Origin of the sequence: Streptomyces sp. NBC_01454 (genome assembly GCF_036227565.1) — a bacterium.
Taxonomy (GTDB): Bacteria; Actinomycetota; Actinomycetes; order Streptomycetales; family Streptomycetaceae; genus Streptomyces.
In genome coordinates this window covers 3819292-3927959 of record NZ_CP109460.1, presented here as the reverse complement: position 1 = coordinate 3927959, position 108668 = coordinate 3819292, and the positions used below count along the sequence as shown (strand labels likewise).

Here is a 108668-nt window from a genome sequence, read left to right as displayed (position 1 = left end):
CATGTCTCTCCTAGCGCTTTCTCGATGAAGGTCAGTGACTCACGAGGCGTCAGAGCCTGGGCCCGGATGATGCCATAGCGCAGCTCAAGGATTCGGATCTCTTTCGGGTCGGTGATCGGACGGCTGGTGACCTGGCCTTCATCACGCCCCACCACTGAGCCGTCTCTGAACTTCAGCACCTGGATCTGTCCACCCATCCCGGCGTGGTCGTCACGGTCGGTCGGCATCACCTGGATTTCGACGTTCCGTAACTGCCCTACCTCCAACAGGCGTTCGAGCTGTCGGCGCAGAACCATTCTGCCCCCTACTGGGCGGCGTAGGGTCACTTCTTCTTGGACGAATGTGAGCGCTGGCGCCGGTGAGCGCTCGAAAATCGCCTCTCGGGCCATGCGGGCTTCCACGAGCCGCTCCACCTGGTCCTGCGAGTACGCGGGCCGCCGCATCTCGAACAGGGCCGTCGTGTACTCCCTCGTCTGCAACAACCCATGCAGGTTGTGGTTGCTGTAGGCGCCGAGTTCGACTGCCTCTGCCTCCAGCTTGGCCAGATCACGGACCTTCTTCGGGTACCTGGCCTGTTCCAGGTCCTCCTTCATTGCGGCGATCTTGCCGGCCGCGCCCAGCACCTCATCCGCCTTGTCGAGGTATTCCGAGCGGGGGATACGCACACCCCGTTCGATCTTGTAGATCAAGTTCTCGCCGTACCCCATGAGCGCCGCGAACTCCGCAGGTCGCATGCCCGCGGCCTTCCGCCAGAGCTTGAGTTGGCGGCCGACCGCTTCGACGACAGCCCTCGACTCGTCTTCCGGATCGAGTTCCCAGCCCGCCTCGTCCGTTCCGTCAACATTCATCCGCTCCCACCTCCTGGACAGCGGGGACACTCCTGGACAACGCCAGGACAGTCACCGTGCGTACCGGCCGAATCGCTTTTCAGCGTAAACACGGACGACCACGCTGAGTGACATGAATCAGGAAATCCCCGCGTACAAGCTCCAGTTCAGGGTCCAGCTGTCGGCCACCCGCCGTGGCGCCCGCCTCGCGCGGCTGCTGGCCGCGGAGGAACTCCGGTCATGGGGGCTGCCGTTCGAGGGACCGGCTCAGGTCATCGCCGAGTTGGCTGCCAATGCCGCCACGCACGGGTGCGTACCGGGCCGGGACTTCCGGCTCGCCGTGCTGTCTGACGCGGACGCGCTCCGTATCGAGGTGACGGACGCGCAAGGTGACCGGCTCCCGGCCCTACAGGTGCCGGACGTACGGGAATCGGGCCACGGTCTGGTCCTCGTCGAAGCGCTCGCGGACCGCTGGGGGGTGTGCCGGGGGCCGTTCCCCTGCAAGACGGTCTGGGCGGAATTCGACCTTCCGATGTGGGGCCGGTGAGGCGGCCGGCCGCCCGTTCACCGGAGCCCGGAAAGCCGGACGCCGGTGTGCCGGGCGCCGATGGGCCGGGCCGTAAAAGACCTCATCAACCCGGGTGAGAAACCCACCCCAACCGGCCCTGACGGTAAGGCCGTCACCCACCAGAGTGATCCCTCACCGGAAGATTCGCCTCCGCACACCGATCCGGGGCACGCTCGGCAACAGCACCCCGAGAAACCTCGCAACCCGTACACATACGACGGCCCCCGGCCGGGACTGGCATCCCGATCGAGGGCCTGACCACCGAGGAAGCAGTACCTTCCAGATGGCTGAGAAGCAGTTTAATGCGCCTGTGCGCACCCGGTACGCGATTCGGCCGACCGCCGGTGGCGTGCAGAAGGTCACCGAGTACCAGCGCCCCGGCTACACGATCATCGGCAATCACCTGACCCAGCACCGCGGGCTGTCGGGCCTGGCGATCGGGCTGGCCGCCTACATTCAATCGCTGCCCGACGGCGCGCCGGTCGATATCCGTACGCTCGCCAGGCGGTTCCCCGAGGGCCGGGACCGGATCGCCGCCGCCTTGCGGGAGTTGGAGACGCACGGATACCTCGAACGCATCCGGCGGCGCACCGAGGGCGGGCAGCTCGTCACGGTCACGATCTCGTACAACAACCCGGAGGCCACCCGCGCCCGCCGTGCCCGGGGGGAGGCCGAGGAGGCCAAGCGGCGCCAGGCGACCGCCCCGCCGCCCCACCCGGCCGCCCCTGCACAGGCTCCCGCTCCCGCGCCCGAGCCTGCCTGCGCACCCGCCGTACGAGCCGCATCAGCCGCACCCGCCGCACCCGCCGTACGAGCCGCGCCGACCGGGCCACCGTCCCCACAGCCCCCACCGTCACCACAGCACGCACCGTCCCCACAGCCCCCACCGCCCCCACCGGCCCGGCTCCCCCGCCCCCGCGCCCCTGCGCACGACACCCCCGCCGGTGACCTCCTGGCCGGGCTGCGTCGTGACGATCCCCGGCTGCTGCTCTCCGCCCGGGACGTGGACCGCCTCGCACCGGCTGTCGCCGTCTGGCTGAAACGCGGGGCCTCTCCGGACGCCGTGCGCAATGCCCTGGTCACGGACCTGCCGGACGCTCTCCACCACCCGGCCGCCCTGCTGGCCCACCGGCTGAACGAACGGCTGCCCCCACCCCTCCCGGCCGTCGCCGCCCGCTCCGCTCCGGCGTCCGACCGCCCGGACCCGCTGCAGACGTGCGACGGGTGTGAGCGCGCCTTCCGTGCCCCTGGCCCCGGCTTGTGCCGCGACTGTCGATGACACGGGTGAGAGGAGGCGCCTTACCCGTCACGTCCCGCAGCTCACGTCCCCCGGCTCACCATCAGCCTGCCCACCGCCTGTTCCAGCTCCGCGATGCGGTCGGCGAGGCGGGACTTGTCGGAGCCCTTGGCGTCGCGCAGGAGGAGTTCCACCTCGGCGAGCTGGCCGGCGATCTCGGCGAGGCGGGAGGCGTCGCCGGCCGCGGGCTGCGGCTCGCCAGGCTTTGCGGACGGTCCGGGCGGCGGGGGCTCGGGGGCGCCCGGGACCGGCGGGAGGTCGGGGTGCGGGGCGTGCGCCTGCTGGCCGGCCGTCCCGGGCGCCGGTGGCGTCGGGTGTTCCTCCGCCGCCGGTGTCGAGGTCGTGACCGTGGGGGCGGCGGGGGTGGGCGCGCCTGTCGGGACCGTCGGCGGCGCCGGGGGTGGTGCCCCCTCGCTTGCGGGGTTCTCGTCCGAGGTCAGCAGACGCCTCAACTGCTCTGCCTGGGAGGCCAGTTGGCGGTTCTTGCGGAAGAGGTCGAGGAAGACGTTCACCTTGGTGCGCAGCAGCCAGGGGTCGAACGGCTTGATCAGGAAATCGGCGGCGCCGACCGTGTAGCCGCGGTAGGCGTAGTTGGGGTCGACGGAGGCGCCGGTGAGGAGAATGATCGGGACGTCTTTCGTCTGGTCCAGGCCCTTGATGTTGGCGGCGGTCTCGAATCCGTTCATGCCCGGCATCAGCACATCGATGAGGACGACCGCGAATTCCTCGCGGAGCATGGCCTTCAGGGCCTCCTCGCCGGAGCGTGCGCGCACCACCTTCTGGGTGAGGGAACCCAGTACGGCTTCCAGCGCGACGAGGTTTTCCTCCATGTCGTCGACGATGAGGATGCTGGGTGAGGTGTCCGGAGCGGTCGTCATGAGTGCTCCCCCGTCGTTCCCTGGTTGTCCTGGCCCGTGTCCCCGTCTGGATCACGGCCGGAGTCACGGCCGGAGTCACGGTCTGCGTCGCGGTCCGAGTCATGGTCTGCTTCCCGGCCTGCGTCCGGGCTCGCGCCATCGCCGGCGTCGGTGCCCCCCTCGGCGTCGGAGCCCCCGCCGGCGTCGATGCCCCCGTCACCGTCACCGTCACCGTCGGTCCCTGGCCCCGGCCGCGGCACCGGCCCCCCGTTCTGCGGGTCCAGGAGGCGGCAGATCACCGCCAGCAGCCGGTCCACGTCCACCGGTTTGGGGATGTAGTCGTTCGCCCCGCTCTCGATCGCCTTTTCGCGGTCGCCCGGCATGGCCTTCGCGGTGAGCGCGATGACCGGGAGGTCCGCGAACCGGGGGGCCTGACGGATGGCCGCGATCATCTCGTAGCCGTCCATTTCGGGCATCATGATGTCCATCAGCACCAGCGAGACATCCGGCGTCCGGTCGAGGACCTCCAGCCCCTCGCGACCGTTCTCGGCGTACTTCACGCTGATGCCGACCCGGCCGAGTACGTGCGTGAGGGCGAAGACATTGCGGATGTCGTCGTCGACGATGAGGATGCGGCGGTCGGCCAGCACCTCGCCGGGGCGTCCGCTGAGCCAGTCCTTGAGGCGGGTGGTCTCGGGCCAGGTCACGGCGTCGCCTTCGGCGGAGGGAGCGGTCGCCGGGGCCGCCGGCTCCTGGTCCTCCTGGCTGCGGAAGAGGTCCCCGCGCGTCGTACTCTCCAGCTCCGCGGGCGCGGACGTGCGCTGCTCGCCCAGCGCGGGCCGGGCGGCCGGGGTGAGGCCTGCCGGGGCGGGGCCCTCCGCGGTGAGGGGCCCGGCGGTGGAGCCCGTGGCGGCGGAGGGGCCGGTGTAGCGCGCGGGCACGTACAGGGTGAAGGTCGAACCGGTGCCCGGCTCGCTCTCGGCGATGATCCGGCCGCCCAGCAGCCCGGCCATGTCGCGGCTGATGGAGAGGCCGAGACCGGTGCCGCCGTATTTGCGGTTGGTGGTGCCGTCGGACTGCTGGAACGCCTCGAAGATGGCGTCGAGTTTCTCCGGCGAGATGCCGATGCCGGTGTCCTTGACGGAGAGCGCGATGACGTCGTCGGCGGTGCGCAGCGATTCCTCTTCGAAGTCCGCGCCCGACACCCGCTGGACGATGAGTTCCACGCTGCCGGAGGAGGTGAACTTCACGGCGTTGGACAGCAGGTTGCGCAGGATCTGCTGGAGGCGCTGTTCGTCGGAGAAGAGCTCCTTGGGGACGTTCTCGCCGACCTTGACGTCGAAGGTCAGGCCGCGGTCGAGGGTGAGCGGCTTGAAGGTGGCCCGGACGTAGTCGAGGAGTTTGATCAGCGGCAGGTTCTTGGGGTGGACGTCCATCCGGCCGGCCTCGATCTTCGACAGATCGAGGATGTCGTTGATGAGCTGGAGGAGGTCGGCGCCCGCACGGTGGATGGTGATGGCGAACTCCACTTCCTGTGGGGCGAGCCGGCCCTCGGGGTTGTCGGCGAGGAGCCGGGAGAGCACCAGCAGGGAGTTCAGCGGGGTGCGCAGCTCGTGCGACATATTCGCCAGGAACTCCGACTTGTACTGCGAGGAGGTGGCCAGCAGTGCCGCCTTCTCCTCCAACTCGGCGTTCGTCAGCTGGAGTTCGTCGGAGCGCTGGCGGAGCTCGGCGGTCAGGCGCTGGGACTCCGAAAGCAGGGATTCCGTCCGGGCGTTGGCGATGATGGTGTTGATCGAGACGCCGATGGTGTTCACGAACTGGTCGATGAAGGCGAGATGGACCTCGCTGAACCGGCTGAACGACGCCAGCTCGATGACGCCCAGCACCTGGTCCTCGAAGAGGATGGGGAGGATGACGATGCTGGCGGGGGCCGCGGCGCCGAGTCCGGAGCTGATGGTGATGTAGTCGGGCGGGACGGCCTCGACGACGATGCGCTTCTTCTCCATGGCGGCCTGGGTGATCAGGCCCCAGCCGGGGGTGCCCAGCCGCAGCCGCGGCAGGGAGCGGCGGCCCTCGGGCTGGCCGGTGCCGTAGCCGGCGATCAGCTCCAGCCCCTCGCCGGGCTCGGCGCCCGCCTCGGCCAGGAAGAACGCGCCGAACTGCGCGTTCACCAGCGGGGTCAGCTCGCGCAGGATCAGATCGGCGACCTCGACGAGGTCGCGGTGGCCCTGCATCAGGCTGGCGATACGGGCCAGGTTGGACTCCAGCCAGTCCTTGGCGCGGGTGGTCTCGCGGAGGTTGGCGACCATCAGGTTGATGTTGTTCTTCAGGGCGGCGACCTCGCCCTGGGCGTCCACGGTGATCGAGCCGGACATGTCGCCCTGGGTGACGGCGCTGGCCACCTCGGCGATCGCGCGGACCTGCGTCGTCAGGTTCAGCGCCAGCTCGTTGACGCTGGTGGTCAGCCGCTTCCAGGTGCCGTAGACGCCCTCGACCCGGGCCTGGCCGCCCAACTGGCCCTCGCTGCCGACCTCTCGGGCCACTCGGGTCACCTCGGACGAGAACGACGACAGGGTGTCGACCATCGTGTTGATCGTCGTCTTCAGTTCGAGGATCTCGCCGCGGGCGTCGACGTCGATCTTCTTCGACAGGTCGCCCTTGGCGACGGCGGTGGCGACCTGGGCGATGTTGCGGACCTGGGAGGTCAGGTTGTCGGCCATGGAGTTGACGTTGTCGGTGAGGTTCTTCCAGACGCCGGAGACGCCGTGCACCTGCGCGCGGCCGCCGAGCCGTCCCTCGGTGCCGACCTCGCGGGCCACCCGGGTCACCTCGTCGGCGAACGCCCGCAGCTGCTGGACCATCGTGTTGACGGTGTCCTTCAGCTCCAGGATCTCGCCGCGGGCATCGACATCGATCTTCTTCGACAGGTCGCCGTTGGCCACCGAGGTGGTCACCTGGGCGATGTTGCGGACCTGGGAGGTCAGGTTGAGCGCCATGAAGTTGACGTTGTCGGTGAGGTCCTTCCAGACCCCGGAGACGTCCCTGACCTGCGCCTGACCGCCGAGGTTTCCTTCGGTGCCGACCTCGCGGGCCACGCGGGTGACCTCGTCGGCGAAGGCGGAGAGCTGGTCGACCATCGTGTTGATCGTCGTCTTCAGTTCGAGGATCTCGCCCTTGGCCTCGACGGTGATCGTCTTGCCGAGGTCGCCCTGCGCGACGGCGGTGGCGACCAGGGCGATGTTGCGGACCTGCGAGGTCAGGTTGTCGGCCATGAAATTGACGCTCTCCGTGAGGTCGCGCCAGACCCCGGATACGCCCCTGACCTGCGCGCGGCCGCCCAGCTGGCCCTCGGTGCCGACCTCGCGGGCCACGCGGGTGACCTCGTCGGCGAAGGCGGAGAGCTGGTCGACCATCGTGTTGATCGTCGACTTCAGTTCGAGGATCTCGCCCCGGGCATCCACGGTGATCTTCTGGCTCAGGTCGCCGGTGGCCACCGCCGTCGTCACCTGGGCGATGTTGCGGACCTGCCAGGTCAGGTTGGACGCCATGAAGTTGACGTTGTCGGTGAGGTCCTTCCAGACCCCGGAGACGCCCCTGACCTGCGCGCGGCCACCGAGCTGGCCCTCGGTGCCGACCTCGCGGGCCACCCGGGTCACCTCGTCGGCGAACGCCCGCAGCTGATCCACCATCTTGTTGACGGTCAGCTTCAGCTCCAGCAGCTCGCCGGTGGCCTCCACCGTCACCTGCTGGGTCAGGTCGCCGGTGGCCACCGCCGTCGTGACCACCGCGATGTCGCGCACCTGCGCCGTCAGCCGCGACGCCATGGTGTTGACCGCCTCGGTCACATGGAGCCAGTCGCCGGAGAGCCCCTGGACCTTGGCCCGGCCGCCCAGCCGTCCCTCGGTGCCCACCTCGCGGGCGACCCGGGTGACCTCGCCGGTGAACAGCGAGAGCTGGTCGACCATGCGGTTCACGCCGCTGCCCAGCCGGCGCAGATCGCCGCGGAGCTGGCGGTTGCCGTCGTGCAGATCGACGCGCTGGGTCAGATCGCCGTCGGCCACCGCGTCCAGCACCCGGGTGGCCTTGGCGAGCGGGACCACCAGCGCCTCCAGCACGGTGTTCGCCGCGTCGATGTTCGTCGTCCAGGCCCCCTGGCCGGGGCTCGCGGAGATCCGCTCGTCCAGCCGGCCCTGCCGGATGACCTCGCCCCGTACGCGCTGCAGCTCGGAGGAGAGATGGGCGTTACGGGCGATGATCTGGTTGAGGACGCCGATCATGTCGGCCAGCACGCCGTCCGGGGAGCCGCCGTCGGGCGGACTGGGGACACGGGTGGTGAAGTCCCCGTCGCGCAGCGCATTCATCGCCGCGAGCAGCGGCCGCAGTTCACTGGTGCGCACCCATTGCCCGTCGTGCGAGGTCCGGTCGGGGTGCTGGTCGGCCTGTTCGGGCCGTGCGGTCCCGGGCGTCGCCGGGGGCTGGGGGCTCTCGGAGTCCGCGGTGGCCGGCGCGCTCCCGTCGGCCTCGGCGGGCCGCGTGGGCGCAGGGGGATCCGCGGGTTGCGGAGCAGCCTCGCGCCGGGGCGGGTCGAGGGCCATGACACACCATCCCCCCAATGATCGATATGGAGAAGATCCGATCGGGCAGAGTGATCAATTTGGGCAGGTATGACATAGTATAAAGCGCCCGTAGATGTATTTTCCCGGCGTCTCCAGGGGGTGCAGTGACCTCGCTGTCCTCCCCGCCCACGACGGAAACCGTCTCCCGGAAAGACCTGCCCGCCAACCAGCTTGCGGCGGCCGGCGCGCGCAAGTTCGTGCGGGCGCTGCTCTCCGAACGGGCGGCCGCGCCACCCGCCACGGCCGGGCGCGGGGCGGCGGCGATCAGCCAGGAGCTGATCCACGACGCCGTGCTGCTGACCAGCGAGCTCGTCACCAACGCCGTGATGTACGCCGGGACCGATATCGATGTGACCTGCCGCCTGGAGTACGGCCCGCCCCCCGGCGAGGAGGGCGGCGGGGAGTGGGCGGGCCGGGCCAGGGTCGGCGTCGTCATGGAGGTCTCCGACCGCCACCCCTCCCGGGGGGTACGCGGCGGGGTGGACGCCCGCAGTGGAGAGCCGGGATACGGGCTCCAGCTGGTGAGCGCACTGGCGGAGTCCTGGGGCGTGACCTACCGCCATGCCGTCAAGACCGTCTGGTTCCGCCTGGAGGCCACCGCGGGCGAGGCCGGAACCGCCGGGAGCCCCTCGCCGCAGCTCGACAGCCGCCGCTCCGAGCCGCCCGGGCCGCCGGCGCACACGATGCGGGAGCCTGCCCGCCGGCCCGGGTTCGCCGCCGAATGGGCCGACCGCGGCGGCCCGTCCTTCCTCGCCGAGACCAGCGAGCTGCTGGCCGGGCAGCTGGACCAGGAGATGGTCACCGCGCTCGCCGCCCAGCTGCTGGTGCCCCGGCTCGCCGACTGGTGCGCGATCTGGCTGACCACCGAGGGCGGCGGCATGGAGCTGTCCCGGGTCTGGCACGTCGACGAGCGGCGGATCACCCCGCTCCGCGACGACCTGGAGCGCAGCGATCCGCCGACCGAGGCCGTCCGCACCGCCGGCATCCCCTGGCCCTGGCCGGAAAGCGCCGGCGCGGCCTCCACGGGCGGCTCGGCGCTCGCCTTTCCCCTCGTCGCCCGCGACGCCGAGCAGGGCGTACTGCTGCTCGGCCGCGCCGGGCACCTGCAGATGACCGACACCGTGGTGCGGATGGTCGAGGACGTGGCACGCCGGGTCGCGCAGGCCGTGTACACCGCCCGCCAGTACACCCGGCAGACCACGATCAGCCTGGCGCTCCAGCGCCGGCAGCTGCCCGCGTCGCTCGCCAGCATCGTCGGCGTCGACACGGCGATCGTCTATGAGCCGCACGGGGAGGGTCAGACCGTCGGCGGTGACTTCTACGACGTCTTCCCGATGGGCGACCGCCGCTGGTGCTTCCTGCTCGGCGACGTCCAGGGCAAGGACCCGGAGGCGATGTCCGTCACCGGCCTGGCCCGCCACCTGGTGCGGCTGCTGGCCCGGGAGGGACACGGCGTCGAGTCGGTGCTCAGCCGGCTGAATCTGGCCATGGCGGAGGAGAGCGCCGAGGCGGTGGAGCTGGGCGGCGAGCAGGCCTCCTCCCGCTTTCTGAGCCTGCTGTACGGCGAGCTGGAGGTCGAGCCGGGCGTGCCCGGGGCCCGCTGCACGGTCGCCACGGCCGGCCACCCGCCACCGCTGCACATGTTCGTCGACGGCACCGTCGAATCGGCCTCCGAGCCGCAGATGCTGCTGGGCATCGACGAGGGCACCGAATTCCAGGCCAACACCTTCACCCTCGCACCGGGCGAGACGCTGTTGTGCGTCACCGACGGGGTCACCGAACGCCGCAGCGGCAACTGGCAGTTGGACGACAACGACGGTCTGATGGAAGTGCTGCGGGACGGCATGGGGCTGGGCGCCAAGGCCCTCGCCGAGCACGTCCGGCGCGCCGCGCACGACTTCGGCACCGGCCCGGTCGAGGACGATCTGTCGGTGCTGGTCCTGCAGGCGGTGACCCCGGCGGCCGACCGGCACCCGTGAGGCCGGCCGGCACCCGTGAGGCCGACCGGCACCCGTGAGGCCGGCCGGCGCGCGACCGCCCGGACCTCACGGCGGGCGGTGGCCGGTGCCGCGGTATCAGCGCCGGCCGTCGGCCTTGAGGGCCACCGGCCTGCCGCCACCGGCGAGCACCCCGCCGCCGCTCCCGGCGACGGGGTCGAACTGCCCGGCGAACAACGGGCGGACGGCCGAGGGGCCGTCGCCTGCCGGACGCGGGGCCGGTGCGGTCTGCGGGGCCGCCTGCGCGGTGCCGCAGGCGAGCGCACCGACCCCGCCCAGGGCGGCAAGGACGAGGCAACGGCCGAGGTGGGGGCGCATGGGACGCTCCTGTCAGAAGAGGAAAACGAGTGACCGGGGTTCCGGGTGATCGTCAGCGTGCTGCGGGGCGCGCAGACGGCACAAGCAACGTGCCGTAAGGGCCCTCCCTGCGGGTGAAAGGGGCGGCCCGGCAGCCCGGCGGGTTGACCCGGCTCGTACCTGCGCGCGCGAGGGCGGCCGGGGCGGGGCACGCGGCCCGGCCGTGGCCGTATCCGGGCATGAGCGGGCAAGAACACACCCCGGAGGGCGTGACATACCGATTGGTATGCGATGACAATCGCAGCACCACTAACCGCCCGTAATAAAGCGGAGGCACCCGGTGCTCAGCACGATGCAGGACGTACCGCTCACCGTCTCGCGAATCCTGGCCCACGGATCGACGGTTCACGGTCAGTCGCAGGTCGTCACCTGGACCGAGGGGGACCCGCACCGCCGCACCTTCGCCGAGATCGGCCGCCGGGCCGCCCGGCTGGCCCACGCGCTGCGCGAGCAGCTGTCCGTGGCCGACGAGGAACGCGTCGGCACCCTGATGTGCAGCAGTGCAGGTAAAACACTCAGGCTGTGACCTGCGGAAATGTGGGCGAGGGGTGAGGCGAGGCCCCGGCACCGTTGGACTGGTGCCGGGGCCTCGGTCTGTTGCCGTAAGGGCATGGCATGCCCGAAGGACGACAAAGCCCCGCCCGGATGCTCCGGGCGGGGCGGGCAGGGCGTCGCGGCGAGTCAGCCGCGCCGGGGTCGGGCCACTTCGGCGGGGAGGGGGCCGGGCCTGAAGTGGGGCGCGCAGTCGGGGCAGGCGTACAGCGTCACTCCGGGGCCGCTTACTCGCTCGATGTGCCCCACGGCTACGGGGGCGACTGTCTCGCGGGTGCAGAGCAGGCAGACGGCGGTCATGCTGACACCGTCCGATGGGCTCCGGTGATGTTGATCGTGGGGAAGTCGTAGTCGACATCGATCGCCGAGAATGCGGCGGCCCACCAGCGTTCGCGCTGCTCTGGTGTGAGTGATCGGACTTCCTCAGCGTGGAAGATCTCGCGGACTGTTGCGGCGCTCGGTCCCCGCCATGGCTTCCGCCACGGGTTGACGCTCACAGGCTCGTATGCGGCCTGCTGGGCGAAGTGGGCGGCGGAGTGGCGTCCGGGCGCAGGGCGGCGGGTCCAGGGGAGGACGGTGAGCACCCATGTAAGGGCGCGGGCGATAGCATCGCGCATACGTCGTTCAGCTCCTACTAGCTGTCGGCGAGCCCCGAGCGGACCGGGCCTAATCGGTCTGCTCGGGGCGTTCTGTTTTCGCGTTCCAGACGACGGTAAGACAACACGTCTAACTCGTCTACCTGTCTAACTCATCTGCCTGTCTAACTCGCCCGAGAATGGCGAGTTGTCTACGCTCTCCCCATGCCTGAGAGCCCGAGCCATCCACATAGCGCGCGTGCGCCGTACATGCGGGTGTTGGAGGCCCTTACGGCCGATATCAAGGCGGGCGTCATCAAGCCCGGAGAGCGCATCCCGTCAGAGTCCGAGCTGTGCGAGCGACACGGCGTAGCCCGGGAGACGGCGCGCCGCGCGGTGCGGGTGCTACGGGAGCGCGGGGTCATCGTGACCGAGTGGGGGCGAGGGTCCTACGTGGCCGAGCACCAGCCGGGCGAGCCTGCCGCGGGCGAGTGAGAAGTCGCGCCGGGTAGCAGTTGCCCGCCGCGCTCAGGTGCGCGGCGGGCGGTTCGTGCGGTTGCAGGCGGTTGGGGTCACTTGGTGGTCTGGTAGCCGCTTCCTCGACAGTCGCGGCACCGAATGACGACGACCTTGCCTCTTTGCATGGTCTGAACCTGCTTCTGTCCGTTGCAGGTGGAGCAGAATTTGACGGTGGCCATGTGCTCTGTTCTGTGGGGCGTGTTGCTTAGCCGGTGGCTGCGGTGAGGGTCGCCTCGTGCTTGCGGTAGTAGGCGGGCACGAGGTCGAGCACGTCGCCGTTGACGAACTCGCGGGGGTCGCGGAGGTGGGATCGGGGGTCGCGGCGGTAGGCCGGGGCCGGCTGGATCACGGGGGCCTGTGGTGGTGGCGGAGGAGGGGTGAACCAGTCGTGCACGTGCTGATACGCGGCACGTAGGGCACGGCGCAGCGGCTCCCCTGACCAGATCCACAGGCAGGCGATAAGGTCACGCATTGCGTTATCGGGTCCTCGGATGAGCTGGTGACGTACTGCCCCGACGACCGGTGCAACGGTCGTCGGGGCGACACAGCCTGTGGGACTACTGGACGCCGATGTTCCAGCGGCGGCCGTCCGGGATGTGCCATACGGAGGCGTGTCCGTCAGGCTCGCGCGCGTAGCCGAAGTGGTCTTGAGCCGGGCGCCCGGCGTCGTTCCACCATGTCCACGCTGCCTCGACCTGTTCCCAGATCTCCACCGCGCCGCCGTGCGTGACGGTGTCGACGCCCTCGCCGGTCAGGGGCACGCGGGCCCATGAGCCGTCGGTGTGCTGGAGCTGGACGGACATGGTGCCGGTGGCTTCGTCGGAGTGGTAGACCAATTCGACGCCGGGCAGATGGAAGGCCAGCACCAGCCGGAACGGGTAGTGCTGCCGGACGTCCGCCGCGGTGACCTTCGTGGGTCGGGTGCCGGCCTCGGGCGCGTACGGTGCGCGCTTGCGCCGCGGGTAGGTCTGGGCGTCGCCCCGGGCAGCCATGAAACGGCCGCTGGTGCCCGTGAACTGTCCTTCGGCGCGCTGCTCGGCGTCGACGGTGAGGCGTACGAGGCCGCCCTCGATCCCGAGGGCCACGTCGGCGAGGATCGCGCCGCCGGTGCGGGTCTGCTCGATCCACGGCGCGGGGATGCTGGGCACTGAGCAGGTGGCGATGACCCGGTCGAACTGGTCCCCGGTGGGGTAGCCGTTGCGGCCGTCGGCGGGGGCGAGCTGTGGCTCGTAGCCGATGGAGGAGAGCCGGCGTTGCGCGGCGTCCACGAGGGTCGCGTCGACATCGACGGAGTACACGAACTGTTCGCCGAGTCGGGCGCACAGCAAGGCGGCGTTGTAGCCGGTGCCGGTGCCGATTTCGAGGACGCGGTTACCGTCCTCGACGGCGAGGTCTTCCAGCATCCCGGCCATGAGGCTGGGCAGGGTGCTCGACGACGTGGGGATGCCCGTCCACGTGCCCTCTTCGACCTGCTCGGCGGTGTCGGGGTCGAGGGCGGTCACGAGGGTGGTGTCGCGGTAGACGCGCGCGAGCTGACCCTCGTGGAGGGCGTGTTGCAGGCGCCAGACCGTGATGCCCTTGTCGTTGGTCTCCTGCTCGTACCAGCGCGGTACGAAGGCGTGCCGAGGAACGGTGGCGAACGCCTCGGCCCATGCAGGCATCTGGATGGCGCCCGCCGTTGACAGTTCATCGACCAAAGCACCCACGTAAGGGCGTGCAGCGTCGATGGCGGATTTGGTCACGCGATCACTCCTTGCAGCTCGTCGGCGATGGCGTCGGCGATGGGTAGACCGGTGGCGTGTTCGATCCAGTCCCATTGCCCACACGGGTTCGCTTCCAAGAACGTCCACGCACCCGACGGTGAGACGACGAAGTCCAGGGCCGCGAAGCTTAGGCCGAGGTCTTCCATCAGTCCGCACACCTTGATTTTGATGTCGGGCGGGACCTCGGTAGGCGCGTATTTGAGCGACTTGTAGTCGCTGCGCCAGTCGTCGTGTGCCTTTTGGCTGGTGGCGTGAACCTTGGCGGCGAACATGCGCTCACCGACCACGGTCAGGCGCACTTCATGCGCTTTGTCCGCCCACGCCTGGAACAGGTGGGCCGTGGTGTCGATGCCTCGTAGGTCGTCGAGGTCGTGCTCGGTGAGGCGTCGGGTGTAAACGGTCTTGAGTTCGTCGCCCTCGATGAAGACGGGCGATGCGACCGGCTTGCAGATGATCGGGCCGGGGATGTCGCGTGCGAACGCCCGTACTTCATCAGGGTTGTTGGTGATCAGGGTGGGCGGGATGGAGAGGCAGGCCAGACGCGCCGCGGCGAGTTGCACGGGCTTGTACTCGGCGCGTGACATGGCTGATGGGTGGTTGACCCATCGGCAGCTGAGCGCCGTGAGGATTCCGCCGAAACCGGCGCGTGCCTGTGCGGCGGCGAACCGGCGCTCGGGCTCGGACATGTTGGCCGTGAAGCGGAACGGGTTGGGCGCGCGGAAGTAGCAGGCCGATACGTCGCCCAGGTCCAATTCCCGCTGCGAGGTCCGCAGTCGTCCACCCCAACCGTGCGCGTTGCCGATGTACCCGGCGAGCGTGACCTCTTGGGGGAAGTCGGCGGCATCGATGCGGAAGACGGTCGCCCCTCGATCGGTCAGCGTCTTGACGACGCGATCGGTTGGCCAGTCTTCGCGTGCGGCAACAACGAGGATGCTGGACACGGTGGTCAGTCCTTCGGTCCCTCGTCGAGGGGCGGGGGGTTGGTGGTGCTGCCATCCGGGATGGTCGGGCTGTGGGTCTGCATGAACGGCAGGAGGTCGGTGTCGACGCCGATGGAGAGTTGCAGTTCCTCGTCATAGAGGGCAGCGGGGAGCGGGGTGGCCTGTGTGGCGTCGGGCGTCTGGGCGTAGCGGAGGACCCACGGGCGGCTAGTCGGCCCGGACGGGTGCTCGGCACTGTGGGGGACGCGCCCACCTTCGGGCGCCAGGGGGAACGCCTCGCGGGGGTGGGCCAAGGTCTGTGTGGCGCTCATGGGTAAATCCCTTCGCTTGTTGAGGCTGACTAACTTGGCTGGGGTCGCTTCTTGCTCCCCATCGGTCTGCCGCTGTCCAGGGAAGGCAACCCGATGAGGTCTGTCCCGCCCCTGCCGGGCTTGCGGCGGTGAGGTCTCCGGAAAGCCCGGCAGAGGGCGGAGTCTTGGAGATGGCTAGCTCGCGCCGTCCTCGGTTGCTGGCTTCTTGAGGGGGCCGTACAGCTTCCGATACTGGGCGAGTTGATCCATTGCCTGGTCGGCCTTTGCGGCAAAGTCGGCAGCTTCGGCTACGGACATCGCCCCAATATTGATTCTGTAATCGGTGCCCGGATTTCGGCAATCGTTGCACGGATGTTTGATTTCGATATCGGGAAAGTCGATACCGAGGCGCCGGAGTGCGCTAACGAACTCACTGGCGTTATCTTCGGCCTGTTCCCTGTCGCTGTTTGACCAGTAATCGCGGCCGACCGGTCCTAGATCCATCTGTTGTGTGCTTCCGTGAGAGAGGGGACACGGCGGATGGAGCCCGCACCCCTGTCTTGGGAGGTCGTGTCGGGGGGATGGACACGACCGGTCGACCAAAGCAGGGGGCGGGGTCTTGCGTGCACCGCGCCGAGGTGACGGCGCAGCGGCACGTAGGGGTTAGGGCTTCTTGGAGCAGGAGAGGCAGGGGGTTCGGCCATCTCGCTCCGCCATGCTTCGGGACACGACAACGACCTCCGGCGATTGGTTGGCCCTGCCGAGGGTGTAGCAGCTGTCAATTTCGTGGTACCGCTCTCCCTTGCCTTTGGTGATATACACCGGGTCATCAGGGGCAGGGCGGCCGTGAAAGGGGGAGCCTCGTGTATCGGGCCGGGGGTGGGGTGGGAATTCAAGGGGCGAGTTGTTGTGGAGCACGACAGTTACGCCGTGCTCCTCGCAGTTGTACGCCGATCTACTCAGCTGCTGCATGTTGTGAGTGGCCATTATGGGGCAGCGCACAGTCTTTACCATTTCCGACCGGTGTTCTTGCCCGCATCAGAACCGTTGGACGATTCCTTGTTCCTCTGGCGGTTCTTCTCGCTCAAGTCGTCGGTGCTGCCGCTCACTGGTGGGCCTCCAGGATCTTCGCGACGCGGATAACTTGGCCAATGGACAGAGACGGGGGGATGAGCCGGTTTTCCCGACGGCTGGACGAGGTGGTCACCACGACAGTCGACGGCTGCACGATCACGCCGGCCGCCCGCAGAGCCCCGTCAAGTTCCTTCCGGACGGCACTCGCCGTCGGCTGGTCGCTCCTCGTCACCTGGCCTCCCAGCTTCCTGGCGAGCCACTGGGCCTGTGTGAGCGACAACGCCGGGATGCGAACCCGGTTGACCTTGACGCCCTCCACCTCGGCCCTCGTCACCATCGACGGCGCGGCGTCGAATCCAGCTCGGCGTAAGGCATCGTCCAGACGTACACGTACGTCGTTTGTGGCCTGATGAGGTGTTCGAACCATTGGGGCGGCCATGGGCCCGCTCCTCTCCGTAGTGCTTCCACTACCAGGGCGACTCAGGGTGGCTTACAGTCAGGCTGTCTTCAACGTTCCAGAAACGGAGGGCACATTGGTAAACCTGAAGGAGTTGAACCCGAACACCTCACCCCAAGCGGCCTACGGCGCGCGTTTGCGCAGCGCGCGGGAGGCACGTGGGTGGAAGCAGGACGAGTTGGCTGAGCGGGTGGGCTACTCAGGCAGGCATATTTCAGCAGTCGAAACGGGCCGCAAACCGCCAACTCGCCGTTTCTCGCGGAGCTTAGACACTGCCCTCGGACTCACAGGGACCGCAGAGTCCTTTGAGCGCGCGTGGGGGGAGATCCGGAACGGCAGTCTGCTGGAAGGGTTCCCGGAGTACCTGGGGCAGGAGGCTCGCGCGGCAGAGATCCGGCTGTTTGATGTAGGGGTGATTCCTGGATTGCTCCAGACACCGGAGTACGCCAGAGCCATGGAAGAGGGCAACGTGAAGCGGGGCACGCTCAGCCCCGAACAAGCCTCTGAGCGGGTTGAGTTCCTGGCAGAACGGCAAGCGGCGTTGGTGCGGCGCAATCCGCCCATGGTGATCGTGGTCTTGGATGAGAGCTGTATCCGGCGGCCGATCGGAGGCGCCGAGGTCATGGAGCGACAGTTGGCCCGGCTGATCGAGTTCGCTGACCAGCCGGACACCACACTCCAGCTGGCCCCCTACGCCATAGGCGAGCGCCGCCCGTTCAACCGGCTGGTGAATCTGCTGACCCTGCCCGACCGCTCCGTCATGTCCTACGTTGAGTCCGAGACCAACGGGCAGCTGGACAGGGAAATCACATCCGTACTGCCGCTGGTGAGGGCCTACCATCAACTACAGGCCGAAGCGCTTTCCCAGGCGGAATCAGTGGCCACGATAGAGCAGGTACGAAAGGGCACCCCGTGACGACCGACTCCCTACCCCTCACCTGGTTCAAGTCCTCCTACAGCGGCAACGGCGGATCATGCATCGAGGTCGCCGCAAACCTTATCGCTTCGCGCGGCGTGGTCCCCGTCCGTGACAGCAAGGACCCGCATGGCCCGGTTCTGGACTTCCCCGCCGACGCGTTCTCGACCTTCGTGGCGGGCGTCAAGGCCGGAGAGTTCGGCGCTGTTTGAGCACTCGGTCCGGCGGTCATCTGCATGCAGCGTGGTGACTTCGACGCCGTCTGACCTGTGGCAGATAACGCAGAAAGCGCCCCCTGTACGGCCCATGAGCAGGCCGTACAGGGGGCGTTGTGTGATTCAGCGGATGACTTCCCATGCCGACAGGGAGAGGGAAGCAAGGGCGACTAGGGCGGCGACGCCCGGCAAAGGCCAGAGGCGTTGCTCGACCTGGTCGAGGCGGTTGTCGTGTTCGTCGAGGCGGCGCTCGGCCTGGTCATGGCGTTGGGCGAGCAGGTCGTAACGGCCGTCGAGGCGCGTATCGATCCTGGCGAATCCGGCCTCGACGCTGCCGCGGAGTTGGGCGACTTCGAGGGCGATGTCGACCGGGTCAGGTCCAGTCACATACCGCCCCCGTCGTTCGCGGCCGGCGGGGTCGACGGCTGCTCGCCACCATTGCCGGGGCCGGTATCCGGCGCGGTGGTGCGCAGCCACTTGGGCAGCAGCTTCTGCACGGCGGGGAGCGCCATCACGCGGGTGAGGCCGGCGGCGACGGCGAGTGCCACACCGACCCCGGCGGCGGTGCGCGGGACGCCGGATGCGTTGATGATCAGGGGGAGCGCGGCGGCGAGGCCGAGAACGGTTTGTACGACGGTGCGGGCCGTGCGGCGGGCGGCGTCAGACATGGGCGGGGGCTCCCTTTCGGTGGGTTACTTGGCGGCCTGGTCGTCGTCGGTCTCGACGGCGAGGCGGGGGTCGGGCTTGCTGCTGGCGTCGGCGGCCTCGCCCGCGGGGGCGTCGGGTGCCTCGGCGGCGGCGAGAGTGTTGCGGCCGTGGGCGGCGAACAGACGCGTCTCGACCGGCTTGCGTGCCTTGGCGCTGCGGTGCTCGATCTGCCATCCGAGGTAGTCGAGGAATCCGACCCCGTGTAGCGGGCGCTGGATGGTGCGCGCGGTCCACTTGCCCGCGGGTACCTCCCACTCGTCGACGGTGACGGGCTTCCCGCCCTCGGGCAGCATCCGTACGCGGACCGTGCCCCCGGTCTCGGCGAGGGTGGACAGCTTCAGGACGGCGACGGCGTTGTGTGCGGGGGCGCCCCCGACCCACGCGTAACGCCACTGGTCCGAGGTGCTGCTCTGGTCGGCGGTGGGATTGAGGCCGAGGGGGAGCCACGGGCGGCCGAGGAATCGGTCGCTGTGCCGGTCGTCCATCACGAGAATGCGGTCGGGCGAGGCGAGGTCACGCGACCAGAGGCGCCAGGTGCCGCGGTCTTCCTTCTCGCCCTCGACGGTGAGCGCGAAACTCCCGTCGAAACGGCGCAGCACGGTGCCGTAACTCCCGTCGGGCCACTCGCCGACGGTGAACGTTGAATAGTCCTTGCCGGGTGGGGTGACGGTCAGCTGTCCGCCCTCGGTGATCTTTACGTCGCCCTCGCGGATTTCGTCCATTGCGGGGCGGGTCTGCGCGCGGCCGGCAAGCTCGCGCACCTTTCGCTCAAGATCGCGGATGCGGTCGAGCAGGTCGTTAGGAACGGTAGCCATCAGGCGGCGGCCTCCAGTGTGAGGGTGGCGGTTTCGCCCTTGTCGCGGGTGGGCGGGGTGACGGTGATGCCGACGACGCGGTGTCGGGTGTCGTAGCCATCGGGGTACAGCAGGTCGCGGGCACGCAGGCGCACCGTGCGGCCGATCAGATCGGGGGTGACGCCCTGGTCGAGGCGGCACGTCACGGCGGGAATCACCTGCGGCCGGCGCGCGTGGGCGGCCTCGCCGCGGGCGTACTGGCCCAAGGTGGTGGCGTCGTCCACGCTGCTGTGATCGCTGGCGCCGTCGAGGCGCGGCCATCCGTCGGCGAGGGCCTGCTCGTCGACCAGCAGCTCGGAGAGCAGGGGCTTACTCTCGGCAGCCTGGTTGTTGTTGTTCGAGGCCCCGCGGGCCTGCCACACGTTGGCGACGGTGGTCGCGTCCTCAGGGTGCTCGTAGGTGAGCACGGGCCCGGGGTGGTTGAGCACGATGTCGGCCTCGCCGCGGGCGATGCGCGGGTACCCGAGTTCGAGCAGCTTGCGGCGCCGACCGGTGTCCGCGGTGCGGTCGCACCGGATGCGCCACTCGAACCCATCCTCGACGGCGGCGAGCTTGTCGAGCAGTTCCCGGATGGGGGTCTGGTCGTGCTTGCTGTAGCTGCGGGTGCGCTTGATGCCTGAGAGGTGGGTGTCGTACGCGATGCCGATGTCGCCCCCGGGCAGGCTCTGCGCGTAGTCGACGAGGTTCCGGGCGATGTCGAGTTGATCGATGTTCTCGGCGCGCAGCGACTCGAACAGGCGGCGGTGATCGAGGTAGGTGTCGAAAGTGCCGGCCTGGATCTCGTAGGACGCGTATCCGCGCTCGTCGATCTTGGGGGTTTTTGACCACAGGATGCCGCCCCACCAGATGTCGCGGTCGCGTTCGACCCACAGGGCCGTTCGGCCGCCGCGCAGGATGGGGCGCACACGGTCGGCGATTTCTCGGTTCGGCACCGGCACGGTGGCATGGAGCGACCCGGCTTTGCCGATGTAGTCCTCGACGCTGACCTCGGTCACGGGCAGCACGTCGAGCAGGGCGTCGCTGCGCAGATCACACACCAGGACGCGGTACGCGGGGGTTCCCATGGATGCGCTCCCCCCTCTCACCAGTGGGCCGAGCGCCAACGCAGAGACACGGCGGCGCGCGGGTCGGCGGGAACGGAAGCGGCGCCCCGGAATTCGAGGATGTTCTTGCCCGGGTCGAGGGTGAACTCTTCCTCGGGCCAACTCGCCTCGCTGGCGTGCGTGAGCAGGCTCTCGCCGTCGGGGAGGATGGCCGTACCGGCGAAGGTGTCGACGGTGAGTTCTTCCCACGGATCGAGGGCGACGCGGTATTCGAGCCGCTTGCCCGTGGTGCGGTTGATCAGGGCCGGGGTGTCGACCGGTCCACGGAAGACGATCACGGGATGTGATGGCGCCGTGCCGAGGTTGTACGCGGTCACGTCGCCCGTACTCGCTGGTGCGCCCCGCCGGGCGCCGGTGACAGGGGCGGTGTGCCAGGAGAGGCACGGTTCGGGTAGTCCGGTCTCGGCGCACTGCACGGCGGGGGTGTAGCGGCGCGGGTCGGTGGCCTCCCACTCCAGCGCGCCGCCGGTCACCGTTCCGACGGAGTACCCGAGTTCTACGGGCACGTTCCGATTGGTGATCCGTGCCCATGCCAGCAGGGGGCCGCGGTCGTCGAGGTGGACCAGGAGCGGTATCTCGTCGAGGGCGAGCGGGGTCCCGGCATTCAGCGTGTCGACGACCGCGCCGAACCGGTACGCCTCGGCCCGAACGATCACCTCCTCAAGTCCAACGGTCCGCACCTGGGCGAGCAGGCGCCCCAAGTGCGCACCGTGGGCCCCCGAGCGCGGCACGTTGCCGGAATCCTGCGGGGGCAATTCCTCCCAGCCCGTCAGCTTGCGCCACCGATAGGGGGTGCCGGCGCCGAGCAGCAGCTCGCCGTAACGGAGTTGTCCGGGCACCATCCCCTCAGCCATACCGGCGGCATCGATCGTTGTGCGGTCCATCCTGGTTAACCCCTCGCTTTCATACGCCAATTGAGGGCCGCGGCAGTCTGGTCCGGACTGTGACCGGCGGCGTTGTGGAAGTTCTCGATATGCAGCAGTGGCCCGCCGCTACGTCCATATGCGCTGCTGCCGTATCCGGCCGCGCCCGCGGCTGCTGCTGGGGACATTGCGGGGACGGCGGGGACGGGGACGAGTCGGCGCATGGCGCCTTCGACCGCGCCTTGCCCGGAGGCGATTCCGGCGGCGACGCCGGCAGGAATCCAACGCCCGACATCGCGCGCCATGACCTTGGACGGCGACGCGATCCCGAGCGCTTTAGCGATGGGGCCGGGAATGAGGTTCTTCGCCCACGAGGTGAGGGTCGAGCGCAGCCAACTACCCATGGACTGGATGCCGTTCCACAAGCCGCGCACCACGTCCCGGCCTGCGTTGACCAGCAACGACCCGAGGTTGCCGAGTGCCGACACCATGCGGCCGGGCAGTCCGCGTAGCCAGGCGAGAGCCTGACCGGCTTTCGCGATGATCGCGAGATAGAACCGGTTAAACGCATTCGTTGCCGATGTCCACAGTTGGCCAGCGAGCGGGGCGAGTGCGCTCATGGCGCGCCCCGGCAATCCCTTAATCCAGGCGACGGCCTTGTTGATGCCGATCATCACCCACACGCCCAGTTTCAGAAACAGGGAGTGCAGGAATTCGCCGACGTTCCCAACGAGCGTTTTTGCTTGGTTCCAGGCTCCGGAGAAGTCGCCCCGCAACAGGCTCGTGAGGATTTTGAGTGTGGGCACGACGATGCCCGTTACGTATTTGGCGAGGACGTTCGCGAGGATGCTCGCGAGCTTGCCGATCAGGCCAATGATGGGTGTCAAAATCGGCATGATGGCCTTGAGGACGCTGCCAACGAGTTGTCCGAGCGCGGTGAGTACCGGACTGAGCGCGACCATGATTTGAGCGAACGCGCTGCCGAGGGTTCCCAGTGCGGGGGCGAGTGCCTTAATCAACTGCGACAGGACCGGAAAGACGCCCTTGGCGAGCGTGGTGAAGATCCCCACGATTGGGCGGACGATCACGGGCAGTTGGGCGAGGATCGGGGCGAGCAGCGTCATCAGGGCGGTGCCGAGTTGCTTCACCACGGGGGCGAGCTGGGCGAAGATCGCGCCGACCGCGGACAGAATCGGGGTGAGCGCCGGCAGCAGCGCGGCGGCGAGTTGCCCGATCATCGGGAGCAGGGGGGAGACTGCGGTCACCAGCTGGCCGAGCGCGCCGGCCGCGGCCGACAGAACGGGGCCGAGGGCGGCGACGATCGGCCGCAATCCGGCGCCGAGCGCGCTAATCAGCGTTTGCAGGGGCGGGCCGAGCAGCGCCAGCGCGGGGCCGAGCGCTCCGGCGAGCTGGGAGACAAGCGGCGCTATCGCCCCCATGAGGGTCGAGAGCACAGGGCCGCCCGCTTGCGCGAGCTGGCCGATCAGCTTCCCCAGCGCGGGCAGGATTTGCGAGACGCCCGCGAAGAGACCCGAAAGCCCCTGGGCCGCGCCGGCCGCGCCGGTCGAGATCCCTTGGAAGAATCCGGCGAGACCCGTACCGAGTGAGGACAGGCCGCCGGCTATCGCCTTGATCACGGGCGCCGCGGAACCGACGGCATTCGCGAGCGCGGGCGCGAGCTTTTGCACCATGCTGAGCACGCCGTCGGCGAGAGTGCCGATCTGCGGGGCGACCGCGGAGAATGCTTTCTGCAAGCTCGGGGCGATCTGGTCGAACGCGCTGCGCGCCTTGCCCGCGATGGACACGAGCTGACTCTCGATCGGCCCGACCATGGCCTGTACTTGCTTGACGGCGTGATCTTTGAGGCCGGTAAAAGCGCTCTTGACCTGCTCGGACGACGCGGCGGCCTTGATGCCGATGCCCGCAAACAGGGCCGGGATCGCAACGAGGGCGCCGCCGGCGGCGAGCGCGCCGCCCGACAGGGCGATCGTGGACGTGCGCAGTACGGCGAGGGCCGGGCCGAGCGCGCCGAGCGCGCTCCGGGCCCGCTCGGCGCCGCCCCCGATCTCGTTGCCGACCTGATCGCCGAGGCCGGCGGCACTGGCGCGTGCCTGGTCGGCGCCGGCCGCAACGCCAGTAGCGAGGGCGTCGCCGAGTTCGTCGATCGCCCCACGAGCCTGGTTCGTGCCGTTGGCGATGCCGTTGCCGACTGCCGCGCCGAGGGCGGCAGAACCGCTGACGAACCGCCCGCGCACATCGCGTAGGCGGCCGTCGGCGGACCGCTGGAGACCCTGTAGGGCGCGGTTGGCCTGCGCGACGCCACGATCGGCGCCGGAAGCGTCGAGGTCGATGGTTCCGACCAGCTCGCCAATGTTGAGCGCCATGCGCAGGCCACCCCACTTATTCAGTTATGTGTGCAGTTGTGTGGTGCGGTTGTTGTTCTGTTGTGTATGCAGTTGTGGGCGCACCCGTCGTCAGACGGGGGCGCCGGTCAGCGCGGCGATCTCTCGCGGGTTGGTGACTGCGCGCGGGGTGCGCCCCCACGCGCGGCGGAATGCCGCCTCGGCCGGCAATCCGCCGACCAGTACGAGAAACCGCCGGGTGCTCGTCTGCGCGAGGTCGGCGGCGGTGAGGTGGTATTCGCGGGCGAGGTCAGCCTCGACCGCGCTCCAGTTGGCTAGGACGGCTTGCCAGAAGCGGCCCTGATCGTCGCCGGGGTCGGGCGCGGGGCTTTTCCCTGCTCGCCCTCCTGGTCGGCCTCGCGCTCGTAATACAGCTCGGCCGCCTCGCGCATCGACAGGCATCCGGGTTCGCGGCTGTTGGCGGCGGACCAGATAAGGACGATGCCGAGTTGATCGTCTTGCATGCCGTTCTCGGCCCACTCATCCAGCGCACGCGGGCCGAACAGGGAAGAGAGCAGGCGGCGGATGTCGTCGGGGTCGCTGCTGTGCTTGACGCGTTCCATCTGGAGCGTGAAAAGGAGCGGGAGCGACGTGGGGAGCACGTATTCGCGCCCGTACAGCCGCAGGACCGCACCGAACCGCGGCTCGGTGGCCTGCTCCTCGGCAAAGAACTCGTCGAAGTCGGATACCTGGCGGGTGTGCTGGTCGCTCACGCTGCCTCCTCGGCGCAGATGGTGAAGGCGGGGGCGTAGCGCGGCCGGCCGCACTGGGTGAACGATGCGGTCCAACTGGTCTTGTCGTTGACCTCGCCCTCGGACTTGTCCGGCGTGACGGTCGCCTCCCAAATGACCCATGTGTCTTGGGAGTCGTGCCGCCACCGGATGAGGTTGCGGGAGTCGATGCCGAGGCGCTGCCCCCAATAGCGGTCGACGTACGCCTGTCCTTCGGCCTGACGGCCGGTGGCCGGGTCGAGGGCCCATTGCCCTTCGACTTCGATCTGTCCGCCACGCTGCATAACGTCCTGCTCGTACCAACCTGCCGAGTCGAAAGAGGTCGTCTCGGCGGTCTCCTCGTTTTCGCTCGCGTTGTGCGACCAGCTCGTCAGGTTCTCGATCGGTAGCCATCGCTTGTGGTGTGCGTGCGACTGGTCGAGGACTTCGAACACCCATCCGCGGGCGTCAATCGGTCGTCCCATGTGGGGAACTCTCTCTCTGTTGTTGTCAGTTGGCGCGGTGTGTGGTCGGCGCCCCGATGTCGAGGTCGAAATTCACGACGTGTTCGTGTCGGCCGGACGAATCGGGGCCCATGGGGGCCGGGGTGCCGCGTGCGGCGGCGAGGACAAGCCACGTCCCGTCGAGTAGCTCTCGCCCAGCGAGGCCGTGAAGTGCGCTGTAGATCGCGTGAGCGCGGCGGCGAGATACGCGCGGGTCGGGCCCGCCGCGTACGCGCACCTGTAGGCGAGGGGTGTCGTAGGCGTTGCGGGCATCGGGCGCGGCGCCGTCGTACAGCCACAGGGCGACCGCGGCATCGGGGGCGGGCGGCATGATCTCGACGAACAGGTCACCGGCCGTGCCGGTCGGGTCGTAGGTGACCAGTCCGCGGCCGTCGAGCAGGCGGGCGACGCCGTCGAGCGGGTCGAGGTCAGCCACGCAACGACCTCCGCAGCTGCGCCGCGATGATCTCGGCGACCGCGCCGGCCTGCTCGGTGAGGGGCCGTTCGAGGTACTTCGCGCTGCGGCCGGCATCGTGCCGGTAGCTGAGTTCTTCGTGCTGTCTGACCGCGTACGGGGTGTCGTAGGAAACGCCGGCCTTGAGCTGCGACTCGTCGACGCTCGCGACGCCGGAGCGTTCGAGGGTGGCCTCTTCGATCGGAACGACTCGGCGGGACGCGGCGAGGACGTGTTCGGCGGCGATGCGTAGTCCTCGCACGGCCCCGGCGTGGGTGCCGGCGAGGGCCTGCTCGCCGTGCCATCGCAGGCGGGCGCGCTGCGTCATTCGGCGCTCACCTCCGTTGACTGCGGTACGGGGAGCCCTGGCGCGGTGTGGTGGGCGACGCTGATCGCCTTGGTGGTGCGGCCGTCGGGGAGGGTGATCCGTGACTCGGCCGGACAGTCGAGGCCGGGCTCGGCGATGATCTGCGCGGTACTGGTGACCTCGCGTCCCTCGCGGTCACGCACGGTCCGGATCGTCTCCGCGACCAAGGCGGGCACGTCCTCGACGGGCGGGCCGTACTGCTGGCCGTACGCGCTGTCGCCGAGGTAGGGCTCGACGGTGATGCGGTGCGGCAAGAGCCATGTGGGGACGTTCACCAGATCACCCCCGGGAGCAGGCCGGCGCGGGTGAGGGCGCGGTGTGCGCGGGGGGCGAGGTCGACCTCGCCGGGTGCCGTCGGTGTGTCCTTGCGCCCGGACAGGCTTACGGAGCCGATGCTGACGGAGTCCCATCGGCTGGCCGTGCCCGTGCCGTCGTCGCCGGTGGCGAGCTGGTACTCGACCTGGGCACAGGTGGCATCGCCAAGGGCGTTGGCGACCTCGGGATTGGTCGGCATTCCGGCGCTGTCGGTGGCGTATACGGCCGTGAGTAGGGCGTCGTCCACGTCCTCACTGGCGCGGGCGAGCAGCCGCTCGGCGCTCGCCGGGGCCGGGTTGCCAGTCCACGCCGAGAGTCGTTCGGGGGTGGCGTAGGTTCGGCCCATGGCGGCTACTCCTCCTTGCTGCTGCGCTGCTTGCCGCGCGGGCGCGGGGCAGGCTTGGCCGGGGCGGCGCTCTCGTTTGCCGCGAATCCGATGGGGATGGAGTCGGGTACGTCGGGGCGGGTGACGGTGTAGCCATGGCGCCGGAAGTACAGCAGGGCCCCCGGTGAGGGGTTCTCGGCGACGGCGCGGCCGTCGGTGAATGCGATGCCCGCGACGATGCCCTCGCGCCCGTCCGGCGCGGTGATCTCGTAACGCAACTCAGGTCACCGGACCTTGATGTTCCGCAGCACTGCGGCGGCCTTGGTGGCCTTGAGTGCGACGGCGACGGGGCCGAGTTCGACCTCGCCGCGCTTGACGGCGTAGGCGGTCGAGAAATCGGGCAGCCACTGCTGCACCAGGTTGCCCGCAGTGGTGGTCACGCCGTGGAAACCGTCGAGGCCGAGGCGCACGGCGTACAGGTCGGACAGGCCGGCGACCGGGGCGGCCTCACCGTCCTCCTCTGCGGCGATCGGCCGAACATCCACGGGGATCACGGGGTCACTCGTGCCGGCCTTGGCGCCGAGGTCGATAAGAGGGATGCCGTCGTATCCGTCGATGGTGCGGCCGAACGCGTCCTCGCTGCGGGTGTAGTAACCCGCCCTGCGGGCGAGGGACTTCACGCGGGCGATGGTCTGCTTATTGCCGAGGATCGCGGACGGGGTCCCGTCGAGCAGGCCGAGGAATTCGTCGATCAGGTCGAGAGCGTCGTTCGCTCGCGCGCGGTCGTCGCCGAGGGCTTCTCCGGTCCAGTCGTGCACGGTGGTGGCGCCGATCTCGGTCGCGCTACCGGCGAGGGCAACGTCGAGGCCGTCGAAACCGGTCTCGCCGTTCGGGGTCGGAATACGCTCGCCGTTGATCACCTGGTCGGCGAAGAACGCGTTGGCGCTCTTGATGGTCTGCCCCATCTGAAGGGTGACTTCGTTGGTAGCGGCCGGGCCGAGGTTGGCGAGGACGCGGTCGATCTCGAACGCGCCGCCGAGCGGCACCAGGTCGACGGAGTAGCGGGCGCGCCGCGCCTCGGCGACGTCGTACTCGGTGTTGAAGGGGCGGAAGGCGGCGCCGCGCTCGGCAACGAGGCGTGTGTATCCGTACGTCAGGGTCGCGCCACCCCCGGCGGGGTTGACGGCCTGGTCGAACTGGAGATTGTCGAGCAGCCAAGACGACTTACGGAACTCATCGATGATTTGAAGGTCGACATCATCCTGTGTGTTGAGTTTGGCCTCGGCGAGGGTGATCGCCATAGGAGACTCCTTGCATGGGTGAGGAAACGAGGGACGGTCAGTTAGGGGATTCGCCGGAGGAGGGCCAGAGCCGGCCGACAGATCGTGAGGAGGAGTTACCGCAGAGCGCGGAAGACGCGATGCGTCGCGGAAACGTACATATTAGTGAGAATTCGATCCAGAGTTCGGGAGGCTCGGTCGGCCTGATCGCCTCGATCGCAGCACTCACAACGGCCGGATTAACAGGGGTTGCCGCAATCATTAGGGCGTGGGCGCAACTCCTCCTTGCGCGCGCTGACATGATTCGGGCGCGGTTGGGCCGAACGGCCGCCGATGGCGAGCGCGGAGAAGCCGAACCGGCAGAGGAAGCCAGCAGGAGAGACAACGAGGCTGGCGCCTAATTTCCGAGACGGGCGGCGATGGCGTCGTACAGCGTCTTGGGGTGCTGTTCAGCGGCGGGCGGGCTTGTGAACTCCGCCCCGCCGCGGGCGGGCCCGGTCGGCGCGGTGGCGAGCTTCGGGTTTGCGGTGACGGCGGCCTCGATGGCGGCCTGTATGGCGGCGGTGTCGGCCGGGTCGAGGTCGTCGAGGGATGTGGCGAACGCCCGGGAGTCAAGCAGGGCGTCGGCGTCGCCCCCCGCTTCGGCGGCGTGCCGGTATACGGAGAGTTCGACGGCGGTCTGTCGGGCCTGCGCCTGCGACGCGGTGAGCTGTGCTGTCAGCTGCGCGGGGTCGGCTTCCTGGCCGTCCGGGGTGATGCCGAGGGCACGGCCGATGTCCTGGGCGAGCTGGATGCGGGCCTCGTCGGCGGCGCGCTGCTTGGCCGTGACCCTGCTCTTTCCGGCCTCGGCGCGGGCGGCGGCGAGGTCGGATTCGAGGCGGGCGATAGTCGCGGCGGTGTCTTCGCCCTGTGCCGGGGCGGGCGCCGCGATCGGCGTCGGCGCGGTGCTGGTCGGGGCCTGCCCGGTCGGCGTCGTGGCGGGGTCGCTCTGCGGCGTGGTGGCGGGGGTGCTGCTCGTCGAGGGGTCGCTCATGGGTGCACTCCTGGTGCGGTGGGCGCCTGCTCCTGGCGGGCGCGTGTGGGCATGCGAAAGGGGCCCGCTCCTGGCGGGCCCCGTGGGGTGGTGCTGTCGGTGGCGGGTGCTAGTCGGCGGTCTCCGGCTGAGCGGACACAGGGCGCGTCTCGGCGTAGCCGCGAATCCACGCGGTACGCAGCGTCGACGCGTGCGGGTACGGGCACACGGTCGGCGCCTCGCCCCGCTCGCCGGCCGAGCGGCCGGCCGTGACTGCCTTGACGATGTCCTCGCGCGTGCCCACGCTGCCCCTTACCTCTTGCCCTGCTGGTCGGACTCGTTCTTGCGGGCGCCGGAGGCCCATCGCTGCGCCTGGCCGGTCGCCTTCTCGATGAACTCGGCCTGAGTGAGTCGGCCGTGTTCGGCCCACCACTCTTTCAGCTCGTCCGACGCGCGCGCGTACGCGATGCGTGCGGGCCCGCTGAACAGGGATACCGGGCTGATACCCGCGGCCTGGGCCTTCTTGGTGAGTAGGTAGCCGCGGCAGTCGTCTTCGGCCTGTAGGTACTGCCGATACACGTACTCGTCGTACAGGGCGCGGGCCTCGCGACGGGTGATCGTGCGGCGCTCGTCGGTGTCGCCCCCCTCCTGGTCGTGGGTGACGGCGAGGGCGGCGGCCTCGGTCGCGAATGTCTCGTCGTCGGCGAGGCGCCCCCACTCGTCCGGGTCCGGCGCGGGCGACATGGCGTCGGCGAGGGCTTCGCGGTCGGCGAGCATGTCGGCCGCCGCATCGCCAGTGTCGGCGGGGGCGGGTAACTCGATGCCGTCGCGCCGGTCTATCTCGGCGGCGATCCGGGCGAGTTCGTCGGCGGTGGCGTACTGCATGCACCACGCGAGTTCGTCGTCGGACACGTCGGCGAGGTCGCCGAGCAGTTGCCCGCTGGGAAACAGGCGGGTGAGCAGGTCGCGCCGGTTGGCCTCGGCGGCGAGCTGGGCAAGCGTTGCCGGGTCGGCGCCGCGGGCGCGGGCGGCGAGGTCGTGGTCGGACAGACCGACCAGGTCCGGGGACACGCCCGGTAGGCGGGTGGCGCGGTCGCGCCGGTCCATCTCCGCCATGACGCGCAACGCGTCGCCGTCGTCGAGGTGCCGGTACACGCGGGCGAGTTCGGTGTCGCTGAACTGCGTCAGGTCCTCAGCGAGAGTGCCGCCCGGCGTGACGCGGGCGAGCAGGTCGTCGAGGTCGCGGCGGTCGGCCTCAACCTCGATACGGGCGCGGGCGCGGTCGTCGAGCAGCCGCGAACCCTCGGCGGCGGCGAGCTGGTCGTCGCTCATTTCGCGTACGGTCTGCCCGTCGCCGGACCACACGCGTGCGGCGTCGAGCTGCTGCTCGGTTGCCTCGGTGCGCTCGGGGAGGTTCGAGGCGCCCGGCTGCTCGCGGTGCCGCAATCGTCGTAGGTCGGGGTGCGCGGTGAGGTGGTCGCGCATGGCGCCTTGCCACTGCCGCACCTTGAGCCGTGCGGCGCGCTGCGCCTCGGGGGTGATGGCGGCGGCCTCGCGCTTCTTGTACTTCCTGATGTGCCGCTCGATCTCGCGCTGTCGCTGTCCAGCCTCGTACCCGGCGGGGTCGCTGGTGGCGTCCTCGACGCGGGTAAGGCCCGGGGTGTAGGCGCTGACGGAGTGCCTACAGTTCGGATGCTGGAACCCTGTGAGGCGGGCCTCGTCGAGGGTGCCGGAGACCTGTACGGGGATCATGCGGCCGTCGTCGATGGCGTGCTCGACCTCGACCGTGCGCTCGCCGGTCGGCCCCTCGATGGTCAACACCTTGCCTTCCCATGGGCGGCACAGCGGGCATTCCCGTGGGGCGTCGGACACGATGACCAGCTCGATACCGGCGTCACTGAGCGTGCGCATGTGCGCCTCGGTCGCCGCCCGGGCAACGGACGTGCGTACCGCCATCTCGGCGTACGACGTGAGTTGCCAACGGCGGCCGGCCTTGTCGACGAACGCGCGTATGCCGGCGTCGGCAAACCGGCGCATGGCGTCCTGTGTGGCTTGCCGGCGGGTGCCGGTGCCCAGTAGGGGCGTGGCGGTGACCTCGGCGATGATGCGGCGGAATCCGTCGAGGACGGCGCGCAGAATCGAGCGGTGCGTCGAGGTGACGCGGTCGACGGTTTCCTGTGCGAGGCGGTCGACGGCCTGCGCGTTCGGCGTCACGTCGTCGACCAGGGCGCGGGCGGTGTCGGACAGTGCGCCGATTTCGGCGACTGCGGCCCGGTGGCCTTCGTTGTACGCCTCGGCGACCACGTCGAACACGTCGAGGGTTACCGCCTTGCCCAGTTCATCGACAACGCCCTGTGATGCCCTGCGTAGCTGCTGGATGGCGGCGAGCTTGCGCTCGGCCCACCCCGGGGCGTCGAGGCCGTCGGCGAGCTGACGGGCGATGATGCCGAGTAGGCGTACCTCGGCCGCGGCGTACAGGTCGCGTGTGCGGTCGGCGAGAGGTTCGACCATGCCCGGGTGGATCGGCATCGATTCACCCCCGGCATATCTCGCATTTAGGGTGTTTCAGTCACTCGAATTCGAAAGTGATCCAAATCACATACCGTTCTGCAGGGCCTCACGAGGAACCTAATTCTGCCTTATCAAGCCCCCTTCTGACCTGGGCCTAATGTCATTATTGATACGGGGGTGACTCTTAAAGCTTGACGGTAAAACCGCAGGTCAGTAAAGCTTTAAGAGTCAATTCGTGGGCTGGCGGAACTTCCTTGTATCGGGGCTTCGGTAGGGTGTTCCGCATGGGAATCGAAGTACAGGTAAACGCCCTTTCCGTTTCGTTATTCGGCTTGTTGGCCATGCTTCTCGTGGTCGCCCTTTCGCACCCCGATCCGGTGATTCGGGCACGGGCTGAACGTCTCTTGGTGAGCCTCTTCGGGGGCGGCGGTGCTCCCTCGCCGTAGAGCGCTGCATTCGTCATGCGGCCATGGGGAAGGTGCCGACGGGGTCGGGGGCGGCTGCTCCGGTCTCCGCGAGGATCGCGTCGACCTCGGCCCGTACCGCGGTGTCGTCCCAGTCGGGGTGAAGGATCTTGACCTTCGTCGCGGTGCTGACGGCGCCCGCGCGGTTGAGCAGGTCGAGCGTGGTCGCGGTGGACTGCTCCGATTCCGCGACCCCGTCGCCGAACTCGACGCGGGGCCGGGCGGGCGTGATCCGGTTGCCGAACTGGTGGGCGTCAAGCTGCAACATCACGTGCAGCATGTCGGCGACGCCGTGGCGCCAATACCCGGCCTTCTTGCGGCGGGTCACCACCGACCGTCGGTCGCGGCTGTCGACTTCGGTCGCGGTGACGGGCTGGCCGTCGCCGTCGAGGCCGAACGACTGCGGCGAGTATCCGGCGGCCTGCGCGGCTTGCCGGGTGATCGCCTCGGCCGTGGCGCGGTGCTCCTCGACCCTGATATCGAACTGACTCAAGGTGATGCCGGCACCCTCGTTGGGCGGCATCTTCAGGGAGTGCCAGACCTCGCGATCGTCGTCGAACGACGCGCCCTGTCCAGGGCCCTCGTTGCGTAGGTACCCGTCCGGAACGATCAGGCGGGCACGGGCGAGGCGAATGTCGCGCAGCCACGATGACCACGTCTCGTCGAGGGCGTCGAACAGGTCACGGATCGGGGCGTCGTAGTCGCTGCGCCCGACTTCGGAACCGCGGTGTAGCCGGTTGGGCAGCATGTTGGGGATGTACGCGGCGGTGAGGTCGCGTATGCCGGTGGCGATGCTGACCCCGTCGTCGCCGAGGGAGTCGGCGAGGTCGGCCGTTTCGGGGTGCTCGGTGAGCGGCACGGCGCGGCCGAGGTTATCGAGCGTGCCCTCGTACAGGGCATGCAGGATGCGCCCCGATTCGTGGCGCTCGACGTGGCGCCACACGGTTGCATCGTTGCTGCCCGGGAGTTCACGCCAGAAGTTGACGGCGCGCAGCATCCCGTACCGGAACTCGGGCAGGGCTCCGTCCGGCTGCATGACGGTCAACAGGGGCCGGTCGACCAATTCGCGGTCCCACGTGGCCCGTAGGAATACCCCGGACAGGGCGGCGGCCTGCTCGGCGGCGCCGAGAAACGTCTGTTGTGCGCGGCCTTCGTCGAGCAGCTGGTCGAGACGTGCCTGTGTCGCCGTGTCCTCGACAGTGATCATCGGCATGTCTGCGAACAACAGGTCGGCGCTTGTCGACGCGATGTCGCCGGCGAGCGGGACATGCAGCCGCTCGCGCCGGTCGACCTGGGGCTCGCCCGAGGTGCGCCCCCACAGGCGCCGCCGGTCGGTGGGGCGCGGGGAATTGGCGTAGGCGCGGGCGAGGCGGCGCGCATCGCCGCTGTACCACGCGTCATTGACGCGCATCTCGGCGTAGTACGGGGCCCACTGCGGCGGGGGCCATGCTGCGCCGTTGTCAGGGAGAGCCATCGGGCTTCACCTCCTCGACGGTCGCCTCGAACGCGGCGGCGGCCTGGCGGAACAGGGCGGCGAGGTTCGGGCCCACCTGCTCGCCGGCGGCGAGGGTGAGGGCGCCGACCTCGACCGTGTGCTCGCCGACGGTGAGCTGTACGGGCAGGGTGAGCGTGGGCTCGGTCATGCGGCGGCGGTCTCCTTCGGTGGCGCGGTGAGCAGGTGGCGCCACTCGTGGGCGGTGGAGTGCGCGACGTAGCGCAGTGCGTCGGCGCTGTGGTCGTCCACCTTCAACGGCGCGTCCTCGCCGCGCTCGGTAGCGCGCGAGTCCCAGCTGTACGCGGGGAGTTCGGCGAGCAACCCCTCGCATGACTCGTGTACGAGCAGGCGGTCGGCGGCGAGCAGGCTCGATACGGACCGGATGCCATCGGCAACGTCGTTCGTCGCGCGGGCGAGACCGGGGTATCCGTCCTGCCACATCTGCGTACTGAACGATGCGGCCGAGGGGTCGACGAACGTCCACTCGGGCACGATGCCGAGGCCGTCGAGCCATGCGCGTACGGCGCGGCTGTACTGGGCGTCGGTCATGCTGCGGTGCGCGGCGCGGGAGTCGTGGCGCCACTCCGCGACCACGTACAGGCGGTCGTCGACGCCCTCGCCGAGCAGCAGCGCGGCAAACGGGTTCGTGGTGCCGTAGTCGATGGCGCACCAGTGCCGGCGCATCTCGGGGAGCGCAGTCACGACGTGCCGGGACTCTTCCCACATGTCGTAGATGGCGCCCTCGGCGACGACCCACGCGCCGTCGATCATGCGGCGGCGCCACAGGCCGACGTACTCGGCGGCGAGGTCGGCGACGTACTCGGGCGACAACGACGGGTTGTCGCCCAGCTTGAAGTGCCACGCCCTGAGATTCAGCTCGCCGGCGCGGTCGAGATACCCGGTCTTCAACCAGTGGCGCGGCGAGTCGGGGTTCGTGGTCGCGTACAGGCGCGCCCCGGGAACGGACAGGCGGGCGAGTAGCTGCGTCCAAAAACCCTCGGGTACGAGCGTCGCCTCGTCGACGTATGCGAGCTGCGCGGTAAGGCCACGTAGGCGACCCTCGGCGCGGGTGTCCGCGGCGCCGATCAGGTGGACCGTGCGGCCAAGGATCGTCGCCGTGGTCGCGCCGCGGGTGTGCTGAACATGCCGGGCGAGGGGCCCGAAAAGGCCGCCATCTTGCAGGGGTTCGAGACAGTTGCGCTCGATCGTTTGCAGGCTGCGCCCACAGATGATGATCAGCCCGGACGGGCCCGCGGTGGCAACGGCGATAACGAACGCCAACAGCGAGGCGATCGTCTTGCCGGACCGAACAGACCCGTGCCACATGTTGATACGGGCCGTGGCGCGGCCGATGCTGCGCAGCTGCTTACGGGACAGGGGCAAGCGGTCGAGGTCGAGCAACGCTCACCCCCCCGTCGGCGCCCCCGTCGTCGGTGTCGTCTGCGACTGCGCGGGTAAGGGCCTCGCCGAGCGTGCCGAGCATCGAACGAACCTGGGCAGCGTCCTCGCCGCCCTCGGCGGGTGCGAGCTTGAGCGACTTCTCGATCGCCGTCCCGGTCGCGGCGATGATCTGCCGTTGATCGCCGAACGCGGGCCGGTCGAGGCGGGTCTCGGACCAAACGTTGTCCTTACCGCCGAACGCGCCGATGGTGCACGGCTCCCACAGCTGCGCCCGCAGACGCTCGGCGTCGGTGTGCAGCTGCTCGGCGAGCTGGGCGCGGCGGGCGGCGAGGTCGATGCGGCGCGCCTCGGTCGCGGCGACTACCTCTGGGCCGCGCTCGAACGTGAGGGGCGGGTCGAACTGTCCGGCAATCTTCGACACGGTCGAGGGGCTGCGGCCGATCGCGCGGGCAATCTCGTTGCGGGCCTTGCCCTCGGCGTGCAGGCGGCGAACCTGCTCGCGGTCGCGGTCGTCGATGGGGCGCGCCATGGGCGGTCACCTCCTCGCCGGTGGACATGCGAACGCCCCGCCGCACGGGGGAGAGCGACGGGGCGTTCGGGGGCATCGGCGGCCGATTCTGGGCACGCCGAAGACGCGGCCCATTAGATCACGGAACGGTAACGGTGCGCAATGCGCATCCTTACGTGCGGGCGACGGACTGCCAGCGTTCGGCGCGGCGACGGTCGGCGGGTGATGTCGGCGTACAAGCTCGCGCGGGTGCCCTCCTCTGCGAGCTGTCCGCGGTCACCTCCCGTCGACTCCCACAGAGACGCGATGCGGGCGGCTGCGGCGCGGGCCGTGGCGAGGTCGGCGGCGGTGATGTCCACGCGGACAATGCCGGGGCCGGCCCATGGTGCGGTGTCGGTCATGTCGTCGGGCACGCGCGGCCCGGCCGCGGTGGTTCGCCGGACGCCGGGAATTCACACGAGCGGATATCACACACGCACGTACGACGCTCTCGTGTCCGGCCCTACGGCGCCTGTCGGACGGCGGCGGAAGCGTCGCACCCCGTTCGCATGATGACGGCGAGGTCGTCGTACATGCCCTCGTCGAGGATGCGCACGGACAGTGACCGCCCGACGGCGGGCGGGAGGTTCGAGGGTTGGGGCGGCTGCTGGGTAGGGTTGCTATCGGCCATGTGGGGGTTGCTCCCATGTGGTTAGTCGGGCCCGTCCGGCGGTGGAGTCGCCGCGTGCGGGCCCGCGCTGTTGTTGGGGGGCTTACTCGTTGGGGTCGCGCTCGACATCGCCGCGGGCGTCGCCGAGGTCGAGGCCGTCGCCCGCGCGCCAGACTGCGACGCGCACGCACTTGGTCGCGAGGTCGTCGTCGAGGCGTTCGTCGAGGATGCGGCGGGCGACCTCGTCGGCCGTCTCGCCGGCGCTCTCCTCGATCCCGTCGGCGATGCGCTGCCACGGCTCGTCGTCGCTGCCGGATGTCCATCCGTCCGGCTGGACATACAGGACCCATTGGGCTTCCCACGGGTAGTCGCGCAGCATCCGGTAGACGTACGACGGTGTGAGATCGAGTTCCGCGGCGATCTCCTTCGCCGTCCACCCGTCGACCCTGGCATCGACCACTACGCCCGACATGGACGCCTCAAGGGCCTTCGCCACGCGGCGGATGACGCCTGCCTCTGCGAGCGGCAGGGACGAACCGACCTGCTCGGCGAGGTCGTGGCGCTCCGCGGTGCTCCTCGCCTTGCGGAAACCCTCGGCGAGCAGGTCGAGGGCGGTCCCCTCGGCGGCCTCGTACTGGCGCCGCTCGGCTTCGCGCTCCTCCTCGTACCGGGTCAACTCGGCCAGTAGATGCGCCTGGAATCGACCCATGGCCGTGCCCTCGGTCTGCTCCTGGGCGCGGCGCTCGGCGAGCATCCGGCGGTTGTGGATGCGCGTTGCCTCGGTGCCACCCATGGCGGCGACCATGCCCTCGATCGATGCCTGTTGGCCGGCCGGGGTCGTGGGGAACTTGCTCGCGTCCGCGCGGGTGTAATGCGCGGTGGTGGGCTCGTCGGGCTGTTCGGTGGCGTCCATGGGTGCTGCTCCTGCTGGTGGTTCGGGGCCCGCCCTCGGTCGAGGGCGGGCCGGGCGGTGGTCAGCTGAACAACGCGCCCTGATCGGCCGGGCGCTCGAACAGGGTCGCGTCGGCGTCCTGCCCGATCCATGCGCCCTGCCACGTTCCGTCGGTGGCGTCGGCCTCGGTGACCAGGGCGGCGGCGAGGCGCTGTTCGTCGTCGACCTGGGCGCAGGCGTTGATGCGGGCGGCGTAGGCGGTCAGTAGGGCCTGTTCGGCCTTGTGGTCGAGGCCGGTCGACGTATAGCCGCGGGCCTGTGCCTCGCGGCGAGCGGTGGCGCGGTGCTGCGTGATGCCGGCGGCCTGCTCCATTGCCTCGAAACGGCGGCCGTGCGGCTCGCGGGCAGGCTTGCCGGCGCGGGTGATGCAACGGACGCCCGCGGCGACGTGACATTCGGGGCAGATGACGGCGTCGGCGAGGTCTTCGAGGGTGACGGCCTGGTCGTCGTCCTCGACGGGGGCAGCGAGGTGCGTGTCGGCAACGACCGCGGCCTCGGCGCGGTCGCGGGCCTCGGCCGTGACGCAACGTGCGCACAGGTGCCACCCGCTCACGTTCGCGAAGATGCCGTTACGCCCGCCGGCGGGGCGCCCGCAGAACAGGTCACGGGTACCGGGGCGGCGATAGTGGCCGGTCGTCTTGAGGACGGCGCCGCGCGCGGCGTAGGTGGTGGCCTGCTCGCCCTCAGGGGCGCCCTGCTCGGCGGCCTTGGCCTCGGTTACCAGGGCGTCGGCCTTCTTCGTGCAGCGCTCGCACGGGGTGGTGAGCGGGTAGTCGGCGATCTTCTCGCGGGTGATGCGGAACGTCGAGCGGGGTCGGATGGTGCGGCGGCAGAGTGCGCGGCCCTCATCGTCGAACGCGTGAAACAGGCCGTAGCTCTGGGTGGTGGCCCAAATCTCGATGTCCATGGGGGTTGCTCCCTTGGTCGGTGGTGCCGGGTGGAGTCCGGCGGCCGGGTGGAGTCCGGCAGAACCTCACCGTAGCGCAGTGAGAACTGAGTACACAAGGATCAGTGAACTCGGTTCATTGCATGAGGGGGCCCCGTCAACTCCGGTGCCCCCTCTGCCTGTTGCCTCGGGATGGGCTACGCCTCGGCGCCTTGCCGGCGGGTGTCGAGGGCGACCCACAGGCCGACCAGATCGGCGCCTCGCCACGCTCGGCGGCGCCGGTTGTCGAGGTCGACGGGTGCCTCGCACGCCTCTCCGGTCGAGCAGGTGAGCACAGGCTCGCCCCCGGGGCGGGTGTGGCCGGTGAGCTGTCCGCCGCACCAGGGGCAGGGTTCGGCGAGGTCGGTCGTGCGTCCGTCGCGGCCGAGGGCGCGCTCGACCGTGCGGCGGGCGGTGCCTGCGTGCGCGGCGACCTCGTCGAGCAGGCGGGCGGGCAGGGGCTCGAACAGGCCGTCGGCGTCGTCCTCGGCGAGGGCGCGGCCGGCTATCCACACAGCTGCCCAGTGCAGGCCGTACGTGCGTGATCCGGGCGAGGTGGGCGCCTGGTAGTGCCACCGTGCGGGGTCGGTCGCGTCGGCCTGGTCGGTGATGAATCGGCCGCGGTCGTCGCGCGCCGTTCGGATGGGGCGTTGTACCTGGGCGGCGACGCGGTCGGCGAGGCCGAACAACTCGCGCTCGACCTCGATCGCAGCGTCGAGGGCGTCGAGGTTGAGCGGGGCGGGGTGCTCGCGGATGGTGAGCGGAAGGCGGCCGACGACGGGCTCGACCACCTGCTCGTCATCCTCGGTGTGGTCGTCGGCGGCGAGCTGGTCGAGGAATCCGCGGCGCTCACGCGGCGGCCACTCCGCGGCCGGCGGGCGGGCGATGGCGGCGAGCAGGTCGCCCCACTGTTCGCGTACGGCGGCGAGGTCATCCTCGACGCGGCGGGCGAGGGGTGAGCGGGTGAGGTCGAGGGCGGTCGTCATGACGGGCGCGGCTCCCTTCCTGTAGTGCGGGCGGTGCTGGTCAGGGCCGGGCGTCGCGCAGTGCGGCGAGGGCGCGCTCGCGGTCCTGCTCAGCCTCGGCGATGGCGTCCTCGGCGGCGCGCGTGCGCTGCTGCTCCCTGCGGACGGCAGCGGCTTGCCCGGCGGCGGCGCGGCGGGCCTGGTCGCCCTCGGCGAGTTCGGCCTCGACGTGGGCGCGCAGTAGGCCGGCCTCGGCCGCTGTGAGCGGTGCGCCCCGCTGTACGCGGGCGAGCAGGACGAACAGGGACTCGCGGCGGGCGTCGCGCGCGGCGGCGCCCTGGGTGCGGTCGGCCCGGGTGCGGCGGCGGCTCACGGGTGGGTCTCCTCGGTGCGGTCGGTCAGTGCGCGGCATGTGGTGCAGCCGCTCGGGCAACGCCCCGCAAGGCGCAACAGGGCGCGGTCGGCGCGGGCCCGGGTACGGCGGCCGGCGAGGGGGCCAGGGAGGCACACCAACAGGGCGAGGAACACACTGGATGCGGCGACCAGGGCGAGAGTTGCCCACGCTGCGCCGCTCACTTGCCGGCCTGGTCGTCGAGGCTGATCGCGTGGCGGTCGAGCAGCTTGCGAACGTTGCTCATGCCGGTGAGCAGGCCGCGCGAACTGCGGGTCACGCCGTACCGCTCGCGGCTCTCCTCGGTCTCCTGCTCGGCGAGGCGGGCGAGTTCGCGAGTGTGCGCGGCGAGCAGGATGAGGGCGGCGGCGAGGGCCTGCTCGGGGGTGCGCGGGGCGTCGTCGAGCAGGACATCGCGCAGCGTGATGACAGCCGGGTGACTGGCGGACTCGTTGAACGCGAGGGCCGACCGAACTTCGTCGACCCAATCCGGGGCGGGCTGCTGCTCCGGGGTCTCGACGTTGGCGGCGACGTGGTCGAGCAGGGCGTCGAGACCGGCCGGGCGGTGCGAGGCGGAGGGGGTGCGGGTCATGGGGTGTGTGGCTCCTGTCTCGGGTCTAGGGCGAGGCGCGGCTCGCGCGCGCGGGCGGGCCCGCGACCGGTCGCGCGGCCGATCGCGGGGCCTGCTTAGAACGGGGGTTCGTCGCTTTGCTGGGTTGCCCACGGGTCCGCGGCGGGCTGCTGGTCGTAGCCGTATCCCTGGTGCTGCTGGTGCTGCTGGTGCTGCTGTGGGGCGCCCTGGGGGTTGCTGGTGGCCTTGGTGACGACGGCGGTTGCACGGAGCAGGGAGGGGGCGACCTCGTCGGCCTGGATTTCGTACGAGGAACGGGTCTTGCCTTCGCGGTCCTCGTACTGGCGCTGGGTGAGGCGGCCGACGACGATTACGCGCATGCCGCGGGTGATGGACTCGGCGACGTTCTCGGCCTGCTGGCGCCATACGGCGACGCCGAGGAACAGGGGCTCGCCGTCCTCGAATTGGTTGGTCTGCCGGTTGAACTTCCGCGGCGTGCTGGCTACGCGGAGGTTGGCGACGGCGGCGCCCGACGGGGTGAACCTGAGTTCCGGGTCGTTCACGACGTTGCCGGTCATGGTGAATGTGGTCTCGCCACTCATGGGTTACGCGGCCCTTTCGAGGGTGTGGTCGGTGTGGGGGTGGATGGCCTCGACGGTGGCGAGCTGCGGGGCACGCTTGGCGGCGCGGGCGGCTCGGCTGCGCGCGTTCTTGCACGTGCGGCACTTCCGGGTTCCGTTCGGCGCCCGGTAGGTGTTGGCGTCGTCGTAGGGGTGGCCGGTAGGGCAGTGCGTCACGGCGGCGCGGGCGGCGACGTGGTTTGCCGATCGAAGGATGTTGACGCGGTGGGTCACGGCGTCGAGGTGGTGCAGCGCGACGCAGTTCCGGCGCCGGCATCGGTGGTCGATTTCGAGGCCGTCGGGTATCGGGCCGTGGGCATGCTCGTAGGCGTAGCGGTGGGCTTTGACGGTGTGGCCGTGGGCCCAAAAGGTGCCGTAGCCCTTGTTGTTGAGGCTGCCGGTCCACAGGTGGCAGGGGCCGAGGACTCCGCGGATGAGCGGAAGCGGTCCGGTCGTGTCGACCTTGGCGGCGAACCGCTGGGCGGGTGTCTTCCGGTCCATGGGTGTACCTCCTGCGGGATGTAGTCGGCCTGAATGTCCTTCCAGTGATGGTCATTGACCATCCATGGATGGAAGATAGCGCGCGAGGGTGGCCCTTGGTCCAGAGATTTCGGGCCCCTGCCTGTGGTTACGCGGCTGCGGGGCGGTTGTCCTGGTCGGCGACGGCGATCGTCCAGCCGTGGGCGACCAGTTCGCCGACGACGTGCTCGGCCATGTCCTGGGGGCTGTCGAGGCCGCGGCGTTGTGCGTTCTCGACGGCGGCCTCGATGACGGCGAGGGCGGCGGCGGGCATCATGCGGCGGCCTGGTGGTCGTCGAGGGCGGCGCGGTCGAGGCGGGTCGGGTGGGGGATGGCGCGCGGGGCGCGGTGGATGTTGCGGCACGGCTGTTCGGCGGGGGCGCGGCACGGTGGGTGCGTGCACGGCACGTCGAGCGGGTCGGGCTCACCGTGGGCGGCGAGGGATTCACGCTCGGCCCGGACGGGCCGGTACGGGCGCAGCTCGTCGGCGACAGCGTCGGGTATGCGGCGGCCGAGCGCGGCGAGGCGTTCGGCGACCTCGGGCGCGGGCCCGCCGGTAAGGGCGCGCGGCGCGGTCGAGGGGGCGAGGCCGACGGCCTGCGTCGCGGTCTGCGTATCGAGGCGGCCGTCGGCAACGGCGGCCGTGAGGGCGCGGCGGCGGGCGAGGTACTGGGCGGGCGTCTCGTCGGGCCGGCCGTCGTCGAACACGTTCGCCCGCTCAATGCGCTCGGCCCGGATCTTCGCGCGCTGCTGGCGGACGTGCGCGGGGGTGATCCATCGGTCGGTCTCGGCGTAGTGGCGGGCGACGGCGGCGCGGGCGTCGTCGTCGAGGGGCATCGCGTTGAGGGCGGCGGCCCATGCGCGGGCGTCGGCCTCGCCGACGGTGCGACGGTCGAAAGCGGCGGCGAGGGTGAGCAGTTCAGCGGCGTCGGCGGGGGTCATGCGGGCTCCTCCTGGGCGCGCAGTCGGGCGGCGAGGTCCATTCCCGCGGCGACGCGCTGATCGGTGGTCGAGGGGCGGGCGGCAGTGAGGGGGATCACGTCGGCGCCCCGGGTCGGCTTGCGCAGCTCGGCGAGGGCGAATTGCAGCGTTCCGCCGGTGACGGGCTTGGACAGATCGCCGAGGCGGGCGAGGGCGGGCCACAGGGCGTCGGGATCGAGGCCGTTGGCGAGGGCGGCGGCGATGGCGCGGCCGATGGCGCTCCGGCTCTGGGCGGTCCGGCGGCCGTAGGTCTCCCACCATCGGGCGAGCAGCTGCTCGGCCGGGCCTGCCGTACCCGGGCGGTCGTGGGGGGCAGGGGGGTTAGTACCTCCGTAGGAGGTACTAGGGGTCGGGTCGGGTCGGGGGGACCGTGACGGGTGCGGGGTGTCACCGTGTGACGGGGCGCCCTGACCTGCGATGTCATCGCCAAACGCGCTTCGATTCGTGGGGCTTTCACGGTTTTCCGTCGACGGATCGTCGTCGATTCGCCCTTGATTCGGCGACGAATCGAGCGGATTACGCTCCTGGTTCCGTTGCTCGGCGGCCTTCTCGCGGGCCCGCTGCTGGCGTGCGGCGGCCTTGGCGCGGTCGTCCTCGACGCGGGCCCGGGTCGGGTTGTAGGTGAGGTAGTCGTGCATGACGTAATCGCCGGCGGGCGGCTGCGGGCACTGGGGGCATGCGTGGCCGTGGGCGTGCCACATACCGACGGTGACCAGCTTCCGGGCCTGGGGGGCGGTGCCGTACAGCTGGGCGACCACTGCGGGGATTACGCCCTCGGTGAGGTGCTGGGCGGCGTAGGCGCCCGCACGGACCCACAGGCCGAGGGCCGCGTTTCCAGCACGCAGAACCTTGGGGTGGGCATGCGTGGTGTCGTCGACCTTGAACCAAGACAAGGCGGCTGGCTCCTTACAAGGGTGCGGCGCCCGGGGCGAGGGGCTGGTCGGCTCGTCTCGACCCGGGGCCCGTCAGGCGGCGGAGTAGTAGGGGCGGGTGCGGGCGGGCTGGTGCTCCTCGCACCTGGGCCCGCACGGGTAGAGGCGGGCCGGCTGGGCGCCGCACTGTGGGTTGCCGTGTCCGCAACTCGCCGCCGGGCGCGGCGGGTTGTTGCACGCGTTGCAGTACCGCTTGCCGTTGGCCCGGTGGCGGCCGTGCTCGGCCTGGTCGTGGTCGCATGACGGCGGCCGGTGGCTCATGCCCGTGACGGCGGCGAGGGCGGCGCGGTCGCGCTGGCGTGCGGCCTGGTCGTCGACGTGGGCGGGGTCGCAGCACTGGGGCCGGTCACACACGGGGCGGACGGTGCCGACCGGCTCGCGGCCGGTCCGCAGGATGAACGCGGCCCGTGCGGCGGTGTAGTCGCGGCCCTGGTGGCGAAAGTGCCCGCCCCCGGACGCGGGCCGGCCGGTCCACTCACGGTGTCCGCCATCGATGGCGCGCGTACGGGCGGCGAAAGCCTTCGCGAGGCCGGTCGGGACAGTGGCGATCGTCATGCGGCCACCCCCAACCGCTCGGCGAGAATCTGCTCGGCGGCGAGGTCACCAATGAACTGCGTATACGCCGGCGGTATGGCCTCGGTCAGCTCCTCGCGCACGTCCGTCCACGGCATGCCGAACGCGGCTTGAATCTCCGGGACGGTGGCCTTGTCGCCTCCGTCGCCGTAGATCGGCAGATACCCGCCGTCGTAGCGCACGCCGTGCCGGTAGCCACGCACACGGTCCCGGTGTGGTTGGTGCTGCGGCTGCATGGCAAACCAACCGTGAACCTCGAACACGCGATGACGGAGGAACGGGCGGCCGAACTGCGTACCGCACAGGGTGAGATCGGGCCGGAGCGGGGCGCCCGGTACGTTCTCGATCACGTACGGGCGGCCCGTGGCGAGCATGGCCTCGCGGCCGGGGGCGATCAGGTCCGGGTACACCTTCCCGCGGCGCCGGTTCGTGCCCTTGGTCAGCGCGGTGTACCGCTGGCACGGCCACGACGCGTGAATGAGGTCGTACTCGTGCCCGTGCGCGAGGACGTATTCGACGGCGTCGCCCTTGATGAACGGGAACGGGTAGCGGGGCCGGTCGATGATGTCGACGCCGACCACGTCGTAACCGGCGAGGTAGTACCCCATGCCGGCGCCGCCCGCGCAACAGCAACAGTCGAGGACCGTGAGGCCGTTCCAGGGACGGGCCGGGAGCGGGTAGCCGGTCCGGCTCGATGCCTGGGAGTGGTCCAGCTGTCCGGGTACCTGCTCGACCCGCGGCCGGTCGAGGGTGGCGGCGGTCATGCTGCCTTGCCCTCGGCCTGGTCGCCCGCGGTGATCGCCGCAAGCTGCGCGGACAGGGCGCCTGTTCGCCATGCGTCGGCCGTGGCGTCCCGTCCGCCGTTGCGCCACGTGATCGCGTGCGTCCGCGCGCGCGTGGGCTTGATCGTCACGCCTGGCACGTCGAGGACTTCACCCGTGGCCTTGTCGACCAGCTTCGCGACGCCCGCGGCGCCTATCTCGCCGAGCAGTTCGGCGAGTTTCCATGGCTTGACCCTGCGCACGATGCGGGTTTCGGTCCACTCCTCGTCGGGCCACATCTGCCGGACCCATCGGGCGAGGGCTTCCTCGTCGGTGACAACGGGGCCGGTCTCGCCCTTGCGGAGTGAGATGGTGGCGACCTGCTCGCCGTTGGGGAGGTACGCCCCGACGCGCTCGGTTCCGTCGCGCTTCTCGGCGGTGTCGAGTGCGGCCTGTACGCGCTTCTTCACGTCCTTCTGTGCGGCGGCCACACGCTCGGCGAGCAGCTTCAACACGGCCTCTTGCTGGGCGAGGTCGCGCAGAGACTCGACCGGCTGCTCAGGCTGCTGTGCGGCGGTCATGCGGGCGCCCCCTTCGCGGCGTCGAGCAGGTCGTCGCGCAGCGTGCGCAGCTGGTCGAGGGTGCCCTCGGACGGCTGGCACTGGTAGCGATTGGCGAACGTCTGGTCGGCCTCGGCCTTCCCGTCGAGGCCGGCGGCCTGCGCGGCGTCGTAGTACGCGGCGAGCGATGCGGCGCGCTCCTCGTCGACGGTCGCCGCGGTCGTCTGCTGCTCGGCCGGGGCCTGCTGCGGCGTTTGGGCGGCTGCCCGCTTCTGCGCGGCGACCTGGTCGAGGCCGGCGAGGAAGTCGTCGGGGGCCCCCGCGGCGACAGCGTCGGCGCGCACCTTCGCGAACGCCTCGGGGGTCGGTGCCTGCTTGGCCTCGGCGACGTAGTCGCGGCGCGGGCCCGCGGGGCGCTGCTGCTGGCCGGGCGCCTGCTGCTCCCATGGGCCGGGTTCGGCGCGGTTGCCGCGGCGCGGCTGCTGCCTGCCCTGCTGGCGCTGCTGCCCGCGGCGCTGCTGGCGCTGGGCGTGCTCGGCGCGGTGCTCGGGCGGCTCGATGGGGTGGTCGCGGTCGCCGTCGTCGATGCTGCGCCCGTCCACGGGGATCATGAACAGGGTGAACAGGAGGTACTTAAGGGCGGCGCTCTGGGCCTTGTTGGTGGCCTTGTCGGCGAAATCGGATGCCTCGCCCGGCACGTCCGCGATCAGGCAGTCACCTGCGGGCCCGTAGACGTGGTACCGCATCTGGATCACGACGTGCGTCATCTTCTCGCCGCGGCGTTCCGACGTGCGGTCGGCGATGCTCGGCAGGATGAACAGCCCGTGAGTCCGCATCGGGCCGGCCATGGCGGACATGGCGTCATCGACTCCGCGGAACTTGTACCGCTGCTGCTGGTTCTCCTTGTCCTTGCTGACGGGCATGGTGTCGCGCATTACGGCGTTGATCACAGCGAAGATGCGCGGGGCGTCGGTGGGCCCGCCCGCGGGGGCCGGCACGTAGGTGATTTCGGTCTGTGCGATGGCGCGCACCGTGGCGCCTATGCGCTCGGCGGCGGCCTGGGCGGTGGGCAGGGTGGTGACGGTCACGGGCGCGGGCTCCGGTTCGTGCGGTGGCGGATGTGAGCGGCGAGGCGGGTAAGGCGGCCGGCAAGGGTGATCGCCGTATCGGGGTCGAGCCGGTCGTCGAGGTCGTCGGCGACCGGCGCCTCGGCGAGCAGGGCCTCGCGGCTCCCGTCGGCGGCGGCGGCGCGCATCGCCCGTTCGTACTCGGGCATGTCCTCGCACACGACGGCGTGATCGAGGCGGACGACGTTCGCGCCGTGGGTGGTGAGCAGGCGCCCGACGGCGTCGGCGTCCTCGGCGTACGCGAGGGCGAGGCCGTCGAGCAGCTGCTCGACGCGGGCGGCGATCGGCAGACGGACGGCGAGGCCATCGGCGGACAACTGGGGGCGGATCACCGGCGCGCCTCCTCGATCGTGAAGGGGGCCCAGCGGGCGGGAATCGTGGGCCGTGCTCCGTCCACACGCGGACGGTCCACGCGTGGACGGTGTGTTGGGGCCCGCGGATTCATGCCGCGGTGCGGCGCTCGGCGGCTGGGGGCGGCGCGGTGCGCTGCTGGCGCTCAAGGCGGCGCAAGATGAGTTCGACCTCGGGGGCGAGGCGCCCCGCGGCGCGGTCGCGGTCGCGCCGCTGGCGTGCGGCGTCGAGGACTCGGCGTGCGTTGGCGAACGCCTGCCCGCGGGGGGTCACGTCGCTGTTCATGCGGCCGTCCGCTGCATAAGATCTCCGGCCGTTATGCCGTAGTGGCGCTCAACTGCGGCGGCCAGTGCGGCAGATGGGGCGGTGTGGCCGTTCCATAGGCGCCATGCCGTGTTTCGTGCCACCTGTAAGCGCCTGGCTGTGTCTGAGGGGGAGTGGTCCCCTGCGCCCTGAGCGGCTGCGATGAAGGCGGCGCGGTCGTACACGAGAAACATCCTTCCAGGCTTGGATCGCTTTCTTCCAGGGCTGGAACGCTAGCACGGTGATCGAATCTGCGATCGAATTTCAGCGAGGGTGTGCACGTGGCGGAGAACATACCGCGTGTCCGGTTTCTTATGCGTTGACATCGGAGTGACGGGCGTTCAGAATCAGTCACAGATCGGCCAAGAGGAGGGGGAATCCGGCCATGAGGCGAACACTGGCCACGCGTGGCCGGAACCTGGCGTGCTCGCAATTATTCGCGCGCGGTATGTTCCATCCATGGAACGAACAAGCAGAACGCCGGAGCAGTTCGCCAAGTGGCTCCGAGATCAACTCACAAGCCGCAATTACGACCTCGGCCCCCGCGGCGGCGGACAAGGCAAGTTCGCCAAAGACTCAAAGATCAGCGGCGCAACCGTCAGCCGCATGCTGGGCGGCCACGGCGCCACAGACACCCGCGTCCTCGCCCTACTCGCCGAGGCTCTACACCTGCCACTTAGCGACGTACTCGTACGCGCCGGCATCCTCGACGAGGACGAACTTAAGGCCGTACGCCAGCCAGAGCTAGGCGCCCGCCGCATCACACCCGAGCAGGCCGCGACCGAACTCGGCATCGAAGACGACCAGGCACGGCGCGTCTTCATCTCGATGACCCAAACCCTGCAACGCCAGCCACCCCCCGGCAATGACGAGGGCCGCCTCGCATAGAACCAACGCCACGGAGGCACAGTGATCAGCCGACTCCTGCCCGGACTCACCCTCGCTCTACTCGGCGCAGGAATCGTGATGGGCGCCTCCGGCCTGCTCAGCGGCAACAACGACACGATGCGGCGAGGGATCTTCCTAACCCTCATCGGCATGCCGCCGCTCATTGCTCACACCGTGCACAACGCGCACCGCGTCACCGCCGAACAGCTCGCCGAAGCAGACAACGCCGGCTACCGCCGTGCCCTCGATCACGTCGCCCGCGGCCTACTCGACCAGCATGCGGCACCCCCGAACGGAGGCCACCCCACCGAGACCGAGCAGGCCACGGGCAACGTGATCACACTGCGCCCGAACGCCAACGACCGACCCGAACGGAAGGCACAGTGACCCTTTTAGACGCACCAGCCACATTCCGTGGCTCACCGACCGACGAGGACGGCGAGCCGTGGCTCGCTTACATCCGCGTATCCACGTGGAAAGAAGAAAAGATCAGCCCGGAACTACAGCGAGACGCAATCACCCAATGGGCGCGCCGCACCGGCCGCCGCATCGTCGGGTGGATTGAAGACCTCGACGTGTCCGGTCGACACTTCAAACGCAAGATCATGCAGTGCATCGAGCGCGTGGAGGCCGGCGAGGTACGCGGCGTCGCCGTCTGGCGATACTCCCGGTTCGGCCGTGACCGCACCGGCAACGCGATCAACCTCGCCAGACTCCAGCAGGCCGGCGGCGAGCTGGACTCGGCAACCGAACCGGTCGACGCCTCGACCGCCATCGGCCGTTTCCAGCGAGGCATGATCCTTGAGTTCGCGGCGTTCGAGAGCGACCGCGCCGGGGAGCAGTGGAAGGAGACCCACGACCACCGCCGCTACAAGCTCCACTTGCCCGCGCACGGCCGACGGCGGTTCGGGTACATCTGGCACCGCCGCTACGACCCCGCCACGGGCAAGATCCAGAAAGAGCGGTACGAACCCGACCCCACCACAGGGCCGGTCATCGCCGACCTGTACCGCGACTACGTCGCCGGGTTCGGATTCAGCCTCCTGTGCGGGAAGCTGAACCGCGCCGGGCACCGCACCACGCAAGGAAGCCTGTGGAGCACAGAAACCCTGGCCCGGTACATGGACAGCGGCTTTGCCGCCGGACTCCTCACCGTGCACAACCCCGAGTGCCGATGCCGCAAGACCGACGGGGCCTGCAAAAACCACATCTTCATCCAGGGCGCGCACGAGGAACTGATCGACTTCCACCTGTGGCAGGCATACCTGCAACGACGAAAAGAGGTGAAGGCGACCACGCCCCGCTCACGGACCGGCATCTACGAACTGACTAGCCTGTGCAAGTGCGCCGGCTGCCGCCTCGGAACCAGCCTCAACAGCGCGTCCCGCGAAGGCAAGAACGTTCCAGGGTTCGCCTACCGATGCAGCAAGCGCGCCAAGTCGGGAGCGCTCGCGTGCGACGGAATCCTCATCCAGCGCACCGAGGTTGAGGCAGAAGTCAGAAAGTGGCTCAAGCGCGAGGCGGCGGCGGGAATCGACAACGCCCCCGCGGCCGAGCACGCCCCCGAACGGAGCCTCGCGGACGAGCGAGCCGCCAACACGGCCGCCCGTGCCCGCGCACAGGCCGAGGTTGAGATGCAGCGCCAGGCCCTCGCCCGGCTCCGCGCCGACCGTGCAGCCAACCCGGATGACTACGGCCCAGGAGAGTACGAGGAGGCCGCCGACCTCATCCGCAAGAAGCGGGCCGAGGCACAGGCACTACTCGACAGCATCCCCGAAGTGGACCCCATACCGGAACGGAAGGAGTTCGTACCCCTGATCGTGGGCACGGTCGAGGAGTGGCCGACCCTCGACACCCGCGAGAGAAACAACCTGCTGCGGAAACTCATACGCCGTGTCGCCATCGTGCGTCACGGTCCCGGGGCCGAAAGTCACGAGATCCACATACACCCAGTGTGGGAACCGGACCCGTGGCGCGACCGAAAGCAGCCCGACGCTACCGAGAGGTAGTGACATACCGTGTGGTATGTGCGCAGAATCTTCCCACTGGTCGCGAAGTGGCGACGGCGCTCTCAGGAGGATCTGTGTATAGCACGATGCAAGATGTACCACTTCTGATCAGCCGGATTCTTGAGCACGGCCGCACCGTCCACGGACAGGCAACCGTGACGACATGGACCGGCGAGCCTGAGCCCCATCGCCGCACATTCGCCGAGATCGGCAACCGCGCAGCCCAGCTCGCCAACGCCCTACGCGACGAACTCGGAGTGACCGAGGGAAGTGTTTTGGGGACGTTGATGTGGAACAACGCCGAGCACCTGGAGGCCTACCTCGCGATCCCCTCCATGGGGGCGGTGCTGCACACCCTCAACCTGCGGCTGCCCGCCGAGCAATTGGTGTGGATCATCAACCACGCCCAGGACCGGGTCGTGCTGGTCAACGGCAGCCTGCTGCCGCTGCTCGCCCCGCTGCTCGGGCAGGTGCCCCATGTGGAGCACGTCGTGGTCGTCGGCCCCGGCGACCGCTCCGTACTGGCCGGCGCCACGGTCCGCGTGCACGACTACGAGGAGCTGCTCGCCGGGCAACCGGAGAGCTACGCCTGGCCGGAGATCGACGAGCGGGAGGCCGCGGCGCTCTGCTACACCTCGGGGACCACCGGCGACCCCAAGGGCGTGCTCTACAGCCACCGTTCGCTCTACCTGCACTCGATGCAGGTCAACTCCGCCGAGGCGTTCGCCCTCACCTCACGCGACATCACGCTGCCGGTGGTGCCGATGTTCCACGTCAACGCCTGGGGCCTGCCGCACGCCGCGTTCATGGCCGGCGCCTCCCTGCTGATGCCGGACCGCTTCCTGCAGCCCGCGCCGCTCGCCGAGATGATCGCGACCGTACGGCCCACCATCGGCGCCGCCGTCCCCACCATCTGGCAGGGCCTGCTCGCCGAACTCGACGCCACGAAGCGGGACGTGGCCTGTCTGCGGACGGTTGTCATCGGCGGCTCGGCCTGCCCGCCCGCCCTGATGCGCGGTTTCGAGGAGCGCCACGGCATCCGGGTCGTCCACGCCTGGGGCATGACCGAGACCTCCCCGCTGGGCAGCGTCGCGCACCCGCCGGCCGGGGTCAGCGGCGACGAGGAGTGGGCCTACCGCGCCACGCAGGGCCGTTTCCCCGCCTCCGTGGAGGCCCGGCTGATCGGCCCGGACGGTGAACGGCTCCCCGCGGACGGCCGGGCCGCCGGCGAACTGGAGGTCCGCGGGCCCTGGATCGCCGGTGCCTACTACGGCGGCGCGCAGGGTGAACCGCTGCGCCCCGAGGACAAGTTCAGCCCCGACGGCTGGCTGCGCACCGGCGACGTCGGCACCATCACCCCGAACGGCTTCCTGACCCTGACCGACCGCGCCAAGGACGTCATCAAGTCCGGTGGCGAATGGATCTCCTCGGTCGAGCTGGAGAACCACCTGATGGCACACCCGCATGTGGCGGAGGCCGCGGTGGTCGCCGTACCGGACGACAAGTGGGGCGAGCGGCCGCTGGCGACGGTGGTCCTCAACCACGGCGTGAGCATCGGCTACGAGGAGCTGAAGGCGTTCCTCGGCGAGCGGGTCGCGCGCTGGCAGCTGCCGGAGCGCTGGGCGGTGATCCCGGCGGTGCCCAAGACGAGCGTGGGCAAGTTCGACAAGAAGGTGCTGCGCAAGCAGTACGCGGACGGGCAGCTGGACGTCACCCTGCTGGCGTGAGCCGACGGCCGTGAGCGCTGCTCCGGGGCCGGGCGTCCACGGCGTGGGCGTCCGGCCCGCCTGCCGCGCTCACCCCGCTCCCTCCGCGCACCCCGCTCACTCCGGTCAGTTCGTGCCGATCTTGGCGAGCAGGTCGACGATCCGGGACTGGACCTCGGCGCTCGTGGAGCGCTCCGCCAGGAAGAGCACCGTCTCACCGACGGCCAGCCGGGGCAGCTGCGCCGGATCCATGTCGGCGGAGGTGTAGACGACCAGCGGGGTGTGGTCGAGCAGCCCGTTGGCGCGCAGCCAGTCGACGATGCCGGCCCGCCGGCGGCGCACCTGCATCAGGTCCATCACCACCAGATTCGGCCGCATCTGCGTGGCGAGGGTGACCGCGTCGGCATCCGCGGAGGCCCGGCCGACCTGCATCCCGCGCCGCTCCAGCGAGGCGGTCAGCGCCGCCGCGATGTCGTCGTTCTGCTCGATCAGCAGCACCCGCGGCGGGTGCACCTCGCTGTCCCGCGGGGCCAGCGCCTTGAGGAGGACGGCCGGGTCGGCGCCGTACGCGGCCTCCCGGGTGGCCTGCCCCAGACCGGCCGTCACCAGGACCGGGACCTTGGCCGCGCCCGCCGCTTGGCGCAGCGACTGCAGCGCGGTGCGGGTGATCGGCCCGGTCAGCGGGTCGACGAAGAGCGCCGCCGGATACGCGGCGATCTGGGCGTCCACCTCCTCCCGGGAGTTGACGATCACCGGGCGGTAGCCGCGGTCGCTGAGCGCCTGCTGGGTGGCGCCGTCCGGCGCGGGCCAGACCAGCAGCCGGCGCGGGTTGTCCAGCGGCTCCGGCGGCAGCTCGTCGTCCCTCGGCATCGGCTGACGGTCCATCACCTCGATGGCGCCGTTCGGACCGTCCAGCGGCTCGGGACCCTCACTGCCCTCGTCGGGCGCGGAGATCGCGAAGGCCCGGCCCTCGCTCGCGTCCAGCAGATGCGGCTGCGGCGGGGCGGCGGCCGGGTGCTGGGCCTGCTGCGGTGCCTGCTGCGGCGGGGGCCCCGGGTGCGGCCGCGCCTCGGCCGCCGCGGGCCCGGCGGCGGCCGCCCGCTCACCCTCCTTCGGCGGCGCGGCGAGCTTGCGGCGGCGGCCCGAACCGGCGGACGTACCGCCGGGCGGGGTGCCGCCGGGCGGCACCGGCGGACGCTGCTGGTCGGCGATCTGCTGCGCGAACGGCACGCCCTGCCCGAGCGTCCGCACGCTGAACGCCCGCCCCTGGGAGTGCCCCGCGGCGTGCCCGTCGTCCTCGGCGGCGGGCGGCAGCGGCTGACGGTGCGGTGCCGCGGCCGGCCCGCCCTGCGCAGCCGCCGCCGGGCCCGCGGCCTCTTCGGCGGGGCTGGGACGACCGCGCCGGCGGCCGGTGGGGGCGGGGGCCTCGGCGGCCTGCGGGCTCTGGGGGGCGGCGGGCGCGTGGGCCGCCTGGGGGGTACCGGTCTCCGGCGCCGGGTCGATGCCGGCCGCCGTGCCGGTGGCCGTACCTGTCGCCTCGGCCGGTTCGGAGGGCTGCGCCACGAGCCCTTCCGGGCCCGCCACGAAGGTGCCGGACGACTCGGAGTCGGCCATCGCGGCCGCCGCGCGCTCCTCGGCGGCGGCCCGCCTGGCCCGCCGTCTCCCGGTCGGCTCGCCCTCCCAGTCGCCCTGCGGCGGCGCGGGGTTGGCGGCCGCGGCGAGCTCGTAGCCCGGCTGCCCACCGGGCGCCGTGGCCTCCGGACCGCCGGCCACCGGACGGCGCGCCCGACGGCGTCCCGTGCCGCTGCCGTCGGACGGGCCCCCGCCGGGCAGCTGGTCGGCGGCCGCGGCAAGCTCCGGCAGCGACGACTGCGGGGTCCGGTCCGCCGCGGCGGGCGGCAGCGCGAAGGCCGTGCGGGCACCGGACGCCTGCGGGGCACCGACCGCCTGGCCCCCGTCGCCCTGCGCGGGACGCTCGGGCGCCTCGGCCAGCGCCCGGCGCGCCCGCCGGCCGTTCTGCGGTACGGGTGCGAGCCCCTGCGGGCCCGGGGACTGACCGGGAATGTGGGCCTGGCCGGGGGCCGTGGCCTGATCCGGTGCCGGAGCCTGCCCCGGAATCTGCGGGCGCGCCGGAACCGCCGCCGGGGCCTGGCCGGGCGCCTCGGCCGCCGGCGCCGTCGCGTTCGTACCGGCGGGCAGCGCGGGCAGCGCGGGCAGGCCGCGGCCCTCCGTCGCCCCCTGCCGCGCCCGGCGCCGTCCGGTCGGCGGCACGGACTCGGCGCCCGCCATGCCCGGCGGCAGCCCCGCACCGTTCGTACCGTCACCGTGCTGCGGGTGGGCGCCCCGGCCGCCGTCGGTCCCGCCGGAGCCCGTCCCGCCCTGGACGCCGTCGCCCACGGAACCGTGCGGACCGGCGGCCTGCGGGCCGCTCGCCGTGGCCGGTCCGCCCGGATGCGCACCCTGCTCGGCACCCGAGTGCCGGGCCCGCCGGCGACCGGTCGGCTGTGCCCCGCCCGCCTGGGCCGGCACGACGCCGTGCCCCGCACCGCCGCCCCCGAGCGGCTGCCCGGACCCACCGGTGCCCCCCGATCCACCGGTGCCACCCGATCCACCGGGCCCGTCGTCACCACCGGGGCGGCCCCCGCCGCCCGCGCCGCCGGCACCGCCCGCGCCGCCCTCATCGGCTGGCCGCTCGCCGGCCGCGGAATCCGCCGCGCCCTGGGTGCCCCGCGCACGCGCGGCCGGCACCGGCATCACCGTCGTCTCGTTGCCGGTCAGCTCGGGCGCCCGGTCCGCCCCGGCCGTCGCGGCGTCCAGGGCCGCGCCGTCCGCCGCCACCGGCAGCTCCAGCACATACGCGCTGCCGCCCGCGCCGGGCGCCCCCGGCACGTCGTGGGTCTGCAGCAGCCCGCCGTGCTGCCGCACGATGCCGCGCACGATCGGCTCATGGACCGGGTCGCCGCCGCCGAACGGCCCGCGCACCTCGATCCGTACGACATCACCGCGCTTGGCCGCCGCCACCACGATCGTCGAATCGCCCGGGATCGGCCCCGAACGCCCGCCCATGGCGGGCTCACCGGCCGGCATCCGGCCCGTCGAATCCACCCCGGCGACATCCGCGATCAGATGCGACAGCGCCTGCGCGATCCGCTCCGCGTCGACCGTCGCCTCTATCGGCGGCGCATGCACCGCGAACTGCGCACGGCCCGGCCCGATCAGCTCGATCGCGCCCTCCACGCCCGCCGCGACCACCGCGTCCATGGACACCGTGGTGCGGTTGAGCTTCTCCTTGCCGGTGTCCAGCCGCTGGAAGCTGAGGACGTTGTCCACCAGCGTCGTCATCCGCGCGTGGCCGGCCGCGAGGTGGTGCAGGATCTGGTTCGCCTCGGGCCACAGCTGTCCGGCCGGGTCGGAGGCGAGCGTGCCCAGCTCGCCCTTCAGCTCCTCCAACGGCCCGCGCAGCGCCTGGTCGAGCACCGCCAGCAGCTGCGAGTGGCGGGCCGCCAGCGCGTCGAAGGCGCGGCGGTCGGTGAAGGTCATGACCGCGCCGACGAGCTGATCGCCGTCCCGCACCGGCGCCGTGGTCAGATCGACGGACACCGCGTGCCCGTCCTTCGCCCACAGCGCCTGCCCGCGCACCCGGTGCTTGCGCCCCGACTTGAGCGTGTCGGCCAGCGGGGTGTCCTCCCACGGCAGCGCCGAGCCGTCCGTCCGGGAGTGGTGGATGAGCGGATGCAGCTCCTTGCCGCCCAGCTCACTCGCCCGGTAGCCCAGGATCTGCGCCGCGGACGGATTGACGAGCACGACCTTGCCCTCGGCGTCGACCCCGACCACACCCTCGGCCGCGGCCCGCAGGATCATCTCGGTCTGCCGCTGCTGACGGGCCAGCTCGGTCTCGGTGTCCAGCGTCCCGGTCAGATCGCGGACCACGAGCATCAGCAGCTCGTTGCCCGTGTAGCCGTTGCGGTGATCGGCGTACGCGGCCTCGAAGGCGGACTCGTACGGCGTGCGGCCGTCCTCAAGATTGGCGCTGGTCACCTCGACCAGCAGCTCGGTCCCGTCGGTACGCCGCGCGACCATCCGCGTCGGCTTCGTACGGGTGCGCTCCTCCTCCTCGTCCAGGCGCCGCATGGAGCCCGGGATCCGCTTGGAGTCGAAGGACGGCAGCAGATCGAGCAGCCCGCGCCCCACCAGGGCCGTGCCCGGCGCCTCGAAGGTCTCCAGCGCGATGGTGTTGGCGTTGACGACGGTGCCGTTGCAGTTCACCAGCAACAGGGCGTCGGGGAGGGCGTCGAGTATGGCTGCGAGGCGAGCAGCGCCTCGGGATGGCCTGCTGCTCACGACGACGCTTCCTCCCTGTTACCGCACCTTGCCGGATCCACCGTGGCGGACCGCTGGGATGGAGTCTACGGGCACTTGCCCGGGACGCGGAGGCGGATGACGAGGAGGTAATGCCACGGCCTTGTGCGACTCACCGCACGCCCGACATGTGCCCCTCGTCCTGACCTGCCGCGCTACTACGGTACGAACCGGTTCATGAACGGGTCGAGGGGAGCAGGGGTTCGAAGTGGCCCCAGCGGCCGATCTCACACCCATTGGTGCGCCGGAAATCGGCGTTGACGGGGCGCCCGGCCCAGGTTCCGGTGACATGGGCGGTGGCCGGCCCGCCGTACATCATCGTGCAGTTCGCGCCCTGCGGCACCGGGGCGAACGGGTCCCGGCCCCACCGCGCCATCCCGTCGAGCTTCGTGCAGGCGGCCTTGACGTGGGGGTGGTTGCCGCCGCCGGGGTGGCAGTACAGCTCGAAGGTGCCGTCGGTCCGCGCCGAGCCGGAGTGGTGGACGGTGACGGTGAGGTGGTCGCCGCCCGCGAGGTCCGCCGCCGGCCGGTAGCCGGCCGGGAGGGAGGGCCCGCCGGGCGTGCGCGGGCCGGCGGCGTGGTGGCCGGCGCCGACCAGGCCGGCACCGGACCAGTGGTGCGGCAGCGGGATCGGGGCGGCCGCCGCGGCGGGCCCCGCCAGGGCCGGCGCGGCGGCGGAGACGAGGGACACGGCGGCCGCGGTGGCGGCCAGGCGGGTGCCGGCCGTGGCGGCGGCGCCGACGACTGCGGAGAAAAGGGATGACGTCCGGTGGTGCGGCATCACAGGCTCCAGAGGCGAGTGCGGGGCGGCACGGGGTGCGTACACGCCGGGGGCGCACGACAACGACGTCGCGACGGCCCCACACTCCTAACGCGCCGCCGCCCCCGACGTTGCGCCGCAGGAACGTCTTTGCCGGGTGGCCCGCGCGCCTAGTACCGTAGGGGGCGATTGGTGACAGCCCTTGGAGCTGTGCCATCATCTGGACACGCCACAGCGAGCATCTGCGCGCGTGGGGTGTGTGGAGGCGTCGCCTAGTCCGGTCTATGGCGCCGCACTGCTAATGCGGTTTGGGGTTTACCCCCCATCGAGGGTTCAAATCCCTCCGCCTCCGCTCTTCGTTCAGGCCCCGGTCTTTTTGACCGGGGCCCGACCGCTTTTCTGGCCGGTGTGGGCTCCCCCGCAATGATCATGGCCCGGCTTCCTGGCTTCCGGGCTTCCCGGACCCCTTACGCCCCTGGAGCGCCCCACCTGTCCACAGCTGCGGGCGACCGGCGGCCAGGGGCAACCGGCCGATATCGGTCATCCATGGTGGTAACCCGCCCCGCTCGCACACTGGGCACCCGGAGCCGAACCGCGCCACCCTGAATCCATGACCCCGAACCGCCCGCCCGTGCCCCCGCCCGGTCCCGACGACGGCCCCGCCATCGGCGGCATCCCCGTCCCCGACAGCACACTGGCCCGGGAAGCGACCGAACTGATCCGGGACGTCACCGACGACCTGATCTACCACCACTCCCGCCGCGTCTACCTCTTCGGCGCCCACCACGGCCTCCACCAGGGCCTGGACTTCGACCCGGAGCTGCTCTACGTGGGGGCGCTCTTCCACGACCTCGGTCTCACCGGGAAGTTCCGCACCTCCCAACAGCGCTTCGAGCTCGACGGCGCCGACGAGGCCCGTGCCTTCCTGACGGCCCGCGGCATCCCCGAGGACCGCGCCCGCCTGGTGTGGGAGGGCATCGCCCTGCACACCACCCCGGAAATCCCGCACCACATGGCCCCGGAGGTCGCGCTCGTCACCGCCGGCGTCGAACTCGACGTCCTCGGGATCGGCTACGACACCCTCCCCACGGCAACCCGCGAAGCCGTCGTCGCGGCCCACCCGCGCCCCGACTTCAAGCGCCGCATCCTCCATGCCTTCCACGCGGGCTTGGCGCACCGTCCCGCGACCACCTTCGGCAATGTGAAGGCCGACGTCCTGGACCGCTTCGAAGAGGGCTACACCCGCCCGAACTTCGTCCGGATCATCGAGGACTCCCCCTGGCCCGAGTAGCCCACGAAACACCCCCACAAGCACGTTTCCGCAGGTCAGAAGGGCTACGGGCAATGGATTTCGCCTCACGGCGCAGGTCATGTAATGTTGTTCCCGCAACGCCGACCGGCAAGAAAAACTGCCGGAAAGCCAAGCGCTCGTAGCTTAACGGATAGAGCATCTGACTACGGATCAGAAGGTTGCAGGTTCGAATCCTGCCGAGCGCACAGCAGGCAAAGCCCCCGCCGGATCATCCGGACGGGGGCTTTTTCGTGCCGTACGGCAGCGAGGTACAGCAACTGCCTCGGGTGGTCGGCGTGAGGCCGGTCAGGTGGCTCGTGCTGTCGTCATCGTCCGGCGGTTGCCGGCACCTCTCGACATGTCCCCCATGCGGTCGAAGGTGGAGCACTGCATGGGGCGTGTCCATTGTTGATCGCGCCGCCCCGTCCGATCGAGTACGGCACGACGCCCAGGCCGATAGCCGCGGGGTCGGCGCGTGGATCCCATGGGAGGAATCGCGCGCCCAAAGGTGGGGGTCGATTCAGTCAAGGGGCGGCAGCTTTGACGGTGGAGTTCGACGGCGGAGTCTGAGCTTGTCGGTGCGGTCTCATTCAGGGGCGGGGTGGCATATGTATGGACAAGTCGTCTGCGAGGTGGGGTAGAGGTGGGGTAGTTGAGCGGTGTGGGGGCGGGGTCAGGGAAGCGATTAGGTGTTGGGGTCGGAGTCGCGTAGTGTTCTGTTTACCGACGCGGGGTGGAGCAGCTCGGTAGCTCGCTGGGCTCATAACCCAGAGGTCGCAGGTTCAAATCCTGTCCCCGCTACTGATAGCCGCAGGCCCAGTGGATTCACTTCCACTGGGCCTGCGGCTTTTGTGCGTGCGGTTCAGCCGGGGGCGTTCAGAGGTGGGCCGGCGGAGGTGGGGTGGTGTAGTGGGCGGCCGGGCCGGTGTGGGGTGGCTGGGTCAGGGTGGGGTGCAGGAGGAGGTTGGCGTCGTAGTCGGCGCTGTTTTGGTGGCGGAAGGGGAGTGGGGTGGTGGTGGGGAGGGTGTGGAGGCGTTCGCGCAGGCGGGTGGCGGCGGTGGCGTAGGCGGTGGGGGTGGTGCGGTCCGCGCTGGGGATCAGGAGGGGCGGGACGACGGAGATCCCGGTGTACCAGAGGGTGCCGTGCTGGAGGGGGAAGAGGAGGTCGTTGAGGTCTCCGTTGACGCCGCGGGGGCCGAGGGTGGCGGCGCGGGCGCCGGCGGTGGTGACGACCATGGCGCGCTTGCCGGTGAGTTTGCCGTCGCCGTAGCGGCGGGGGCGTCCGGTGGCGGGGTCGGTGAGGCCGAAGGCGAAGCCCTTGACGAAGACGCGGTCGAACCAGCCCTTGAGGATGGCGGGCATGCCGTACCACCAGAGGGGGAACTGGACGATCAAGGTGTCGGCCCAGGTGATCTTTTCTTGTTCGGCGCGGATGTCGGGGGCCAAGTGGCCGCCTTTGTAGGCGCGTTGGGAGGCCTCGCCGACGAGGAGGCGGTCGGCCGGGTCGTGGTCGTAGTCGGCGGCGTCGACCACCGGGTTCCACTTCATGGCGTAGAGGTCGGAGACGCGGTGCCGGTGGCCGTGGGCCTCGAGGGTGCGCAGGCCCTCGGTCATGAGGGCGCCGCTCAATGAGCGCTGGTCGGGGTGGGCGAACAGCCAGAGGACCTTCATGTCCTCCACTCTCTGGGGGTGAAGGGGGACGAACGAGTGGCCCGATGGCCATTGTGTGTCAGGATCGAGCCATGGGTGTGGAGGAGAGCGGTGGGCGCCGGCATCGGGTGGTGGTGCTGGTGCGGGACGGGATGCTGCCCATGGAGGTGGGCATCGTCCACCGGATCTTCGGGGAGGCCCGGTCGGCGGACGGGGAGCCGCTGTATGAGCTGGTGACGTGTGCGCTGCGGCCCGGCGAGGTGCTGACGGACACGGATTTCACGGTTCATGTCGCCCATGGGCCGGAGGTGCTGGCGACGGCCGACACCGTGGTCGTACCGGCGTCCGGGGCGGACTACGACCGCAGCGAGGGGTGCGGGGCCGGGCGGCTGAGTGCGGAGCTGGCCGGGGCGCTGGGGCGGATCCGGCCCGGGACGCGGGTCGCGTCGATCTGTACGGGGGCGTTCGTGCTGGCCGCGGCCGGGCTGCTGGACGGGCGGCGGGCGACCACGCACTGGCGGTCGGTGGACGACTTCCGCCGGCTGTTCCCCTCGGTCGAGCTGGATGCGGAGGTGCTGTACACGGACTCCGGCGAGGTGCTGACGGCGGCCGGTGTCGCCTCCGGGATCGATCTGTGTCTGCACATGGTCCGGTGTGATCACGGGGCGGCGGTGGCCAACGACGTGGCGCGGCGGACGGTCGTGCCGCCGCACCGGGAGGGCGGCCAGGCGCAGTACATCCGGCGGCCGGTGCCGGAGCCGCAGCTCTCCTCCACGGGCGTGGCGCGGGCCTGGGCGCTGGACCATCTGGACCGGCCGCTGAGTCTGCGGGAACTGGCGGCGCGGGAGTCGATGAGCGTACGGACCTTCACCCGGCGCTTCCGGGAGGAGGTCGGGATCTCGCCGCTCCAGTGGCTGACCCAGCAACGCATTGAGCGGGCACGGCAGTTGCTGGAGGAGACGGACCTGACGGTGGACCGGATCGCGGCGGAGGCCGGCTTCGGGACGGCGGCCTCGCTCCGGCAGCATCTGCAGTCGGCGGTGGGGGTCTCGCCGCGGGCCTATCGGAGCACCTTCCGGGGGCCCGGGAACGAGGGCGGGGCGGGCACCGGCGGGGGGTGAGCGCGGGCGGGGTTGTCAGTGGGTGGTCGTACGCTGGCGGTGTGTGGCGATGTACGGGACCGCGCTGGTCGGGCGGCGGGACGGAGCCGGCGGGGCGGTTCGGTCAGCGGCTCGGCTGGTACTGCGCCGAGCGCGGGGAGACGCGGACGAGCTTGCTCCCCGCGGGCAAGACGCTGGGGTTCGCGGCGGTGGGGGAACGGCGCTGTCTGGGCGTGTGGCGGGCCGGCCGCTGGATCGTGTGCCCGTATGCGGCGGTGCTCGACGGTGCGAGCGCCAAGGACCAGTGCGCGCGCTGCGCCCAGCTGGACCGGTCGCGGTCGGTGGCCGCGGACACCATGGCCGACGATCCCCGTCCGTACGGCGTCTATCTCGCGTACTTCGGGCCCGGCCTGCTGAAGGTGGGGATCACGGCTGCCGAGCGGGGGGCGGCCCGGCTGGTGGAGCAGGGTGCGGTGGCGTATGCCTGGCTGGGGCGGGGGCCGCTGATGGCGGCGCGGCGGGCGGAGGCGGTGCTGGAGAGCGCGCTGGCGGTGCCCGACAGGTTCACGAAGGCGGCGAAACGGGCGGCGCGTGGGGCGCTGCCACCGGTGGCGGAGCGGGTGGCCGAGCTGGCCCAACTGCACGGCAGGGCACGGGAGCCGGCGCTCTGGCCGGAGACGCTGGAGCCGGTGGAGTTCGCGTGCACCGACCATACGGAGCTGTTCGGGCTCGACCGGATTCCGGGTGAGGTGGCGGAGCTGGGCGGGATGACGGCGGGGGCGGAAGTGGTGGGGGAGGTGCTGGCCGGGGTGGGGTCGGATGTGTATCTGCGGTTGGCGGGGGAGCAAGGGGAGGGGGAGAGGGAGCTTGAGGGGGAGGGGGCCGGTGGGGGCGGTGGGCTGATTGCGGTGATGGATGCGCGGGTGTTGTCGGGGTGGGTGCTGGGGGCGGCCGGGGGCCGGGTGACGACGGTGCCGGTGAGGGGACGGGCCGCGGTGAGCGGGGCGGGGGAGCGGGAGGACGGTGGGCAGGAGGGGTTGTTCTGAGCCGGGGGAGGGGGGTTGTTCCGGGGGCTGCGGGGGCGTTGGATGCTGTGTGCAGGTAGCTGTGTGCAGGTAGCTGTGGGCGAGTCGCTGTCGGGAGCCGTGTCGGGCGGGTCCGTAGGGGCGTAACCGTAAGGGGAGGGGCCCGGCGTGGCGGACGGGGATGAGCGGGTCGGCGCATTCTGGCGGGAGTTGGGGCTGCCGGGGGTGATCGATGTGCATACGCACTTCATGCCCGAGCGGGTGATGGCGAAGGTCTGGGCGTACTTTGACGCAGCCGGGCCGCTGGTGGGCAGGGCATGGCCGATCACCTACCGGTTCGAGGAGGACGAGCGGCTGGCGGTGCTGCGGGGCTTCGGGGTGCGGGTGTTCACCTCGATGATCTATCCGCACAAGCCGGGGATGGCGCAGTGGCTCAACGGCTGGGCGGCTGATTTCGCGGCCCGTACGCCCGATTGTCTGCGGACCGCGACGTTCTTCCCGGAGGAGGGCGCCGGCCGCTATGTGGACGCCGAACTCGCGGGCGGGGCACGGGTCTTCAAGGCGCATGTGCAGGTGGGCGGGTACGACCCGGCCGATGCGCGGCTCGCACCGGTGTGGGGTGCGCTCGCGGAGGCCGGTGTGCCGGTGGTCATCCACTGCGGCTCGGGCCCGGCGCCCGGCAAGCACACCGGGCCCGAGCCGATCGCGCGGCTGCTGGCGCGCCATCCCCGGCTGCGGTTGATCATCGCCCATATGGGGATGCCGGAGTACGCCGACTTCCTGGACCTTGCACAGCGCTATCCCGGTGTGCACCTCGATACGACGATGGCCTTCACCGACTTCTCCGAGCGGACCGCGCCGTTCCCACGGGAGGAGCGCGGCCGGCTGAAGGACCTCGGTGAACGGGTGCTGTTCGGCAGCGACTTCCCCAACATCCCCTACGGGTACGCGCATGCGCTGGAGGCGCTCACCCGGCTGGAGCTGGGCGAGGAGTGGCTGCGCGGGGTCTGCTACGGGAACGCGGCGCGGTTGTTCGGGGTGTGAGCGGGGTGTGAGCGGAGCGGAGGGGCCGGGCGAGCGGTGGGGGCGGGGCCTCCCGCCAGGGTTCCCGGGCGTTCCGGGGCGGGGTCAGAGGGTGAGCGGGGCGGCGGCGGCCTCGGCCAGGTGAGTCATGGCCCTGCCCAGGTCGGCGAGGGTGTCCTCGTCGGCCACGCGTGCGGTGGCGGGGTCGACCTTGGGGCCGATGGCGGGGATTTCGCGGCAGGCCGCCGTCACGACCGTGCCGGTCATCATGCGCAGGGTCTCGCGGAGTTGGGCGTTGGCGTGGTCGCCGCCGGTGGGGAACGGCGAGGCAGTGATCACCGCGACCGGCTTGTGGACGCATTCACCGCTGCTGACCAGCCAGTCGAGCGCGTTCTTGAGGACGCCGGGGACGCCGTGTGCGTACTCGGGGCTGACGAGGAGCAGGGCGTCGGCGGCGGCGACCTCGGCGCGCAGGGTGGCGACGGGCGCGGGGGGCATGTCGTCGTCGCCGTCCAGGTCGGGATTGAAGTGGGGGAGTGCGCCGATGTCCGCGAGGCCGGTCGGACCGTCCCAGAGGGAGAGTGCGGAGCGCAGCACCGCGCCGTTGGAGGAGCGTGCCCGCAGACTGCCCGAGAGGGCGAGGAGTCTCATGGTGTGACGGTACGCGGTACCCGAAATACGGCGTGAGGAGGGACCGGGGGTCGGCGGACGGGGAGGGGTGAACGGGTCGGGGTGCGTGCGGCGTTGGGGGCAGAACTGCTGGTCAGATCGATTGTCAGTGGCTGGTGCGATGCTTTGCACGTGGTGATCGGCCTGGACCGCGCGGGGGGCGGCCCAGGCCGGTCGGGAACGCGTACGGCCAGGGCGGGGCGAGTGGGGTGGGGTGGGGGCGAGCCCCCCGGGGGGAGGGGGAAGCGGAGCAAGGGGGATTCTCAGGAAATTCACAGAAAGGCGCAAGGAAGCTCTCACGGCGGCCTCCCAAGCTCACGGGCATGACCGTGACTTCGTCGTCCTCAGCGTCGTTCCGTACGCCGGCTTCGGCCTCGACCTCCCGGGGGGCGCCCGCGAAGCAGCCGGAGCTGTTGCGGGCCGACGGCAGTCCCGTGCGGGTCCTGGTCGTGGACGACGAGTCCTCGCTCGCCGACCTGCTGTCGCTCGCGCTGCGCTACGAGGGCTGGGACATCCGCGCGGAGGGGGACGGCGCCGGCGCGCTGCGCTGCGCCCGTAGTTGGCGGCCGGACGCGGTCCTGCTCGATGTGATGCTGCCGGACATGAACGGGCTGACGGTGCTCGGCCGGCTGCGGCGGGAACTGCCGGACGTCCCGGTGCTGTTCCTGACCGCCAAGGACGCGGTAGAGGACCGGATCGCCGGGCTGACGGCGGGCGGCGACGACTATGTCACCAAGCCGTTCAGCCTGGAAGAGGTCGTGGCCCGGCTGCGCGGACTGCTGCGCAGGGCCGGCGCGACCGCCGCGCGGAGCGAGTCGCGGCTGACGGTGGGCGATCTGGTGCTCGACGAGGACAGCCATGAGGTGTGGCGGGACGGCCAGGAGATCCATCTGACGGCCACCGAGTTCGAGCTGCTGCGCTATCTGATGCGCAATCCGCGGCGGGTGCTGAGCAAGACGCAGATCCTCGACCGGGTCTGGAGCTATGACTTCGGCGGCCAGGCCAACGTCGTGGAGCTCTACATCTCGTATCTGCGGCGGAAGATCGACGTGGGGCGGGCGCCGATGATTCACACCCGCCGGGGTGCGGGCTATCTGATCAAGCCCGGTGGGTAGCGGAGTGACCGGGCGGCCGGTGAGCGAACAACCGGCTCAGACATCCGGACGGCGTGAGCCGAGCGAGTCGAGCGAGCCGGGCGAGTCGGGCGAGCCGGGTGGACGGGCCGCCGCGCCCCGCCGCCGCTGGTCGCTCCGGACCCGGCTCGTCGTGTCGGCGGTGGTCATGATCGCCGCGGTGGGAGCCGTCATCGGGACGGTGACGACCATTGCCCTGCACTCCTATTTGCAGGGGCAGCTGGACGGGCAGGTCAAGGAATCCGTGCGGCGGACGGAGGATCCGCGGCCGCACGATCCGATGCGCAACCAGGGCAACGGCCTGGACTTCGTGGCCATGGGAGGCCAGCCCCTGGGGACGGTAGGGGCGCGGATCGGGCCCGACGGCACCGTCCGGAACGGGGCGAAGCTGAGCAACTCGACCCAGCGGCTGCCCGAGGACCGGCTGGCGCAGCTGGACGCGGGCCAGCTCGCCGCGCTGAACGCGGTACCCCGGGACGGCAGGCCGCACACCACCGAGGTGCCCGGGCTCGGTGACTACCGGGTGCAGACCGGCAAGAACGGCACGCTGATGCTCGGCCTGCCGCTGCGCTACGTCCAGGGCACGGTCGGCAGGCTCGTCCTCATCGAGGGGTGTGTGACGCTCGCCGGGCTGATCGCGGCCGGGATCGCCGGATCCGCGATGGTCGGCATCGCGCTGCGCCCGCTGCGCAGGGTCGCCGCCACCGCCACCCGCGTCTCCGAACTCCCGCTGCACCGTGGTGAGGTGGCGCTGCATGTGCGGGTGCCGGCGTCCGAGTCGGACGGGCGGACGGAGGTGGGGCAGGTCGGCGCGGCGCTGAACCGGATGCTGGGGCATGTCGGTTCGGCGCTCTCGGCCCGTCAGGAGAGCGAGATGCGGGTGCGGCGCTTCGTCGCCGACGCCAGTCATGAGCTGCGCACGCCACTCGCGTCGATCCGGGGCTATGCCGAGCTGACCCGGCGCGGACGGGAGCAGCCCGGGCCGGAGACCCGGCATGCGCTGGGGAGGATCGAGTCGGAGGCGGAGCGGATGACGGGGCTGGTGGAGGACCTGTTGCTGCTCGCCCGGCTCGACTCGGGACGGCCGCTGTCGTGTGCGCCCACCGATCTGTCGCCGCTGGTGGTGGACGCGGTGAGCGATGCGCGGGTGGCGGGGCCCGGTCACCGGTGGCGGCTGGAGCTGCCGGAGGAGCCGGCCCTGGTGGTCGGCGACGGGGAGCGGCTGCACCAGGTTCTGGTGAATCTGCTGGCCAACGCCCGTACCCATACGCCGGAGGGCACCACGGTGACCGCGCGGGTGGTCGCGGCCGGCCGGGGCGGTCCGGTGCGGCTGGCGGTGCGGGACGACGGCCCCGGCATTCCGGCCGGGCTGCTCCCGCACGTCTTCGAGCGCTTCGCGCGGGGCGATGCCTCGCGCTCGCGGACCGCCGGGAGCACGGGGCTCGGCCTCGCCATCGTGCAGGCGGTGGTCGCCGCGCACGGCGGTACGGTCGGGGTGGACAGCGTGCCGGGACGGACCGTCTTCACGGTGACACTGCCGTCGGCCGCTTCGGCTGCGTCGGCTGCCTCGGCCCCTGCCGTGACCCCGGGTGCACGCCGTCCCGCGTACGCCCCCGCATCCACCGAGCCGCCCCCGCCCGCACCCCCGGCACCTCCGAGCACACCCCCCGCCCCCCACTCATAGCCCAGGCACAGGTTCACCACACCGGTGTGACAGCGGGGTTGGTGAGTGTCGTCGGCATGACGACGACACAGCCGCCCGGCCCGCCGCTGGGCTCCCTGCCGCCCCGTGAGCATCTGCGCCTCGGCCAGATCGCGACCGTGCTGGATGTGGTGATCCCCGTCCACAACGAGGAGCGGGACCTCGAGCCCTGTGTGCGGCGCCTGCACGAGCACCTCGTCCGCACCTTCCCGTACACCTTCCGGATCACCATCGCCGACAACGCGAGCACGGACCGTACGCCGGATGTCGCCGCGCGGCTCGACGACGCGATCGACGAGGTCACGGCGGTGCGGCTGGAGCAGAAGGGGCGCGGACGGGCGCTGCGCACCGTGTGGTCGCTGTCCGAGGCGCCGGTGCTGGCCTATATGGACGTCGATCTGTCCACCGACCTCAACGCGCTGCTGCCGCTGGTGGCTCCGCTGATCTCCGGGCATTCGGATCTGGCGATCGGCACCCGGCTCAACCGGGGTGCCCGCGTCGTGCGCGGGCCGAAGCGGGAGTTCCTCTCGCGCGCCTACAACCTCATTCTGCGCGGCTCGCTCGCCGCCCGCTTCTCCGACGCGCAGTGCGGGTTCAAGGCCATCCGGGGGGAGGTCGCCGCGCGGCTGCTGCCGATGGTCGAGGACACCGGATGGTTCTTCGACACCGAGTTGCTGGTCCTCGCGGAGCGGGCCGGGCTGCGGATCCACGAGGTGCCGGTGGACTGGATCGACGATCCCGACAGCACCGTGCACCTCGTGCGGACGGCCACCGACGACCTCAAGGGCGTGTGGCGGGTGGGGCGGGCGCTGGCGACCGGTGCGCTGCCGCTGGACCGGCTGGCCCGTCCGTTCGGGGACGATCCGCGCGACCGCGAACTGTCCGGGGTACCGGGCGGGCTGGCCCGTCAGCTCGTCGGCTTCTGTGTCGTCGGCGGGCTGAGCACCCTGCTCTACCTCGGGCTGTACTCCCTCTTCCGGCTCGGCGTGGGTCCGCAGCCGGCCAACGCGGCGGCCCTGCTGGTCTCGGCGCTCGGCAATACGGCCGCCAACCGGCGGCTGACCTTCGGCGTACGGGGCCGGGACCGGGCGGTCCGGCATCAGGCCCAGGGGCTGGTGGTCTTCGCCATCGGACTCGTCCTGACCAGCGGTTCCCTCGCCGCTCTCGACGCCGCCAGCGGCATCCCCTCGCACGGCACCGAACTCGCGGTGCTGGTGTCCGCCAATCTGGCGGCGACCGTGCTGCGGTTCCTGCTCTTCCGCGCCTGGGTCTTTCCGGACCGTGAGCGCGCGGACGAGACCGCCGCGGCGCAGCTGCCCGTTCCGCACGACCGTAACGACTTCTCCAGGAGCGCTCGATGACCCCGCACCCGTCCGGTACGCCGGCCCGGCCGCCGTATCCGACCCCCGCGACGCCACCGGAGGGAGCGCCGCCGGCTTCCCGGGAGCCATCCGCGGCGCCGCACCAGGTGGCCGACCCCCGCTGGGCGCGGCCCGCGCTGCTGGCGTTGTTGCTGGTCACGGCGGTGCTCTACCTCTGGAGCCTGTCCTCCTCCGGCTATGCCAATCAGTTCTACTCGGCTGCCGTGCAGGCCGGCAGCGAGAGCTGGAAGGCCTTCTTCTTCGGCTCCTCGGACGCGGCGAACTCCATCACCGTCGACAAGCCGCCGGCCGCGCTGTGGCCGATGGCGCTGTCCGTACGGCTCTTCGGGCTCAGCTCGTGGGCGATCCTGGTGCCCCAGGTGCTGATGGGCGTGGCCACCGTCGGGGTGCTGTACGCGGCCGTGCGGCGGCGGTTCGGGGCGGGCGCCGGGCTGCTCGCGGGCGGGGCGCTGGCGGTGACGCCGGTCGCGGCGCTGATGTTCCGGTTCAACAACCCCGACGCGCTGCTGTGCCTGCTGATGGTCTGCGCGGTCGCGGCGGTGCTGCGCGCCCTGGCCGACGGCCGCACGAGGTGGCTGGTGCTGGCCGGGGTCATCTTCGGCCTGGGATTCCTCACCAAGACGCTCCAGGCGTGGCTGATCCTGCCGGCGCTTGCCGTGGTGTACGCCTGCTGCGCGCCGGTGACGCTGCGCCGGCGGCTGGGCCAACTGCTGCTCGCCGGGCTGGCGATGGTGGTGTCCGCAGGCTGGTGGGTGGCGATCGTCGAGCTGTGGCCGGCGTCCTCGCGCCCGTACGTCGGCGGCTCGCAGCACAACAGCTTCCTGGAGCTGACCTTCGGCTACAACGGCTTCGGGCGGATCAGCGGCAATGAGACCGGCAGTGTCGGCGGAGGCGGCGGTGGCGGTGGCGGCGGTGGCGGCGGAGGCGGATGGGGCCAGACCGGGATCACCCGGCTGTTCTCGTCCGACATGGGCGGGCAGATCTCGTGGCTGCTGCCCGCGGCGCTGATCCTGCTGGTGGCGGCGGTGTGCGTGCTGTGGCGGGCGCGGCGTGCGGTGGCCGCCGAACAGGCCGCGCAGCGCACGGAGTTCCTCGTCTGGGGCGGCGCGCTGCTGATGACGTTCACGATCTTCAGCTTCATGTCCGGGATCTTCCACCAGTACTACAACATCGCGCTGGCCCCGTACATCGCGGCGCTGGTCGGGATGGGCGCGGCGCTGCTGTGGCGGCGCGGCGGGCGGCTCGCCGCGGCGGTGCTGGCCGGCACGGTCGCGGTGACCGCCGGATGGTCGTTCGTGCTGCTGAACCGCTCGCCGGAGTGGCTGCCGTGGCTGCGCTGGACGGCGCTGGTGCTCGGTCTGCTCGCGGCGGCCGGTCTGCTGTCGGCGGCACGTCCGGGGGCGCCCCTGTGGAGGGCCGCGCCGGACGGCGGTGCGGACGGGGACGGGGCCGGCGCGGGCCGGCGGGTCGCGGTGCTCGCGGCCGGGCTCGCGGTGGTGACGGCGCTGGCCGGGCCGGTGGCGTACACCCTCGACACGGTCAACACCCCCAAGGACGGGTCGATCGTCACGGCCGGGCCCTCGGTACGGGGTGCCATGGGCGGGCCCGGCGGCGGCTTCCCGGGCGGCCGCCAGGGCCGGATGTGGCGCGGCAACAACGGCCGTGTGCCGGGTGGCGTACCGGGCGCGGGCCGGGGCGGGCGGGGCCTGCCGCCGGCGGCCGGCGGCCCGGCCCGGGGCGGCAAGCAGGGGAGCCGGCAGGGCTTCCCGGGCGGCTTCGGCGAGCGTGGCGGGATGGGCGGTCTGCTCAACGGCGCCAAGGTGAGCGAGGGGGCCAAGGCGCTGGTGGAGAAGGACGCGGAGCACTACACCTGGGCCGCCGCGGCCATCGGTTCCCAGAACGCCGCGAGCTATCAACTCGCCACCCAGAAGCCGGTGATGGCGATCGGCGGGTTCAACGGGAGCGACCCCTCGCCGACCCTCGCCCAGTTCCAGCGGGACGTCGCGGACGGGAAGATCCACTACTTCATCGCGGGCGGACGGGGCGGCTTCGGCGGCGGAAAGGGCGGCCCCGGCGGTAAGTGGGGAGGGCCCGGTGGAAAGGGCGGACGCGGCGGCGGACGCGGCGGTCCCGGCGGAAAGGGCGGCCACGGCGGCGGACGCGGCGGTCCCGGCGGCAGCGGCGACTCCTCGAAGATTTCTTCCTGGGTGGAGAAGACCTTCCAGAAGGTCACCGTCGGCAGCGCCACCTTCTACGACCTGACCCGGAAGGTCTGACCGGCGCGGACCGGCCCACGCGCCGGAACGCGGGCGTCGCGAGCCGCCTCGTCCGGCGCGGCGGAAATGAAATGTACGGCGTATAGCTGTCCCTGTACGGTGTAAGGCGTCCGCCTCGCACCGTACAGGGAGCCCGTATGTCCGCCGTGGCCTCCGACGCCACCACGCTCCAGCCGACGGGCCGGTACGCCGCCCGCTGGCTGATCCTCGCCGTCATCTGCCTCGCGCAGCTGACGGTGGTCCTCGACAACACCGTCCTCAACGTCGCCATCCCCTCCCTGACCCGGGAACTGGGCGCGACCACTGCCGACGTCCAGTGGATGATCAACGCCTATTCGCTGGTCCAGTCCGGTCTGCTGCTCACTGCCGGCAACGCCGCCGACCGCTACGGCCGCAAGAAGATGCTCGCCACGGGCCTGGTGCTGTTCGGCCTCGCCTCGTTCGGCGCGGCCCTCGCCCAGTCGCCCGGCCAGCTCATCGCCGCCCGCGCCGGCATGGGGGTGGGCGGCGCACTGCTGGTGACCACCACCCTCGCCGTCGTCATGCAGATCTTCGACGACGCGGAGCGGCCCAAGGCCATCGGCATCTGGAGCTCGGTCAACTCCCTCGGGTTCGTCGCCGGGCCGCTGATCGGCGGCTCGCTGCTGGACCACTTCTGGTGGGGCTCGCTGTTCCTGGTCAATCTGCCGGTCGCCGTCATGGCGGTGGTGGCCGTCGTCGCCCTGGTCCCGGAGTCCAGGAGCCGCGGCGGTGAGCGGCCGGATCTGCCGGGCGCCCTGCTGTCCATGATCGGCATGGGCGGGGTGGTCTTCGCGATCATCTCCGGGCCGCAGGCCGGCTGGCTGTCCGGCCGGGTCCTGATCTCCGCCGCCGTCGGCGCTGCCGGTCTCGCGGCCTTCGCCCTGTGGGAGCTGCGGGTCCCGTATCCCATGCTGGACATGCACTTCTTCCGCAACCGCCGGTTCATCGGCGCGGTCTCCGGCGGCATCCTCGTCGCCTTCGGGATGGGCGGCTCGCTGTTCCTGCTCACCCAGCACCTCCAACTGGTCCTCGGCTACGGCCCGTTGGACGCGGGGCTGCGCATGGCGCCGCTCGCCGTCACCGTCATCCTGATCAACTTCACCGGTCTCGGCGTCCGGCTGATGCCCAGGATCGGCACCCCCGGAATGATCATTGCGGGGATGTCGCTGCTCGCGGCCGGCCTCGCCGCCATAGCGCTGCTCGGCGGGCACAGCTACGGCGGCCTGCTGACCGGTCTGCTCGTGATGGGCGTCGGCGTGGCGCTCGCCATGCCGGCGATGGCCAACGCCATCATGTCCGCGATCCCGCCGGCCAAGGCCGGGGTGGGCGCCGGCGTCAACGGCACGCTGATGGAGTTCGGCCTGGGCCTGGGCGTCGCCGTCCTCGGCGCGGTCCTCAACTCCCGCTTCGTGGCGCTGCTTCCGCTGGTCGCGGCGGGTGCCGGCTCGCTGCCCGCGGCGCTCGACCGGGCCCGTACAGGTGCCGAACGGATCGCCGTGCAGGACGCCTTCGCCGCCGGCATCGGCGTCAGCCAGCTGGCGGGGGCGGCCGCGGTCTTCCTCGGCGGACTGCTCGCCGCGGTGCTGCTGAGCCGGGCCGAGCGCACCGGCCCCGGGCCGGTGGTGCCGGCCGCACCCTCCGGCCCGGAACCGGCCGCCGCCGCGGCGGAATAGCATCGTCCGTGCACATGATCGTGAACGGCGCGTACGGGTGGCGGGCACCGCACCCGTACGGGCCGTTCCCCGGACGACGCTCAGGAACAGGGAGGGCGCCATGGCAGCGACGGACGGCCGCGCCGACAAGCGGCCGAACAGTGTCTGGCTGACCGAACGCCCCCCGCCCAAACGGAAGGCGGAGCAGCCGGCCGGACTCGGCCTCGACAAGATCGTCGCGGCGACGGTCCGGCTGCTGGACGCCGACGGCCTGGCGAAGTTCTCCATGCGCCGTCTCGCCGCCGGGCTCGGCGTCACCGCGATGTCCGTCTACTGGTACGTCGACACCAAGGACGACCTGCTGGAACTCGCCCTGGACAGCGTCATGGGCGAGATGCGGCTGCCGGACGAGAGCGACGCCGGCCAGGACTGGCCCGACCATCTGCGCGCACTGGCCGGCGCATACCGCGCCCTGCTGACCGGCCACCCCTGGGTGGCCCGCCTGATGGGCACGTACATCAACATCGGCCCGCACTCCACCGCCTTCTCCAACGCCAGCATGCGGGTGATGAGGGAGAGCGGGCTGTCGCTGGAGCAGATCACCGGCGGGCTGTCCGCCGTCTTCCAGTTCGTCTACGGCTTCGCCACCATCGAGGGCCTGTTCAACGCCCGCTGCGCGGAGGCGGGGATGCCCGTCGACGAGTATTTCCGGCAGGTGATGAGCGCGGTCGAGGGCCGTCCGGAGTTCGCCGAGACGCTGGAGAACTCCACCAAGGTCATGGCGGCCCGCGGCGGCGCCACCATGGCGGAGATGCGCGACCGCGACTTCGCCTTCGCCCTCGACCTGCAGATCGCGGGCATCGAGGCGATGCGCGACCGGCCGTCGGACTGACGGCCGGAGCCGGGGAGACCAGGGGCCCGGGGGAGGCCCGGGGCCTCACCCCATCGGCAGGCTCTCGCCCTGCACCGCCTGGATGTCCAGCTCGACCTTGAGCGTCGTGCCGATCGCCGCGATGCCGGCCGCCACCACCTGGTTGTAGTTCATCTTGAACTCCTCGCGGCGCAGCTCCGCGGTCGCACGGAACGCGGCGCGCACCCCGCCCCACGGGTCGGGGCCGGTGCCCAGATAGCTCAGTTCGAGGTCCACGGGGCGCACGACGCCGTGCAGCGACAGCTCACCGTGCACCGTCCAGCGGTCGGTGCCGGCCGGCGCCAGACCCGAGCTGCGGTAGGTGAGTTCGGGGTACGCCTCGACGTTCAGGAAGTCCTCGGAGCGCAGGTGGCCGTCGCGCATCCCGTTGCCGGTGTCGATGGAGGCGGCCTTGATGACCGCCTCGACCCGCGACTTCTCCAGGTCCTCGGCGATCTCGATCCGGCCGCTGAACTCGGTGAACCGGCCGTGCACGCTGGAGATCCCCAGGTGCTGGGCGACCGCGGCCACCGACGAGTGCATCGGGTCGATGGTCCAGGCGCCGGGCGGCGGCAGCTCGGCCCCGCCCTGCCGTGCCAGGACGACACTGCCCACGTCCATCCGGCCGCCGGCCGTCACGATCGCCGTGGAGGCGGCCGGCGCGTAGCCGACGGCCGTCACGATGACCGTGTACGGGCCGGGGGGCAGCGGCTCGGCGCTGCGGACGGCGCCTTCCTCGTCCGCCGCCGCGCGCAGCACCTGCGCGCCCGTCATGTCGGTGACGGTCAGTACGGCGTGCTGGACCGCCCAGCCGTCCCGTGTGCGGATCTGGGCCCGCAGTCCCGCGCCCGTCGAAGTCATTGCCTCTCCCGATTCTTGCCTGGTGGGGTGCCCCCTGCCCGGAGCGGCGCCGCGGGCCGGGGGAGTGTCGGGCTCCGGACGGCGGCGTGCAGGCCGTCCCCTGCCTGTGTGCCACGCCGCCGCCGGAGCCCTGGGGTCCGGTCCGGGGCGCGCCTCCGCTCCACGCGCGCCCCGGTCCGGGGTCTTGCTCCCGGGGGATGTCCCGGGACCCGGGGGTCAGTCCCCGGGGTGGGCGAGTGCCACGTCGTATCCGTCGACCCCGCGTGCGTCGACCGCGAGGCCGGTGGCGACCGGCGGGTAGCCGCTCGCGATGACCGTGTAGTCGCCGGCGTCCAGGTCGGTGAAGGCGTAGGCGCCGTCCGTCCCGGTCGTCGAGGTGGCCACGACGTTGCCGGCCGCGTCCACCAGCGTCACCCGGGCGTCCGGCAGTGGCCGTCGGTCGCCGCCCGCGCGGACGATGCCCTGCACCCGCGCGCCGGACAGCAGCTCGACCTCGATCCGGGTCGTGCCCTGGCCGCCGACCTCGACCGGCAGCGCGGCCGGGCGGTGGTTCGGGGCGTTCACGGCGACGGTGAAGGTGCCCGGTGCCAGCTCGTCGAAGGCGAAGTGGCCCTCGGCGCCGGTCACTCCGGTGGCCAGCACCTCGCCGCGGACATCGGTGACGACGACCATCGCGCCCTCGACCGGCTCCCCGGTGGCCGCGCTGCGGACCTGGCCGCCGAGGCCGCTGGTGCCGCTCAGCAGGATGTCGTAGCCGTGCGGCTGGTCGCCGACGACGACCGTGGAGGCCTGCGGCTGGTGGCCGTCGGCCGCCGCGATCAGCACGTACGAGCCGGCGCCGGGGGCGCTGAGCACGTACGAGCCGTTGGCCTGGGCGACCGCGCGGCCCAACTGACGCCCGCCGAGCGAGATCAGCGTCACCGCGGACCGCGGTACGGGGTTGCCGTCCGCGTTACGGACGAAGCCGTGGATCGCGGAGCCGGTGGGGGTGGCGTCACCGCCGCCGGCGGAGGCGTACGCGGCCGTCGGCCGGGTGGCCGTCGCGGCGGCCGGCTGGGCCCAGGAGGGGACGTGTGCGTCGTCGTCCGGGGCCACCGAGGGGGCGCCCACCAGGGCGAGTTCCCGCTCCTCGGACGGCGCCGGGACGGCGGCCTGAGCGGGGATGCCGGTGAGGGACGGGGTGGCGGGCGCGGTGGCCGTGGCCTCCTCGCCCTCCGGGCTCTGGTGCAGTCCGCCACGCGTCTTCAACGCGACCTCCTTGATGAACAGGGTGAAGAGGAAGGCGAGCAGCGCACAGGGCGCCGCGTACAGGAACACATCGCCGACACCATGACCGTAGGCGCTCTCCATGACGGTGCGCAGCGGTGCCGGGAGAGAGTCCAGATCGGGGATGCCGCCGCCGCTGTTGCCGGCGCCGTGCGCGGCGGCCCGGGCGGCCTTGGGACCGAGGTCGGCCAGGCCGTCCTTGACGTAGTGGGTGACGCGGGTGGCGAGCACCGCACCGAGGGCCGAGACGCCCACCGCACCGCCGAGGGAGCGGAAGAAGGTCACGACGGACGAGGCGGAGCCGAGGTCCTCGGGGGCGACCTGGTTCTGCGTGGCCAGCACGAGGTTCTGCATCATCATGCCGATGCCGAGGCCCATCAGCGCCATGAAGATCGCGATGTGCCAGTACTCGGTGTCGTAGCGGATGGTGCCCAGCAGGCCGAGGCCGGCGGTCAGCAGCACGCCACCGGAGACCAGCCAGGCCTTCCAGCGGCCGGTCTTGGTGATGATCTGGCCCGACACGGTCGACGAGATGAACAGGCCGGCGATCATCGGGATCGTCATGACACCGGACATCGTCGGCGACTTGCCGCGCGCCAGCTGGAAGTACTGGCTGAAGAAGACGGTGCCGGTGAACATCGCGACGCCGACGAAGAGGGAGGCCAGCGAGGCCAGGGTGATCGTCTTGTTGCGGAACAGCCGCAACGGGATGATCGGCTCCTTGGCCCTGGTCTCCACGAAGACGAAGACCGCGCCGAGCACGACCGCGCCGCCGACCATCGCGGCGGTCTGCCACGACATCCAGTCGTACTTGTCGCCGGCCAGCGTCACCCACACCAGCAGCAGCGAGACCGCCGCGCTGATGAAGAAGGCGCCCGCCCAGTCGACCTTGACGCCCTCGCGCCGGACGACGGGAAGCTTCAGGGTCTTCTGCAGCACGACCAGCGCGATGATCGCGAACGGCACACCGACGTAGAAGCACCAGCGCCAGCCGAGCCAGCTGGTGTCGGTGATGACGCCGCCGAGCAGCGGGCCGCCGACGGTGGCGACGGCGAAGGTGGCACCGAGGTAGCCGCTGTAACGGCCGCGCTCCCGCGGGGAGATCATCGCGGCCATCACGATCTGGGCCAGGGCGGACAGCCCGCCCACGCCTATGCCCTGCACCACCCGGCAGGCGATCAGCATGCCGGTGTTCTGCGACAGACCGGCGATGACCGAGCCCGTGACATAGATGATCAGCGCGAACTGGACGAGCAGCTTCTTGCTGAACAGGTCGGAGAGCTTGCCCCACAGCGGGGTGGTCGCGGTCATCGCCAGCAGCGAGGCGGTGACGACCCAGGTGTAGGAGCTCTGCCCGCCGTCGAGGTCGTGAATGATCTCGGGCAGCGCGTTGGAGACGATCGTCGACGACAGAATGGCGACGAACATGCCGAGCAGCAGCCCGGACAGTGCCTCCATGATCTGACGGTGGGTCATCGGGGCCCCGTCGGAGGCGTGGTGTCCGCCTCCATGTCTGGCGTGGCCGCCCCGCACACCGGCTGGTGTGGTCGTAGCCATGTGGTTCCTTTTCATTCCGCGGGTGTACGGGTGGTGGAGTCGTGGTGCGCCCGGGGGCGACAGTCGCCGAAGCTCGTACGGAGCCTGGCGAGCAGTTCGTTGAGGTGTCCGACGTCGGCGTCGGTCCAGTCGTTCAGATAGCGGGCGAGCGTGGCCGTGCAGCGCGCGGAGAGTTCCTCCAGGAGCTCCCGGCCGCTCGGCGTCAGCCGCAGCAGCCGGGACCGCTTGTCCGCCGGATCGGGCTCCCGCTCGATCCAGCCGCGCTCGGCGACATGGGCCACATGCCGGCTGGTCACCGACATGTCGATGGCGAGCAGCTCGGCGAGCTGACTCATCCGCATCTCGCCGTGCCGGTCGAGCAGGGTGAGCACGCCGGCCGAGGCGGGCGGGCAGTCCTGGGGCAGGATCCGCCCCATCTCGCGCTTGACGGCGCCGATGGCGCTGAGTTGCCTGGCCAGCTCCTCGAACTGACGGTGAGCGGCCACCGGCTCCTCCACGATCCTCGCGCGCACTTTGTTGCTTGAGGCAACCATAGGCAAGTTGGTTGCTGAAGGCAAACGATTGGTCCGGAATGAAAGTAAAGGAAAAGGAAAGTCTGTGGCGGTCGGCGGTCAACGGGTGCGATGCGCCCCGCAAAGGCGCAGGTCGGAGGCGTCATCGGGGAGCCCGGCCGATACCGGTCGGTAGCGGGACACCCTCAGACGACCCGCCCGTGACCCCGCCCACACCCTGTGCGCGCTCCGTCCCCGCTCCGTAGGCGCCCGCGGTGCGCACCCAGGGGTGCCCGCTCGTTCCCGGTTCGCTAGGGTCCTTGCCCATGGCGACCAACCCGCAGAACCAGGCCGGCGGCAACTACGACCCGGCGGGCAATACGCAGATGTTCCGGGCCTTCGTGGACGAGGGCGGCACCCCGCAGACCGGCAGCCGCCGCGCGCCGGCCCCGCAGCAGTCGTCCGGTCCGCGCGTGGGCGTCATCGTCGGCGTGATCGTCGCGGTCCTGGTCATCGCGGGCGCGGCCTGGCTGGCGCTGGCGTAACGAGTCCCACGCAGCCGTTCTTCACGCGGACGGTTTCACGCAGCTGTCTTCCCACGGACGGTCTCACGCAGTCGTCTTCACGCGTACGGGCCCGGCATCGCACTGCCGGGCCCTCGGCCTGTCCGCCCCCGGCTACGTCACGCGCCCCCTGCTCTCCGCGATCCGCAGTGCGTCCCGCAGCGCTTCACACAGCCTGTGGACACAGAAGTGGAGTGCGTCGGCGGTCGCCTCCGCCGGCCCGTTCAGCAGCTCGGCCGTGTGCCGGAGCAGCTCCTCGCCGGTGCCGAGCTGAGCCGCTTCCATGTCGTCGGCGAGCTCTGACAGATACCCGCCGCCCTCGTCGCTGGAGAGGTAGCAACGCTGCCCGTCCGGCCCGCTCCAGGGCAGCAGCCGCATCCCGCCGCTCATGAGACGACCGCCATCGCGCGCAGGAACGCCCCCTCGCGCTGCGCCTCTTGGCGCTCGTGAGCGAGGAGGTAGGGCCGTACGAGGAGGGTGGTCTCTGCGTCGATCGGGGATTCGGGGCCGCGGTGGAGGGGTCGGCGGGGCGGTCGCTGTGGCCGGTGCGTGACCGTGGGGGCGGGGTGGACCCGACGCCTCCCCAACCGGGCGAGCAGGCGGCGCATAAGGTTCTGCATGTCGACGCTCCTTGAGCAGCGCTGGCCGTGCCCCGGGGGTGTTGGCGCACCCGCCGGGGTCTTTGTCGCGCCACCATAAAGGCTCCTGTTAGCCCCTGTCTATAGCTATACCCCTCTATGCCTGTCTAATTACCCGTGCGTACAGTCCCGTTCGTGATGGAGTTCGACCCGACGGTGCCCAAGTGGACGCAGATTGCCGACGTGATCCGAGCGCGGATCGCGGACGGCACATACCCACCACGCCATCTCATCTCCGAGGTGCGGATGGAGCAGGAGTTCGGCGTCGCGCGCGTGACCATCCGCAAGGTCACCGCCGCCCTCCGGGACGAAGGGCTCATCGTCACCACACCCGGCATGGGCTCATTCGTGACGCAGCGGCGACCGGGTGCCTGACGCGACCCTCGCACCCCTCGCGGCTTCCAGCGCCACGACGGGGCCGCCGCCGTCCTGAGCGGCGACACCGAGGCATGTCTCGTCCTGGCCCTCACACAGCGGCTTTCCGATGTTCGCGGCTACCTCGGCGGCGTCTTTGTGGGTCAGGGCGACCGCCACCGCCGTCAGGGAAATCATGAAGCCGGCGATGACGACGAAGAGCGCGGGAACCCAGCTCTGCCGGCCGGACGTGGGCTGGATCCCGCCACGGCGTACGGCGCGGGACATCAGCAGGTGGACGAGCACCGCCGCTACGGCTGCGAGCAGGCCGCCGTAGGCAGATGCGAAGTGTGTCCACGGCACTGCCATGTAGCGACAGGCAGCCGACTGGTGGTGGATGTGGGCGCTGGACAGCGCCAGGGTGGTGACGAAACAGGCGACAGCAGCCGCCGAAAGCAAGAGCACCGGAAAAACCGTTGCCCACCAGCGCCGGGACGGATGCGGCCGTGCCTCGTGCTGAGTGACTCCGTCGGCCATGCCTCTCCGTACCAATCCGGGTGCGGGCGGACGATGCGGATCTTCTGCTGCCCTTCGGCCTTTTCCGTTGCCGGCAGTCGGCCTTGCAGGCTCACGTTCTGGTACGAGTCCTGGTGCTGGGTGTACTTGAGGCCTTGTACATGGCCAGTGCAGCCGTGCTCGGACACCGTACGAGACGCCGAACGGGACTGTGCAGGAGGGACGCCGGCCAGGTCCCTGTTTCCCGGGCCCGAGCCCCGCCTCCCGAAAGCGGTCAGCCGGGCATGACGGTGGGATACGAAGACCTCCGTGCGGTGAGACGTGGACACCTTCACCACACCGGAGGTCCTCGCCATGATCAAGCCCGCCGACTGTGCACCATGCTCGTGATCAATACGGCTGGAGTACTAGGACCTCGACGCCTCAAGGCGCTCGACTGCACGGTGGGCCTCGGAAAGTACGCCGGCGAGGTCTCCGTACAGCAACCGTCCGTTGCGCTTGACCGCGCGCCCGGCCACCAGGACCGTATCGACGTTCCCGGGGTGTGCGGCGGTCACCACCGCACCGATCGGATCGTGCGTCACGGGCGCGAGGTTGAGCGCATCGGCGCGCAGCAGGACGAGATCGGCGCGCTTGCCGACGGCCAGTGATCCCACCTCGTCGCCCAGGCCGAGCGCCGTGGCCCCCTCGGCGGTGGCCATGCGCAGCACGTCGGCCGCCGTGACCGAGGGCTCTCCCGGAGCGTCGTCACCGTCGAAGTGACTGCTCATCAAGGCGGCGCGCATCTGCGAGAACATATCGCCCGGCGCCGAGGTGACCGCGTCCGCGCCCAGCCCGGTGGTGACGCCCGCCCGGCGCAGCCGTCCCGCCATCGGTGCGCCGAACCGCATCGAGGCCTCGAGCGCCGGCGTGATCGCCACGGCGCCACCGGATTCGGCGATCAGCCGCAGCTCGGAGTCCGGCAGAGAATTCCCGTGGACGTACAGGGTGCCGGCGGTGAGCAGCCCCAGCTCCTGGAGGGCGGCGATCGGCCGTTGTGCCACCGGCCCGGCGCTCACATGGACCGCGACGGGCAGCTCCAGCTCGCGGGCGAGCAGCCAGTCCTCCCGCACCGTCTCCGGTGGCGTGAAGGAGGGGCCGATCGGGGCCAGGGCCATCGTGACCAGGGCCTCGCGCGAGGGGAAGTGCACCGTGCGGGCCTTGCGTACCCAGTCGGCCTGCCGGGCGGCCTCGTCGAAGACGGGGTAGCCGTAGCCGAAGACGGCCCGGATTCCCGCTTCGCGCAGGGCCTCGACGGCGGCCGCGGTGTGCTCCGGCGTGTACTGGACGTGGGAGAAGTCCTGGACGGTGGTGATCCCCGAGTCCAGGCACTCCAGCGCGCCGAGGAGGTTGCCGGTGTGCACGTCGGCGGGCGTGAAGCGGCCGGCGAGGTCGTCGAGGATCCGGCTGAAATAGCCGTCGAGGCTCGCGTCGACCGCGGCCGAGCGCAGCACCGCCTGCCACACATGCCGGTGGGTGTCGACGAAGCCGGGCAGCACGATCAGTCCGCGGGCGTCGAGCACCTCGACGCCGGGCTCGGTCCCGTCGAGCGGCAGCCCGGGGCCCACGGCGGCGATCCGGCCCTCCTCGACGAGGACATCGGTGTGCGGGTGGACGGTGGGGTGGGGGTCGGTGTCGATGACCAGACCGCCGCGCAGCAGCAGGCGCGGGGGGCGACGGCTTTCGCTTCCCATGGCAGATCACACCTCTACACGCTCGGAAGAAAGCTTTGTAGAAAGCTATCATGATGCTGAACTATCCTGCCGGACGTGACCGCCGCGCCCGGACCAGGATCCGACCCCGTCGACGCGCTGATGGGCGCCTGGCGGGCCGAGCTGCCCGACGTGCTGCGCCCGACGACGGAGCTGTCGAAACGCATAACGCAGCTGGCCGGCGCGCTCGACCAGGCCACCCGCCGGATACTGCCCGAACTCGGCCTCACGGTCGCGGAGTTCGACATCCTGGCCGCGCTGCGCCGAACGGGTGAGCCGTACGCGAGGAAGCCGAACGAACTCGCCCGCGCCCTGCTGCTGTCCTCCGGCGGCATCAGCAACGTGGTCAACCACCTCGCCGCCCGCGGTCTGGTGCTCCGGGAGCCCTCCTCGGAGGACGGCCGCAGCACCATGATCCGGCTGACCCCGGACGGGGTGCACACCGCCGAGCACGCCGTCCGCACCCATGCCGACGCCCACGAGGCCGTCTTCGCCGAGGCATCCCCCACGGCCGTGCACGCGGCCGCCCGGGCGCTGCGCGAGGTCGGCATACGGCGTGGCCCGGACCCACGGCCGCTCCGCACGGGACGGAACCGCAGCCGCTCGTGAGCGGCCGGAACGCCGCCGTCCGAGGAACGCCCCACTGGGGCGGCGGCCCCGTCCGGGCCGCCACCGCAGGCATACGGGACGCTGTCGGCCGCCCTATGCCGCGTCCGCCGCCGCCTGGAGCGCGGCGATGTCGATCTTCTTCATGCCGAGCATGGCCTTCATGGCGCGGGCCGCCCGCTCCTGGTCCGGATCGTTGAGCATCTCCGCCATCCCGCCCGGCGCCACCTGCCAGGACAGGCCGTACTTGTCCTTCAGCCAGCCGCAGGGGCCCTCCTCGCCGCCCTCGGAGAGCTTGGCCCAGTAGTAGTCGATCTCGTCCTGGTCGGCGCAGTTGATCATCAGGGAGATCGCCTCGCTGAACGTGAAGTCCGGGCCGCCGTTGATCGCCGTGTACTCCTGGCCGTCGAGCTCGAACACCACCGTCAGCACGGTGCCCGCCGGGCGCGGGCCCGCCTCGTTGTAATGGGTGACCTCCTTGATCTGCGAGTTCGGGAACACCGAGCAGTAGAACTCGGCGGCCTCCTTGCCCTTGGTGTCGAACCAGAGGTTGGGGGTGATCTTGGGCATGGTCTTCTCCCTGGGACGGATGCGCTGCCGGTGGCCGCGGCTGTGCCTCTTCAGACCGTCGCACCCCTCGGAACTCATCGCTATCCAGGAAGGAACATCCAAGGCTTTCGGGGGAGGGGAGCTTGCGCGAGTGAGCGGGGGCGGCCCCCGCTTCGCGCTACTTCCAGCTGAAGGCCACGTCCCTGGTGTCGAGGTGCATGCCCGCCGGCACCCGCCAGCCGTCCACACACACCCGCCAGCTGCCGGACTTCTTCCGGCCCGGGGCGAGCGGCAGCGGCAGTTTGTGGGTAGAGGTGACCGTGGCCCAGTCGATGCCGAGGGCGCCGATGATGTGCGTGCCGAACGTGACGGTCCCGGCGGTGACGGGCCGGTCGCCGGTGTTGAGGAAGTCGAGGGTGACCTTCTCGCACCAGCGGACATCGGTATCGGCGAGGCGGGGCCTGCCGATCAGGAGGCCGGCGGGGGCGCCCGGACCGGGCGGCATGGTGGGGGAGGGCGGCTCGGGGGAGGGTGAACCGTGCGCCGGCGGACGGGAACCGTGCGGCGGCGTGGGCGAGTTGGGGGTGGCCGACGGTGTGGAGGGAGCGCTTCCACCGCCCTGGCCGGCAGGTTTCCCGGGGGAGGGCGTGGTGCGGGCGCCGGGACCGCCGGGGGTGGCGGCGTCACCGGCCGCCTCGCCGGGGCCGGAGCCGGGGCGGGAAGAGGTGCTCGCGCCGGGGCGTCCGGAGTGCGTACCGGCGTCGCTGCCGTGACCGCTGTCTCCGCTGTCGTGTCCGCTGTCGTGTCCGCCGTCGTCGCCGTCCAGCGGCGTCAGTGCGACACCGTCCCGGGGCGGTACGGGCGTGGCCGGCGGATGGCCGTCGGCGGGGTCTGCCGCGCCCACCGCGGCATAGCCCTGCCCGGCCGCGCTTCCGCAGCCGGTGAGCAGAACACCCAGACACAGCACGGCCGCAGAGGCACGGGCAGCAGTCGTCCGTCGCATCGGGCCAGTGTTGCTGACGGAGTGTCAGGTGTACAGAGGGCGGACGCACGGCTCTCGAACGGGCGGGCGCCGTGGGCGCCACGTCCCGCGGCCTCCGGTCCTCTGTAACTGTCCGCCGAGCGGCACGGAGCGCCGTACGGCCCCTCGGCGGACCGTTCCTCAGTCGGAGATCAGGCCCTCGCGCAGCTGCGCCAGGGTGCGGGTCAGCAGCCGGGAGACATGCATCTGGGAGATGCCGACCTCCTCGCCGATCTGGGACTGCGTCATGTTGGCGAAGAAGCGCAGCATGATGATCTGGCGCTCGCGGGCCGGGAGTTTGGCCAGCAGGGGCTTGAGGGACTCGCGGTACTCCACGCCCTCCAGCGCGCTGTCCTCGTAGCCGAGGCGGTCCGCGAGGGAGCCCTCGCCGCCGTCGTCCTCGGGGGAGGGGGAGTCGAGCGAGGAGGCGGTGTAGGCATTGCCGACGGCCAGGCCGTCGACCACGTCCTCCTCCGACACTCCCAGGCACAGGGCGAGTTCGGGGACGGTCGGGGAGCGGTCCAGCTTCTGGGAGAGCTCGTCGCTGGCCTTGGTGAGGGCCAGGCGCAGCTCCTGGAGCCGGCGCGGGACCCGCACGGACCACGAGGTGTCACGGAAGAACCGCTTGATCTCACCGACCACCGTCGGCATCGCGAACGTCGGGAATTCCACGCCGCGTTCGCAGTCGAAACGGTCGATCGCCTTGATCAGGCCGATCGTGCCGACCTGGACGATGTCCTCCATCGGCTCATTGCGGCTGCGGAAGCGGGCGGCCGCGTAACGCACGAGCGGGAGGTTCAGCTCGATGAGCGTGTCGCGGACGTAGGTGCGCTCCGCGCAGTCCTTGTCGAGCGAGGCGAGCCGCAGGAACAGGGAGCGGGAGAGCGTGCGGGTGTTGATGGCGTCGTCGTCATGCACGTGCGGTGCGGGCGCGGGAATCACGGAAAGCACCTTTGAGCTGCCCAGTTCTACGGACATGCCACCCCCTTGAGGTCGCGGACGGGTCGCTGCGGCGTCCCCGGGCCGGGGTGGACCGGGGAGGGATACCTCCACCTGAATACCGGAGGCAGCGCTACGGCAAACGCGGTTCCTGCAGAATGTCACATGTCGGCAACACGCTGTAGCGCCATGTCGACATATCTGCGCAGGCTGTGCGGGACGGGTCGCCCGTCCCGGTTAGGCGTCGATCCTGTTTGCGGATCGCAGCCGGGCGAAGCTCCGCGACAGTAGCCGTGAGACATGCATCTGCGACACCCCCAGCTCCGCACTGATCTGGGACTGCGTCAGATTGCTGTAGTAACGCAGCAGGAGGATCCGCTGCTCGCGCTCGGGAAGCTGGACGAGGAGGTGCCGTACGAGGTCGCGGTGCTCGACCCCGGCCAGCTCCGGGTCCTCGTAGCCGAGGCGGTCGAGCAGTCCGGGCAGGCCGTCGCCTTCCTGGGCGGCCTCCAGCGAGGTGGCGTGATACGAGCGGCCGGCCTCCAGGCAGGCCAGCACCTCGTCCTCGCCGATCTTGAGGCGCTCGGCGATCTCGGCGGTGGTGGGGGAGCGGCCGTGCAGCACCGTCAGGTCCTCGGTCGCGCCGTTGACCTGCACCCACAGTTCGTGGAGGCGGCGCGGCACATGGACCGTGCGGACATTGTCTCGAAAGTAGCGTTTGATCTCGCCGACGACGGTGGGCATCGCGAAGGTGGGGAACTGGACGCCCCGGTCCGGATCGAAGCGGTCGATCGCGTTGATCAGGCCGATGGTGCCGACCTGGATGACGTCTTCCATGGGTTCGTTGCGGCTGCGGAAGCGGGCCGCGGCATAGCGGACCAGCGGAAGATTGGCCTCGATCAGCGCGGCGCGGACCCGGGTGTGCTCCGGGGTGCCGGGGTCGAGGTCCGTCAGCTCGGCGAACAGCACCTGTGTGAGTGCCCGCGTGTCCGCGCTTCGGCTCTCGCGGGATGGAGCCTTGGGCGCAGTACGGGCCGTCACGGTCACGCCACCCTTCACAGTGCATGTATCCGGCAAAAGCGGTCATAGCATCACAAGACATGTGCACTGTGTGCAAGCACCCCATAACGCCGTGTTGAACTGAGAGTTGGGGTGGGTGCGGGGCATCCGGGGGGCCGGTGGGCGGCGGTGGGCGCCCGGGGGTACGGCGAAGCCCCCCGCCCGTGAGGGGCGAGGGGCTCGGCGGTGCCGGAAGCGGGGGTGCCGCGGCTCAGAATTCGTAGTCGGCGATCACCCAGGTGGCGAATTCACGCCACTGTGCGGCGGCTGCCTGATGGGCCGGATGCTCCAGGTAGCGCTGGAGGGCGTCCTTGTCGGCCACGGCCGAATTGATCGCGAAGTCGTGGGCGATCGGGCGGTCGGTGATGTTCCAGGCGTACTCCCAGAACGTCAGCTCCGGAATCTCGCCCTCCAGCGCCGCGAACGCACGGACGCCGGCCTGCACGCGTTCCTCGTCGCGGGAGACACCGTCATTGAGCTTGAACAGGACCAGGTGGCGGATCACAGGGGCCTCCGAGGGCGGGCGGGGTGCGGCCGGACCGGTACGGCCGGGCCGGGTGCCGGCCGATCGCGGGGCGGGTCGCCGGGCGGCTTCGGCGCCGCCGGCCGGACGCGGCCTAGCTGACCAGCTGGGTCATGAACTGGCCCACACCCTGAGCGGCGGACGAGATGCCCTCGAAGCCTATCTGGACCAGGTCGGCGGCCCGCTTGGGGGAGGTGATGATCGTGTACAGCACGAAGACGATCAGCAGGTACAGCACGATCTTCTTGGCCTGCGCCATCAGCCCGACTCCCCTACGCAGTCCCCTACGGCAGTGTCTGCAGTTCCCTTCTGCAGTCGGGCGAGTGTAACCACACGTGTTCGATCCAGGGAGCCGGGCCCGCGGGGCGGGCACCGGACCGGTCGCACGATCCGGCATCTGCCACTGATCCGGATTTTATGGACCAAAGGCCCACCAAAGGGGGCCCTTCGCCTGCCTGTTGAGGCGGTTCCCGGCGGCACCATGGGCAGCGTGGTCCGCTGGATCTGGCAGGAATCCAGGGGGCCCGGGACCGGACCTCACTGCGGGGTCCACGCCGACCGTCCCCGGACGGCGGCGCGGACTTGGGGGTTCGTCCGCATCGGGGGGAGCGGCCGTCTGTCGACGCCGCTCCCCCCGCTCGACCCAAGCCCCGCCTCGGCGCCGCCCCCGGAGATCACCGGGGGCCTGGACACGGCCCCGAGGCGGGGCTTTGTCGTGCGCCGTCGGCGGCCGGCGGCCGCGTGCCGTACCGGGCGCCCGTGGCCGGTGTGACGCACCGATCCCCCACGAGCGCAACCAAGAGGAAGCGCCGCCGCGTCCTGCACTCCGTACGACTCGGATGTCCCGGGTGCTCCGCCTCACGTGTCCGGACGGGCCCGCGATGCATCATGTACGCGACACAACGGAGCGCGGCAGCGCGCCGCGCCGCGGCGTGGGGCCGCGTGGGACCAGAAAGGAACACGGGCTCCAACGATGAAGATCGACTGGGACCGGCGTACCTGCGCACGCCGCGGGCACATCACCTACCTCCCGCACGAGGAGCACCTCCGGGAGAGGCTGCACGCCGCCACCGCCCTCGGCGAGGCCTGGCGCTGTCTGCGCTGCGGCGACTTCGTCCTCGGCGACCCGCACGGCTCCGGCCCGGCCGCCGACGCCCCGCTGGTTCCGCGCGGCAAGGTGCTGCGCGATCTGTTCATCCTGCGCTTCCTGGCGGTCGAGCGGGCGGTGCGCGGGGTGTTCATCGTGCTGGCCGCGGTCGGCGTATGGCAGTTCAGCAACCGCAAGGACGCGGTCCGCCAGTTCTTCGACGAGTACATCGCCGTGCTCCGCCCGGTGGCCCGCCACTTCCACTACGACCTGGACCACTCGCCGGTCGTCGGCACCATCCAGAAGACCTTCGGCTACCGGCACTCCACTTTGGTGCTGGTGGCCGTGCTGCTGCTGGTCTACGCCCTCGTGGAGATCGTCGAGGGCGTCGGTCTGTGGCGTGCCAAGCGGTGGGCGGAGTATCTGACGGTGGTCGCCACGGCGGCCTTCCTGCCACTGGAGATCTATGAGCTGACCGAGAAGGTCAGCTGGCTCAAGATCGCCACGCTGGTGATCAACATCCTCGCGGTGCTCTACATTGCGGTCACCAAGCGGCTGTTCGGGCTGCGCGGCGGCCACGCGGCCTTCGAGGCGGAGCGGCACAGCGCCTCCCTGCTGGAGGTCGAGACCTCGGCCGGAGTGCCCGCCGCCGCCCATAATGGCTGAACGATCGACCCCAGGGGGAACCACACCATGTCCATGAACTCCGCACCGTCCCGGCCCGATTCGTCCCGCGCGCACGCCCGGCCCGCCCACCCGCGCACGCTGCTGCGGCGGCCGGCCGTCGTGCTGGCGCTGCTGGCCGGCCTGCTGGCGGCGGCCGTCGCCCCGGCAACGGCGGCCGGCCGCGGCGCGCCCGACACCGCACGGGTGGTGACCACCGCGAGCGCCCCGAGCCACGGCCACGGCGCCTCGGTACGGCCCGCGGCCGCCCCCGCGCGGTCCGCCACCGCCCACCGGCACTCCGCGCAGCTCACCTCGGCCTTCAAGGTCAAGAAGTCGAAGTGGAAGTCGAAGGCCAAGAAGAAGGGCGGCTTCTTCAAGAAGCTCGGCATCTTCCTGGTCGTGCTCTTCGTCCTCTTCCTCGTCGTCGTGATCCTGGTGATCTGGCTGATCGTGCGCTTCTTCCGCCGCGCGGGCCGCAACCGCCGCAACGCCTAGGGCGGGTCCGCCCCGGCCGCCGCGGCAACCGCCCGGCGGCCCGGGGCGGCCGGCTCCCGGGCATGACAAAGGCCCCGATCCTGAGGATCGGGGCCTTCGCCTTGAGCGGTAGCGGTGGGATTTGAACCCACGGAGGAGTTGCCCCCTCACGCGCTTTCGAGGCGCGCTCCTTCGGCCGCTCGGACACGCTACCGAGAGAGAGCTTAGCCCACGGGTGGCCGTGCGCCGAAATCGGATTCCGGGACGCGGCCGAGGGGGAACCGGGGCGCGCTCAGCGCTCGCGGAAGAAGGCCGTGAGCAGGCCGGCGCACTCGGCTTCGAGGACACCGGTGATGACCTCGGGGCGGTGGTTGAGACGGCGGTCACGGACGACGTCCCAGAGGGAACCGGCCGCGCCCGCCTTGGCATCGCGGGCGCCGTAGACGACCCGGTCGACCCGGGAGAGCACGATCGCGCCCGCGCACATCGTGCACGGTTCGAGGGTGACGACGAGCGTGCAGCCGGTCAGCCGCCACTGCCCGGCGCTGCGGGCCGCCGCGCGCAGCGCAAGGACCTCGGCGTGCGCGGTCGGGTCGCCGGTGGCCTCGCGTGCGTTGTGGCCGGTGCCGAGGACCGTGCCGTCCGCGGACAGCACCACGGCGCCCACCGGGACGTCACCGGTCCCGGGGGCGCGGGCGGCCTCGCCCAGCGCCTGCCGCATCGGTGCGATCCACGGATCGCGCAGCGGGTCGGGCGCGGGGGAGGGGGGAGAGGCGGAAGGGGGGACGGTCATGCCCCCAGTGTCGGGGACGTGACCGGGGGGCCGGACCCGCCCCTGGGGGGCGGGGGCCCGGCCGGGGCCGCTCAGCGCACGGCTTCGAGGACTTCCGTGCAGCCCAGCGAGTCGGCGATGGTGCTCAGCGCATCGCCGTCCAGGGCCAGCAGTTCCTGCTCGCTGACCCCCAGGTCGGCCAGCAGGGCGGCGTCACCGAGCGGACCGCGGGGCGGGCCGTCCGAGCCGTTCACCACGTCCAGGGTGTCGTCGGCTGCGTTGTCGTCGGGGTCGGGGTCGGGGTCGGGGTCGGGGCCGGGGTCGGGTTCGCCGTCCTCCGTGCCGTCCAGGTCGAGGCTGTCCAGGTCGTCGGCCGCGTCGTCCTCCTCGCGGCCGAGCAGCTCGTCGGTCAGCATCGCGCCGTACGAGCTTTTGGCGGCGGCGGCGGCGTTGGAGAGGAAGACCCGCGGGTCGTCCTCCCCGTCCACCCGGATGACGCCGAACCAGGCGTCCTCCTGCTCGATGAAGGCCACCACCGTGTCGTCGTCGACCGCCGCCTCTCGGGCCAGATCGGCCAGATCGGTCAGCGTCTCCACATCGTCGAGCTCCGTATCGCTCGCTTCCCACCCGTCTTCGGTGCGCGCGAGCAGTGCGGCGAAGTACACCGTGACTCTCCCACTGGTCATAGGCGTGCCGGGCCGGGCGGGGCGGCGCTGCACGCCGTTGGTCCCGCCCCTTTCGGAATCGTGGCAGAAACAACGCCGCCGCGCGGGGTCTTCGGTGCTGCGTCGTGCGGAGGTTGTGAGAGATGTCGCTCACGTGCCGCAGCGCAGACGGGTGCGCGGGGGTGTTCCGCTACCAGCGGAATGTACGCATCCGCACGGCCTGACGCATGCGTTCGGCCCGTGCGCGGCGCGGCTGGACGCGGTCGCGCAGCTCCTTGGCCTCGTGCAGTTCCCGCAGAAATTGGGCACGGCGCCGTCGGCGCGCCGCTTCCGTCCCGTCGTCCGGGGCCAGGTCCTGACCGCCGGGGACGGTGTCGTTCGAGTCGTCGGTCCGATTGCGGTCGAGCACACGCACACCACCTCGGGCGGAATCCTCGCCCTCTGACAGGACAGCCGATCGGGCGTACGTGCCCACTTTCCCTCCTTTCGGTGGTTTGATGCCCGCAATGTGCCGCGGTTGCGCCGGTCGGCCGGGCACCGCACGGCGGGCGCCGGGGCCTTCCGGCTCGGTTACTGTCGATGTCATGCGGATCCACGTCGTCGACCACCCGCTGGTGGCGCACAAACTCACCACGCTGCGCGACAAGCGCACCGACTCCCCGACTTTCCGGCGGCTCGCCGATGAGCTGGTCACCCTGCTCGCCTACGAGGCCACCCGTGATGTGCGCACCGAGCGGGTCGACATCGAGACCCCGGTGACGGCGACCACCGGTGTGCGGATGTCGCACCCGCGCCCCCTGGTCGTACCGATCCTGCGGGCCGGTCTGGGCATGCTGGAGGGCATGGTCCGGCTGCTGCCCACCGCCGAGGTCGGCTTCATGGGCATGGTCCGCAACGAGGAGACGTACGAGGCGCACACCTACGCCACGCGGATGCCCGATGATCTCTCGGGCCGTCAGGTGTACGTCGTCGACCCGATGCTCGCCACCGGCGGCACGCTGGTCGCGGCGATCCGTGAGCTGATCAAGCGCGGTGCGGACGATGTCACCGCGATCTGCCTGCTGGCCGCGCCGGAGGGCGTGGCGGTCATGGAGAAGGAGCTGGCCGGTACGCCGGTGACGGTGGTCACCGCGGCGGTCGACGAGCGGCTCAACGAGGCCCGTTACATCGTGCCGGGCCTGGGCGACGCGGGCGACCGCATGTACGGCACGGCCGGCTGAGCCCACCGCGCCCTGCTCACCCGATTAACTGTCCGGGCCCCGCACCACGCGTGGTGCGGGGCCCGTCCGTGTGCGGTCAGCACTTGGCGTCGTCCGAGGGGGCCGGGGACGGATGGGTCAGCAGGGCCAGGGACTTCGCGGCGTCCTGCTGGGCGGTGAGGTTCTTGAAGGTGTCACCGATGATCAGGTCGAGGTCGGCGCCCTTGCGGGTGTCGGTCTTCTGCTGCGCGCCGGCGAGCTGGGTGGAGAGCACCTTCATCGGGCCCTGGAGCGCGGCCGCGGGGCCGAGCAGTATCCCGGTGCCCTTGACCTTCTTGTCGTAGGCGGCGGGGGCGTTGCCCACCTTGCCGATCTTGAAGCCGCGCTTCTCGAGCTCGTCCGCGGTGCGCTTGGCGAGCCCGGAGCGCGGGGTGGCGTTGAAGACATTGACGGTCAGGGTGCCGGGCGCGGGCAGTTTGCGGGCGGCGTTGTGGGCCTGTGCCGTCCCGGCCTTGGCGCTCTCGGCGCAGTGCCGCTCACCCGGGGCGGCGTGGGCGGTGTTGGACCGGCCGCCGAACACGTCGATGAGCTGCAGGGAACCCCAGGCGGCCAGGCCGAGGGCGCAGGCCGTGGCGGCGAGGGTGAGGACGATCCGTCGGCGGTGGCGGGGGCGGCGCATCCGCGGATACCTGTCGCCCGTGATGCGGTACTTCCCGCCCATGCCCGGGGGCGTCAGCATGCTCATGGGCGCAGCGTAGTGCGGGTGGCCGTCCGTGCCTACTAGATGATCAACGCGTGGCGCGAGACCCAACCCAAAAGGGTCAATACGGACAGGGTGACTTGGGTGCCGCCGGGCGGTAAGGGGGGATTTCCGGCCTGTTGGGCGGCGGGGTGCGGCGGGTCAGCCGAGCTCGAGCACGCGGGCGTGCAGCACCTGGCGCTGCTGCAGGGCCGCGCGCACCGCGCGGTGCAGCCCGTCCTCCAGATAGAGGTCGCCCTCCCACTTCACGACATGCGCGAAGAGGTCGCCGTAGAACGTCGAGTCCTCGGCGAGCAGCGTCTCGAGATCGAGCTGCTGCTTGGTCGTCACCAACTGGTCGAGGCGTACCGGGCGCGGGGCGACGTCCGCCCACTGGCGGGTGCTCTCCCGGCCGTGGTCCGGGTACGGCCGGCCGTTTCCGATGCGCTTGAAGATCACACGGAAAGCCTACCGGGCGAGCGGCACCGGGCGCAGCCATGCCGCAGCAGTGCAAAAGGATCATTGGTGGCAAATTTGGATCATTGGGGAGCGGCGACCCGGAGGATATGGCCGGAAGCGACCCGAACGGCCTACCGCGCCGCCCGGTGGGCGGCTCCCCGGCCCGCGCCGCGCACCCCTGGGTCACCACTGACGGGCGGCCGCCCGGCTCGGCTGCCAGTACGTGACGGTGGCGGTGCGCGGGTCGACCCGGACCGGGGCGCCGTCCAGGCCGACCTGGACGGGGGCGGTGCGGGCGGCCAGCGCGACGCCGAACTGGGAGATCCGGTGGTGCCCCGGGCCGCCCCCTCCGCCGTTGCGGGTGACGACCATGGCGTAGGCGGTGGCGTCGGGCTTCAGGGCGACCGGGAAGAACGGACGGCTGCCGGCGATCACCGGGAGGGCGGGCCGCCGGCCGTCGCCGAACCGCAGCAGGGGGTAGCGCTGGGCGGCGAAGTCGCAGGTCCGGTCGGAGATGTTGGTGACGGTCAGCAGCATCCGGTGGTTCCGTCGCGGCATCGCGCCGGCGTGGAACTTGAGCATCTCGGGGGTGCAGGCCGGCGGTCGGCCGGGGGCGGGGGGCGGAATCCGGCCGTCTCCCGTGGAGGGGTGTTCGGGGGCCGGTGAGACGGCGGTGACGGGGCCGTCGGCCCGGTCGTCGTAGCCGTGGCAGGCCGTGGCCAGTGCCAGCGCGGCGGCGACGAGGAGACCCGCGGTGACGGCCCGGCTGGTGGTGGCGGTGAACGGCATAGGGAGCTCCCCCGGGACGGTGGCGTGAACACGACCTTCGACGTGGGTGCTGGCGATCCGCTAACGCGCGGCTAACGCAGGCCGGTGCCGGGTGGCCGCGGGCTGTCGTGGTCCTGGTGCGGGGGGTGGTGGCCGGATCGATGGAGTATGCATCAATCACTCAATGTACGGCCTGAGTTGAGGGAGAGGCAGGGTGTCCCGCGGTACTGGTGCCCTCCGGGGTGGGAGTGGCCGGCGGGGGTGTGGAGGGCGGCCCGGGGGTACCGGTGCTGCCGTCGCCCGGCTGTGCGGTCGCCCCGGCCGTGGCGGTGCCCGGACGGTGCGGCCGTGCGGTGCCGGGGGGTGCGCCGGAGGGGCCGGTGCTGTGGTGGGGGGTGGCCGGCGGCCTGGTCGGGGAGGGCTCCGGAGCCGACGGCCGGTCGGAGCCGGTGGAGGGCGCGGGGCTCACGGGGCTCGGCGGCCGGGCGGGCAGCGGCCGGTCCGGCGGGCCGTCGGGGGCGGTCACCAGGAGGCCCACCGCGATGGCGGCGGCCGCGGCCGCGGCGGCCAGCGGCAGGCCGAACCGGCGCAGCCAGGGCCGCCGCAGGACGGACAGCCGGCCGCGGCGCAGGTGCGGCCCGGGCGGTGCGGCGGGCCGCAGGTCCCGGATGCCGATGCTCTCGGCACGGGCCGCCAGGGCCTGTCGCAGCCGTTCCTCCACGGGGCCGTGCGGGGCGGTGCCGTCGGGGACGGGGCCCGTGCCGGGGCCGTTCATGACCGCGCCTCCAAGATCTTCTCCAGCGAGTCCAGAGCGCGGCTGGCGAGGGACTTCACCGAGCCGCGGCTGATGCCCAGCGTCGCCGCGATCTGCGCCTCCGTCAGCTCGCCCCAGTAGCGCAGGACGAGGACCTCCCGGCGGCGGGCGGTCAGTCCGCTCAGCGCGGCGAACACCTCCCGGTGCTCCTCGTCCAGCACGATGCGCTCCTCGGCGGACGGGGCGTCGGCCTCGTACGGCGGGGTGTAGTTGCGCGCGGTGCGCCGGCGCCGAAGTACGGAGCGGGCGGCGTTGACGACCGCGGTGCGCAGATAGGCGAGGGCGTTGTCGACCTCGCCGAGCTGTTCGCCGTGGCGCTTGTAGAGCGCGGCGAACGCGTCCTGGACGACGTCCTCCGCGGTGGCCCGGTCGTCCACGAGCAGCACGGCCAGCCGGACCATGGTCAGCCGGTGGGCGTGGTACAGCTCGCTGATCGTCGGCGGCGGGTCGGGCGGCACGGTGGTGGTGCCGCCCGACAACCGGACGCCGCCGCCGGGCAGTTCGCCGTCCGCCGCGCACCCGGGCGGGCGTCCGGCGTGCGGGGTGTCGCGGTGGGCGGCCGCCGGGCGGACGGTGCGCAGCAGCCACCGCCACAGGGCAGGCCGGGGCCCCGGCACGGCGAACCGTACCGGGGCGAGGTGCGGACCGGCGGAGAACTCCATCACTTCCTCGGGACGCGGCGGCCGGGCACGGGGTTCAGCCGCGCCGGCGATGGAGCGCGTAGACGGTGCCGCCGCCCGCGGCGATCAGGGCGGCGGCGGTGCCGCCGAGCGCCATGGTGGTGGTGGACGAGGCCCCGGTGCGGGCGAGTTCGCGGTCCTTGCCGCCGCCCTGGGCGGGGGCGGAAGCGGCGGGGGTGGGCGGGGCGGTCGGGGTGCCGGGGTGGGCCTCGGTGCTGGTCGGCCGCGGGCCCGGGGAGGTGGGGGAGGCGCTGGGCCGCGGGGGTGCGGTGGCGCCGGGGGTGGCGCTGGTGGCCGGGGAAGGCGTCGCGCTGTTCCCGCCCGGCGGCGGGGTGGGCGACGCGGACGCCTGGCCGGCGTACGAGGGCCGCGGCTGCGGCGCGTCGGCGTGCGCGGGGGCGGCCGCCGACAGCGTGGCCAGCGCGAGCGCCGCGAGCAGTCCGGCGCCGGCCGCGCCGCGGGGCAGGGGGCGGACGGCGGACGGCCGGGAACCGGCGGCGGTGCGGGGGGTACGGAGGGACTTCACGGTCGGCTGCTCCACGTTCGTCGACGGGGTGGCGCCCGGGGAGGCGCCCTCACCCGTGACGACGTGCGGCCGGGGCCGGGGTTGCCGAGGGCGGCGGAAAAACTTCCCGGCTGTCGTACGGCCCCGCCCGGGACGGACCCCCTTGTACGGCCCCGCCCCGGGCGGGGCCGTACAAGGGGGGTCGTCCAGTGAGGTGGGTGCTCAGATCGTGGACGCGTCGATCACGAAGCGGTAGCGGACATCGCTGGCCAGCACCCGCTCGTAGGCCTCGTTGATCCGGTCCGCGCTGATCACCTCGATGTCGGCGGTCAGCCCGTGCTCACCGCAGAAGTCGAGCATCTCCTGGGTCTCGGGGATGCCGCCGATCATCGAGCCGGCGATCGACTTGCGCTGCGGGATCAGGGCGAACGGCGCGACCGGCAGCGGGCTCTCCGGGGCGCCGAGCTGCACCAGGGTGCCGTCGGTGCGCAGCAGTCCGAGGTAGGCGTTCAGGTCGAGGTTGGCCGAGACGGTGTTGACGATGAGATCGAAGGTGCCGGCCAGCTGCTCGAACGTGGCCGGGTCGGACGTCGCGTAGTAGTGGTCGGCGCCCAGCCGCAGCCCGTCGTCCTTCTTGCGCAGCGACTGGCTCAGCACGGTGACCTCCGCGCCCATCGCATGCGCGATCTTCACGCCCATGTGGCCGAGACCGCCCAGACCGACGACGGCGACCTTGCGGCCGGGGCCGGCCTTCCAGTGGGCGAGCGGCGAGTAGAGGGTGATCCCGGCGCACAGCAGCGGGGCGGCGGCGTCCAGCGGAATGCTCTCGGGTATGCGCAGTGCGTAGTTCTCGTCGATCACGAGGTGGGTGGAGTAGCCGCCGTAGGTGGGCTCGCCGTCCCGGCCGGTCGCGTTGTACGTGCCGACATTGCCGAGCTCGCCGGTGCAGTACTGCTGCAGTCCGGCGCGGCAGTTCTCGCACTCGCGGCAGGAGTCGACGAAGCAGCCGACGCCGACCCGGTCGCCCTGCCGGTAGCGGGTGACCTCGGCGCCGACCTCGGCGACCACACCGGCGATCTCATGGCCGGGGACGATCGGGAAGTTCCCGCCGTCGCCCCACTCGGCGCGCACGGTGTGGATGTCGGAGTGGCAGATTCCGGCGTACTTGATGTCGATGAGGATGTCGTGGGCACCCAGCTCGCGGCGCGGAATCGTGATCCGCTCCAGCGGGGCCTTCGGGGCGGGGGCGGCATACGCCGAGACAGCAGCGACAGAGGTGTGGGTCATGCCACCGAGAATGCGTCGCTCCGCTTGGTGGAACCAGTGCACCCTTGAACCTATGCATGGCGTGCCTACTACTGACGGAACCACCCAGCCGCCCGCGGCGCCGGATCCGCGCACCGGACTCGGCGAGTTCCTGCGCTCCCGGCGGGCCCGGCTGCGGCCGCGGGACGTCGGACTGCCGGAGCACGGCGGGCTGCGCCGGGTGCCGGGGCTGCGCCGCGAGGAGCTGGCGCAGCTGGCCGGGATGAGTGTCGCGTACTACATCCGCCTCGAACAGGGCCGCGGCCACAATGTCTCGTCCGCGGTGCTGGACGCCCTCGGCGACGCCCTGCGGCTGACCCCCGCCGAGCGCGACCACCTCACCCATCTCGCCCGCCCGGTCTCCCGGCGGATCCGCCCGGCCGCCCGGCCGCAGCGGGTCCGCCCCGCGCTGCAGCAGCTGATCGACGCGATGGAGCAGGTCCCCGCCTACGTCATCGGGCGGCGGCTGGACATCCTCGGCTGGAACCGGCTCGCCCGCGTCCTGCTCGGTGACCTCGCCGCGCTGCCGCGCGAGGAGTGCAATCTGGCCTGGCATGTGTTCCTGGACCCGGCGGCGCGGGCGCTGTACGAGAACTGGGACGCCAAGGCCGCCGATGTGGTCGGCTTTCTGCGGCGCGATGCGGGCCGCCACCCGGACGATCCCGCGCTGGCCGCGCTGATCGGCCAACTCTCCCTCAAGAGCCCGGAGTTCCGGCTGCTGTGGGCCGCGCACGAGGTGCAGGACAAGGGCTTCGGCGTCAAGGTCCTGCGCCATCCGCTGGCCGGCCGGCTCACCCTGGCGTACGAGACCCTGACGCTGCCCGCCGACCCCGGCCAGCAGGTGATCACCTACCACGCGGAACCGGGGTCGCGGTCGGCCGAGGGGCTCCGGCTGCTGGCGTCGGCTCAGGAGAAGACCACCGAGCGGAGCTTCAGCAGCTCGGAGGCGCGACCGCCGTTGGGCCGGAGCGTGTAGTAATTCCCGGTGCAGTCGGGGCCGGTGAAGACGGTGGCGACGGACGAGGTGTAGTTCTTCGGGGAGTGCGCGGGCAGGACGTTCGGATCGGTCACTTCGGGCAGCGCGAGACAGGCCCGGCTCGGCGGATCGGACAGCAGGCTCACGCGCGGGGTGCCGTCCCCGTCGTTGTACACGTAGGTGAAGGGGCCGGTGGACGCGCCGGCCGAGGAGGCCGGCAGGGCCAGTGCCAGGGCGAGGGCGCTGACGGCGGTGGCGGCGGTGTGACGAAGACGCATGGGAGGTCCTTTCATTCCGTTTCCGTGCGGAATGTGTGGTGCCCAGGCATACGACCCGTGATGTCCGTTGTCACACGAAGGAGTTCCGGCGGGACGCTCGCTCGGTTGTTGTTCGGATCGGCCGGGATCCCGGTGGCGGGCCCTCCCCGGGATCCCGGCCGAGGCTCGCCGGGCCTTCAGGGGCGGTGTGGTGCGCCGCTGCGCGCCCGCAGGACGCCGGCGATCCGCTCGCACCAGTCGCGGGTCTGACGCTCGAAGCCCAGGCCGCGCAGGCAGGTCAGATACGGGCCGATCCGCGCCCCGTGGGCCAGGAACTCCGCCTCGTCCGCGCCGCCGCGCAGCCGGGTCAGCAGCTGCTCGAAGATCTCGACCTTGGCGGCGGCCATCCGGGCCCGCTCGGTGAGCTGCCCGATCACGGGTGCGGCGTCGATGTGGTCCACGGCCTGCACCTTGACCAGCAGATCGTCGCGGATGAAGGACGGCCGGGACGCGGCCGCCGCGAACCGCTCCAGCTCGGCCAGGCCCTCGTCGGTGACCTGGAACAGCCGCTTGTTGGGCCGGGTTTCCTGGACCACCTGACGCCCGGCGACCAGCCCCTCCGCCTCCAGCCTGGTCAGCTCCGCGTAGAGCTGCTGCGGCAGGGCGTGCCAGAAGTTGGCGAGGCCGACGTCGAACGCCTTGGCCAGCTGATAGCCGCTGTACTCGCCGTCGAGCAGCGCCGCCAGCACCGCGTGCTTGAGAGCCATCTCCCCGGCCACCCCTTCCCATACTCAAGAATATGACTAATCATAGTCGTGACTATGGGAGCGCAGGGCCGAGGCGCCGGGACCACATCCGGTCCCGGCCGGTTCGCTGCCCGGCCGAGGCGAGGAGGAAGCTCATGGGGACGACCGCGGACCGCTTCAAGGCGGCGGTTCAGGCACGGGAACTGGGCGCGCTGGACGAGCTGTTCACCGAGGACGTCCGCCTCTACAGCCCGGTGAAGTTCACCCCGTTCGAGGGACGGCCGATGGTGCTCGGGCTGTTCGGGGTGCTGCTGCGCACCTTCGAGGACTTCCACTACGTCGGCGAGCTGGCGGGCAGCGCCCAGACGGCGGCGGGCGCGGACGGCGGCTCCGCCGAGTCGACGATCCTGGTCTTCCGGGCCACCGTGCGCGGCAAGCAGATCCACGGCATCGATCTGCTGCAGTTCGACGAGGCGGGCCGGATCAAGGAGTTCACGGTGATGGTGCGGCCGCAGTCCGCGGTGCAGGCACTGGGCGAGGCGGTGCTGGCCGGACTGGTCGAGGACGGGCTGGTGCCGCGGCCGTAGGCCGCGCCCGCGGGCCGCGCACCGCCGACCGGAGCGCGGACCGCGGGCGGGCCCGCGCACCGGCCCGCCCGCGCATCCGGCGGGGAGCATCAGACCCGCTCGGTCTGCTCCACCGAGATCGCGGCGGCCGGGCAGATCGCCGCCGCTTCCTCGACCGCTTCGTGCAGTGCGGCGGGCGGTTCGGCGTTCAGCAGGACGACGATGCCGTCCTCGTCACGCTGGTCGAAGACGTCGGGCGCGGACAGCACGCAGCTTCCGGCGCCGCAGCATTTGTCCTGGTCGATGAGCACGCGCATGGTTCTCTCCTGGTCGGACTGCCCGGCTGTCCTGGGGCCGGGGCGGACGAGTGGTGACGGGAGGACAGATGGCCGGGAGGGGCGGGTCGGTTCCGGCCGGCGGGGCGGCGCGGTTCACCACGCGATGGGCAGTGCATGCACCCCGTAGATCCCCATGTCGTGACGGAACGGGACGTCCTCGAAGGGGATGCCGAGCCGGAGACCCGGCAGCCGGCGCAGCAGCGTCTCCAGGGCGATCTGCAGTTCCACGCGGGCGAGGGGCTGGCCCAGGCACTGGTGGATGCCGAAGCCGAAGGCCACATGGCGTCGGGCGTCGCGGCCGACATCGAGTCCGTCGGCCCCGGGGAAGGTGTCCTCGTCGCGGTTGGCGGTGTTGAGGGTGCACACCACGCCCTCGCCGGCCCGGATGGTGACGTCACCGACGCGGACGTCCTCGGTGGCGACCCGGGGCAGGCCGTTGTGCACGATCGTCAGATAGCGCAGCAGCTCCTCCACCGCGCCCTTGATCAGCGAGGGATCGTCGCGCAGCCGGGCCAGCTGGTCGGGGTTGCGCAGCAGGGCGAGCGTGGACAGCGCGGTCATGTTGGCCGTGGTCTCATGGCCGGCGATCAGCAACAGCCGTCCCATGGCGGCGATTTCCGCCGGGTTCAGATCGCCGCGGGCGACCAGCCGGCTGATGATGGCGTCGTCCGGCCGGTCCCGCTTGGACTCGGCGAGCCGGACCAGATACCCCACCAGCTCGTCCTGCGCGGCCCGTACCTCCTCGCGCGTCGACCGGAGGTTGAGCAGCACCCCGCTGTGCTGCTGGAAGAACTCATGGTCCTCGTACGGGACGCCGAGCAGCAGACAGATCACCAACGACGGCAGCGGCAGCGCGAATTCGGCCACCAGGTCCGCCGAGGTGCGCCCCTCGGTCATCCGGTCCAGCAGCTCGTCGGTCAGGCGCTGCACCTCGGGGCGCATCGCCTCCATCTTCTTCACCATGAAGTCGGCGGTGAGCATCCGGCGCAGCCGTGCGTGCCCGGGGTCGTCCATGCGGAGGAAGGTCGGGTCGGTGCCGATGATCTCCCGCCCGCCGGCGGTGAGGAACGGAAACCCGGGGCGGGTCGCATCGGCGCTGAACCGCGGGTCGCCGAGCACCAGCCGTACGTCCTGATGCCGGGTCACCAGCCAGCAGGAGGACCCGTCCCACAGTGTCGCCCGGGTGACCGGCTCCTCCCGGAGGGCCCGTTCGACGCCGGGTGCCGGGTCGAAGGGGCAGCCGGCGGCCCGTGCGGCCGGAATGCCGAGTGAGGGGAGGCGCGTGCCCGGCTCGGTGCCGGGGTCCGTCTCGGTGCGTTCTGCAGTCGTCATACGGCTGGTCCTTCCACGTACGGGACACGGCACTGCCGTGGCAAACGGTGCGGGTGGCGCCACTCCTTGAAGGGACGGACGGACCGGTAACTAGTTACCTAAGTTAAGCAACTAAGGGAACGCTAACTCACCGCGGACGGGGGAGGGAAGGGGAGATCGCGAGTCGTACGAGGTTGGCTCAAACCGAGCGGAGGCCCGGCCCGGACAGGGTCGGCGCAGCGGGGTTTCCGGCCCTCCACGGACGGCTAAAGTGCCTGCATGCCGGACCCCGGAAGAGACCAGGACCCCACCGCCGCACTGCAAAGAGTGCTGGCCACGCTGTCCTATCTGCTCACCCGCTCCCGGGCGCACGAACGCCAGGCCGCCCGGGCGGGGGTCACGGCGGCACGGTCCGATCTGTGGCTGCTGATGGCCCTGGAGGACAGCGGAGGCGTCAGCCGGGTCGGCGATCTGGCCGACCTGCTGATGGTCGAACCGCCTCATGTCACGCGCCAGATCGGCCAGTTGGAATCCCAGGACCTGGTCGCCCGGACCCCGGACTCCCTCGACCGCCGGGCCCGGAAGGTGGCGATCACCCCGCACGGCAAGGCCATCCTCAACCGTCTGCAGAAGACCAGCCAGGCCGGTCTGCACGAGGCCCTCGCCGGCTTCGACGACGCCGACATCGCCACCACCGTCGCCGTGCTCAATCATCTGGTGGCGCACGCCCGGGAGAAGCACGGGCGGGCGTGAGCGGGGTGGGGCAGGGCCCCACCCCGTCCGGTGTCACTCGATCTCGACGCGGCCGTTGTGGCCCTTGTCCGTTCCGGTGGTGGTGTTGCGGCCGGCGGTGTGGTCCGGTCCCTCGGGGGCCCCGAGGTTGCGGCGGACCGAGTCGAGGATGGTCAGACCCTGGCCGACCAGGCCCGCGGCGATCTCGCCGAGGCCGTCGGTGCCGTTGAGGACATTGACGTTGGCGTTGGCCAGGCCCGCGGAGGCTTCCTTGACGATCTGCGGGAGCTGGTCGATGAGCATCCGGTCCAGGGCCACGCGGTCGTGCGACGCGGCGGCCTCGGCCTGGATCTTCATCCGCTCGGCCTCGGCCAGGGCCAGCAGCCGGATGCGCTCGGCCTCCGCCTCGGCGGGCTTGACGACCTCGGCCACCAGCTCCTGCTGACGCAGCAGGGCCGCGCGCTCGGCCAGCTCGGTCCGGGCGGCGAGGACCTCCTGCTGGGCGTGGGCCTGCGCCAGCGGGCCGGCCTGGGCGGACCGGGCCTTGGCGCGGTCCACCTCGGCGGCGTACTCGGCCTGGACCACGGCGGTCTGCCGGGAGTACTCCGCCTGATTACGGACGGCCTCCTGCTCCGCCTCGGCCGAGGCCTGGGTGGCCTGCGCCTGGGCGATCTGCGCCTGCCGCTGGATGGCCGCCTTGTGCGGGGCGGACATCGCCTCGATGTAGCCGGTCTCGCCGTCGTCGATCGACTGGATCTGCAGCGAGTCGACGATCAGACCGATCTTCGCCATCTCGGTCTTGGAGGTCTCCAGGACCTCGGTGGCCAGCTTCTGCCGTTCGGTGACGATCTCCTCGACCGTCATCGAGCCGATGATGGACCGCAGATGACCGGCGAAGATCCGGCCGGTCAGGACCGACATCTGGTCCTGGTCGGACAGGAACCGCTGGCCGGCGTTGACCACGCTCTCGGTGTCGTTGCCGACCTTGAACGCGATCACGGCACGCACCGTCAGCGCGATGCCCTGCCGGGTCACGCAGGTCTCCGAGACCTCCGCCTCGCACATCGCCAGCGTCAGAAAGCGGACCTTGCGGAAGACCGGCAGCACGAATTTGCCGTGTCCGGTGACCACTCGGAACGGCGCGCCCCCCTGTCCACGCCTGCCTCCCGAGATCAGCATCGCTTGATCGGGGGCAGGAACGCGGTAACCGAACATCCTTCGTCTCCTCAACCGGCGTCGCCGGCATCGCCGGGCAACGCGTCCAACGGATCCGCCCACTCCATGACGTCGACCTGGCGATTGCCACGGGACTCGATCACGAGCACGGTGGCCCCTACCGGAAGGGGCTCGGCGGACCAGGCGAGAAAGGCCTCCGTGCCGCCCCTGATCCGCACCAGGACCTCACCGGGACCGGCAGCTCCACGAGTGCCGATCAGCAGCACTCCCGTACAGCCGATCACGGCATCGTCCTGTGCCATCGGCGGCGGCCCTCCCCCGTTACGTTCCTGGTGAAACGACCATAGCGCTCCGGCGGGCGATGGCCTATGGGGGGATCACGGCGCGTTGGGGCCACCGGGCGCGTCCGCCGGAAACGCGCTGAGAGCGGAACGAATTGCGGGTATGGATTCCGGGTGGTCTTTCCGGTCGGTCCAGGGGAAGGCCCGTTCTGCTCACGGGGTGACGCGTTGTCGTCCACGGCCCGGTGGACGGAATACGGAACCGGCCCCTCCGTGCCGGGTGGCGGGGAAGGGCCGGGGGAAGAGCCGGCCGAGGGCCTCGAAGGGCCTGGGCAGTCGGCGAGGTGTGCAGAGCGAATGACACAATCCAGGCAAGCCGCACTCTCCTGGATTGTTCAACGGCCCGCTTTAGGGAATCACCTAAGAGTCGCATCGTAGGCTTCGAAAGGAGCCGGAAGGCGTGCAGAGCCTCCGGTCGCGGTGAGATCAGCCGGGATCGGTGCCCCGGACGCCGGACCTCCGCGGTGCCGGAGTGTGCCACCGAACGCCCCTGCCGCAGGCGACTTTCTCCTGCCCGCCGGTAAGCAGCATGCGGTGCATGACGGGTTGACAGAATTCTGGGACCAGGATTTCGCGAGCGGGATTTCGAGACAGGATTTCGAGGTCAGAAGTTCGTGCGGAGTCCTGAAAAAACTCTCGGAATGTGTGCCCCGGCACGAAGAGCGGCATCGCGTGATACGAGTGAATTCGCAGGCGGAGCTGACAGTAGACGGAGGGTTCGTGCGCAATCGAGAGATCACACTGACGTCGGGAGCCGCGCCGCAGGAGGCCCTGGGCGTCGCCCGCGCGGCGCTGGAGCGGCACGGCTACCACTGGGTGCCGCAGACCAACACCAGCGCGGAGGTGCGCGAAGGCGGCAGCGAGATCCGGAGCCGACTCTTCACCTTCAAACTCTGTATGAATCTGACCATTCAGGACGACCGGCTGGTCATGGAGGCCACGACCAACGGCCTCGGACTCGCCGCCTCCGGGATCCCGGCCGCCACGGTACAGATCCGGAACAAGCTGAACCACTGCGCCGACATGGTGAGCAGCGCGCTCGCCCAGGCGGGGCTGGCCCGCTGACCACAGGTGGTCGCTGACCACAGGGCCGGCGCGCCGCCCACCACGGAGGCGTCTCAGGCAGCCGGGCCCGCGAACGGCCCCCCGGCGTCGAAGGCCAGCTCGGCGAAGCGTGCGCCGATGCGGCGGTGGGTGGCCGCGTCCGGATGGAGCTGATCGGGCAACGGCAGCTCGGCGAAGTCCGCCTCGCCGTAGAGGTCGCGCCCGTCGAGGTAGGACAGGTGGGGGTCCTCGGCCGCCCGCTGTCTCACGATCCGGGCCAGCTCCGCACGGATGACGCCCAGTGTCAGCTTCCCGGCGGCCCGCTCCGCGGGATCCCCCGCGGCCCGGAACTGCAGTTCCCCGGCGCCGAGATTGCTCAGGTCCGGGAGGCTGGGGCCGGGGGTGTCCTCGTGGAGGGGGCAGTGGAGGGGGGAGACGACCAGCAGCGGCGTGTCCGGGTGTCCCTCGCGGATGGTGTCGAGGAACCCGTGCACGGCCGGGGTGAAGGCGCGCAGACGCATCAGATCGGCATTGACCAGGTTGATGCCGATCTTGATGCTGATCAGGTCCGCCGGGGTGTCCCGCAGGGCGCGGGCGGTGAACGCGTCGAGCAGGGCACTCCCGCCCAGGCCGAGGTTGATCAGTTCCACCTTGCCGAGGGAGGCGGCCAGCGCCGGCCAGGTCGTGGTGGGACTCGCGGCGTTCGACCCGTGGCTGATCGAACTCCCGTGATGCATCCACACCTTGCGGCCCCCCTGCGGCACGGCCTCGACGGGGGCGTCGGTGCGCAGGGCGACCAGCTCGGTCACCTCGTTGTGCGGCAGCCAGATCTCGACGTCCTTCACCCGCTCGGGCAGACCGCTGAACCGGACAGTGCCGACCGGTCCGGGCAGGACATCCACGGACCCGGTGGTCAAGTCCACCATCCTGACGTTTCCGCCGGTCACACCGCCCTGGCCGGCCAGGCGGCCGTCCACGAGCAGGTCGTAGACGCCCTCCGGACGCGGGGGTGCGCCCCGGTAGGCCACCTTGGTGCGGAGCGTGTCCAGTTCGACGGCGGTGGCCCGGGTCCGGAACACCAGCCGTACGCCCGAGGCCTGGGCCTCCGCCGTGGCCAGCTGCCCGTCGTCGCACTGCGCGCGGGCCCGGGCCGGCAGCCGGTGCGGCAGCAGGCCGTGCGCGGTCCGCTCCAGATCGAGCGCGCCGCGCAGCAGATCCGCGGTGAGGGGCGTGGTGCTGCAGCCCGGCGCCAGGGGCGCGCCGGAGGAGCCGGGAACGGGAGCGTGCTCGCGAGTCATACCCTCAGCCTGTCAACCGGTTGCCCGATGCACACATTATTTTCGTCTGCGACCTGGTCGGGAACCGACAACTCGCCGCCGGCGCCTACCGTTTGCCCGACGCCCCTTCATGGCGGTCGAGCGCGGTCAGCAGCCGGCGCAGCGAGGCCCTGGTGGCGGAGATCTCGTCGTCCGGCAGGTCCGCGAAGAGCGTGCGGTGCAGCGTCGTCGCCCGGTCGGTCACCCGGGCGAGCGCCTCCGCGCCGCGTGGCGTCAGGGCCAGCAGGGGCGAGCCGCGGTGATCCGGGTTGGACGCGTAGGCGGCGAGCTCGAACGCCACGAGGTCGTTGGCGACCCGCTGGATGTTCTGGCGGCTGACGCCCAGGCGGCGCGCGGCCTGCGGAACGGTGAGCGAGTCCTCGGACACCACGCTCATCAGCTGCCACCGGGCCTGGGTGAGCCCCTCCGCGCCGGCGGTCCGCTCGCCCAGTCGCCGCAGGGCCCCGGCCGCCTCGAAGACATCGGCGATCAGCAGGGCGGTCTCGTCCGGCACCTCGTTCGACAGCTTGGTCGGCATTGCACGCCACCTCTCTTGACAACATATTGCTAGTAGAGCAATATGTTGTCATCCTATCGGAATGGCGACCTGAAGGACAGACCATGCCCAGGACCGATCTCTACCGGAACGTACACATGGGGCAGCGTGCCCGACTGTTCACGCTTGCCGTCGAACTCGGCGCCGCGGACCTGTCCCAGGGGGGCGCCGTCGCCGAGCAGGCGCACCGCTGCCTCGCCATGACGCAGGAACTGCGCGAGCACGCCGACCACGAAGACACCTTCATCCATCAGCTCCTCCGGGAGCGGGCGCCGGAGGCGGCCGACGCACTGGAGGCCGAGCACGGCCGTCTCGACGCCACCTTCACCGCGCTGGACGAACGGGCGCGTGCCCTGCCCGGCACCGCTGCCGACGCCCTGCCGGACGCCCAGCACGCGCTGTACCTGGCGCTGAGCGAAGTGATCAGCGCCTATCTCGCGCATCTGCACCTGGAGGAGACGGTCGCGATGCCGGCGCTGTGGCAGTCCGCGAGCGAGCAGGAGCTGAGCGCCGTATTCGACGCCTTCCATTCCTCGCAAACTCCTGAGGAGGCGCTCACCGACCTTCGGCGCATGCTGCCCGCTCTGCCGCCCGCGCCCCGTGCGGCGATCGTGCGCGAGGTCGTCGACAGCGCGCGGGAGCAGGCCGGCGCCACCCTCGCCGCGCTCTCCACGACCCTCGGCCCCGACCAGCGCGACCGGCTCTACGACGACCTCGGCGCGCCGGAGGTGTGGGCGCTGCAGCGTTCCTAGTCGTGGTGGTCGTGCTCGCCCCGGCGGTCGTGGTGGTCGTGCTGCTCGTGACGGTCCGGCTCCGGTACGGGCAGCCGCCCGCCCCGGCTGTCGGCGATGCGCAGGACGTCGCCGAGCGCCATCGCGGTCCGCAGCAGCGTGACCCGGAGGGTGAGCGGACCCGCCGCCGGATCCTCCAACACCTCCTCGGCGTCGAGGAGTACGGCGGCCCCCTCGCGCATCTGCTCCGCCTCCATCAGGTCGGCCTTCCGGGCGAGAAAGCCGCCGCCGGCGTCGTCGCTCCGCAGAAAGCACGGGTTCCCTGCGAGCGACGCCCACGGCAGCAGCCGCAGCCCGGACCCCGGCCGCTGGGGGTTGTCGGGGTCGTAGCGGCCGGTCGTGTTCCTCAAGTCGTCAACCTCCAAGGGGTGGTGGCGAGACCCCGGGGCCGGTCACCGGTCGCGGGAGTCTTTTTCCGTACACCCCCCTAGCGTTGGGTCACGACGCTAGCCTCGCCAGTGCACAGAGCGTGACAACACATTCGTCACAGGGGAGTTGACGAAATGGGCAGCGCCTACGGGGACTGGCTCCGCGAACAACGCGAGTTGGCCGGCATGACACAACAGCAACTGGCGGTCGCGGCGATGATGACCCGCTCCCACATCGCCCACATCGAGGCGGGACGGCGGATTCCTTCCAGAGAGGATGCGCAGCGGCTGGACAAGGCTCTGAACACCGGAAACGTGCTGAGTAGCTTTCTTCCCCCGGACGACACGACGATTGCCGAACGCTTCGCGGCGGCGCTGAAACTTGAGCAACAAGCCACGGTGATCCGTGAATTCGCGTCCTCCCTCGTTCCCGGCATCTTCCAGACGGATAGGTACGCGCGTGCGGTGATGCGTACGGCCTACCCTCCGTGGAGTGAGGAGGAGTGTGACGGGTTCGTTGTCACACGGCTTGAGCGATCGAAGATCCTCACTGCTCCGGTGACGCCCGTGGTGTGGGCCCTGCTGGATGAGGCGGTCCTCCGTCGGCCGGTGGGCGGCAAGGACGCCATGGCTCAACAGATCATGCACATCGTCCGCTTGGTGGAAGAGGAGCGAGTGCGGGTGCATGTATTGCCCCTTGGTCTGGGGGCGCATCCGCTGATGGCGGGGATGGTGACGCTGATGTGGTTCGAGGATCAGCCTCCGGCGGCCTATTCGGAGGGGGTGTCCGTCAGCAAGGTTCATGACTCGCCGGCCGTGGTCCAACGGCTGCAGGGCGCCTACGATCTCGCACTGAGCGACGCTCTGCCGCTGAAGGAGTCCCTGGCCCTGATGAGGGCGACAGCGAAGGAATACGGACACCATGACTGAACTCGCGATTCCGAACTCCGCCACGCTGCGAGGCTGGCGCAAGTCGTCCTACAGCGACAACGAAGGTGCCAGCTGCCTGGAGGTCCTGGACAACCACCGCTCCGGCGTCCCCGTCCGTGACTCGAAGGTCCCGCACGGTCCTGCGCTGGTCTTTGAGATATCTGCATGGTCGTCGTTCGTCACCGCCGTCAAGGACGGGGAGCTCCCCCGCTCCGGGTGACCCTGCGGGGCGCTCACCGGAACGGAAGTGGCCGGCCCTGTTCCGAGGCGGGGCGGGGGCCGAAGATCCGCCGTTCCGGCTCCGTGATCGGTACGTCGTGGATGCCGGCCTCCCGGCGGCGCATGAGGCCGTCCTCGTCGAACTCCCACAGCTCGTTGCCGTAGCAGCGCCACCACTGGCCGGCCGCGTCGTGGCACTCGTACTGGAAGCGCACCGCGATCCGGTTGCCGTGGAAGGACCACAACTCCTTGCGCAGCGCGTAGTCCAGCTCGCGGGCCCACTTCTGGCGCAGGAAGGCGACGATCTCCTCGCGGCCGGTGAGGAAGGTGTCCCGGTTCCGCCAGACCGAGTCCTCGGTGTACGCCAGGGCGACCCGCTCGGGGGCGCGGGTGTTCCAGGCGTCCTCGGCGGCTTGCACCTTCTGCAGCGCGCTTGCCTCGTCGAACGGGGGGAACGGTGGGCGTGGCGGCATGGCGGGCTCCCTCTCACGGTCTGGAGAACGATCGTTCTCCCTCGTTCGGCTAGTGTAGAGAACGACCGTTCTCCTGGAAAGTGCCGGAAGGGCCATGGACCACGACGAAGCCCGTGCGCGGATACTCGACGCCGCGGAGACGCTGTTCTACGACCGCGGTATCCAGTCCGTCGGCATGGATGAACTCCGCACCACCGCCGGGGTGTCGCTCAAGCGCCTCTACGGGTGCTTTCCCGCCAAGCACGACCTCGTCGAGGCGTATCTGCGCCGCCGTGACGCCCGGTGGCGCACCGCCCTCGCCGGGTACGTCACCGAGCGCGCCGGCACCCCCGATGCCCGTCCGCTCGCGGTCTTCGACTGGCTGCACGACTGGTTCTCCGGCACCGACTTCCGCGGCTGTGCCTTCATCAATTCGTTCGGCGAGCTGGGGGCCACCTCGGACGGGGTCGCCCGGGTCGCCCGCGAGCACAAGCGGGCGCTGCGCGCGTATCTGACCGACCTCACCCGGGGCGCCGGGGCCGGTGAACCGGACGCCCTGGGCGGTCAGTTGGCGCTGCTGGTGGACGGGGCGATCACCACGGCCGCGATCACGGGGGAGCCCTCCGCCGCCCGGCAGGCCCGTAGCGCCGCCGCGGCTCTTCTCGCGGGAGGCGCGTCGGGCCGGTGAGTTGGGCACCGGCTTCCTCACGCCCAACGCCGCTTCGCCGAAGCGGCCGGCGGCCCCGTGGCCGGAAGGCGATGCCGGCCTCCGCCGAGGCGCTGGCCTGCACCGCCGCCGATGTGCTGCTCCGTCCCGACCTCGGCGCCCGGGCCTGGACGGAGCTGCGCGGCAAGGAAGCCGCGGGCCGCTGACCGGATACCGCGGTCGCGGCGGCAGGCGGCTACGGCCGGTCGTCGCGCCGGAAGAGGGCCGTCCACAGGAAGGGCTCGCCGAAGTACGGGGAGTCCGGGGGCTCGTCGTGCATGCGGCGCAGTTCGCGTTCCGTCAGGCCGGCGAAGATGGCGCGCAGGGAGTCCGGGGTGTAGGCGAGGCCGCCCTGGAGGCCGGAGTGGCGGTAGAAGTCACGGTCGTCGAGCTCGGAGCCCATCGCGCCGGCGGCGAAGCAGGTGAGGGCGAGATGGCCGCCGGGGGCCAGGGACCGGTCGAGCAGGGCGAGGTAGCTCAGGCGGCGGTGCGGTGGCAGATGGTGGAAGCAGCCGGAGTCGTAGATCAGGTCGTACGGGCCGCGGAGTGCGGTGCCGGCGAGGGCGAAGGCGTCACCGCAGAGGAAGCGGACCGGTGACGAGGTCTCCGCGGCCCGGTCCCGGGCCCAGGCAAGGGCGGCCGGGGAGAGGTCGACCGCGTCCACCTCGAAGCCGGCGGCGGCGAGGTGGAGCGCGTTGCGGCCCGGACCGCAGCCCAGGTCGAGGGCGCGCCCCGGGGTGAGCAGCCCGCGGTCGAGGCAGGAGACGAGATTCTCGTCGGGTTTCGCCACGAAGAACGGCACCGGCTTCGAGCGGTCCGCGTAGAAGCCGTCCCACCAGGAGGCTCCGTCGGCGGTCCAGCGGTCGGCCTCCGGTGCGAACAGGCCGTCCAGGAGCGTGAGTACGTCGTCGAGGGTGCGGATGTGCCGGTCCATCAGATCCCCTTTCCCGGTGCCCCGATCGTAGGTCTGGACGGTGCGGAAGCCCAGGTCAGGCGGTGTGCGGGGAGGCTGTGACGCGGGGCGTGAGGGGCGCGGCGATGGCAGGGTGGGGGCCGGGGCCACGGGTGGGGTGGCGGCGCGTCCGGACGTCCGCCGAAGGCCGTCCCGGGGGTGTTTCCGGGGGCGCCGGGGCGGGTTTCTCAGCGAACCGCCGGGCAGGCCCTGGTGCGGGCCTGCCCGG

Annotated in this window: 123 protein-coding genes, 4 tRNA genes and 1 pseudogene (2 of these 128 only partly in view); 38 read left to right on the top strand and 90 right to left on the bottom strand. The window is 71.1% G+C overall.

What is annotated here, in order from left to right; translation table 11 throughout:
• A protein-coding gene (locus OIU81_RS17340) for a DUF397 domain-containing protein (protein ID WP_329148862.1) crosses the window boundary here: on the bottom strand, positions 1–3 show its 5' end (the start). Its footprint begins 210 nt before the window's first position; only the first 3 of its 213 coding nucleotides appear in the window; its start codon is at positions 1–3; its stop codon lies off the left edge, out of view.
• Positions 1–848, bottom strand: the 5' portion of a protein-coding gene (locus OIU81_RS17335) for a helix-turn-helix domain-containing protein (RefSeq protein WP_329148860.1). Its footprint begins 1 nt before the window's first position; the window shows 848 of its 849 coding nt (coding positions 1–848); it begins with the start codon at positions 846–848; the stop codon is cut by the window's left edge — 2 of its three bases fall inside, at positions 1–2. The genes OIU81_RS17340 and OIU81_RS17335 overlap by 4 nt, the downstream gene beginning before the upstream one ends.
• A 112-nt stretch (positions 849–960) precedes the next feature.
• Here OIU81_RS17335 and OIU81_RS17330 point away from each other — a divergent pair, with 112 nt between their 5' ends.
• Both OIU81_RS17330 and OIU81_RS17325 read left to right on the top strand, forming a co-directional pair.
• Entirely contained in the window at positions 961–1374 is a 414-nt protein-coding gene (locus OIU81_RS17330) for an ATP-binding protein (RefSeq protein ID WP_329148858.1), read from the top strand.
• A 304-nt stretch (positions 1375–1678) separates the two neighbouring features.
• The gene (locus OIU81_RS17325; protein ID WP_329148855.1) at positions 1679–2674 is read left to right on the top strand and encodes a helix-turn-helix domain-containing protein; all 996 of its coding nucleotides are present in this window, start codon (positions 1679–1681) and stop codon (positions 2672–2674) included.
• 41 nt (positions 2675–2715) lie between these two features.
• Here the strand turns inward: OIU81_RS17325 and OIU81_RS17320 are convergent, their stop codons facing one another.
• Entirely contained in the window at positions 2716–3570 is an 855-nt protein-coding gene (locus tag OIU81_RS17320) for a response regulator (RefSeq protein WP_329148854.1), read from the bottom strand.
• Positions 3567–8147, bottom strand: a complete 4581-nt coding sequence (locus OIU81_RS17315; RefSeq protein WP_443074001.1) for a HAMP domain-containing protein — start codon at positions 8145–8147, stop codon at positions 3567–3569. The genes OIU81_RS17320 and OIU81_RS17315 overlap by 4 nt, the downstream gene beginning before the upstream one ends.
• Positions 8148–8272: 125 nt before the next feature.
• Between OIU81_RS17315 and OIU81_RS17310 the strand changes: the two genes are divergently transcribed.
• Positions 8273–10147, top strand: a complete 1875-nt coding sequence (locus OIU81_RS17310) for a SpoIIE family protein phosphatase (RefSeq protein WP_329148852.1) — start codon at positions 8273–8275, stop codon at positions 10145–10147.
• A gap of 96 nt (positions 10148–10243) precedes the next feature.
• Here OIU81_RS17310 and OIU81_RS17305 read toward each other — a convergent pair whose 3' ends face one another.
• The gene (locus OIU81_RS17305) at positions 10244–10483 is read right to left on the bottom strand and encodes a hypothetical protein (protein ID WP_329148850.1); all 240 of its coding nucleotides are present in this window, start codon (positions 10481–10483) and stop codon (positions 10244–10246) included.
• Positions 10484–10802: 319 nt separating this feature from the next.
• Here OIU81_RS17305 and OIU81_RS17300 point away from each other — a divergent pair.
• Positions 10803–11027 (top strand): annotated as a pseudogene (locus OIU81_RS17300) (fatty acid--CoA ligase); the annotation flags it as partial.
• Between the two features lie 343 nt (positions 11028–11370).
• Here the strand turns inward: OIU81_RS17300 and OIU81_RS17295 are convergent.
• Complete coding sequence (locus OIU81_RS17295) at positions 11371–11691, bottom strand: hypothetical protein (RefSeq protein WP_329148848.1); 321 nt, start codon at positions 11689–11691, stop codon at positions 11371–11373.
• A 183-nt stretch (positions 11692–11874) separates the two neighbouring features.
• On the opposite strand from OIU81_RS17295, the gene OIU81_RS17290 reads away from it, so the two are divergent.
• Complete coding sequence (locus OIU81_RS17290; RefSeq protein WP_329148847.1) at positions 11875–12144, top strand: GntR family transcriptional regulator; 270 nt, start codon at positions 11875–11877, stop codon at positions 12142–12144.
• Positions 12145–12373: 229 nt separating this feature from the next.
• Here OIU81_RS17290 and OIU81_RS17285 read toward each other — a convergent pair whose 3' ends face one another.
• The 6 genes from OIU81_RS17285 to OIU81_RS17260 form a co-directional block, all read right to left on the bottom strand.
• Positions 12374–12640, bottom strand: coding sequence for a hypothetical protein (locus tag OIU81_RS17285; RefSeq protein ID WP_329148844.1), 267 nt, complete (start codon positions 12638–12640; stop codon positions 12374–12376).
• 85 nt (positions 12641–12725) lie between these two features.
• A complete protein-coding gene (locus tag OIU81_RS17280) occupies positions 12726–13910 on the bottom strand; it encodes a methyltransferase domain-containing protein (protein ID WP_329148842.1) in 1185 nt (394 codons plus the stop codon).
• A complete protein-coding gene (tgmB, locus tag OIU81_RS17275) occupies positions 13907–14872 on the bottom strand; it encodes an ATP-grasp ribosomal peptide maturase (protein ID WP_329148840.1) in 966 nt (321 codons plus the stop codon). Before tgmB ends, OIU81_RS17280 begins: the two co-directional genes overlap by 4 nt.
• A 5-nt stretch (positions 14873–14877) precedes the next feature.
• A complete protein-coding gene (tgmA, locus tag OIU81_RS17270; RefSeq protein ID WP_329148838.1) occupies positions 14878–15183 on the bottom strand; it encodes a putative ATP-grasp-modified RiPP in 306 nt (101 codons plus the stop codon).
• A gap of 174 nt (positions 15184–15357) precedes the next feature.
• On the bottom strand, positions 15358–15666 hold the full coding sequence (locus OIU81_RS17265; RefSeq protein ID WP_329148836.1) for a hypothetical protein: 309 nt from the start codon (positions 15664–15666) through the stop codon (positions 15358–15360).
• 601 nt (positions 15667–16267) lie between these two features.
• Positions 16268–16675: a hypothetical protein gene (locus OIU81_RS17260; protein ID WP_329148834.1), complete on the bottom strand. Its 408-nt coding sequence runs from the start codon at positions 16673–16675 to the stop codon at positions 16268–16270.
• A gap of 94 nt (positions 16676–16769) precedes the next feature.
• Between OIU81_RS17260 and OIU81_RS17255 the strand changes: the two genes are divergently transcribed.
• A complete protein-coding gene (locus OIU81_RS17255; protein WP_329155192.1) occupies positions 16770–17609 on the top strand; it encodes a helix-turn-helix domain-containing protein in 840 nt (279 codons plus the stop codon).
• Positions 17606–17821 (top strand): DUF397 domain-containing protein, encoded by a 216-nt coding sequence (locus OIU81_RS17250; RefSeq protein ID WP_329148831.1) that lies wholly within the window; start codon positions 17606–17608, stop codon positions 17819–17821. The genes OIU81_RS17255 and OIU81_RS17250 overlap by 4 nt, the downstream gene beginning before the upstream one ends.
• A 126-nt stretch (positions 17822–17947) precedes the next feature.
• Here OIU81_RS17250 and OIU81_RS17245 read toward each other — a convergent pair whose 3' ends face one another.
• From OIU81_RS17245 to OIU81_RS17060, 39 genes are all read right to left on the bottom strand, one after another.
• Positions 17948–18211 carry a hypothetical protein gene (locus OIU81_RS17245; RefSeq protein ID WP_329148829.1) on the bottom strand — a complete coding sequence of 88 codons (264 nt, stop codon included), beginning with the start codon at positions 18209–18211 and terminating at the stop codon, positions 17948–17950.
• Positions 18208–18492, bottom strand: coding sequence for a hypothetical protein (locus OIU81_RS17240; RefSeq protein ID WP_329148827.1), 285 nt, complete (start codon positions 18490–18492; stop codon positions 18208–18210). The genes OIU81_RS17245 and OIU81_RS17240 overlap by 4 nt, the downstream gene beginning before the upstream one ends.
• Positions 18493–18516: 24 nt before the next feature.
• Positions 18517–19347, bottom strand: a complete 831-nt coding sequence (locus OIU81_RS17235) for a hypothetical protein (protein WP_329148825.1) — start codon at positions 19345–19347, stop codon at positions 18517–18519.
• Entirely contained in the window at positions 19347–20450 is a 1104-nt protein-coding gene (locus OIU81_RS17230; protein WP_329148823.1) for a hypothetical protein, read from the bottom strand. The genes OIU81_RS17235 and OIU81_RS17230 overlap by 1 nt, the downstream gene beginning before the upstream one ends.
• Before the next feature lie 17 nt (positions 20451–20467).
• Complete coding sequence (locus OIU81_RS17225; RefSeq protein WP_329148821.1) at positions 20468–21373, bottom strand: hypothetical protein; 906 nt, start codon at positions 21371–21373, stop codon at positions 20468–20470.
• Positions 21374–21378: 5 nt separating this feature from the next.
• Entirely contained in the window at positions 21379–23736 is a 2358-nt protein-coding gene (locus tag OIU81_RS17220) for a phage tail protein (RefSeq protein ID WP_329148820.1), read from the bottom strand.
• A 293-nt stretch (positions 23737–24029) separates the two neighbouring features.
• Complete coding sequence (locus OIU81_RS17215; protein ID WP_329148818.1) at positions 24030–24467, bottom strand: hypothetical protein; 438 nt, start codon at positions 24465–24467, stop codon at positions 24030–24032.
• On the bottom strand, positions 24464–24949 hold the full coding sequence (locus OIU81_RS17210; RefSeq protein WP_329148816.1) for a phage tail tube protein: 486 nt from the start codon (positions 24947–24949) through the stop codon (positions 24464–24466). Before OIU81_RS17210 ends, OIU81_RS17215 begins: the two co-directional genes overlap by 4 nt.
• A 25-nt stretch (positions 24950–24974) precedes the next feature.
• Positions 24975–25403, bottom strand: coding sequence for a minor capsid protein (locus OIU81_RS17205; protein WP_329148814.1), 429 nt, complete (start codon positions 25401–25403; stop codon positions 24975–24977).
• Positions 25396–25749, bottom strand: a complete 354-nt coding sequence (locus tag OIU81_RS17200; RefSeq protein WP_329148812.1) for a hypothetical protein — start codon at positions 25747–25749, stop codon at positions 25396–25398. The genes OIU81_RS17205 and OIU81_RS17200 overlap by 8 nt, the downstream gene beginning before the upstream one ends.
• Complete coding sequence (locus tag OIU81_RS17195) at positions 25746–26063, bottom strand: hypothetical protein (protein WP_329148810.1); 318 nt, start codon at positions 26061–26063, stop codon at positions 25746–25748. The genes OIU81_RS17200 and OIU81_RS17195 overlap by 4 nt, the downstream gene beginning before the upstream one ends.
• Positions 26060–26449, bottom strand: a complete 390-nt coding sequence (locus OIU81_RS17190) for a hypothetical protein (protein ID WP_329148808.1) — start codon at positions 26447–26449, stop codon at positions 26060–26062. The genes OIU81_RS17195 and OIU81_RS17190 overlap by 4 nt, the downstream gene beginning before the upstream one ends.
• A gap of 5 nt (positions 26450–26454) precedes the next feature.
• Entirely contained in the window at positions 26455–26706 is a 252-nt protein-coding gene (locus tag OIU81_RS17185) for a hypothetical protein (protein ID WP_329148807.1), read from the bottom strand.
• A 6-nt stretch (positions 26707–26712) separates the two neighbouring features.
• Entirely contained in the window at positions 26713–27729 is a 1017-nt protein-coding gene (locus OIU81_RS17180) for a major capsid protein (protein WP_329148805.1), read from the bottom strand.
• A gap of 376 nt (positions 27730–28105) precedes the next feature.
• Complete coding sequence (locus OIU81_RS17175) at positions 28106–28741, bottom strand: hypothetical protein (protein ID WP_329148803.1); 636 nt, start codon at positions 28739–28741, stop codon at positions 28106–28108.
• Between the two features lie 109 nt (positions 28742–28850).
• On the bottom strand, positions 28851–29024 hold the full coding sequence (locus tag OIU81_RS17170; protein ID WP_329148801.1) for an Rmf/CrpP fold protein: 174 nt from the start codon (positions 29022–29024) through the stop codon (positions 28851–28853).
• Positions 29025–29032: 8 nt separating this feature from the next.
• Positions 29033–31249: a phage minor capsid protein gene (locus OIU81_RS17165; protein ID WP_329148799.1), complete on the bottom strand. Its 2217-nt coding sequence runs from the start codon at positions 31247–31249 to the stop codon at positions 29033–29035.
• Positions 31250–31690: 441 nt separating this feature from the next.
• Entirely contained in the window at positions 31691–33169 is a 1479-nt protein-coding gene (locus OIU81_RS17160; RefSeq protein ID WP_329148798.1) for a phage portal protein, read from the bottom strand.
• Complete coding sequence (locus tag OIU81_RS17155; RefSeq protein WP_329148796.1) at positions 33156–33338, bottom strand: hypothetical protein; 183 nt, start codon at positions 33336–33338, stop codon at positions 33156–33158. The genes OIU81_RS17160 and OIU81_RS17155 overlap by 14 nt, the downstream gene beginning before the upstream one ends.
• Positions 33335–34591 carry a PBSX family phage terminase large subunit gene (locus tag OIU81_RS17150; protein WP_329148794.1) on the bottom strand — a complete coding sequence of 419 codons (1257 nt, stop codon included), beginning with the start codon at positions 34589–34591 and terminating at the stop codon, positions 33335–33337. Before OIU81_RS17150 ends, OIU81_RS17155 begins: the two co-directional genes overlap by 4 nt.
• The gene (locus OIU81_RS17145) at positions 34557–35120 is read right to left on the bottom strand and encodes a helix-turn-helix domain-containing protein (RefSeq protein WP_329148791.1); all 564 of its coding nucleotides are present in this window, start codon (positions 35118–35120) and stop codon (positions 34557–34559) included. Before OIU81_RS17145 ends, OIU81_RS17150 begins: the two co-directional genes overlap by 35 nt.
• Positions 35121–35233: 113 nt before the next feature.
• Positions 35234–35500 carry a DUF6207 family protein gene (locus OIU81_RS42355; RefSeq protein ID WP_443074149.1) on the bottom strand — a complete coding sequence of 89 codons (267 nt, stop codon included), beginning with the start codon at positions 35498–35500 and terminating at the stop codon, positions 35234–35236.
• A gap of 101 nt (positions 35501–35601) precedes the next feature.
• A complete protein-coding gene (locus OIU81_RS17140) occupies positions 35602–35769 on the bottom strand; it encodes a hypothetical protein (protein WP_329148789.1) in 168 nt (55 codons plus the stop codon).
• An 82-nt stretch (positions 35770–35851) separates the two neighbouring features.
• The gene (locus OIU81_RS17135) at positions 35852–36661 is read right to left on the bottom strand and encodes a hypothetical protein (protein WP_329148787.1); all 810 of its coding nucleotides are present in this window, start codon (positions 36659–36661) and stop codon (positions 35852–35854) included.
• A gap of 61 nt (positions 36662–36722) precedes the next feature.
• Positions 36723–37607: a zinc finger domain-containing protein gene (locus OIU81_RS17130; RefSeq protein ID WP_329148785.1), complete on the bottom strand. Its 885-nt coding sequence runs from the start codon at positions 37605–37607 to the stop codon at positions 36723–36725.
• Positions 37608–37783: 176 nt separating this feature from the next.
• Entirely contained in the window at positions 37784–38611 is an 828-nt protein-coding gene (locus OIU81_RS17125; RefSeq protein WP_329148783.1) for a hypothetical protein, read from the bottom strand.
• A gap of 40 nt (positions 38612–38651) precedes the next feature.
• Complete coding sequence (locus tag OIU81_RS17120; protein WP_329148781.1) at positions 38652–38963, bottom strand: hypothetical protein; 312 nt, start codon at positions 38961–38963, stop codon at positions 38652–38654.
• A 199-nt stretch (positions 38964–39162) separates the two neighbouring features.
• On the bottom strand, positions 39163–39573 hold the full coding sequence (locus tag OIU81_RS17115; RefSeq protein ID WP_329148780.1) for a hypothetical protein: 411 nt from the start codon (positions 39571–39573) through the stop codon (positions 39163–39165).
• 95 nt (positions 39574–39668) lie between these two features.
• On the bottom strand, positions 39669–40154 hold the full coding sequence (locus OIU81_RS17110) for a single-stranded DNA-binding protein (protein WP_329148779.1): 486 nt from the start codon (positions 40152–40154) through the stop codon (positions 39669–39671).
• Positions 40155–40157: 3 nt separating this feature from the next.
• Positions 40158–40673: an HNH endonuclease signature motif containing protein gene (locus tag OIU81_RS17105; protein WP_329148776.1), complete on the bottom strand. Its 516-nt coding sequence runs from the start codon at positions 40671–40673 to the stop codon at positions 40158–40160.
• 127 nt (positions 40674–40800) lie between these two features.
• On the bottom strand, positions 40801–40968 hold the full coding sequence (locus OIU81_RS17100; protein WP_329148774.1) for a hypothetical protein: 168 nt from the start codon (positions 40966–40968) through the stop codon (positions 40801–40803).
• Positions 40965–41633 (bottom strand): zinc finger domain-containing protein, encoded by a 669-nt coding sequence (locus OIU81_RS17095; RefSeq protein WP_329148772.1) that lies wholly within the window; start codon positions 41631–41633, stop codon positions 40965–40967. The genes OIU81_RS17100 and OIU81_RS17095 overlap by 4 nt, the downstream gene beginning before the upstream one ends.
• Positions 41630–42565, bottom strand: a complete 936-nt coding sequence (locus OIU81_RS17090) for a mucin-2 (protein ID WP_329148770.1) — start codon at positions 42563–42565, stop codon at positions 41630–41632. The genes OIU81_RS17095 and OIU81_RS17090 overlap by 4 nt, the downstream gene beginning before the upstream one ends.
• A gap of 72 nt (positions 42566–42637) precedes the next feature.
• A complete protein-coding gene (locus OIU81_RS17085; RefSeq protein WP_329148768.1) occupies positions 42638–43159 on the bottom strand; it encodes a hypothetical protein in 522 nt (173 codons plus the stop codon).
• Positions 43156–43941: a DNA methylase gene (locus tag OIU81_RS17080; protein WP_329148766.1), complete on the bottom strand. Its 786-nt coding sequence runs from the start codon at positions 43939–43941 to the stop codon at positions 43156–43158. The genes OIU81_RS17085 and OIU81_RS17080 overlap by 4 nt, the downstream gene beginning before the upstream one ends.
• Positions 43938–44519, bottom strand: coding sequence for a hypothetical protein (locus OIU81_RS17075; protein WP_329148765.1), 582 nt, complete (start codon positions 44517–44519; stop codon positions 43938–43940). Before OIU81_RS17075 ends, OIU81_RS17080 begins: the two co-directional genes overlap by 4 nt.
• The gene (locus OIU81_RS17070; protein ID WP_329148763.1) at positions 44516–45586 is read right to left on the bottom strand and encodes an ERF family protein; all 1071 of its coding nucleotides are present in this window, start codon (positions 45584–45586) and stop codon (positions 44516–44518) included. The genes OIU81_RS17075 and OIU81_RS17070 overlap by 4 nt, the downstream gene beginning before the upstream one ends.
• Positions 45583–45957 carry a hypothetical protein gene (locus tag OIU81_RS17065; protein ID WP_329148761.1) on the bottom strand — a complete coding sequence of 125 codons (375 nt, stop codon included), beginning with the start codon at positions 45955–45957 and terminating at the stop codon, positions 45583–45585. Before OIU81_RS17065 ends, OIU81_RS17070 begins: the two co-directional genes overlap by 4 nt.
• A gap of 109 nt (positions 45958–46066) precedes the next feature.
• Positions 46067–46261: a hypothetical protein gene (locus OIU81_RS17060; protein WP_329148760.1), complete on the bottom strand. Its 195-nt coding sequence runs from the start codon at positions 46259–46261 to the stop codon at positions 46067–46069.
• Positions 46262–46738: 477 nt separating this feature from the next.
• Here OIU81_RS17060 and OIU81_RS17055 point away from each other — a divergent pair, with 477 nt between their 5' ends.
• From OIU81_RS17055 to OIU81_RS17040, 4 genes are all read left to right on the top strand, one after another.
• The gene (locus OIU81_RS17055) at positions 46739–47167 is read left to right on the top strand and encodes an XRE family transcriptional regulator (protein WP_329148758.1); all 429 of its coding nucleotides are present in this window, start codon (positions 46739–46741) and stop codon (positions 47165–47167) included.
• 21 nt (positions 47168–47188) lie between these two features.
• Positions 47189–47554 carry a hypothetical protein gene (locus OIU81_RS17050; protein ID WP_329148756.1) on the top strand — a complete coding sequence of 122 codons (366 nt, stop codon included), beginning with the start codon at positions 47189–47191 and terminating at the stop codon, positions 47552–47554.
• Positions 47551–49176: a recombinase family protein gene (locus OIU81_RS17045; protein WP_329148754.1), complete on the top strand. Its 1626-nt coding sequence runs from the start codon at positions 47551–47553 to the stop codon at positions 49174–49176. The genes OIU81_RS17050 and OIU81_RS17045 overlap by 4 nt, the downstream gene beginning before the upstream one ends.
• Before the next feature lie 74 nt (positions 49177–49250).
• Positions 49251–50903, top strand: coding sequence for a long-chain fatty acid--CoA ligase (locus OIU81_RS17040; RefSeq protein WP_329148752.1), 1653 nt, complete (start codon positions 49251–49253; stop codon positions 50901–50903).
• A 105-nt stretch (positions 50904–51008) separates the two neighbouring features.
• On the opposite strand, the gene OIU81_RS17035 is transcribed toward OIU81_RS17040, so the two are convergent.
• Together OIU81_RS17035 and OIU81_RS17030 are read right to left on the bottom strand one after the other, a co-directional pair.
• Entirely contained in the window at positions 51009–55223 is a 4215-nt protein-coding gene (locus OIU81_RS17035) for a PAS domain-containing protein (RefSeq protein WP_329148750.1), read from the bottom strand.
• 193 nt (positions 55224–55416) lie between these two features.
• Positions 55417–56022: an SSI family serine proteinase inhibitor gene (locus OIU81_RS17030; RefSeq protein WP_329148747.1), complete on the bottom strand. Its 606-nt coding sequence runs from the start codon at positions 56020–56022 to the stop codon at positions 55417–55419.
• A 240-nt stretch (positions 56023–56262) separates the two neighbouring features.
• Here OIU81_RS17030 and OIU81_RS17025 point away from each other — a divergent pair.
• From OIU81_RS17025 to OIU81_RS17010, 4 genes are all read left to right on the top strand, one after another.
• Positions 56263–56353, top strand: a tRNA-Ser gene (locus tag OIU81_RS17025).
• Positions 56354–56611: 258 nt separating this feature from the next.
• Positions 56612–57292: an HD domain-containing protein gene (locus tag OIU81_RS17020; RefSeq protein ID WP_329148745.1), complete on the top strand. Its 681-nt coding sequence runs from the start codon at positions 56612–56614 to the stop codon at positions 57290–57292.
• Between the two features lie 133 nt (positions 57293–57425).
• Positions 57426–57498, top strand: a tRNA-Arg gene (locus OIU81_RS17015).
• Between the two features lie 521 nt (positions 57499–58019).
• Positions 58020–58093, top strand: a tRNA-Met gene (locus tag OIU81_RS17010).
• 75 nt (positions 58094–58168) lie between these two features.
• On the opposite strand, the gene OIU81_RS17005 is transcribed toward OIU81_RS17010, so the two are convergent.
• Complete coding sequence (locus tag OIU81_RS17005; RefSeq protein ID WP_329148744.1) at positions 58169–58963, bottom strand: NAD(P)H-dependent oxidoreductase; 795 nt, start codon at positions 58961–58963, stop codon at positions 58169–58171.
• Positions 58964–59007: 44 nt separating this feature from the next.
• Between OIU81_RS17005 and OIU81_RS17000 the strand changes: the two genes are divergently transcribed.
• The 3 genes from OIU81_RS17000 to OIU81_RS16990 all read left to right on the top strand — a co-directional run bounded on the left by OIU81_RS17000 (position 59008) and on the right by OIU81_RS16990 (position 62111).
• Positions 59008–60063 (top strand): GlxA family transcriptional regulator, encoded by a 1056-nt coding sequence (locus tag OIU81_RS17000; RefSeq protein WP_329148742.1) that lies wholly within the window; start codon positions 59008–59010, stop codon positions 60061–60063.
• Between the two features lie 41 nt (positions 60064–60104).
• On the top strand, positions 60105–61088 hold the full coding sequence (locus OIU81_RS16995) for a DUF2797 domain-containing protein (protein WP_329148740.1): 984 nt from the start codon (positions 60105–60107) through the stop codon (positions 61086–61088).
• Positions 61089–61235: 147 nt separating this feature from the next.
• Positions 61236–62111: an amidohydrolase family protein gene (locus OIU81_RS16990; RefSeq protein WP_329148738.1), complete on the top strand. Its 876-nt coding sequence runs from the start codon at positions 61236–61238 to the stop codon at positions 62109–62111.
• Between the two features lie 84 nt (positions 62112–62195).
• Here OIU81_RS16990 and OIU81_RS16985 read toward each other — a convergent pair whose 3' ends face one another.
• Positions 62196–62741 (bottom strand): NADPH-dependent FMN reductase, encoded by a 546-nt coding sequence (locus OIU81_RS16985; RefSeq protein WP_329148737.1) that lies wholly within the window; start codon positions 62739–62741, stop codon positions 62196–62198.
• Positions 62742–63172: 431 nt separating this feature from the next.
• Between OIU81_RS16985 and OIU81_RS16980 the strand changes: the two genes are divergently transcribed.
• From OIU81_RS16980 to OIU81_RS16955, 6 genes are all read left to right on the top strand, one after another.
• Entirely contained in the window at positions 63173–63874 is a 702-nt protein-coding gene (locus OIU81_RS16980; protein WP_329155190.1) for a response regulator transcription factor, read from the top strand.
• Positions 63875–64040: 166 nt separating this feature from the next.
• Positions 64041–65576, top strand: coding sequence for a sensor histidine kinase (locus tag OIU81_RS16975; protein WP_329155188.1), 1536 nt, complete (start codon positions 64041–64043; stop codon positions 65574–65576).
• 56 nt (positions 65577–65632) lie between these two features.
• On the top strand, positions 65633–66955 hold the full coding sequence (locus tag OIU81_RS16970; RefSeq protein ID WP_329148736.1) for a bifunctional glycosyltransferase family 2/GtrA family protein: 1323 nt from the start codon (positions 65633–65635) through the stop codon (positions 66953–66955).
• Complete coding sequence (locus tag OIU81_RS16965; RefSeq protein ID WP_329148734.1) at positions 66952–69252, top strand: glycosyltransferase family 39 protein; 2301 nt, start codon at positions 66952–66954, stop codon at positions 69250–69252. The genes OIU81_RS16970 and OIU81_RS16965 overlap by 4 nt, the downstream gene beginning before the upstream one ends.
• Positions 69253–69389: 137 nt before the next feature.
• Positions 69390–70946: an MFS transporter gene (locus OIU81_RS16960; protein WP_329148732.1), complete on the top strand. Its 1557-nt coding sequence runs from the start codon at positions 69390–69392 to the stop codon at positions 70944–70946.
• A 100-nt stretch (positions 70947–71046) separates the two neighbouring features.
• The gene (locus tag OIU81_RS16955) at positions 71047–71817 is read left to right on the top strand and encodes a TetR/AcrR family transcriptional regulator (protein ID WP_329148730.1); all 771 of its coding nucleotides are present in this window, start codon (positions 71047–71049) and stop codon (positions 71815–71817) included.
• A 45-nt stretch (positions 71818–71862) separates the two neighbouring features.
• Here OIU81_RS16955 and OIU81_RS16950 read toward each other — a convergent pair whose 3' ends face one another.
• The 3 genes from OIU81_RS16950 to OIU81_RS16940 form a co-directional block, all read right to left on the bottom strand.
• Positions 71863–72696, bottom strand: a complete 834-nt coding sequence (locus tag OIU81_RS16950; protein WP_329148729.1) for a YceI family protein — start codon at positions 72694–72696, stop codon at positions 71863–71865.
• A gap of 216 nt (positions 72697–72912) precedes the next feature.
• Positions 72913–75519: an MFS transporter gene (locus tag OIU81_RS16945; RefSeq protein ID WP_329148727.1), complete on the bottom strand. Its 2607-nt coding sequence runs from the start codon at positions 75517–75519 to the stop codon at positions 72913–72915.
• A gap of 11 nt (positions 75520–75530) precedes the next feature.
• Positions 75531–76004, bottom strand: a complete 474-nt coding sequence (locus OIU81_RS16940) for a MarR family winged helix-turn-helix transcriptional regulator (protein ID WP_329148725.1) — start codon at positions 76002–76004, stop codon at positions 75531–75533.
• Positions 76005–76336: 332 nt separating this feature from the next.
• Between OIU81_RS16940 and OIU81_RS16935 the strand changes: the two genes are divergently transcribed.
• Entirely contained in the window at positions 76337–76555 is a 219-nt protein-coding gene (locus OIU81_RS16935; RefSeq protein ID WP_329148723.1) for a hypothetical protein, read from the top strand.
• A gap of 132 nt (positions 76556–76687) precedes the next feature.
• On the opposite strand, the gene OIU81_RS16930 is transcribed toward OIU81_RS16935, so the two are convergent.
• Positions 76688–76963, bottom strand: coding sequence for a hypothetical protein (locus OIU81_RS16930; protein WP_329148721.1), 276 nt, complete (start codon positions 76961–76963; stop codon positions 76688–76690).
• Positions 76960–77193 carry a hypothetical protein gene (locus tag OIU81_RS16925; protein ID WP_329148719.1) on the bottom strand — a complete coding sequence of 78 codons (234 nt, stop codon included), beginning with the start codon at positions 77191–77193 and terminating at the stop codon, positions 76960–76962. Before OIU81_RS16925 ends, OIU81_RS16930 begins: the two co-directional genes overlap by 4 nt.
• Before the next feature lie 156 nt (positions 77194–77349).
• Between OIU81_RS16925 and OIU81_RS16920 the strand changes: the two genes are divergently transcribed.
• Positions 77350–77586, top strand: coding sequence for a GntR family transcriptional regulator (locus OIU81_RS16920; RefSeq protein ID WP_443074148.1), 237 nt, complete (start codon positions 77350–77352; stop codon positions 77584–77586).
• Here OIU81_RS16920 and OIU81_RS16915 read toward each other — a convergent pair.
• Together OIU81_RS16915 and OIU81_RS16910 are read right to left on the bottom strand one after the other, a co-directional pair.
• Entirely contained in the window at positions 77554–78030 is a 477-nt protein-coding gene (locus OIU81_RS16915) for a hypothetical protein (RefSeq protein ID WP_329148715.1), read from the bottom strand. The genes OIU81_RS16920 and OIU81_RS16915 overlap by 33 nt on opposite strands.
• 458 nt (positions 78031–78488) lie before the next feature.
• Positions 78489–79814, bottom strand: coding sequence for an amidohydrolase family protein (locus OIU81_RS16910; protein WP_329148713.1), 1326 nt, complete (start codon positions 79812–79814; stop codon positions 78489–78491).
• Positions 79815–79889: 75 nt separating this feature from the next.
• Between OIU81_RS16910 and OIU81_RS16905 the strand changes: the two genes are divergently transcribed.
• Positions 79890–80441 carry a MarR family winged helix-turn-helix transcriptional regulator gene (locus OIU81_RS16905; protein WP_329148711.1) on the top strand — a complete coding sequence of 184 codons (552 nt, stop codon included), beginning with the start codon at positions 79890–79892 and terminating at the stop codon, positions 80439–80441.
• A 93-nt stretch (positions 80442–80534) separates the two neighbouring features.
• Here OIU81_RS16905 and OIU81_RS16900 read toward each other — a convergent pair whose 3' ends face one another.
• The 6 genes from OIU81_RS16900 to OIU81_RS16875 all read right to left on the bottom strand — a co-directional run bounded on the left by OIU81_RS16900 (position 80535) and on the right by OIU81_RS16875 (position 84788).
• Positions 80535–81008, bottom strand: a complete 474-nt coding sequence (locus OIU81_RS16900) for a VOC family protein (protein ID WP_329148709.1) — start codon at positions 81006–81008, stop codon at positions 80535–80537.
• 157 nt (positions 81009–81165) lie between these two features.
• Positions 81166–81990 (bottom strand): hypothetical protein, encoded by an 825-nt coding sequence (locus OIU81_RS16895; protein WP_329148707.1) that lies wholly within the window; start codon positions 81988–81990, stop codon positions 81166–81168.
• A 159-nt stretch (positions 81991–82149) separates the two neighbouring features.
• Entirely contained in the window at positions 82150–82986 is an 837-nt protein-coding gene (locus OIU81_RS16890; RefSeq protein WP_329148704.1) for an RNA polymerase sigma factor SigF, read from the bottom strand.
• 198 nt (positions 82987–83184) lie between these two features.
• Positions 83185–83994, bottom strand: a complete 810-nt coding sequence (locus tag OIU81_RS16885) for an RNA polymerase sigma factor SigF (RefSeq protein ID WP_168480565.1) — start codon at positions 83992–83994, stop codon at positions 83185–83187.
• Between the two features lie 223 nt (positions 83995–84217).
• Positions 84218–84511: a Dabb family protein gene (locus tag OIU81_RS16880; protein WP_329148702.1), complete on the bottom strand. Its 294-nt coding sequence runs from the start codon at positions 84509–84511 to the stop codon at positions 84218–84220.
• 112 nt (positions 84512–84623) lie between these two features.
• Positions 84624–84788, bottom strand: a complete 165-nt coding sequence (locus OIU81_RS16875) for a hypothetical protein (RefSeq protein WP_329148700.1) — start codon at positions 84786–84788, stop codon at positions 84624–84626.
• A gap of 714 nt (positions 84789–85502) precedes the next feature.
• Between OIU81_RS16875 and OIU81_RS16870 the strand changes: the two genes are divergently transcribed.
• Positions 85503–86282, top strand: a complete 780-nt coding sequence (locus OIU81_RS16870) for a DUF2127 domain-containing protein (protein ID WP_329148698.1) — start codon at positions 85503–85505, stop codon at positions 86280–86282.
• 27 nt (positions 86283–86309) lie between these two features.
• Positions 86310–86777: a hypothetical protein gene (locus OIU81_RS16865; protein ID WP_329148696.1), complete on the top strand. Its 468-nt coding sequence runs from the start codon at positions 86310–86312 to the stop codon at positions 86775–86777.
• 106 nt (positions 86778–86883) lie between these two features.
• On the opposite strand, the gene OIU81_RS16860 is transcribed toward OIU81_RS16865, so the two are convergent.
• From OIU81_RS16860 to OIU81_RS16845, 4 genes are all read right to left on the bottom strand, one after another.
• A tRNA-Ser gene (locus tag OIU81_RS16860) sits at positions 86884–86970 on the bottom strand.
• Between the two features lie 78 nt (positions 86971–87048).
• On the bottom strand, positions 87049–87477 hold the full coding sequence (gene tadA, locus OIU81_RS16855) for a tRNA adenosine(34) deaminase TadA (RefSeq protein ID WP_443074147.1): 429 nt from the start codon (positions 87475–87477) through the stop codon (positions 87049–87051).
• A 143-nt stretch (positions 87478–87620) separates the two neighbouring features.
• Entirely contained in the window at positions 87621–88193 is a 573-nt protein-coding gene (locus OIU81_RS16850; RefSeq protein WP_329155187.1) for a tRNA adenosine deaminase-associated protein, read from the bottom strand.
• 190 nt (positions 88194–88383) lie between these two features.
• Positions 88384–88602: a hypothetical protein gene (locus tag OIU81_RS16845; protein ID WP_329155618.1), complete on the bottom strand. Its 219-nt coding sequence runs from the start codon at positions 88600–88602 to the stop codon at positions 88384–88386.
• Between the two features lie 175 nt (positions 88603–88777).
• On the opposite strand from OIU81_RS16845, the gene upp reads away from it, so the two are divergent.
• A complete protein-coding gene (gene upp / locus OIU81_RS16840) occupies positions 88778–89413 on the top strand; it encodes a uracil phosphoribosyltransferase (RefSeq protein ID WP_329148692.1) in 636 nt (211 codons plus the stop codon).
• A 76-nt stretch (positions 89414–89489) separates the two neighbouring features.
• Here the strand turns inward: upp and OIU81_RS16835 are convergent, their stop codons facing one another.
• The 7 genes from OIU81_RS16835 to OIU81_RS16805 all read right to left on the bottom strand — a co-directional run bounded on the left by OIU81_RS16835 (position 89490) and on the right by OIU81_RS16805 (position 94644).
• Positions 89490–90137, bottom strand: a complete 648-nt coding sequence (locus tag OIU81_RS16835; protein WP_329148690.1) for a LytR C-terminal domain-containing protein — start codon at positions 90135–90137, stop codon at positions 89490–89492.
• A gap of 156 nt (positions 90138–90293) precedes the next feature.
• On the bottom strand, positions 90294–90590 hold the full coding sequence (locus OIU81_RS16830; protein WP_030084955.1) for a type II toxin-antitoxin system VapB family antitoxin: 297 nt from the start codon (positions 90588–90590) through the stop codon (positions 90294–90296).
• 183 nt (positions 90591–90773) lie between these two features.
• Positions 90774–91379, bottom strand: a complete 606-nt coding sequence (locus tag OIU81_RS16825) for a DUF4232 domain-containing protein (RefSeq protein WP_329148689.1) — start codon at positions 91377–91379, stop codon at positions 90774–90776.
• Between the two features lie 160 nt (positions 91380–91539).
• Positions 91540–92133 carry a hypothetical protein gene (locus OIU81_RS16820; protein ID WP_329148687.1) on the bottom strand — a complete coding sequence of 198 codons (594 nt, stop codon included), beginning with the start codon at positions 92131–92133 and terminating at the stop codon, positions 91540–91542.
• Positions 92130–92834, bottom strand: coding sequence for an RNA polymerase sigma factor (locus OIU81_RS16815; RefSeq protein ID WP_329148686.1), 705 nt, complete (start codon positions 92832–92834; stop codon positions 92130–92132). The genes OIU81_RS16820 and OIU81_RS16815 overlap by 4 nt, the downstream gene beginning before the upstream one ends.
• Before the next feature lie 34 nt (positions 92835–92868).
• Positions 92869–93378 carry a hypothetical protein gene (locus tag OIU81_RS16810; protein ID WP_329148684.1) on the bottom strand — a complete coding sequence of 170 codons (510 nt, stop codon included), beginning with the start codon at positions 93376–93378 and terminating at the stop codon, positions 92869–92871.
• Positions 93379–93579: 201 nt separating this feature from the next.
• The gene (locus OIU81_RS16805; protein WP_329148682.1) at positions 93580–94644 is read right to left on the bottom strand and encodes an NAD(P)-dependent alcohol dehydrogenase; all 1065 of its coding nucleotides are present in this window, start codon (positions 94642–94644) and stop codon (positions 93580–93582) included.
• 52 nt (positions 94645–94696) lie between these two features.
• Between OIU81_RS16805 and OIU81_RS16800 the strand changes: the two genes are divergently transcribed.
• Positions 94697–95638 carry a helix-turn-helix transcriptional regulator gene (locus OIU81_RS16800; protein ID WP_443074000.1) on the top strand — a complete coding sequence of 314 codons (942 nt, stop codon included), beginning with the start codon at positions 94697–94699 and terminating at the stop codon, positions 95636–95638.
• Here the strand turns inward: OIU81_RS16800 and OIU81_RS16795 are convergent.
• Together OIU81_RS16795 and OIU81_RS16790 are read right to left on the bottom strand one after the other, a co-directional pair.
• Complete coding sequence (locus OIU81_RS16795) at positions 95569–95916, bottom strand: hypothetical protein (RefSeq protein ID WP_329148678.1); 348 nt, start codon at positions 95914–95916, stop codon at positions 95569–95571. The genes OIU81_RS16800 and OIU81_RS16795 overlap by 70 nt on opposite strands.
• 176 nt (positions 95917–96092) lie before the next feature.
• A complete protein-coding gene (locus tag OIU81_RS16790; protein ID WP_329148676.1) occupies positions 96093–96662 on the bottom strand; it encodes a PadR family transcriptional regulator in 570 nt (189 codons plus the stop codon).
• 134 nt (positions 96663–96796) lie between these two features.
• On the opposite strand from OIU81_RS16790, the gene OIU81_RS16785 reads away from it, so the two are divergent.
• Positions 96797–97228: a nuclear transport factor 2 family protein gene (locus tag OIU81_RS16785; protein ID WP_329148674.1), complete on the top strand. Its 432-nt coding sequence runs from the start codon at positions 96797–96799 to the stop codon at positions 97226–97228.
• A gap of 89 nt (positions 97229–97317) precedes the next feature.
• Here the strand turns inward: OIU81_RS16785 and OIU81_RS16780 are convergent, their stop codons facing one another.
• Together OIU81_RS16780 and OIU81_RS16775 are read right to left on the bottom strand one after the other, a co-directional pair.
• Positions 97318–97524, bottom strand: coding sequence for a ferredoxin (locus OIU81_RS16780; protein WP_329148672.1), 207 nt, complete (start codon positions 97522–97524; stop codon positions 97318–97320).
• Positions 97525–97638: 114 nt separating this feature from the next.
• Positions 97639–98877 carry a cytochrome P450 gene (locus OIU81_RS16775; protein ID WP_329148671.1) on the bottom strand — a complete coding sequence of 413 codons (1239 nt, stop codon included), beginning with the start codon at positions 98875–98877 and terminating at the stop codon, positions 97639–97641.
• A 258-nt stretch (positions 98878–99135) separates the two neighbouring features.
• Here OIU81_RS16775 and OIU81_RS16770 point away from each other — a divergent pair, with 258 nt between their 5' ends.
• Positions 99136–99609, top strand: coding sequence for a MarR family winged helix-turn-helix transcriptional regulator (locus tag OIU81_RS16770; RefSeq protein WP_329148669.1), 474 nt, complete (start codon positions 99136–99138; stop codon positions 99607–99609).
• A 33-nt stretch (positions 99610–99642) separates the two neighbouring features.
• Here the strand turns inward: OIU81_RS16770 and OIU81_RS16765 are convergent, their stop codons facing one another.
• Positions 99643–100803 (bottom strand): flotillin family protein, encoded by a 1161-nt coding sequence (locus tag OIU81_RS16765; protein WP_329148667.1) that lies wholly within the window; start codon positions 100801–100803, stop codon positions 99643–99645.
• 11 nt (positions 100804–100814) lie between these two features.
• Complete coding sequence (locus OIU81_RS16760) at positions 100815–101066, bottom strand: hypothetical protein (protein ID WP_006604238.1); 252 nt, start codon at positions 101064–101066, stop codon at positions 100815–100817.
• A gap of 759 nt (positions 101067–101825) precedes the next feature.
• On the opposite strand from OIU81_RS16760, the gene OIU81_RS16755 reads away from it, so the two are divergent.
• Positions 101826–102170, top strand: coding sequence for a hypothetical protein (locus OIU81_RS16755; protein WP_329148664.1), 345 nt, complete (start codon positions 101826–101828; stop codon positions 102168–102170).
• Between the two features lie 53 nt (positions 102171–102223).
• Here OIU81_RS16755 and OIU81_RS16750 read toward each other — a convergent pair whose 3' ends face one another.
• Positions 102224–103447, bottom strand: coding sequence for a GDSL-type esterase/lipase family protein (locus OIU81_RS16750; protein WP_329148662.1), 1224 nt, complete (start codon positions 103445–103447; stop codon positions 102224–102226).
• Positions 103448–103532: 85 nt separating this feature from the next.
• Positions 103533–104003, bottom strand: coding sequence for a MarR family winged helix-turn-helix transcriptional regulator (locus OIU81_RS16745; protein ID WP_329148659.1), 471 nt, complete (start codon positions 104001–104003; stop codon positions 103533–103535).
• An 83-nt stretch (positions 104004–104086) separates the two neighbouring features.
• Here OIU81_RS16745 and OIU81_RS16740 point away from each other — a divergent pair, with 83 nt between their 5' ends.
• A complete protein-coding gene (locus OIU81_RS16740) occupies positions 104087–104773 on the top strand; it encodes a hemerythrin domain-containing protein (protein WP_329148657.1) in 687 nt (228 codons plus the stop codon).
• On the opposite strand, the gene OIU81_RS16735 is transcribed toward OIU81_RS16740, so the two are convergent.
• Entirely contained in the window at positions 104770–105162 is a 393-nt protein-coding gene (locus tag OIU81_RS16735) for a hypothetical protein (protein ID WP_329148655.1), read from the bottom strand. The two genes, OIU81_RS16740 and OIU81_RS16735, sit on opposite strands and share 4 nt — an antisense overlap.
• 153 nt (positions 105163–105315) lie before the next feature.
• Here OIU81_RS16735 and OIU81_RS16730 point away from each other — a divergent pair, with 153 nt between their 5' ends.
• Positions 105316–106110 carry a helix-turn-helix domain-containing protein gene (locus OIU81_RS16730; protein ID WP_329148653.1) on the top strand — a complete coding sequence of 265 codons (795 nt, stop codon included), beginning with the start codon at positions 105316–105318 and terminating at the stop codon, positions 106108–106110.
• Positions 106103–106330: a DUF397 domain-containing protein gene (locus OIU81_RS16725; RefSeq protein WP_329148651.1), complete on the top strand. Its 228-nt coding sequence runs from the start codon at positions 106103–106105 to the stop codon at positions 106328–106330. The genes OIU81_RS16730 and OIU81_RS16725 overlap by 8 nt, the downstream gene beginning before the upstream one ends.
• Positions 106331–106343: 13 nt before the next feature.
• On the opposite strand, the gene OIU81_RS16720 is transcribed toward OIU81_RS16725, so the two are convergent.
• Entirely contained in the window at positions 106344–106802 is a 459-nt protein-coding gene (locus tag OIU81_RS16720; protein WP_329148649.1) for a nuclear transport factor 2 family protein, read from the bottom strand.
• A 94-nt stretch (positions 106803–106896) separates the two neighbouring features.
• Here OIU81_RS16720 and OIU81_RS16715 point away from each other — a divergent pair, with 94 nt between their 5' ends.
• Entirely contained in the window at positions 106897–107469 is a 573-nt protein-coding gene (locus tag OIU81_RS16715; RefSeq protein WP_329148647.1) for a TetR/AcrR family transcriptional regulator, read from the top strand.
• 214 nt (positions 107470–107683) lie between these two features.
• Here the strand turns inward: OIU81_RS16715 and OIU81_RS16710 are convergent, their stop codons facing one another.
• Positions 107684–108421 carry a class I SAM-dependent methyltransferase gene (locus OIU81_RS16710; protein ID WP_329148645.1) on the bottom strand — a complete coding sequence of 246 codons (738 nt, stop codon included), beginning with the start codon at positions 108419–108421 and terminating at the stop codon, positions 107684–107686.
• Positions 108422–108668: the final 247 nt, after the last annotated feature.

Coding starts and splice junctions, on each gene's coding strand:
- OIU81_RS16900 (WP_329148709.1), bottom strand. CDS start 81,008: ATGCCCAAGATCACCCCCAACCTCTGGTTCGACACCAAGGGCAAGGAG.
- OIU81_RS16925 (WP_329148719.1), bottom strand. CDS start 77,193: ATGCAGAACCTTATGCGCCGCCTGCTCGCCCGGTTGGGGAGGCGTCGG.
- OIU81_RS17075 (WP_329148765.1), bottom strand. CDS start 44,519: ATGACCGCCGCACAGCAGCCTGAGCAGCCGGTCGAGTCTCTGCGCGAC.
- OIU81_RS16985 (WP_329148737.1), bottom strand. CDS start 62,741: ATGAGACTCCTCGCCCTCTCGGGCAGTCTGCGGGCACGCTCCTCCAAC.
- OIU81_RS17060 (WP_329148760.1), bottom strand. CDS start 46,261: ATGAACAGCGACGTGACCCCCCGCGGGCAGGCGTTCGCCAACGCACGC.
- OIU81_RS17135 (WP_329148787.1), bottom strand. CDS start 36,661: ATGGACGCCACCGAACAGCCCGACGAGCCCACCACCGCGCATTACACC.
- OIU81_RS17160 (WP_329148798.1), bottom strand. CDS start 33,169: ATGGCTCTCCCTGACAACGGCGCAGCATGGCCCCCGCCGCAGTGGGCC.
- OIU81_RS16875 (WP_329148700.1), bottom strand. CDS start 84,788: ATGGCGCAGGCCAAGAAGATCGTGCTGTACCTGCTGATCGTCTTCGTG.
- OIU81_RS17180 (WP_329148805.1), bottom strand. CDS start 27,729: ATGGCGATCACCCTCGCCGAGGCCAAACTCAACACACAGGATGATGTC.
- OIU81_RS16775 (WP_329148671.1), bottom strand. CDS start 98,877: ATGACGACTGCAGAACGCACCGAGACGGACCCCGGCACCGAGCCGGGC.
- OIU81_RS17290 (WP_329148847.1), top strand. CDS start 11,875: ATGCCTGAGAGCCCGAGCCATCCACATAGCGCGCGTGCGCCGTACATG.
- OIU81_RS16805 (WP_329148682.1), bottom strand. CDS start 94,644: ATGACCCACACCTCTGTCGCTGCTGTCTCGGCGTATGCCGCCCCCGCC.
- OIU81_RS16975 (WP_329155188.1), top strand. CDS start 64,041: ATGATCGCCGCGGTGGGAGCCGTCATCGGGACGGTGACGACCATTGCC.
- OIU81_RS16935 (WP_329148723.1), top strand. CDS start 76,337: ATGGCGACCAACCCGCAGAACCAGGCCGGCGGCAACTACGACCCGGCG.
- OIU81_RS17020 (WP_329148745.1), top strand. CDS start 56,612: ATGACCCCGAACCGCCCGCCCGTGCCCCCGCCCGGTCCCGACGACGGC.
- OIU81_RS16890 (WP_329148704.1), bottom strand. CDS start 82,986: ATGTCCGTAGAACTGGGCAGCTCAAAGGTGCTTTCCGTGATTCCCGCG.
- OIU81_RS17000 (WP_329148742.1), top strand. CDS start 59,008: ATGGCCATTGTGTGTCAGGATCGAGCCATGGGTGTGGAGGAGAGCGGT.
- OIU81_RS17105 (WP_329148776.1), bottom strand. CDS start 40,673: ATGGACCGGAAGACACCCGCCCAGCGGTTCGCCGCCAAGGTCGACACG.
- OIU81_RS16910 (WP_329148713.1), bottom strand. CDS start 79,814: ATGGGAAGCGAAAGCCGTCGCCCCCCGCGCCTGCTGCTGCGCGGCGGT.
- upp (WP_329148692.1), top strand. CDS start 88,778: ATGCGGATCCACGTCGTCGACCACCCGCTGGTGGCGCACAAACTCACC.
- OIU81_RS16955 (WP_329148730.1), top strand. CDS start 71,047: ATGGCAGCGACGGACGGCCGCGCCGACAAGCGGCCGAACAGTGTCTGG.
- OIU81_RS17130 (WP_329148785.1), bottom strand. CDS start 37,607: ATGGACATCGAGATTTGGGCCACCACCCAGAGCTACGGCCTGTTTCAC.
- OIU81_RS16740 (WP_329148657.1), top strand. CDS start 104,087: ATGCCCAGGACCGATCTCTACCGGAACGTACACATGGGGCAGCGTGCC.
- OIU81_RS16730 (WP_329148653.1), top strand. CDS start 105,316: ATGGGCAGCGCCTACGGGGACTGGCTCCGCGAACAACGCGAGTTGGCC.
- OIU81_RS17190 (WP_329148808.1), bottom strand. CDS start 26,449: ATGGGCCGAACCTACGCCACCCCCGAACGACTCTCGGCGTGGACTGGC.
- OIU81_RS42355 (WP_443074149.1), bottom strand. CDS start 35,500: ATGACCGACACCGCACCATGGGCCGGCCCCGGCATTGTCCGCGTGGAC.
- OIU81_RS17145 (WP_329148791.1), bottom strand. CDS start 35,120: ATGGCGCGCCCCATCGACGACCGCGACCGCGAGCAGGTTCGCCGCCTG.
- OIU81_RS17210 (WP_329148816.1), bottom strand. CDS start 24,949: ATGGGACGACCGATTGACGCCCGCGGATGGGTGTTCGAAGTCCTCGAC.
- OIU81_RS16970 (WP_329148736.1), top strand. CDS start 65,633: ATGACGACGACACAGCCGCCCGGCCCGCCGCTGGGCTCCCTGCCGCCC.
- OIU81_RS16770 (WP_329148669.1), top strand. CDS start 99,136: ATGCCGGACCCCGGAAGAGACCAGGACCCCACCGCCGCACTGCAAAGA.
- OIU81_RS17240 (WP_329148827.1), bottom strand. CDS start 18,492: ATGTCTGACGCCGCCCGCCGCACGGCCCGCACCGTCGTACAAACCGTT.
- OIU81_RS17260 (WP_329148834.1), bottom strand. CDS start 16,675: ATGGCCGCCCCAATGGTTCGAACACCTCATCAGGCCACAAACGACGTA.
- tgmA (WP_329148838.1), bottom strand. CDS start 15,183: ATGAGCGCCACACAGACCTTGGCCCACCCCCGCGAGGCGTTCCCCCTG.
- OIU81_RS17285 (WP_329148844.1), bottom strand. CDS start 12,640: ATGCGTGACCTTATCGCCTGCCTGTGGATCTGGTCAGGGGAGCCGCTG.
- OIU81_RS17080 (WP_329148766.1), bottom strand. CDS start 43,941: ATGACCGCCGCCACCCTCGACCGGCCGCGGGTCGAGCAGGTACCCGGA.
- OIU81_RS17315 (WP_443074001.1), bottom strand. CDS start 8,147: ATGGCCCTCGACCCGCCCCGGCGCGAGGCTGCTCCGCAACCCGCGGAT.
- OIU81_RS17155 (WP_329148796.1), bottom strand. CDS start 33,338: ATGACCGAGCCCACGCTCACCCTGCCCGTACAGCTCACCGTCGGCGAG.
- OIU81_RS17265 (WP_329148836.1), bottom strand. CDS start 15,666: ATGGATCTAGGACCGGTCGGCCGCGATTACTGGTCAAACAGCGACAGG.
- OIU81_RS16780 (WP_329148672.1), bottom strand. CDS start 97,524: ATGCGCGTGCTCATCGACCAGGACAAATGCTGCGGCGCCGGAAGCTGC.
- OIU81_RS16765 (WP_329148667.1), bottom strand. CDS start 100,803: ATGTTCGGTTACCGCGTTCCTGCCCCCGATCAAGCGATGCTGATCTCG.
- OIU81_RS17165 (WP_329148799.1), bottom strand. CDS start 31,249: ATGCCGATCCACCCGGGCATGGTCGAACCTCTCGCCGACCGCACACGC.
- OIU81_RS16795 (WP_329148678.1), bottom strand. CDS start 95,916: ATGCGTCTTCGTCACACCGCCGCCACCGCCGTCAGCGCCCTCGCCCTG.
- OIU81_RS17095 (WP_329148772.1), bottom strand. CDS start 41,633: ATGACCCCCGCCGACGCCGCTGAACTGCTCACCCTCGCCGCCGCTTTC.
- OIU81_RS16800 (WP_443074000.1), top strand. CDS start 94,697: ATGCATGGCGTGCCTACTACTGACGGAACCACCCAGCCGCCCGCGGCG.
- OIU81_RS16930 (WP_329148721.1), bottom strand. CDS start 76,963: ATGAGCGGCGGGATGCGGCTGCTGCCCTGGAGCGGGCCGGACGGGCAG.
- OIU81_RS16710 (WP_329148645.1), bottom strand. CDS start 108,421: ATGGACCGGCACATCCGCACCCTCGACGACGTACTCACGCTCCTGGAC.
- OIU81_RS17330 (WP_329148858.1), top strand. CDS start 961: ATGAATCAGGAAATCCCCGCGTACAAGCTCCAGTTCAGGGTCCAGCTG.
- OIU81_RS16945 (WP_329148727.1), bottom strand. CDS start 75,519: ATGGCTACGACCACACCAGCCGGTGTGCGGGGCGGCCACGCCAGACAT.
- OIU81_RS16785 (WP_329148674.1), top strand. CDS start 96,797: ATGGGGACGACCGCGGACCGCTTCAAGGCGGCGGTTCAGGCACGGGAA.
- OIU81_RS17085 (WP_329148768.1), bottom strand. CDS start 43,159: ATGACGATCGCCACTGTCCCGACCGGCCTCGCGAAGGCTTTCGCCGCC.
- OIU81_RS16960 (WP_329148732.1), top strand. CDS start 69,390: ATGTCCGCCGTGGCCTCCGACGCCACCACGCTCCAGCCGACGGGCCGG.
- OIU81_RS16865 (WP_329148696.1), top strand. CDS start 86,310: ATGTCCATGAACTCCGCACCGTCCCGGCCCGATTCGTCCCGCGCGCAC.
- OIU81_RS17115 (WP_329148780.1), bottom strand. CDS start 39,573: ATGACCCGCACCCCCTCCGCCTCGCACCGCCCGGCCGGTCTCGACGCC.
- OIU81_RS17295 (WP_329148848.1), bottom strand. CDS start 11,691: ATGCGCGATGCTATCGCCCGCGCCCTTACATGGGTGCTCACCGTCCTC.
- tadA (WP_443074147.1), bottom strand. CDS start 87,477: ATGCGGCAGGCGCTGGGCGAGGCCGCCCGCGCCCCCGGGACCGGTGAC.
- OIU81_RS16965 (WP_329148734.1), top strand. CDS start 66,952: ATGACCCCGCACCCGTCCGGTACGCCGGCCCGGCCGCCGTATCCGACC.
- OIU81_RS16825 (WP_329148689.1), bottom strand. CDS start 91,379: ATGCCGTTCACCGCCACCACCAGCCGGGCCGTCACCGCGGGTCTCCTC.
- OIU81_RS17320 (WP_329148854.1), bottom strand. CDS start 3,570: ATGACGACCGCTCCGGACACCTCACCCAGCATCCTCATCGTCGACGAC.
- OIU81_RS17305 (WP_329148850.1), bottom strand. CDS start 10,483: ATGCGCCCCCACCTCGGCCGTTGCCTCGTCCTTGCCGCCCTGGGCGGG.
- OIU81_RS16715 (WP_329148647.1), top strand. CDS start 106,897: ATGGACCACGACGAAGCCCGTGCGCGGATACTCGACGCCGCGGAGACG.
- OIU81_RS16920 (WP_443074148.1), top strand. CDS start 77,350: ATGGAGTTCGACCCGACGGTGCCCAAGTGGACGCAGATTGCCGACGTG.
- OIU81_RS17110 (WP_329148779.1), bottom strand. CDS start 40,154: ATGAGTGGCGAGACCACATTCACCATGACCGGCAACGTCGTGAACGAC.
- OIU81_RS16745 (WP_329148659.1), bottom strand. CDS start 104,003: ATGCCGACCAAGCTGTCGAACGAGGTGCCGGACGAGACCGCCCTGCTG.
- OIU81_RS16820 (WP_329148687.1), bottom strand. CDS start 92,133: ATGAACGGCCCCGGCACGGGCCCCGTCCCCGACGGCACCGCCCCGCAC.
- OIU81_RS17030 (WP_329148747.1), bottom strand. CDS start 56,022: ATGCCGCACCACCGGACGTCATCCCTTTTCTCCGCAGTCGTCGGCGCC.
- OIU81_RS17325 (WP_329148855.1), top strand. CDS start 1,679: ATGGCTGAGAAGCAGTTTAATGCGCCTGTGCGCACCCGGTACGCGATT.
- OIU81_RS17140 (WP_329148789.1), bottom strand. CDS start 35,769: ATGGCCGATAGCAACCCTACCCAGCAGCCGCCCCAACCCTCGAACCTC.
- OIU81_RS16720 (WP_329148649.1), bottom strand. CDS start 106,802: ATGCCGCCACGCCCACCGTTCCCCCCGTTCGACGAGGCAAGCGCGCTG.
- OIU81_RS16815 (WP_329148686.1), bottom strand. CDS start 92,834: ATGGAGTTCTCCGCCGGTCCGCACCTCGCCCCGGTACGGTTCGCCGTG.
- OIU81_RS17225 (WP_329148821.1), bottom strand. CDS start 21,373: ATGGACCGCACAACGATCGATGCCGCCGGTATGGCTGAGGGGATGGTG.
- OIU81_RS16895 (WP_329148707.1), bottom strand. CDS start 81,990: ATGCGACGGACGACTGCTGCCCGTGCCTCTGCGGCCGTGCTGTGTCTG.
- OIU81_RS17220 (WP_329148820.1), bottom strand. CDS start 23,736: ATGGCGCTCAACATTGGCGAGCTGGTCGGAACCATCGACCTCGACGCT.
- OIU81_RS17175 (WP_329148803.1), bottom strand. CDS start 28,741: ATGAGCGACCCCTCGACGAGCAGCACCCCCGCCACCACGCCGCAGAGC.
- OIU81_RS16835 (WP_329148690.1), bottom strand. CDS start 90,137: ATGAGCATGCTGACGCCCCCGGGCATGGGCGGGAAGTACCGCATCACG.
- OIU81_RS16750 (WP_329148662.1), bottom strand. CDS start 103,447: ATGACTCGCGAGCACGCTCCCGTTCCCGGCTCCTCCGGCGCGCCCCTG.
- OIU81_RS17230 (WP_329148823.1), bottom strand. CDS start 20,450: ATGGGAACCCCCGCGTACCGCGTCCTGGTGTGTGATCTGCGCAGCGAC.
- OIU81_RS17005 (WP_329148744.1), bottom strand. CDS start 58,963: ATGAAGGTCCTCTGGCTGTTCGCCCACCCCGACCAGCGCTCATTGAGC.
- OIU81_RS17200 (WP_329148812.1), bottom strand. CDS start 25,749: ATGACGCAGCGCGCCCGCCTGCGATGGCACGGCGAGCAGGCCCTCGCC.
- OIU81_RS16950 (WP_329148729.1), bottom strand. CDS start 72,696: ATGACTTCGACGGGCGCGGGACTGCGGGCCCAGATCCGCACACGGGAC.
- OIU81_RS16725 (WP_329148651.1), top strand. CDS start 106,103: ATGACTGAACTCGCGATTCCGAACTCCGCCACGCTGCGAGGCTGGCGC.
- OIU81_RS16790 (WP_329148676.1), bottom strand. CDS start 96,662: ATGGCTCTCAAGCACGCGGTGCTGGCGGCGCTGCTCGACGGCGAGTAC.
- OIU81_RS16760 (WP_006604238.1), bottom strand. CDS start 101,066: ATGGCACAGGACGATGCCGTGATCGGCTGTACGGGAGTGCTGCTGATC.
- OIU81_RS17055 (WP_329148758.1), top strand. CDS start 46,739: ATGGAACGAACAAGCAGAACGCCGGAGCAGTTCGCCAAGTGGCTCCGA.
- OIU81_RS17100 (WP_329148774.1), bottom strand. CDS start 40,968: ATGATGCCCGCCGCCGCCCTCGCCGTCATCGAGGCCGCCGTCGAGAAC.
- OIU81_RS16870 (WP_329148698.1), top strand. CDS start 85,503: ATGAAGATCGACTGGGACCGGCGTACCTGCGCACGCCGCGGGCACATC.
- OIU81_RS17235 (WP_329148825.1), bottom strand. CDS start 19,347: ATGGCTACCGTTCCTAACGACCTGCTCGACCGCATCCGCGATCTTGAG.
- OIU81_RS17125 (WP_329148783.1), bottom strand. CDS start 38,611: ATGACGACCGCCCTCGACCTCACCCGCTCACCCCTCGCCCGCCGCGTC.